At 64.4% G+C, this 108,538-nt stretch carries 124 protein-coding genes and 1 tRNA gene (2 of these 125 only partly in view); 40 read left to right on the forward strand and 85 right to left on the reverse strand.

The window, feature by feature from the left end:
- The 3 genes from ABIG06_RS34730 to ABIG06_RS34740 all read left to right on the forward strand — a co-directional run.
- Positions 1-916 carry the 3' portion of an MFS transporter gene (locus ABIG06_RS34730; RefSeq protein WP_124157762.1) on the forward strand. 368 nt of this gene lie to the left of the window's left edge, so only the last 916 of its 1,284 coding nucleotides appear in the window; its start codon lies beyond the left edge, outside the window; the stop codon is at positions 914-916.
- 26 nt (positions 917-942) lie between these two features.
- Positions 943-2,193: an arsenic transporter gene (locus ABIG06_RS34735; RefSeq protein WP_424578545.1), complete on the forward strand. Its 1,251-nt coding sequence runs from the start codon at positions 943-945 to the stop codon at positions 2,191-2,193.
- 121 nt (positions 2,194-2,314) lie between these two features.
- A complete protein-coding gene (locus ABIG06_RS34740; RefSeq protein WP_370140248.1) occupies positions 2,315-2,551 on the forward strand; it encodes a hypothetical protein in 237 nt (78 codons plus the stop codon).
- 46 nt (positions 2,552-2,597) lie between these two features.
- Here the strand turns inward: ABIG06_RS34740 and ABIG06_RS34745 are convergent, their stop codons facing one another.
- Positions 2,598-3,962: an MFS transporter gene (locus ABIG06_RS34745; RefSeq protein ID WP_124157759.1), complete on the reverse strand. Its 1,365-nt coding sequence runs from the start codon at positions 3,960-3,962 to the stop codon at positions 2,598-2,600.
- 27 nt (positions 3,963-3,989) lie between these two features.
- Positions 3,990-4,757: a GntR family transcriptional regulator gene (locus tag ABIG06_RS34750; RefSeq protein WP_370140249.1), complete on the reverse strand. Its 768-nt coding sequence runs from the start codon at positions 4,755-4,757 to the stop codon at positions 3,990-3,992.
- A gap of 177 nt (positions 4,758-4,934) precedes the next feature.
- On the opposite strand from ABIG06_RS34750, the gene ABIG06_RS34755 reads away from it, so the two are divergent.
- The 3 genes from ABIG06_RS34755 to ABIG06_RS34765 are packed head-to-tail and all read left to right on the forward strand — an operon-like array spanning position 4,935 to position 7,972.
- Positions 4,935-6,134: a mandelate racemase/muconate lactonizing enzyme family protein gene (locus ABIG06_RS34755; RefSeq protein ID WP_199751256.1), complete on the forward strand. Its 1,200-nt coding sequence runs from the start codon at positions 4,935-4,937 to the stop codon at positions 6,132-6,134.
- 12 nt (positions 6,135-6,146) lie between these two features.
- Complete coding sequence (locus tag ABIG06_RS34760; RefSeq protein ID WP_370140250.1) at positions 6,147-6,914, forward strand: SDR family oxidoreductase; 768 nt, start codon at positions 6,147-6,149, stop codon at positions 6,912-6,914.
- Between the two features lie 26 nt (positions 6,915-6,940).
- Positions 6,941-7,972, forward strand: a complete 1,032-nt coding sequence (locus ABIG06_RS34765; protein WP_370140251.1) for an L-idonate 5-dehydrogenase — start codon at positions 6,941-6,943, stop codon at positions 7,970-7,972.
- Between the two features lie 2 nt (positions 7,973-7,974).
- Here ABIG06_RS34765 and ABIG06_RS34770 read toward each other — a convergent pair whose 3' ends face one another.
- Entirely contained in the window at positions 7,975-8,841 is an 867-nt protein-coding gene (locus tag ABIG06_RS34770; protein ID WP_370140252.1) for a DUF3280 domain-containing protein, read from the reverse strand.
- 192 nt (positions 8,842-9,033) lie between these two features.
- On the opposite strand from ABIG06_RS34770, the gene ABIG06_RS34775 reads away from it, so the two are divergent.
- Together ABIG06_RS34775 and ABIG06_RS34780 are read left to right on the forward strand one after the other, a co-directional pair.
- Positions 9,034-10,416 carry a sensor histidine kinase gene (locus tag ABIG06_RS34775; protein WP_370140253.1) on the forward strand — a complete coding sequence of 461 codons (1,383 nt, stop codon included), beginning with the start codon at positions 9,034-9,036 and terminating at the stop codon, positions 10,414-10,416.
- A complete protein-coding gene (locus ABIG06_RS34780; protein WP_124157752.1) occupies positions 10,413-11,060 on the forward strand; it encodes a response regulator in 648 nt (215 codons plus the stop codon). Before ABIG06_RS34775 ends, ABIG06_RS34780 begins: the two co-directional genes overlap by 4 nt.
- 12 nt (positions 11,061-11,072) lie before the next feature.
- Here the strand turns inward: ABIG06_RS34780 and ABIG06_RS34785 are convergent, their stop codons facing one another.
- Positions 11,073-12,035, reverse strand: a complete 963-nt coding sequence (locus ABIG06_RS34785; RefSeq protein WP_370140255.1) for an MBL fold metallo-hydrolase — start codon at positions 12,033-12,035, stop codon at positions 11,073-11,075.
- Positions 12,036-12,071: 36 nt separating this feature from the next.
- Positions 12,072-13,055 carry a VOC family protein gene (locus ABIG06_RS34790; RefSeq protein ID WP_370140256.1) on the reverse strand — a complete coding sequence of 328 codons (984 nt, stop codon included), beginning with the start codon at positions 13,053-13,055 and terminating at the stop codon, positions 12,072-12,074.
- A 147-nt stretch (positions 13,056-13,202) separates the two neighbouring features.
- Here ABIG06_RS34790 and ABIG06_RS34795 point away from each other — a divergent pair, with 147 nt between their 5' ends.
- Genes ABIG06_RS34795 through ABIG06_RS34815 form a run of 5 tightly spaced genes read left to right on the forward strand, consistent with a single transcriptional unit; the run spans position 13,203 to position 17,817 of the window.
- On the forward strand, positions 13,203-13,994 hold the full coding sequence (locus ABIG06_RS34795; RefSeq protein ID WP_370140257.1) for a DNA-binding transcriptional regulator: 792 nt from the start codon (positions 13,203-13,205) through the stop codon (positions 13,992-13,994).
- Positions 13,994-14,134 carry a hypothetical protein gene (locus tag ABIG06_RS34800; RefSeq protein ID WP_158626699.1) on the forward strand — a complete coding sequence of 47 codons (141 nt, stop codon included), beginning with the start codon at positions 13,994-13,996 and terminating at the stop codon, positions 14,132-14,134. Before ABIG06_RS34795 ends, ABIG06_RS34800 begins: the two co-directional genes overlap by 1 nt.
- Before the next feature lie 47 nt (positions 14,135-14,181).
- Complete coding sequence (locus ABIG06_RS34805; protein ID WP_370140258.1) at positions 14,182-15,690, forward strand: bifunctional 3-(3-hydroxy-phenyl)propionate/3-hydroxycinnamic acid hydroxylase; 1,509 nt, start codon at positions 14,182-14,184, stop codon at positions 15,688-15,690.
- Positions 15,691-15,711: 21 nt separating this feature from the next.
- Positions 15,712-16,563 (forward strand): fumarylacetoacetate hydrolase family protein, encoded by an 852-nt coding sequence (locus ABIG06_RS34810; protein ID WP_124157748.1) that lies wholly within the window; start codon positions 15,712-15,714, stop codon positions 16,561-16,563.
- Between the two features lie 42 nt (positions 16,564-16,605).
- Entirely contained in the window at positions 16,606-17,817 is a 1,212-nt protein-coding gene (locus tag ABIG06_RS34815) for an ABC transporter substrate-binding protein (protein WP_370140259.1), read from the forward strand.
- Between the two features lie 3 nt (positions 17,818-17,820).
- Here the strand turns inward: ABIG06_RS34815 and ABIG06_RS34820 are convergent, their stop codons facing one another.
- Complete coding sequence (locus tag ABIG06_RS34820; protein WP_124157746.1) at positions 17,821-18,663, reverse strand: hypothetical protein; 843 nt, start codon at positions 18,661-18,663, stop codon at positions 17,821-17,823.
- 211 nt (positions 18,664-18,874) lie between these two features.
- On the opposite strand from ABIG06_RS34820, the gene ABIG06_RS34825 reads away from it, so the two are divergent.
- Genes ABIG06_RS34825 through ABIG06_RS34840 form a run of 4 tightly spaced genes read left to right on the forward strand, consistent with a single transcriptional unit; the run spans position 18,875 to position 23,246 of the window.
- Positions 18,875-19,762, forward strand: coding sequence for an IclR family transcriptional regulator (locus ABIG06_RS34825; RefSeq protein ID WP_370140260.1), 888 nt, complete (start codon positions 18,875-18,877; stop codon positions 19,760-19,762).
- A 1-nt stretch (position 19,763) separates the two neighbouring features.
- A complete protein-coding gene (locus ABIG06_RS34830) occupies positions 19,764-20,960 on the forward strand; it encodes a CaiB/BaiF CoA transferase family protein (protein ID WP_370140261.1) in 1,197 nt (398 codons plus the stop codon).
- Between the two features lie 57 nt (positions 20,961-21,017).
- Entirely contained in the window at positions 21,018-22,004 is a 987-nt protein-coding gene (locus ABIG06_RS34835) for a Bug family tripartite tricarboxylate transporter substrate binding protein (RefSeq protein ID WP_370140262.1), read from the forward strand.
- An 18-nt stretch (positions 22,005-22,022) separates the two neighbouring features.
- Complete coding sequence (locus ABIG06_RS34840) at positions 22,023-23,246, forward strand: ABC transporter substrate-binding protein (protein WP_370140263.1); 1,224 nt, start codon at positions 22,023-22,025, stop codon at positions 23,244-23,246.
- Between the two features lie 45 nt (positions 23,247-23,291).
- Here ABIG06_RS34840 and ABIG06_RS34845 read toward each other — a convergent pair whose 3' ends face one another.
- Both ABIG06_RS34845 and ABIG06_RS34850 read right to left on the reverse strand, forming a co-directional pair.
- Positions 23,292-23,558: a hypothetical protein gene (locus ABIG06_RS34845; RefSeq protein WP_370140264.1), complete on the reverse strand. Its 267-nt coding sequence runs from the start codon at positions 23,556-23,558 to the stop codon at positions 23,292-23,294.
- Between the two features lie 121 nt (positions 23,559-23,679).
- Positions 23,680-24,177 (reverse strand): ferritin-like domain-containing protein, encoded by a 498-nt coding sequence (locus tag ABIG06_RS34850; protein WP_370140265.1) that lies wholly within the window; start codon positions 24,175-24,177, stop codon positions 23,680-23,682.
- Positions 24,178-24,469: 292 nt separating this feature from the next.
- On the opposite strand from ABIG06_RS34850, the gene ABIG06_RS34855 reads away from it, so the two are divergent.
- On the forward strand, positions 24,470-24,805 hold the full coding sequence (locus ABIG06_RS34855; RefSeq protein WP_148090211.1) for a hypothetical protein: 336 nt from the start codon (positions 24,470-24,472) through the stop codon (positions 24,803-24,805).
- A gap of 202 nt (positions 24,806-25,007) precedes the next feature.
- Here the strand turns inward: ABIG06_RS34855 and ABIG06_RS34860 are convergent, their stop codons facing one another.
- The 3 genes from ABIG06_RS34860 to ABIG06_RS34870 all read right to left on the reverse strand — a co-directional run bounded on the left by ABIG06_RS34860 (position 25,008) and on the right by ABIG06_RS34870 (position 26,676).
- Positions 25,008-25,499: an SRPBCC family protein gene (locus tag ABIG06_RS34860; protein ID WP_370140266.1), complete on the reverse strand. Its 492-nt coding sequence runs from the start codon at positions 25,497-25,499 to the stop codon at positions 25,008-25,010.
- Positions 25,499-25,888: an ArsR/SmtB family transcription factor gene (locus ABIG06_RS34865; protein ID WP_370140267.1), complete on the reverse strand. Its 390-nt coding sequence runs from the start codon at positions 25,886-25,888 to the stop codon at positions 25,499-25,501. Before ABIG06_RS34865 ends, ABIG06_RS34860 begins: the two co-directional genes overlap by 1 nt.
- Before the next feature lie 83 nt (positions 25,889-25,971).
- Complete coding sequence (locus tag ABIG06_RS34870; RefSeq protein WP_124157737.1) at positions 25,972-26,676, reverse strand: SDR family oxidoreductase; 705 nt, start codon at positions 26,674-26,676, stop codon at positions 25,972-25,974.
- Between the two features lie 115 nt (positions 26,677-26,791).
- Here ABIG06_RS34870 and ABIG06_RS34875 point away from each other — a divergent pair, with 115 nt between their 5' ends.
- Positions 26,792-27,634: a GNAT family N-acetyltransferase gene (locus ABIG06_RS34875; RefSeq protein WP_370140268.1), complete on the forward strand. Its 843-nt coding sequence runs from the start codon at positions 26,792-26,794 to the stop codon at positions 27,632-27,634.
- Position 27,635: 1 nt separating this feature from the next.
- On the opposite strand, the gene ABIG06_RS34880 is transcribed toward ABIG06_RS34875, so the two are convergent.
- Positions 27,636-28,085 (reverse strand): hypothetical protein, encoded by a 450-nt coding sequence (locus tag ABIG06_RS34880; RefSeq protein WP_424578546.1) that lies wholly within the window; start codon positions 28,083-28,085, stop codon positions 27,636-27,638.
- A 288-nt stretch (positions 28,086-28,373) separates the two neighbouring features.
- Here ABIG06_RS34880 and ABIG06_RS34885 point away from each other — a divergent pair, with 288 nt between their 5' ends.
- Both ABIG06_RS34885 and ABIG06_RS34890 read left to right on the forward strand, forming a co-directional pair.
- A complete protein-coding gene (locus ABIG06_RS34885; protein WP_370140269.1) occupies positions 28,374-28,652 on the forward strand; it encodes a hypothetical protein in 279 nt (92 codons plus the stop codon).
- A gap of 1,062 nt (positions 28,653-29,714) precedes the next feature.
- Positions 29,715-31,568 (forward strand): alkaline phosphatase family protein, encoded by a 1,854-nt coding sequence (locus ABIG06_RS34890; RefSeq protein WP_370140270.1) that lies wholly within the window; start codon positions 29,715-29,717, stop codon positions 31,566-31,568.
- Positions 31,569-31,623: 55 nt separating this feature from the next.
- On the opposite strand, the gene ABIG06_RS34895 is transcribed toward ABIG06_RS34890, so the two are convergent.
- Positions 31,624-32,208 carry a hypothetical protein gene (locus ABIG06_RS34895; protein ID WP_370140271.1) on the reverse strand — a complete coding sequence of 195 codons (585 nt, stop codon included), beginning with the start codon at positions 32,206-32,208 and terminating at the stop codon, positions 31,624-31,626.
- 393 nt (positions 32,209-32,601) lie between these two features.
- On the opposite strand from ABIG06_RS34895, the gene ABIG06_RS34900 reads away from it, so the two are divergent.
- Positions 32,602-33,261, forward strand: coding sequence for a peroxiredoxin (locus tag ABIG06_RS34900; protein ID WP_370140272.1), 660 nt, complete (start codon positions 32,602-32,604; stop codon positions 33,259-33,261).
- A 115-nt stretch (positions 33,262-33,376) separates the two neighbouring features.
- Here the strand turns inward: ABIG06_RS34900 and ABIG06_RS34905 are convergent, their stop codons facing one another.
- Positions 33,377-35,101, reverse strand: coding sequence for a methyl-accepting chemotaxis protein (locus ABIG06_RS34905; RefSeq protein WP_370140273.1), 1,725 nt, complete (start codon positions 35,099-35,101; stop codon positions 33,377-33,379).
- Between the two features lie 170 nt (positions 35,102-35,271).
- On the opposite strand from ABIG06_RS34905, the gene ABIG06_RS34910 reads away from it, so the two are divergent.
- Positions 35,272-36,663, forward strand: a complete 1,392-nt coding sequence (locus tag ABIG06_RS34910; RefSeq protein WP_370140980.1) for a cryptochrome/photolyase family protein — start codon at positions 35,272-35,274, stop codon at positions 36,661-36,663.
- Positions 36,664-36,729: 66 nt separating this feature from the next.
- Positions 36,730-37,005, forward strand: coding sequence for a histone (locus ABIG06_RS34915; protein ID WP_370140274.1), 276 nt, complete (start codon positions 36,730-36,732; stop codon positions 37,003-37,005).
- A 309-nt stretch (positions 37,006-37,314) separates the two neighbouring features.
- Here ABIG06_RS34915 and ABIG06_RS34920 read toward each other — a convergent pair whose 3' ends face one another.
- Together ABIG06_RS34920 and ABIG06_RS34925 are read right to left on the reverse strand one after the other, a co-directional pair.
- Positions 37,315-38,187, reverse strand: a complete 873-nt coding sequence (locus ABIG06_RS34920) for a DMT family transporter (protein WP_370140275.1) — start codon at positions 38,185-38,187, stop codon at positions 37,315-37,317.
- 98 nt (positions 38,188-38,285) lie between these two features.
- Positions 38,286-38,732, reverse strand: coding sequence for a hypothetical protein (locus ABIG06_RS34925; RefSeq protein ID WP_124157727.1), 447 nt, complete (start codon positions 38,730-38,732; stop codon positions 38,286-38,288).
- Positions 38,733-39,030: 298 nt separating this feature from the next.
- On the opposite strand from ABIG06_RS34925, the gene ABIG06_RS34930 reads away from it, so the two are divergent.
- On the forward strand, positions 39,031-39,294 hold the full coding sequence (locus ABIG06_RS34930; protein ID WP_124157726.1) for a hypothetical protein: 264 nt from the start codon (positions 39,031-39,033) through the stop codon (positions 39,292-39,294).
- A 24-nt stretch (positions 39,295-39,318) separates the two neighbouring features.
- Here ABIG06_RS34930 and ABIG06_RS34935 read toward each other — a convergent pair whose 3' ends face one another.
- Both ABIG06_RS34935 and ABIG06_RS34940 read right to left on the reverse strand, forming a co-directional pair.
- Entirely contained in the window at positions 39,319-39,780 is a 462-nt protein-coding gene (locus tag ABIG06_RS34935) for a host attachment protein (protein WP_124157725.1), read from the reverse strand.
- Positions 39,781-39,819: 39 nt separating this feature from the next.
- On the reverse strand, positions 39,820-40,230 hold the full coding sequence (locus tag ABIG06_RS34940; RefSeq protein WP_370140276.1) for a DUF3775 domain-containing protein: 411 nt from the start codon (positions 40,228-40,230) through the stop codon (positions 39,820-39,822).
- 253 nt (positions 40,231-40,483) lie between these two features.
- Here ABIG06_RS34940 and ABIG06_RS34945 point away from each other — a divergent pair, with 253 nt between their 5' ends.
- The gene (locus ABIG06_RS34945; RefSeq protein ID WP_124157723.1) at positions 40,484-40,762 is read left to right on the forward strand and encodes a hypothetical protein; all 279 of its coding nucleotides are present in this window, start codon (positions 40,484-40,486) and stop codon (positions 40,760-40,762) included.
- Positions 40,763-41,116: 354 nt separating this feature from the next.
- Positions 41,117-42,082 carry an AraC family transcriptional regulator gene (locus ABIG06_RS34950; RefSeq protein WP_370140277.1) on the forward strand — a complete coding sequence of 322 codons (966 nt, stop codon included), beginning with the start codon at positions 41,117-41,119 and terminating at the stop codon, positions 42,080-42,082.
- A 69-nt stretch (positions 42,083-42,151) separates the two neighbouring features.
- On the opposite strand, the gene ABIG06_RS34955 is transcribed toward ABIG06_RS34950, so the two are convergent.
- The 3 genes from ABIG06_RS34955 to ABIG06_RS34965 form a co-directional block, all read right to left on the reverse strand.
- A tRNA-Arg gene (locus ABIG06_RS34955) sits at positions 42,152-42,228 on the reverse strand.
- A gap of 150 nt (positions 42,229-42,378) precedes the next feature.
- Positions 42,379-42,903: a hypothetical protein gene (locus ABIG06_RS34960; RefSeq protein WP_124157722.1), complete on the reverse strand. Its 525-nt coding sequence runs from the start codon at positions 42,901-42,903 to the stop codon at positions 42,379-42,381.
- A gap of 159 nt (positions 42,904-43,062) precedes the next feature.
- A complete protein-coding gene (locus ABIG06_RS34965) occupies positions 43,063-43,635 on the reverse strand; it encodes a hypothetical protein (RefSeq protein WP_370140278.1) in 573 nt (190 codons plus the stop codon).
- 181 nt (positions 43,636-43,816) lie between these two features.
- Here ABIG06_RS34965 and ABIG06_RS34970 point away from each other — a divergent pair, with 181 nt between their 5' ends.
- Positions 43,817-44,203 carry a VOC family protein gene (locus ABIG06_RS34970; RefSeq protein ID WP_370140279.1) on the forward strand — a complete coding sequence of 129 codons (387 nt, stop codon included), beginning with the start codon at positions 43,817-43,819 and terminating at the stop codon, positions 44,201-44,203.
- A 57-nt stretch (positions 44,204-44,260) separates the two neighbouring features.
- Here ABIG06_RS34970 and ABIG06_RS34975 read toward each other — a convergent pair whose 3' ends face one another.
- Positions 44,261-44,758 carry a hypothetical protein gene (locus ABIG06_RS34975; RefSeq protein WP_124157719.1) on the reverse strand — a complete coding sequence of 166 codons (498 nt, stop codon included), beginning with the start codon at positions 44,756-44,758 and terminating at the stop codon, positions 44,261-44,263.
- Between the two features lie 261 nt (positions 44,759-45,019).
- Here ABIG06_RS34975 and ABIG06_RS34980 point away from each other — a divergent pair, with 261 nt between their 5' ends.
- Positions 45,020-45,373: a GrlR family regulatory protein gene (locus ABIG06_RS34980; protein WP_349629048.1), complete on the forward strand. Its 354-nt coding sequence runs from the start codon at positions 45,020-45,022 to the stop codon at positions 45,371-45,373.
- On the opposite strand, the gene ABIG06_RS34985 is transcribed toward ABIG06_RS34980, so the two are convergent.
- The 6 genes from ABIG06_RS34985 to ABIG06_RS35010 all read right to left on the reverse strand — a co-directional run bounded on the left by ABIG06_RS34985 (position 45,374) and on the right by ABIG06_RS35010 (position 52,939).
- Positions 45,374-48,061 (reverse strand): PAS domain S-box protein, encoded by a 2,688-nt coding sequence (locus tag ABIG06_RS34985; RefSeq protein ID WP_370140280.1) that lies wholly within the window; start codon positions 48,059-48,061, stop codon positions 45,374-45,376. It abuts the gene before it with no gap.
- A gap of 122 nt (positions 48,062-48,183) precedes the next feature.
- Positions 48,184-49,098 (reverse strand): DMT family transporter, encoded by a 915-nt coding sequence (locus ABIG06_RS34990; RefSeq protein WP_370140281.1) that lies wholly within the window; start codon positions 49,096-49,098, stop codon positions 48,184-48,186.
- A gap of 78 nt (positions 49,099-49,176) precedes the next feature.
- Positions 49,177-49,974 (reverse strand): NUDIX hydrolase, encoded by a 798-nt coding sequence (locus ABIG06_RS34995; RefSeq protein ID WP_370140282.1) that lies wholly within the window; start codon positions 49,972-49,974, stop codon positions 49,177-49,179.
- Between the two features lie 4 nt (positions 49,975-49,978).
- Positions 49,979-50,932, reverse strand: a complete 954-nt coding sequence (locus ABIG06_RS35000; protein ID WP_370140283.1) for a dihydrodipicolinate synthase family protein — start codon at positions 50,930-50,932, stop codon at positions 49,979-49,981.
- 109 nt (positions 50,933-51,041) lie between these two features.
- Complete coding sequence (locus ABIG06_RS35005; RefSeq protein WP_370140284.1) at positions 51,042-51,920, reverse strand: SDR family oxidoreductase; 879 nt, start codon at positions 51,918-51,920, stop codon at positions 51,042-51,044.
- A gap of 158 nt (positions 51,921-52,078) precedes the next feature.
- Positions 52,079-52,939, reverse strand: coding sequence for a MaoC family dehydratase (locus ABIG06_RS35010; RefSeq protein ID WP_370140285.1), 861 nt, complete (start codon positions 52,937-52,939; stop codon positions 52,079-52,081).
- A 162-nt stretch (positions 52,940-53,101) separates the two neighbouring features.
- On the opposite strand from ABIG06_RS35010, the gene ABIG06_RS35015 reads away from it, so the two are divergent.
- Positions 53,102-54,280: an IS481 family transposase gene (locus ABIG06_RS35015; RefSeq protein ID WP_424578306.1), complete on the forward strand. Its 1,179-nt coding sequence runs from the start codon at positions 53,102-53,104 to the stop codon at positions 54,278-54,280.
- Between the two features lie 192 nt (positions 54,281-54,472).
- Here the strand turns inward: ABIG06_RS35015 and ABIG06_RS35020 are convergent, their stop codons facing one another.
- From ABIG06_RS35020 to ABIG06_RS35030, 3 genes are all read right to left on the reverse strand, one after another.
- Positions 54,473-54,862 (reverse strand): Zn-ribbon domain-containing OB-fold protein, encoded by a 390-nt coding sequence (locus ABIG06_RS35020; RefSeq protein ID WP_291624369.1) that lies wholly within the window; start codon positions 54,860-54,862, stop codon positions 54,473-54,475.
- Positions 54,862-56,019 carry a thiolase domain-containing protein gene (locus ABIG06_RS35025; RefSeq protein ID WP_370140286.1) on the reverse strand — a complete coding sequence of 386 codons (1,158 nt, stop codon included), beginning with the start codon at positions 56,017-56,019 and terminating at the stop codon, positions 54,862-54,864. Before ABIG06_RS35025 ends, ABIG06_RS35020 begins: the two co-directional genes overlap by 1 nt.
- A gap of 958 nt (positions 56,020-56,977) precedes the next feature.
- Entirely contained in the window at positions 56,978-60,469 is a 3,492-nt protein-coding gene (locus ABIG06_RS35030) for an indolepyruvate ferredoxin oxidoreductase family protein (RefSeq protein ID WP_370140287.1), read from the reverse strand.
- 292 nt (positions 60,470-60,761) lie between these two features.
- Between ABIG06_RS35030 and ABIG06_RS35035 the strand changes: the two genes are divergently transcribed.
- Positions 60,762-61,970 (forward strand): c-type cytochrome, encoded by a 1,209-nt coding sequence (locus ABIG06_RS35035; protein ID WP_370140288.1) that lies wholly within the window; start codon positions 60,762-60,764, stop codon positions 61,968-61,970.
- A 41-nt stretch (positions 61,971-62,011) separates the two neighbouring features.
- Here ABIG06_RS35035 and ABIG06_RS35040 read toward each other — a convergent pair whose 3' ends face one another.
- Positions 62,012-62,656 (reverse strand): trimeric intracellular cation channel family protein, encoded by a 645-nt coding sequence (locus ABIG06_RS35040; RefSeq protein WP_370140289.1) that lies wholly within the window; start codon positions 62,654-62,656, stop codon positions 62,012-62,014.
- A 167-nt stretch (positions 62,657-62,823) separates the two neighbouring features.
- On the opposite strand from ABIG06_RS35040, the gene ABIG06_RS35045 reads away from it, so the two are divergent.
- Positions 62,824-63,249 (forward strand): hypothetical protein, encoded by a 426-nt coding sequence (locus ABIG06_RS35045; RefSeq protein WP_124157705.1) that lies wholly within the window; start codon positions 62,824-62,826, stop codon positions 63,247-63,249.
- 58 nt (positions 63,250-63,307) lie between these two features.
- On the opposite strand, the gene ABIG06_RS35050 is transcribed toward ABIG06_RS35045, so the two are convergent.
- The 3 genes from ABIG06_RS35050 to ABIG06_RS35060 are packed head-to-tail and all read right to left on the reverse strand — an operon-like array spanning position 63,308 to position 64,852.
- Positions 63,308-64,117, reverse strand: coding sequence for an isocitrate lyase/PEP mutase family protein (locus ABIG06_RS35050; protein WP_370140290.1), 810 nt, complete (start codon positions 64,115-64,117; stop codon positions 63,308-63,310).
- Between the two features lie 52 nt (positions 64,118-64,169).
- Positions 64,170-64,520 (reverse strand): antibiotic biosynthesis monooxygenase family protein, encoded by a 351-nt coding sequence (locus ABIG06_RS35055; RefSeq protein WP_124157703.1) that lies wholly within the window; start codon positions 64,518-64,520, stop codon positions 64,170-64,172.
- Positions 64,521-64,543: 23 nt separating this feature from the next.
- The gene (locus ABIG06_RS35060; RefSeq protein WP_060736353.1) at positions 64,544-64,852 is read right to left on the reverse strand and encodes an NIPSNAP family protein; all 309 of its coding nucleotides are present in this window, start codon (positions 64,850-64,852) and stop codon (positions 64,544-64,546) included.
- A 71-nt stretch (positions 64,853-64,923) separates the two neighbouring features.
- Here ABIG06_RS35060 and ABIG06_RS35065 point away from each other — a divergent pair, with 71 nt between their 5' ends.
- The 3 genes from ABIG06_RS35065 (at position 64,924) to ABIG06_RS35075 (ending at position 67,266) form a co-directional block, all read left to right on the forward strand.
- On the forward strand, positions 64,924-65,622 hold the full coding sequence (locus ABIG06_RS35065; RefSeq protein ID WP_370140291.1) for an ArsR/SmtB family transcription factor: 699 nt from the start codon (positions 64,924-64,926) through the stop codon (positions 65,620-65,622).
- 195 nt (positions 65,623-65,817) lie between these two features.
- Entirely contained in the window at positions 65,818-66,828 is a 1,011-nt protein-coding gene (locus ABIG06_RS35070) for an alpha/beta fold hydrolase (RefSeq protein WP_370140292.1), read from the forward strand.
- 186 nt (positions 66,829-67,014) lie between these two features.
- Positions 67,015-67,266 (forward strand): GCG_CRPN prefix-to-repeats domain-containing protein, encoded by a 252-nt coding sequence (locus ABIG06_RS35075; protein ID WP_028182358.1) that lies wholly within the window; start codon positions 67,015-67,017, stop codon positions 67,264-67,266.
- A 162-nt stretch (positions 67,267-67,428) separates the two neighbouring features.
- Here ABIG06_RS35075 and ABIG06_RS35080 read toward each other — a convergent pair whose 3' ends face one another.
- The gene (locus tag ABIG06_RS35080) at positions 67,429-67,713 is read right to left on the reverse strand and encodes a twin-arginine translocation signal domain-containing protein (RefSeq protein ID WP_370140293.1); all 285 of its coding nucleotides are present in this window, start codon (positions 67,711-67,713) and stop codon (positions 67,429-67,431) included.
- A 112-nt stretch (positions 67,714-67,825) separates the two neighbouring features.
- Entirely contained in the window at positions 67,826-68,140 is a 315-nt protein-coding gene (locus ABIG06_RS35085; protein WP_124157699.1) for a hypothetical protein, read from the reverse strand.
- 130 nt (positions 68,141-68,270) lie between these two features.
- Between ABIG06_RS35085 and ABIG06_RS35090 the strand changes: the two genes are divergently transcribed.
- Both ABIG06_RS35090 and ABIG06_RS35095 read left to right on the forward strand, forming a co-directional pair.
- A complete protein-coding gene (locus ABIG06_RS35090) occupies positions 68,271-68,924 on the forward strand; it encodes a glutathione S-transferase family protein (RefSeq protein WP_370140294.1) in 654 nt (217 codons plus the stop codon).
- A 93-nt stretch (positions 68,925-69,017) separates the two neighbouring features.
- Positions 69,018-69,170, forward strand: a complete 153-nt coding sequence (locus ABIG06_RS35095) for a hypothetical protein (protein ID WP_370140295.1) — start codon at positions 69,018-69,020, stop codon at positions 69,168-69,170.
- 21 nt (positions 69,171-69,191) lie between these two features.
- On the opposite strand, the gene ABIG06_RS35100 is transcribed toward ABIG06_RS35095, so the two are convergent.
- Genes ABIG06_RS35100 through ABIG06_RS35115 form a run of 4 tightly spaced genes read right to left on the reverse strand, consistent with a single transcriptional unit; the run spans position 69,192 to position 72,037 of the window.
- Positions 69,192-69,539 (reverse strand): hypothetical protein, encoded by a 348-nt coding sequence (locus tag ABIG06_RS35100; protein ID WP_370140296.1) that lies wholly within the window; start codon positions 69,537-69,539, stop codon positions 69,192-69,194.
- 55 nt (positions 69,540-69,594) lie between these two features.
- Positions 69,595-70,266, reverse strand: coding sequence for a Fic family protein (locus tag ABIG06_RS35105; RefSeq protein WP_370140297.1), 672 nt, complete (start codon positions 70,264-70,266; stop codon positions 69,595-69,597).
- A complete protein-coding gene (locus ABIG06_RS35110; RefSeq protein WP_370140298.1) occupies positions 70,263-70,496 on the reverse strand; it encodes a hypothetical protein in 234 nt (77 codons plus the stop codon). Before ABIG06_RS35110 ends, ABIG06_RS35105 begins: the two co-directional genes overlap by 4 nt.
- Before the next feature lie 8 nt (positions 70,497-70,504).
- Positions 70,505-72,037 (reverse strand): acyl-CoA carboxylase subunit beta, encoded by a 1,533-nt coding sequence (locus ABIG06_RS35115; RefSeq protein ID WP_124157696.1) that lies wholly within the window; start codon positions 72,035-72,037, stop codon positions 70,505-70,507.
- Between the two features lie 139 nt (positions 72,038-72,176).
- On the opposite strand from ABIG06_RS35115, the gene ABIG06_RS35120 reads away from it, so the two are divergent.
- Positions 72,177-72,572 (forward strand): DUF4260 domain-containing protein, encoded by a 396-nt coding sequence (locus ABIG06_RS35120; RefSeq protein ID WP_370140299.1) that lies wholly within the window; start codon positions 72,177-72,179, stop codon positions 72,570-72,572.
- Positions 72,573-72,670: 98 nt separating this feature from the next.
- Here ABIG06_RS35120 and blaOXA read toward each other — a convergent pair whose 3' ends face one another.
- From blaOXA to ABIG06_RS35160, 8 genes are all read right to left on the reverse strand, one after another.
- Entirely contained in the window at positions 72,671-73,489 is an 819-nt protein-coding gene (gene blaOXA / locus ABIG06_RS35125; RefSeq protein WP_370140300.1) for a class D beta-lactamase, read from the reverse strand.
- A 73-nt stretch (positions 73,490-73,562) separates the two neighbouring features.
- A complete protein-coding gene (locus ABIG06_RS35130) occupies positions 73,563-73,826 on the reverse strand; it encodes an EscU/YscU/HrcU family type III secretion system export apparatus switch protein (protein ID WP_124157693.1) in 264 nt (87 codons plus the stop codon).
- Positions 73,823-75,379 (reverse strand): flagellar hook-length control protein FliK, encoded by a 1,557-nt coding sequence (locus tag ABIG06_RS35135; RefSeq protein WP_370140301.1) that lies wholly within the window; start codon positions 75,377-75,379, stop codon positions 73,823-73,825. The genes ABIG06_RS35130 and ABIG06_RS35135 overlap by 4 nt, the downstream gene beginning before the upstream one ends.
- A 51-nt stretch (positions 75,380-75,430) precedes the next feature.
- On the reverse strand, positions 75,431-76,225 hold the full coding sequence (locus ABIG06_RS35140; protein WP_370140302.1) for an ATP12 family chaperone protein: 795 nt from the start codon (positions 76,223-76,225) through the stop codon (positions 75,431-75,433).
- Between the two features lie 134 nt (positions 76,226-76,359).
- On the reverse strand, positions 76,360-76,656 hold the full coding sequence (locus ABIG06_RS35145; RefSeq protein ID WP_124157691.1) for a hypothetical protein: 297 nt from the start codon (positions 76,654-76,656) through the stop codon (positions 76,360-76,362).
- Positions 76,657-76,700: 44 nt separating this feature from the next.
- Positions 76,701-77,915: an RluA family pseudouridine synthase gene (locus ABIG06_RS35150; RefSeq protein WP_370140303.1), complete on the reverse strand. Its 1,215-nt coding sequence runs from the start codon at positions 77,913-77,915 to the stop codon at positions 76,701-76,703.
- 52 nt (positions 77,916-77,967) lie between these two features.
- Positions 77,968-79,305, reverse strand: a complete 1,338-nt coding sequence (locus ABIG06_RS35155) for a replication-associated recombination protein A (protein ID WP_124157689.1) — start codon at positions 79,303-79,305, stop codon at positions 77,968-77,970.
- Positions 79,302-80,708 (reverse strand): DegQ family serine endoprotease, encoded by a 1,407-nt coding sequence (locus ABIG06_RS35160; protein WP_199751248.1) that lies wholly within the window; start codon positions 80,706-80,708, stop codon positions 79,302-79,304. Before ABIG06_RS35160 ends, ABIG06_RS35155 begins: the two co-directional genes overlap by 4 nt.
- 310 nt (positions 80,709-81,018) lie before the next feature.
- On the opposite strand from ABIG06_RS35160, the gene ABIG06_RS35165 reads away from it, so the two are divergent.
- Positions 81,019-82,632, forward strand: a complete 1,614-nt coding sequence (locus tag ABIG06_RS35165; RefSeq protein ID WP_370140304.1) for an OprO/OprP family phosphate-selective porin — start codon at positions 81,019-81,021, stop codon at positions 82,630-82,632.
- Positions 82,633-82,673: 41 nt separating this feature from the next.
- On the opposite strand, the gene ABIG06_RS35170 is transcribed toward ABIG06_RS35165, so the two are convergent.
- The gene (locus ABIG06_RS35170) at positions 82,674-83,051 is read right to left on the reverse strand and encodes a winged helix-turn-helix transcriptional regulator (protein ID WP_124157687.1); all 378 of its coding nucleotides are present in this window, start codon (positions 83,049-83,051) and stop codon (positions 82,674-82,676) included.
- Positions 83,052-83,172: 121 nt separating this feature from the next.
- Between ABIG06_RS35170 and ABIG06_RS35175 the strand changes: the two genes are divergently transcribed.
- Complete coding sequence (locus tag ABIG06_RS35175) at positions 83,173-84,186, forward strand: zinc-binding alcohol dehydrogenase family protein (protein WP_370140305.1); 1,014 nt, start codon at positions 83,173-83,175, stop codon at positions 84,184-84,186.
- Between the two features lie 56 nt (positions 84,187-84,242).
- On the opposite strand, the gene ABIG06_RS35180 is transcribed toward ABIG06_RS35175, so the two are convergent.
- The 35 genes from ABIG06_RS35180 to ABIG06_RS35350 all read right to left on the reverse strand — a co-directional run.
- Complete coding sequence (locus ABIG06_RS35180; RefSeq protein WP_424578547.1) at positions 84,243-85,556, reverse strand: chloride channel protein; 1,314 nt, start codon at positions 85,554-85,556, stop codon at positions 84,243-84,245.
- A gap of 56 nt (positions 85,557-85,612) precedes the next feature.
- The gene (locus tag ABIG06_RS35185; RefSeq protein WP_370140307.1) at positions 85,613-85,909 is read right to left on the reverse strand and encodes a DUF1330 domain-containing protein; all 297 of its coding nucleotides are present in this window, start codon (positions 85,907-85,909) and stop codon (positions 85,613-85,615) included.
- Positions 85,910-85,919: 10 nt separating this feature from the next.
- Entirely contained in the window at positions 85,920-86,708 is a 789-nt protein-coding gene (locus ABIG06_RS35190; protein WP_370140308.1) for an SDR family NAD(P)-dependent oxidoreductase, read from the reverse strand.
- A 169-nt stretch (positions 86,709-86,877) separates the two neighbouring features.
- Positions 86,878-87,294, reverse strand: coding sequence for a 50S ribosomal protein L17 (gene rplQ, locus ABIG06_RS35195; protein ID WP_035680050.1), 417 nt, complete (start codon positions 87,292-87,294; stop codon positions 86,878-86,880).
- 144 nt (positions 87,295-87,438) lie between these two features.
- Positions 87,439-88,470 (reverse strand): DNA-directed RNA polymerase subunit alpha, encoded by a 1,032-nt coding sequence (locus tag ABIG06_RS35200; RefSeq protein ID WP_124157683.1) that lies wholly within the window; start codon positions 88,468-88,470, stop codon positions 87,439-87,441.
- Between the two features lie 112 nt (positions 88,471-88,582).
- Entirely contained in the window at positions 88,583-88,972 is a 390-nt protein-coding gene (rpsK, locus tag ABIG06_RS35205; RefSeq protein WP_007603045.1) for a 30S ribosomal protein S11, read from the reverse strand.
- Between the two features lie 123 nt (positions 88,973-89,095).
- Entirely contained in the window at positions 89,096-89,464 is a 369-nt protein-coding gene (gene rpsM, locus ABIG06_RS35210; RefSeq protein WP_035709590.1) for a 30S ribosomal protein S13, read from the reverse strand.
- A gap of 185 nt (positions 89,465-89,649) precedes the next feature.
- Complete coding sequence (locus ABIG06_RS35215) at positions 89,650-90,516, reverse strand: adenylate kinase (protein ID WP_370140309.1); 867 nt, start codon at positions 90,514-90,516, stop codon at positions 89,650-89,652.
- Positions 90,517-90,792: 276 nt separating this feature from the next.
- The gene (secY, locus tag ABIG06_RS35220; RefSeq protein ID WP_027574066.1) at positions 90,793-92,124 is read right to left on the reverse strand and encodes a preprotein translocase subunit SecY; all 1,332 of its coding nucleotides are present in this window, start codon (positions 92,122-92,124) and stop codon (positions 90,793-90,795) included.
- A 148-nt stretch (positions 92,125-92,272) separates the two neighbouring features.
- On the reverse strand, positions 92,273-92,758 hold the full coding sequence (gene rplO, locus ABIG06_RS35225) for a 50S ribosomal protein L15 (protein ID WP_028177974.1): 486 nt from the start codon (positions 92,756-92,758) through the stop codon (positions 92,273-92,275).
- A gap of 75 nt (positions 92,759-92,833) precedes the next feature.
- Positions 92,834-93,028, reverse strand: a complete 195-nt coding sequence (gene rpmD / locus ABIG06_RS35230; RefSeq protein WP_011088137.1) for a 50S ribosomal protein L30 — start codon at positions 93,026-93,028, stop codon at positions 92,834-92,836.
- A 22-nt stretch (positions 93,029-93,050) separates the two neighbouring features.
- Entirely contained in the window at positions 93,051-93,647 is a 597-nt protein-coding gene (gene rpsE, locus ABIG06_RS35235; RefSeq protein ID WP_014494507.1) for a 30S ribosomal protein S5, read from the reverse strand.
- Between the two features lie 47 nt (positions 93,648-93,694).
- Entirely contained in the window at positions 93,695-94,057 is a 363-nt protein-coding gene (gene rplR / locus ABIG06_RS35240; RefSeq protein WP_024342458.1) for a 50S ribosomal protein L18, read from the reverse strand.
- A gap of 11 nt (positions 94,058-94,068) precedes the next feature.
- Positions 94,069-94,602 carry a 50S ribosomal protein L6 gene (gene rplF, locus ABIG06_RS35245; RefSeq protein ID WP_124157681.1) on the reverse strand — a complete coding sequence of 178 codons (534 nt, stop codon included), beginning with the start codon at positions 94,600-94,602 and terminating at the stop codon, positions 94,069-94,071.
- Between the two features lie 16 nt (positions 94,603-94,618).
- Positions 94,619-95,017: a 30S ribosomal protein S8 gene (gene rpsH, locus ABIG06_RS35250; protein ID WP_027554158.1), complete on the reverse strand. Its 399-nt coding sequence runs from the start codon at positions 95,015-95,017 to the stop codon at positions 94,619-94,621.
- 14 nt (positions 95,018-95,031) lie between these two features.
- Positions 95,032-95,337: a 30S ribosomal protein S14 gene (rpsN, locus tag ABIG06_RS35255; RefSeq protein WP_024342455.1), complete on the reverse strand. Its 306-nt coding sequence runs from the start codon at positions 95,335-95,337 to the stop codon at positions 95,032-95,034.
- A 46-nt stretch (positions 95,338-95,383) separates the two neighbouring features.
- Positions 95,384-95,941, reverse strand: a complete 558-nt coding sequence (rplE, locus tag ABIG06_RS35260; protein WP_018647250.1) for a 50S ribosomal protein L5 — start codon at positions 95,939-95,941, stop codon at positions 95,384-95,386.
- Complete coding sequence (gene rplX, locus ABIG06_RS35265) at positions 95,934-96,248, reverse strand: 50S ribosomal protein L24 (protein ID WP_028177970.1); 315 nt, start codon at positions 96,246-96,248, stop codon at positions 95,934-95,936. The genes rplE and rplX overlap by 8 nt, the downstream gene beginning before the upstream one ends.
- Positions 96,248-96,616 carry a 50S ribosomal protein L14 gene (gene rplN, locus ABIG06_RS35270; RefSeq protein ID WP_007603030.1) on the reverse strand — a complete coding sequence of 123 codons (369 nt, stop codon included), beginning with the start codon at positions 96,614-96,616 and terminating at the stop codon, positions 96,248-96,250. The genes rplX and rplN overlap by 1 nt, the downstream gene beginning before the upstream one ends.
- Before the next feature lie 84 nt (positions 96,617-96,700).
- Entirely contained in the window at positions 96,701-96,949 is a 249-nt protein-coding gene (rpsQ, locus tag ABIG06_RS35275; RefSeq protein WP_024342452.1) for a 30S ribosomal protein S17, read from the reverse strand.
- Between the two features lie 13 nt (positions 96,950-96,962).
- Entirely contained in the window at positions 96,963-97,169 is a 207-nt protein-coding gene (gene rpmC / locus ABIG06_RS35280; protein WP_011088144.1) for a 50S ribosomal protein L29, read from the reverse strand.
- A 5-nt stretch (positions 97,170-97,174) separates the two neighbouring features.
- Complete coding sequence (gene rplP, locus ABIG06_RS35285) at positions 97,175-97,588, reverse strand: 50S ribosomal protein L16 (protein WP_008136349.1); 414 nt, start codon at positions 97,586-97,588, stop codon at positions 97,175-97,177.
- Between the two features lie 30 nt (positions 97,589-97,618).
- Positions 97,619-98,344 carry a 30S ribosomal protein S3 gene (rpsC, locus tag ABIG06_RS35290; RefSeq protein WP_014494500.1) on the reverse strand — a complete coding sequence of 242 codons (726 nt, stop codon included), beginning with the start codon at positions 98,342-98,344 and terminating at the stop codon, positions 97,619-97,621.
- A 17-nt stretch (positions 98,345-98,361) separates the two neighbouring features.
- On the reverse strand, positions 98,362-98,748 hold the full coding sequence (rplV, locus tag ABIG06_RS35295) for a 50S ribosomal protein L22 (protein ID WP_008549264.1): 387 nt from the start codon (positions 98,746-98,748) through the stop codon (positions 98,362-98,364).
- Positions 98,749-98,758: 10 nt separating this feature from the next.
- The gene (rpsS, locus tag ABIG06_RS35300) at positions 98,759-99,037 is read right to left on the reverse strand and encodes a 30S ribosomal protein S19 (RefSeq protein WP_008136357.1); all 279 of its coding nucleotides are present in this window, start codon (positions 99,035-99,037) and stop codon (positions 98,759-98,761) included.
- Between the two features lie 12 nt (positions 99,038-99,049).
- Positions 99,050-99,883: a 50S ribosomal protein L2 gene (rplB, locus tag ABIG06_RS35305; protein WP_092294147.1), complete on the reverse strand. Its 834-nt coding sequence runs from the start codon at positions 99,881-99,883 to the stop codon at positions 99,050-99,052.
- Positions 99,884-99,895: 12 nt separating this feature from the next.
- Complete coding sequence (locus ABIG06_RS35310; protein ID WP_124157680.1) at positions 99,896-100,198, reverse strand: 50S ribosomal protein L23; 303 nt, start codon at positions 100,196-100,198, stop codon at positions 99,896-99,898.
- Positions 100,195-100,815, reverse strand: a complete 621-nt coding sequence (rplD, locus tag ABIG06_RS35315) for a 50S ribosomal protein L4 (RefSeq protein ID WP_018647243.1) — start codon at positions 100,813-100,815, stop codon at positions 100,195-100,197. The genes ABIG06_RS35310 and rplD overlap by 4 nt, the downstream gene beginning before the upstream one ends.
- A 1-nt stretch (position 100,816) precedes the next feature.
- Entirely contained in the window at positions 100,817-101,530 is a 714-nt protein-coding gene (rplC, locus tag ABIG06_RS35320; protein ID WP_024342448.1) for a 50S ribosomal protein L3, read from the reverse strand.
- 52 nt (positions 101,531-101,582) lie between these two features.
- The gene (rpsJ, locus tag ABIG06_RS35325; protein ID WP_002712302.1) at positions 101,583-101,891 is read right to left on the reverse strand and encodes a 30S ribosomal protein S10; all 309 of its coding nucleotides are present in this window, start codon (positions 101,889-101,891) and stop codon (positions 101,583-101,585) included.
- Positions 101,892-101,971: 80 nt separating this feature from the next.
- Positions 101,972-103,162: an elongation factor Tu gene (tuf, locus tag ABIG06_RS35330; protein WP_028177965.1), complete on the reverse strand. Its 1,191-nt coding sequence runs from the start codon at positions 103,160-103,162 to the stop codon at positions 101,972-101,974.
- 40 nt (positions 103,163-103,202) lie between these two features.
- Positions 103,203-105,275 carry an elongation factor G gene (gene fusA, locus ABIG06_RS35335; RefSeq protein ID WP_028177964.1) on the reverse strand — a complete coding sequence of 691 codons (2,073 nt, stop codon included), beginning with the start codon at positions 105,273-105,275 and terminating at the stop codon, positions 103,203-103,205.
- A gap of 33 nt (positions 105,276-105,308) precedes the next feature.
- Entirely contained in the window at positions 105,309-105,779 is a 471-nt protein-coding gene (rpsG, locus tag ABIG06_RS35340; RefSeq protein ID WP_018647239.1) for a 30S ribosomal protein S7, read from the reverse strand.
- A gap of 15 nt (positions 105,780-105,794) precedes the next feature.
- Positions 105,795-106,166, reverse strand: a complete 372-nt coding sequence (gene rpsL / locus ABIG06_RS35345) for a 30S ribosomal protein S12 (RefSeq protein WP_007603006.1) — start codon at positions 106,164-106,166, stop codon at positions 105,795-105,797.
- An 852-nt stretch (positions 106,167-107,018) separates the two neighbouring features.
- Positions 107,019-108,538, reverse strand: the 3' portion of a protein-coding gene (locus tag ABIG06_RS35350) for an ABC transporter ATP-binding protein (protein ID WP_124157678.1). The gene runs 481 nt beyond the window's last position; 1,520 of the gene's 2,001 nt are visible here — the last part of the coding sequence; its start codon lies beyond the right edge, outside the window; its stop codon occupies positions 107,019-107,021.

Below are 108,538 nucleotides of genomic sequence, written 5' to 3' on the forward strand. Positions count from 1 at the left end.
CGCTGTCTCGCTTGGCATCTTCGGGCATGCCGCATTTACCCGGCGCATCGGCCGCAACGAGACTTTCAACCACGCCGGCAACGCCGTCGCGGCGGGCATCGCCGGCCTCTCCGCCTATTGGTTCGGACCGACCGTCGTGTTCTACCTTCTCGGCGCCATGGCGATCGCGAGCCTCGTCAGCATCCTGGCAATCCCCGAACGGGCCATCGACCACGATCTCGCGCGCGGACTGCACCACTCTCGTATCAATGGCGGACCCGAACAACCTTCGGGACTTGGCGTGCTCCTGAGCTGCCGTCCTCTGCTCATATTCGCTGTCTGCGTCGTTCTGTTTCATCTCTCCAACGCGGCGATGCTGCCGCTGGTCGGACAGAAGCTCGCGCTCCAGGACAAGAACATCGGCACCAGTCTGATGTCGGCATGCATCGTTGCGGCGCAAGTGGTGATGGTTCCGTTCGCGGCGCTGGTCGGCGCGCGGGCCGACCGCTGGGGACACAAGCGGTTCTTCCTCGCCGCATTGTTGATCCTGCCGATCCGCGGTGCGCTCTATACACTCTCCGACAATCCGTTCTGGCTGGTCGCCGTACAGCTGCTGGATGGCGTCGGCGCCGGCATTTTCGGGGCAATCTTCCCCGTCATCGTCGCCGACCTGATGCGCAACACCGGCCGCTTCAACGTCGCACAGGGCGCCGTCATCACGGCCCAGAGCATTGGTGCGGCGCTGTCGACGACACTGGCGGGCCTGGTCGTGGTCGGCGCCGGTTACAGCGCAGCATTCATCACGCTCGGCGCCGTGGCGGCGATCGGTGCGGTGATCTGCCTCCTCGCCTTGCCCGAAACGCGGCAAGGCGACGATGGCGATCCGCGCCCGCGGGGGAAGACAGCGGCGCCCGCATCGGCTATCGCTGCCGAATGACTCCATTCCCATTCGAGAACTGAACCGTGCCGTCTGACGCCATCTGGACCTGGAGCATCATCGTCGTCGCGACCGCAGGCGTCATCGTCCGGCCCTTTCGCCTGCCCGAGGCGCTCTGGGCCGTGATCGGCGCCGGCGCGCTGCTGCTGTTTGGTTTGCTGCCGTGGCCGGATGCGTTGACCGGTATCGAGAAGGGCGTCGACGTCTATCTCTTCCTGATCGGCATGATGCTGATCGCAGAGCTGGCGCGGCTCGAAGGCCTATTCGATTATCTCGCCGCGGTTGCGGTGGAGTATGCACGCGGCTCACCGCAGCGGCTGTTCCTGCTGATCTACCTCGTCGGCACACTCGTCACCGTGCTGCTCTCCAACGATGCCACCGCGATCGTGCTGACCCCGGCCGTCTATGCCGCAACGCGCGCGGCCGGCGCAAAGCCGCTGCCCTATCTGTTCGTCTGCGCCTTCATTGCCAATGCCGCAAGCTTCGTGCTGCCGATCTCCAATCCGGCCAATCTCGTCGTGTTCGGCGCGCGCATGCCGCACCTCACCGAATGGCTGCGCCTGTTCGCCCTGCCCTCGGCGGCCTCGATCCTGCTCACTTACGTGGTCCTGCGCCTCAGCCAGCACCGCGCGCTCAAGGAGGAGACGATCGCCCGCAGCGTGCCGCACCCGAAGCTTGGACGCGGCGGCAAGCTCACGGCAATAGGCATCGTCGCGATCGGCATCGTGCTGGTGACCGCGTCAGCGCTGGACAGGCAACTGGGCCTGCCGACCTTCATCTGCGGCGTCGCGACGGCAGCGATCGTGCTGCTGATCAACCGGCAATCGCCTTTGCCCGTGCTGCACGGCGTCTCCTGGAGCGTGCTGCCGCTGGTCGGCGGGCTCTTTGTGATGGTGGAAGCGCTGGTGAAGACCGGCGTGATCGCGCAGTTGAGCGCGCTGCTGCACCAAGCGGTCGCGCAATCGGTGCCCCAGGCAGCCTGGAGCGTCGGCATCGCCACAGCGATCGCCGACAACATCGCCAACAACCTTCCGGTCGGCCTCGTCGCCGGCTCGGTCGCCGCAAGCGATCATCTGCCCGCGCCGGTCGTCAGCGCCATCCTGATCGGCGTCGATCTCGGGCCTAATCTGTCGGTGACGGGATCGCTCGCTACCATCCTCTGGCTGGTCGCGCTCCGGCGGGAGAAGATCGAGGTCGGCGCCTGGCCGTTCCTCAAGCTCGGTCTGCTGGTGACGCCGCCTGCCTTGATCGGTGCACTGGCAGCTGCCATCAGGTAGCGGCAAGGCGCGCCGGCCAAATAAGTTCAGCCGTTTGCGGTGCATCAAGGCCGGCATTGCGGCGACGGCTAGAGTTCACTTGTCGCGAGCTTCAGACAGGTCGCGGCAAGGAAGGTTGATCATGCAGATTCGATCAAAGTCGCTGCCACAGAGGTTCTCACTGCGTCGCGGCATTCAAGGCTTCGTCGCGCCCGGCCAAGGCCGCACGGAGACGTCCCATCCCCTGCTCGTCTTCTCCGTCGTGGTGCTGCTGGCCTTGTTCGCCATCCTGGAGATGGACGTGCACACGGCCCAGCTTCAGGCCATCGGCCAGCTCGGCCATGGCACCGGGATCGATCCCGTCTTCCTGAGCCCGTAGCGGACGGAGCCCGATAGCGGCCACAAGGCCGCGACCGGGTCACACATCAGTCGTTCTCGTAGCCGTAGACTTCCGGCAGGATGAAGATCGCGGCGAGCAATCCGATCAGCGGAAAGATCGCGACGAACAGCGTGGCGTTGGCCTGCCCGATCGCCGCGAACAGCGACGGGAACAGGAAGATCGCCAGAAACGACGGCAGCTTCACGAACATGTAAGCGAAGCCGCTGGCGGTGCCGCGATATTTCGGCTTGGCGACCATGGTCGGAATCGTCATGCAGTTCGACGCGTCCCAATAATGGCCCCACAGCATGGCGGCGGCCGCGAACGGCAGCAGTATCTTGTTGTCGGTGTAAAGCGCGAAGGCCGCGACCAGAAGTGAAGCCAGCACGATGCCGAAACCGGCGATGGCGATACCGCGATGGCCGATCTTCGGCGTCAGCAGCGGACCCACCCAGCCGGACAACGCGGCAAAGCAGAACAGTCCCATCGTCACCAGGTTGTTGCCGAGCACGCTCGACACGCCGACCATCACGAACAGCACCGGCAGGTAGAACGCGAAGGTCGAGAATTCGCTGCCTTGCGCGAAGCAGGCGATCCAGCCGTAGATGGTGGCGCGCCAGCGGATCGGGTCCTTCTTCAGGTCGGCGAGAAACGCACGCGTCGAGACCTTCGGCACCTGGACGTCCCGGTCCGGCAGCATGTCGAGATTGTCGTTGAACATCTCGCGCGCGACCTGCTTGGCCTCGCGGTAACGCCCCTTCTGCACCAGCCACACCGCCGTCTCCGGCACGTCGTGCCGCATGATGAGGATGATCAGCGCCGGTACCGCGCCGAGACCGAGCGTCACGCGCCACAGCATCTCGTGGTTCATGTCGATCAGGAGGAAGATCACGATGACGCCGATGGTGAGCACTTCACCGACGGCGAACATGAACTGCCAGCGGTTGCCCATGACCTCGCGCTCGCCCTTGGCCATAGATTCCATGATGTAGGTGTAGCCGGTCGAGATGTCGGAGCCGAGCGGGATGCCGAGCAGGAAGCGGATCACGACGAGCCAGGCGACATCAGGCACGAAGGCCTGCGCCAGCGCCAGCACGATGAACATCACCATCGTCACCAGAAACATGACGCGGCGGCCGATCTTGTCGGACAGCCAGCCGCCGAGCAGCGCACCGATCAGGGCGCCGCCTTGCGTGCCGGCCGCCGCAAGGCCCAGCATCAGCGGATCGGGATTGTACTGCTCCTTGATGAAGATCAGCACGAAGGCGATCGAATAGAGATCCCAGGCCTCGACCAGGATCGAGGCCATCATCAGCCAACCGACCTTGTTGCCCTTGGGGCTGTAGTTCGTGATGAGGTAGCGGACCGCGGCCTCGCTCGCGGTCGGTTGTGGCAGAGCCATCGTTGACATTCTTCTTGGTCCTCTCTTCGAAACTCTCTACGTGTCGAGCAGCGGCTCGATGCTGCAATCGAGCAGCCGCGGATCGATCCCCGCTTCCATGCCGGTGAACATCGAGTCCATGTAGTCGATCAGGGCATCGCTCGCCTTCACGGCATCCTCGACATGGCGGCCAGCAACGGCACTGAGAATGGCGAGGTGATGATCGATTGTGCCCGACAGATCCGCCTGCCCCGGCATGAAGCGGTGGTGGATGTAACCGATGCGCCGATACAGCGTGTGCAGTGGCCGCATCGTATGCACGAGGAACGGCTCGCCGGCCGCCTCCAGCACCAACGCGTCGATGCGACGGTCGAGGCTGTTGAATTCGTCGAGCGTCAGGCTGGCGCTGCGCTCGCGCAGCAGACGCTCGATGTGCAGCGCCTGATTGCGATGCGAGAGGCTGGCGCGATCGGCCGCGAGGCGGATCACGAAGCGCTCCATGTCGCGGCGCAAGGCCAGCAGCATGCGTTCGCGCGCAAGATCGATCGGCGCGATGTGCAGGCCGTGACGGGGCCGGATGATGATGAGGGTGTCGGCTGACAGACGATTGACGGCGTGATGCACCGGTGTGCGCCCGAAACCGGTGATGTGCTGCAATTCCAGCATCGTCATGAATTGTCCGGGCTTGAGCTCGCAGTGAACCAGGAGCTCTTCGATCTTCTGGTAGGCCAGCTCAAAGAAATTGAGCCGGTTGCGCCGCGAGGGCTTGCCCTCGCCGTCGTCGTCGTTTCTCACCACCTCGAGCGCGCGCTTGCGCTTTGCCATGTCGTTCTCTCCCGTCGGCCGCGCTCTCGTCGATGGATGGCGCCGTGTTTGTCCGAGCCTTAAAACATGTTGTGATATATTACAAGCCAGCGTAAGACTCCCGCACGGCCTGCAATATGTTGCAGCGCAAAATGAGACGACAGGCGCGGGACGTCTGTTGATGGGAGGATTGTTGCCGTGAAGATCACATCGATCGAGACGCTGCGCACCGAGGAATTTTCCAACGTCATCTGGGTGCGCGTTCACACCGACACGGGTGTGATCGGGCTCGGCGAGACATTCTACGGCGCGGGCGCGGTCGAGGCGCAGATCCACGACACCTTTGCCGGCCGCCTGCTCGGCCGCAATCCCCTGCACATCGAAGCCATCCATCGCGACATGCTGAACCTGCCGATGGCGCAGTCCTCGACCGGTGTCGAATATCGTGCAGCCTCCGCGATCGACATCGCGCTGTGGGATTTGTTCGGGAAGGTCTGCGGCCAGCCGGTGCACCAGATGCTCGGCGGCCTCTGCCGCGACAAGCAGCGCATCTACAACACCTGCGCCGGCACGCAATATGTCCGCTCGACCAATATCAGCCCGGTCGCGAACTGGAATCTCGGCGCCTCCAAGGGGCCTTACGAGGATCTCGACGGTTTCATGCATCGCGCCGACGCGCTCGCCGAGAGCCTTTTGGAGAGCGGCATCTCCGCCATGAAGATCTGGCCGTTCGATCCGGCGGCGCAGGTGAACAAAGGCCTCTACATCACCGCCGCGCAGATGAAGCAGGCGATCGAGCCGTTCGAGAAGATCCGCAAGGCGGTCGGCGACAAGATGGAGATCATGGTCGAGCTCCACTCGCTATGGAATCTGCCGACGGCAAAGCAGATCGCACGCGCGCTCGAGCCCTACAAGCCGACCTGGTACGAAGACCCGATCCGCATGAACTCGCCGCAGGCGCTGGCCGAATATGCGCGCTCGACCGACGTCTGGGTCTGCGCCAGCGAGACGCTGGGCTCGCGCTTTCCCTACAAGGACATGCTCGACCGCGACGCCATGCATGTGGTGATGGCGGATTTGTGCTGGACCGGCGGCCTCACCGAGGGCCGCAAGATCGCGGCGATGGCCGAGACCTATCACCGGCCCTTTGCTCCGCACGATTGTATCGGCCCGATCGGCTTCATCGCCGCCATCCACATGTCGTTCAGCCAGCCCAACACGCTGATCCAGGAATCGGTGCGCGCCTTCTACAAGGGCTGGTACAATGAGCTCGTCACCACGATGCCTGTGATCAAGGACGGTTACGTCTATCCGATGGAAGGACCCGGCCTCGGCGTCGATCTCCTTCCCGCCGTATTCGACCGCTCCGATCTCACCGTGCGCCGTTCCAACGTCTGAGGACTTCTCGAGATGAGCACTTCCCTCTTCGATCTTTCCGGCCGCACCGCGCTCGTGACCGGCTCCTCCCGCGGCCTCGGCCGCGCCATCGCCGAGGGCATGGCCAGGGCCGGCGCCAGGATCATCATCAATGGCGTCGATCCCAAGCGCGTCGAGCAGGCCGTCGCCGAGTTTCGCGCCGCCGGCTATCAGGCTGAAGGAGCCGCCTTCAACGTGACCGACGAAGCCGCGATCGTCGCCGCGTTCGATGACTTCGACAAAAAGGGCATTGCGGTTGACATCGTCGTCAACAATGCCGGCATCCAGCACCGCAAGCCGCTGGTGGAGTTTACCACCGACGAATGGCGCAAGGTGATCGAGACGAACCTCACCAGCGCCTTCGTGATCGGACGCGAGGCGGCCAAGCGCATGATCCCGCGCAAGCACGGCAAGATCATCAATATCGGCTCGCTCGGCAGCGAGCTCGCGCGTCCCACCATCGCGCCCTACACCGCGGCCAAGGGCGGTATCAAGAACCTGACCCGCTCGATGGCGGTGGAATGGGCGCAGCACGGCATCCAGGCCAATGCGATCGGCCCCGGCTACATGCTGACCGACATGAACGAGGCGTTGGTCAACAACGCCGACTTCAACAACTGGCTGATGGGCCGCATCCCCTCGAAACGCTGGGGCAAGCCGGAGGAGCTGGTCGGCGCTGCGATCTTCCTCGCCTCGGACGCCTCGACTTATGTCAACGGCCAGATCATCTATGTCGACGGCGGCATGATCGCCGCCATGTGATCCGCCACACGCTGAGGAACAAGAGCATGCGCGCCGTCGTCATTCACGCCCCGAAGGACCTGCGGATCGAGAGCTATCCCGATCCGGCCCCAGGCCCGGGTGAGGTCCGCGTCAAGATCGCCAATGGCGGCATCTGCGGCTCGGACCTGCATTATTACCATCACGGCGGCTTCGGCGTCGTCCGCATCCAGCAGCCGATGGCCCTGGGCCATGAGATCGCCGGCGTCGTCGCTTCCGTCGGTGACGGCGTCACCAGCGTGAAGCCCGGCTCACGCGTCGCGGTCAACCCGAGCAAGCCGTGCGGCCAATGCCTGCATTGCCAGGAGGGCATGCGCAACCAGTGCCTGGACATGCGCTTTCTCGGCAGCGCGATGCGCTTTCCCCATGTGCAGGGCGGCTTTCGCGAATTCATCACCGTCGATGCGACGCAGGCCGTGCCGATCGCGGAGAAGCTCTCGCTCGCCGAAGCCGCGGTCGCCGAGCCGCTGGCGGTCTGCCTGCATGCCGGCAAGCAAGCCGGCCCTCTGCTCGGCAAACGCGTGCTGATCACCGGCTGCGGTCCGATCGGCGCGCTGATGATCCTCGTCGCACGTTTCGGCGGTGCCGCCGAGATCGTCGTCACCGATGTCGCGGACGCACCGCTCACGGTCGCGAAAAAGCTCGGCGCCACGCACGCCATCAACGTCGCGAGCAATGCTAGCGCGTTCGACCCCTGGCGCTCCGGCAAGGGCGTGTTCGACACGCTGTTCGAAGCCTCGGGCAATCAGGCTGCGCTGTGCGCCGCGCTCGACGTGCTCAGGCCGGGCGCGACGCTGGTGCAGCTTGGTCTCGGCGGCGAGATGACGCTGCCGATCAACTCCATCGTCGCCAAGGAATTGCAGCTCCGCGGCACCTTCCGCTTCGATCCCGAGTTCGAGCTCGCGGTGCGGTTGATGGGCGAAGGCCTGATCGACGTCAGGCCGCTGATCACGGCGACCATGCCGTTCGAGAACGCCGTCACCGCCTTCGAGCTCGCCAGCGACCGCTCGCAGTCGATGAAGGTGCAGCTGACGTTCTAGCGCTATCGGCTCTCGATCAGCTGGTCGCTGACCAGCCGCACGGCACCGCGCTTCCACGAATAGTCCGCGCCCATGCGCAGGCCGCTGTCGCCGAGCGCCAGCACGGTGCCGGTCCTGGCATCGCGCAGCTGGAAGCCGAGCGTGTATTCGGTGCGGCTCACCCGCCGCACCACGCCGATCAACGACTGATCCGCGCCGAGCTCCTTCGCGATCGCCGCCTCGCAACCGCCGCAATCGCGCAAGGCACGCCTGTTCGCCGCCTCGCCGCGCGCACCGCCGACATCGACGATGCGGTAGCGGCCGGATTGGCCGAGCACCTCGCGCACACCACCGGTGACCTCGGCGAGATACGAGGCGTCCGAAGCGGACGACGCGCCGGCCGGGGCGGCGGTCGTATCCTCGAGCTCGAAGTCGAACACGGCCAGCGCAACCGGCGCGGGCGTTGCCAGCGCAGCCATGACCTCGCGGGACACGAAGATCTCGGCCCGCTCCCAGGATTCATCATTGTCGCCGCGGAAGCTGTAGAGCTTGTCCATCACGAGCTTTTTGGAGCCGATTTCGATCACGGCGACCTTGGCCCATTGCACCAGCGTGCTGGTCTTCTGGATGCCGCCGATGACCTTGAACGCCGCACCGTCCTGGGCGGACGGAACCAGGCGGTAGCGCGGGTCCGCGCCGATATCCCTTCGAAGCGCGGCCATGAACGCCGCCAGCCGTCGCTCGTGGGCGGCGGTCTGGTTGATCGGCTCGGCCGAGGTATCGGTGTAGCTGAAATCGTCGATGGCAACGCCAATCGTCCCCTCGGCAACGGCCCGCGAACAAGAGAGGACGAAGAGGAGACAGACGACAATCAGCCCGGAACGGTGCATGAAACGGCCTCATGGGACGGAACGGCCACGCAAATCTGGACGGGTTGCCTGACACCATGCAGCCGCGGCCGTCCCGACGAATGCCGGGAAAATTTCACGACGTTGCACTGCGGCAAAGCGGGAACGCTTCCCGCCGCTTGCGTTCTGCCTTCTAATGAGGGCGCGACAAACCCGTTCGCGTCAGGTGCCCCCATGTGGAATCGCCCGAGGTTCGATCTCAAGGTCCGTCTGACGCTGCGCGTGGCCGCCATATCGGCCGTCTGCTTCGCCGCGATCTCCGCCTATTTCCTCGTTACGGCCAACAGCGCAGCGCTTGCGCGCATCGACAGTATCGCCGCCATCGTGGCGAAGACGCTGGAGCTGCAACAGGGCAAGGTCCAGTGGGTGGCCAGCCCGCGCTCGGACTTTCCGAACCTTGACCCGGTTTCGGCCCATGTGATGACGCCCGGCCTCTGCCTTGGATTCCGGAGCGTGAGCGGTGAGATGCTCCAGCGTTTCTGTAGTGGCGCGCCTGCCCCGGCGAGCCCGCCGCCGCAGGCCTTCGCCGCCTTCTATCGCAGCCTGTTCGACCCCGGCCGCGAGGCGGCACGGCCTGTGATCGTCCGCGGAACGAAGCTCGGCGAGACCGTGGTCTCGGTCGATGCGGCCGTGCAGACGGCCGAGGCCTGGCACGAGGCCGGCCGTCTGATGATCGCGCTTGCAATCGCGCTCCCGCTGCTCTGCGCGCTGGTCTATGCCGCGCTGGCGCGCGCCCTGCGCCCCACCCGCATGATCGGCGACGGCCTCGAGCGGATCGCCGCCGGCGACCTCACCGCGCGGCTGCCGCCGTTCGACCTCGCCGAGCTCTCCGCCATCCGCGATGTCTTCAACCATCTCGCCGAAAGTCTCGACACTGCGCTTGCTGAACGCAACGAGCTGACGCGGAAGCTGATCGCGCTCCAGGACGAGGAGCGCCGCCATCTCGCGCGCGAGCTGCATGACGAGTTCGGCCAGTCACTCGCCGCGATCCGCGCGCTTGCCGCGTCCGCCCGCCAGACTGCGGCGCAGGACTGTCCCGGCTTGTTGGGAGAGTGCGACAGCATTGCCCGGACCGCGACCGGCATGATGGAGACGCTGCGCGGCGCGCTGTTCCGGTTGCGGCCGCCCGATGTCGAAGAACTCGGCCTCGTCGCGAGCCTCGAAGGACTGGTGTCGGGGTGGAACGGCCGCAGCCGCGGCCAGCCCCGCTTCGACATCCGGTTCGACGGTGCCTTCGAGAGCGTGCCTGCCTCGGTCAGCGCCAATCTCTACCGCATCGTGCAGGAGGCGCTCACCAACGCGGCCAAGCACGCCGGCGCAACCAAGGTCAGCCTGCATCTGACGATGGCCGACGATGACATCGCGCTCGCGATCGAAGACGACGGCCGGCCGAACGAGGCTTCCGTCAAATCCGGCATGGGCCTGCTCGGCATGCGCGAGCGCGTCGCCGCGCTGCGCGGCCGGCTGAGCTTTGAGACCGGCCCTAACGGCTCGGCACTGCGCGTGTTCATTCCGCTCGCGGCCGCCGATCGGCATGCGCTGGAGCATGCGGCATGAGCGCGGCCGACGCCACCATCCTGCTGGTCGACGACCATTCCGTCGTCCGCGAGGGCTACCGCTCCGTGCTCCAGAAGCAGCCGGGCCTGCGCGTCGTTGCCGAGGCGGCCGATGGTGCGGAGGCCTACCGTCTGTACAAATCCGAAGCGCCCGACCTCGTCATCATGGATCTCAGCATGCCTGGCATCGGCGGCATCGAGGCGGTCAGGCGGATCAGACAGTGGGACAAGACGGCACGAATCCTCGTCTTCACCATGCACGAAAATGCCGGCTTTGCGGTGCAGGCGATCCGCGCCGGTGCAAGGGGGTACGTCACCAAGACCAGCCCGCCCGAGACACTGGTGCGCGCGGTCAAGGACGTGCTCGCCGGCAGGATCGCCATCAGCCCCGACATCGACCACGAGCTTGCGCTCAGCCGCATCAGCGGCGAGAGCTCGGCCGCCGACGTGCTGACGCCGCGCGAATTCGAGGTGCTGCGGCTGCTGCTCGCCGAGAACACGACGGAGGAGATTGCCGAGACGCTGCATGTCAGTCCAAAGACGGTGGCGAACCTGCATTCCCTGATCAAGGACAAGCTCGGCGTCGGCTCCGACATCGAGCTGGTCCGCCTGGCGCTGCGCCAGGGATTGTTGACGGAAGTCTGATTGCCGCTGCCTTTACGGCTCCAGCCTCGCGCCGTCAGGCGAGAACGCCTCCACCGTGTCATCGATCCTGAACGACATCATGTCACGGCCGACGAGCAACGGCCCCTTGTAAGCGGTGCGCGTGCGCAGAATCAGCGGCTCCTCGGGAATGTCAGGCGCGGGCTTGACCGTGCCGAACACGATATGGGAATAGACCGCGAGTTTTGGCGTGGCGGCCGCAAAGATCTGGCCGGCCTCCTCGGGCGAGGTATGGTGCGCCTGAATGTCCTTGTAGACGGGATTTTTGACCAGCAGCTCCGGCTCGATGACCGCGACCTCGTGGATCAGCAGGTCGGCGCCCTCGGCCGCCTTCGCGACGCGCTCATCATACCTGGTGTCGCCCGACAGCACGACCTTGTGGCCGGCATATTCGACGATGTAGCCGAACGAAGGCTTGATCTTCTCACCGTGGTTCACCTCGATCGCGCTGACTTTCACGCCGTTGTTCTCATAGACCCGCCCGGCTTCGATATCCTTTGCCGCGAACGTGACCGCTACTGGATCGAGGTGCTCGTCATCGATGCGGATGCGGACGTCGTCGGCGAAAGCTTTGGTGAGGTTGTCCGTCATGGCGACGGTCCCCTTCGGGCCAAAGAGCTTCATCGGCCCCTTACGCGAAGCCCAGGGCGTGGCGAGCCAGCCGGTCAGCCACATGTCGGGAACGCCGACGACATGGTCGGAATGCAGATGCGTGAGGAAGTTCGCGGTGATCGCGCCGAGCGGAATCTTCAGCTTGTAGAGCTGGATGGTCGCGCCGCGGCCGAGATCGAACAGCAGTTTTTCGCTCCCTGCTTCCACCAGCGTCGACGCGCTGAAGCTGGTCGGTCGCGGCGTCGGCACGCCGGTGCCGAGCAGCGTGACCTTCATCGGTTCGGCGGAGGCGACCGTGGTGAACGCGAGCAGCACGAGGCCCGCCCGCAAAAGGGTTTTGCGCATGTTTCTTTTCCTGAGTGTCAGATTGTTGGCCGCGTCTCACTCGCGCGCGATCACCTGGTCCAGCCACGCGCAGTTGAGCGGCGGCACGCGCGGGTCGGCGACGCGCACCCCACGCGCGGCCGCATCGAGTCGCATGTCGCGCAGGCGCTTGCGTTGCTCTTCCGGCATATGCAGCCGCTCGTGCCCCCATAGCGAGGGCCCGTCAAAGGTCTCGTGCGGCTGCCAGGTCTCAGGATCGATGACGCGTCCGCCCCAGCCGTATTCGATGAAGAAGCCGGACGGCGTATTCACGTAGAACGAGGTCATGTGGTCGTTGGTGTGCCGGCCCAGCGTGTAGGCGATGCGCCCCTCGTCCATCTGCGCAAGGTCGTAGCCCTGACCGACATCATCGAGACTGCCGAGCTCGACCATGAAGTGGTGCATCGCCTTCCGCCCCGAGCCGACCATCGCAAAGGAGTGGTGGCGGCCATTGACGTGGAAGAAATAAAGCCCATAGGGCTTCAGCCCGAAATCGGAGACGTGAAAGCCGAGCACGTCACGATAGAACGGCAAGAGCGGCTCGACATCCTCCACATTGAGCACGACGTGCCCCATGCCGAGCGCGCCGGTGCGGAAGCCCGAGATCGGGCGGCCGGGGCTGAACGGCTCGCTCGCAAGCTCCGGCTTGCAAAAAGCTTCCAGCCGGTTGCCGGCGGGATCGGCAAACGCGATCAGCTCGGCGACGTGCCGCTCGTCAGCGAGCGCGCGCGAGCCTCGGGCCACCTTGATGCCATGGCTTTCCAGCCGTCCTGCCAACTGGTCCAGTTCGGCGGTCGAAGCAACTTCCCAGCCCATCACCGCGAGGCCGGCGTCGCTGCCGCCGTCGACGATCAGCCGCTGCTTGCGATCGTCCATGCGGAAGGCGCGCATCTTGCCGCCGCGATCGACCTGCTGCATGCCGAGCAGCCCGGTCGCCATCCGGCTCCACTGGTCGAGCTGGGATGAGTTGATTCCGATATAGCCGAGCGCGGTGATTTCCATCGACGTCCTCCCGAAGGCATCGCGATCACCGCACTGCGGCGAGCTTGATACCGGCCGCGCGCGATCCTACGGTGGCGTTCCGCAATCGCTTCGCGTTCGCAACGACGATAGCCGCGCCGCGATGTGCCACAAGGGAGGAAATACGAAGTGTCCAAGGAGCGGACGCCGAACGGCCAGCCTCGGCAGTCTGAGGGCGTCCGCGCCTTCAAGCGCGGGCTCGACGTGCTGCACGAGGTCAACCGCTCCGGCGGCATCCGTGCCGGCGACATCGCCCGCGCGCTCGACCTGCCTCGACCCACCGTCTATCGCCTCCTCGAAACTCTGGAGGAACTCGGCTATATCGCCCGCAGCGCCAGCGACGACCGATTTCGAGTCACCCGGCGCGCATTGAGCCTCGGCGACGGCTACGATCCTGGCGTGGTGATCTGCCAGGCCGCGGCGCCTTTTCTTGCCGAGCTCAGCAAGAAACTGGTTTGGCCGGTCGATCTGTCCACCTATGAGAACGCGGCGATGGTGGTGCAGGAGACCACGCATTCGCGCAGCCCGCTTTCGATCGATCGCGGCATGATCGGCAAGCGCCTGCCGATGCTGCGAACGTCTGCGGGCCGCGCCTATCTCGCCGCCTGCCCCGCGCGCGAACGCGATCTGATCGTCAATCATCTCCGCCGCATCGATGAGATCGACGACCGCCCCTTCCTCGACCAGGGCCGGCTCGACCGAATGATCGCCGAGACCGCCGCGCGAGGTTATGCAATCCGCAGCGAGGGCGAATACAATCCGAAGACGGCTTCGATTGCCGTTCCGATCGTGCGCGATGGTGTGGTGTTCGGCTGCATCTCCATCATCTGGATCAGGACGGCGCTCGGGATCGAGGAAGCGGTGACGCAGTTTGCGGCGCGACTTCAGAAGACGGCATCCGCCATTCCGGTCGAGGTGTAGTGCGCTCACGTGTCCAGGCCGTCATGCGCGGGCTTGACCCGGGCATCCACGTCTTCCATGCCGGGCCGCACGGCATGGACGGCCGGGACAAGCCCGGCCATGACGAGCGGCGGGAGGCCGTCCGCTGGGCGGACACTTGACGCGGCGGCGTTGATGCTGCGGCGCAGCTTGGGGAAGAGATAGCCCCATGCAAGATAAATCCGCTCCTGAAGAGTTTGACGTCGTGATCGTCGGCCGCGGCCCCGTGGGCGCCACGCTCGCCAACCTGCTCGGCCTGTGCGGTGTGCGGACGCTGGTGCTGGAGCGCGAGGCGCGGACCTATCATTTGCCGCGGGCAGTGCATTTCGACGACGAATGCATGCGCGTGTTCCAGACGATCGGACTTGCCGAGACGATCCTGCCGCATGTCATCCTCAGTCCCGGCATGCTCTTTCTCGATGCCGCCGGTCGCATGCTGCTGGACTGGTCCCGTCCACGGACGCTGACGCCGATGGGCTGGCATCTCAGCTACCGCTTCCACCAGCCGGATCTGGAGGACGCGTTGATCGGCGGACTCGCCCGCTGGCCACACGTCACCCTGCGCAACCGCTGCGATGTGTTCGCGCTCGATCAGGACGAGGATGGCGTGCGCGTGCGCTACGAAGACCTCTCCAGCGGGAAGCTCATGGAAGTTCGCGGCGGCTATGTGATCGGCTGCGACGGCGCCCGCTCGCTGGTGCGCCGCTTCATCGGCTCGGGGATGGACGACCTCGGCTTCCACGAGCGCTGGCTGGTGATCGACGTCCTGCTCAAGCGCGAGCGCAACGACCTAGGCGACTACAGCCTTCAGCATTGCGATCCGCAACGGCCCGCGACCTATGTGCGCGGCACCGGCGCGCGGCGGCGCTGGGAGATCACGGTCCTCCCCGACGAGGATTCCCAGGAGGTCGCGCAGCCCGCGAAGGTCTGGGAGCTGTTGTCGCGCTGGATCACGCCCGACGATGCCGAAATCGAACGCGCGGCGGTCTACACGTTTCATTCCGTCATCGCGCAGCAATGGCGGAACGATCGACTGCTGCTCGCGGGCGACTCTGCGCACCAGACCCCGCCCTTCCTCGGCCAGGGCATGTGCGCCGGCATCCGCGATGCCGCGAACCTGGCCTGGAAGCTCGCCGCGGTCATTCGCGACGGCGCCCCGCCCCACCTGCTCGACACCTATCAGAGCGAGCGCCAGCCGCATGTGCGCGAATTCATCGAGCTCGCCATTCGCCTCGGCGGCATCATCAACACCAAAGCGATCGAGGCCGGCCTTGCCGCCGGCGAGGTGCGCGAAAATGCGCCGGTCAAGCTGGAGGTGAAAAAGCCCCTGCTCGGCCCCGGGCTCGCGCTCGCCGATCTGCCCCTCGCCGGACATCTCGCGCCGCAGTTCGCGCTGCAAGACGGCAGCCGCAGCGACGACCGGATCGGCTACGGCCATGTCCTGCTCGTCGATAGCTCGGCCACGCCCCCTTCGCATTCCGCTCATTCACTGCCAGGGATCGATATCCTGACCAGCAATGATGCCGAGGCCGTCGGCCCTTGGCTGCGCGAGCACCGCATCATCGCCGCACTCGTTCGCCCCGACCGCTACATCCGCGGCACCGCCCGTAACGAGACCGATCTCGACCGGCTCATGGCCGCCATCACACCTCCAACCCACATGCCGTCCGCGGCCTGAGCGAACATCCAAGGACACCCCATGAAGCTGCTCTCTTTCATCGCCAACGGCCGCACCTCGTTCGGAGCCTTCAAGGACAATGGCGTCGTCGATCTGGGCTCGCGCATGACGGGCTGCACAACGCTACGACAGTTGCTTGAAGCTGGCCGCGTCGCCGAAGCGGCCAAGCTTGCAGCCTCCACTGCCCCCGATCATCCGCTCGACAGCATCACCTTCGCACCCGTGATCCCCGATCCCGGCAAGATCATCTGCGTCGGCCTCAACTATCGCGACCACGTGGCCGAGACCGGCCGCACCGTCACGGAGAAACCGGCTCTGTTCGTTCGCTTCCCATGCAGCCAGGTCGGCCATCTCCAGCCCATCGTGAAACCGAAGGTCAGCGACGACTTCGACTATGAAGGCGAGCTCGCGCTCGTCATCGGCAAGGCGGGCCGTCACATTCCCGCCGACCGCGCGCTCGACCACGTCGCCGGCTATTCCTGCTACAACGAAGGCAGCATCCGCGACTGGCAGCGCCACACCAGTCAGTTCCTCGCCGGCAAGACCTTTGCCGAAAGCGGCAGTTTCGGTCCGTGGCTGGTGACGACGGACGAGATTCCCGATCCGTCAAAGCTCACTTTGCAGACCCGGCTGAACAGCAACGTCGTGCAGGACACCACGACGGATCTCCTGATCACCGCCATTCCCGCGTTGATCGCCTACATCTCCACCATCTGCCCGCTCGCGCCCGGCGACGTCATTGTCACGGGCACGCCGGGCGGTGTCGGCGCCAAGCGCACGCCGCCGCTGTGGATGCGCCCCGGCGACACCGTCGAAGTCGAGATTTCCGGTATCGGCATCTTGCGCAACAAGGTGATCGCCGAACCGGCGTGACCGTCAGCACCGATCGATCAACGATAAACTTGAGGAAACGCCATGGGCACGACCCGAACCACCTCCGCCGCCCTCCTGCTGATGACACTCGCGCTCGCGGGCTCCGCTGCGCGGGCCGAGATCAAGGGCGACGCCATCCGCATCGGCGTCCTCACCGACATGAACGGCGTGTTCGCGACCGCCATGGGTCCGGGCTCGGTCGAAGCGGCGCGGATGGCAGCCGAGGAGTTCGGCGGCAAGATCAACGGCAAACCGATCGAGATCCTGCAGGCCGATCACCAGAACAAGCCGGATCTCGCCGCATCCCTGGCGCGGAAATGGTTCAGCGACGGCGTCCAGGCAATCGCCGACGGCGGCAACTCCGGCGCGGCGCTGGCGGTGCAGGAGCTGGTGCGCGGCAATGGCAAGATCTTCCTCGTCTCCGGCGCCGGCGCCAACCAGCTGACCGACGAGGCCTGCGCGCCCACCAGCGTACAATGGACCCAGGATGCCTACTCCACGGCGACCGCCGTGGTCTCCGGCATCATGCAGACCAGCAAGGAGCCGTGGTTCTTCATCACCGGCGATTACGCCTTCGGCCATTCGATCGAGGCGACCGCGCGCGAGCGCATCGCCGCGCTCGGCGGCAAGGTCGCCGGCGGCGTCAAGGCGCAGCTCGGCACGCCCGATTACAGCTCATTCCTGCTCCAGGCGCAGTCGTCGGGCGCCAGGATCCTGGCAATCAACGTCGCCGGCGACAACGCCACCGCGATCAAGCAGGCCGAGGAATTCGGGCTCGCCGACCAGGGCATGAAGATCGTACCGATGTCGTTCCAGAACGTTGACATCGAGGCCGTGGGCTTGAAGGCCACGCGCGGTGATCTCATCGTCACCTCGTTCTTCGAAGATGTCTCGCCGGCAGCCCGGAAATTCTCCGATGCGTTCTATGCTCGCCGCAAGGCGATGCCGTCGCAGATCCAGGCCGGCGTCTATTCCGCCGTGCGCCACTATCTGCAAGCCGTGAAGGACACCGATTCCGACGACAGCGCGACCGTGATGGCGAAGATGAAGGCAACCCCGGTGTCGGATGCCTACACGCCCAACGGCCGCATTCGCGAGGACCAGCGCATGGTGCACGATCTCTATCTGGTGCAGGTCAAGACTCCGGAGGAATCCAGGGGCCCGTGGGACTTCGTCAAGCTGGTCGCGACGATCCCGCCCGACCAGGCCTTTCGTCCGCTCGACCGCAGCAAGTGCCGCCTGGTCGGCAAATAATCGCTAGGCCAGATAGCGCGTCAGATAGCCTTCCATCGCATAGAGCGCGCAGAGCGCGAGGCTCGACCACACCGCGGCGCTGAAATACAGGAACATCCAGGTCAGCTCGCCCTTCCAATGCGCGATGTCGTGGGTCACGACCCAGCGCGTCGAGACGTCGTGCAGGCCTTCGAGAAAGCCGAGGAACCTGTTGCCCTCGGCGTGCCCTGCCCGCCAGCGGCTGAGATACATCGGCACGTCGACGGTGATGAGGAAGGCGAGGAAGCAGGCGATGCCGACGACGCCTGACATCAGCGCCCAGCGCACCACGCCCTGGAATTCCGGCATCAGACGGCACAGCGCAATTCCGGCCAGGAAGAAGGTCACCGCCCAGAGCGAATTCTCGATCGCGTTGTAGAGGTAATTGGTGGTCACCACCGCGTACCAGGAGAAACACTCCGCAATGATGATCACAGGGACGATCGCCCACGCGATGTTCACCGCCGTCTCGGCGCCGGTCATGGTCCCGAGCTGATGCAGGATGATCGCCCATTGCGCGGCGAAGCAGACCTCGGCGACGGTCGCGACCGAGCGGCCGACGAAAACGCTCGATAGCCAGGTGTCGAACAGGCAGATGCGCTGCACGTCGGCGCGCGGCAGCACCGAGCGGAAGGCACAGCCGAACACATAGCCGGCGCACAGCAGGAACATCAGCCCGATATCCGAGCCGCCGCTGATGCTGCCCGCCACCGTCGGATAGAACTCGCGATAGAGCATGAACCAGACGAGAATATTGGCGCTGCTCACAAGCGTAAGGGATCCCCACCACCACGCGAGGGGATTTGACCGCGCCTGCCACTGCAACATGAGCCGCTCCGCAAAATTATCGATCTGACATGCCGTCGTAATAATCCTGTCACAGGACGGCATGCAACCGCGACAAAAATCTGTCTGCTCGGTCATTTGAGAGCTGCCTCTCACGGAAGCGTCCAGCATGGTAGCGTCCACATATCGGACAATATCTACGCAAGTGGCGAATCTATTGGACATAAGAGTTCTGCCTGTCTGATAATTAGGAATGGCCCCGACGAGCTCATCCAAGCCACGACATCCGCCCTCGTCCGCCGCAGCGGTGCTGGCGGACAGCGTCGACGACGCCGCTTTCGCCACGACGCTGGCAAAAGGGCTCGTCGTGCTCGAAGCGTGCAAGGCGGGGAGCACGCTGCTCGGCAATATGGAGCTGTCGACTCTGACGGGCATCCCGCGGCCGACGGTGGCGAGGCTGACCCATACGCTGGCCGAGCTCGGCTATCTCCGTTACGACGCCGAGCGGGCGAAGTACCGCGTCGGTGCGCGGGCGCTGCGTATGGCGCATCCTCTGCTTGCCGGAATGCAATTCCGCCAAGTGGCGCGGCCCATGATGCAGGAGCTGGCGCACAGCGTCCGCGGCACGGTCTCGATCGGCCTGCTCGATGCCACCTCGATGATCTATGTCGAGACTGCGCGCTCCGGCGATGTCGGCCCGCACGTGCCTGACATCGGCATGCCCATTCCCGTGGTGTTGACCGCCATGGGCCGCGCCGCGGCCTCGACCTTGCCGCCGGCCGATGCAGACCGGCTGGAACGGAATATCGCCGCCGAAGATGCCGAGCTGTGGTCGAGGGTCCGGGACAAATACCGCGCCGGAATCGCGCAATGCAAGAACCGCGGCTTCTGCACCTGCTGGGGCGAGTACATGGCCTCGATCCATGCCGTCGCCGCGCCGCTGTTTCATGCGAGCGAATCGAAGCAGTCGTTCTCGATCAATTGCGGCATCCCCGCCTTCCGGCTCCAGCCAGGTCAGCTCGAGAGCGAGATCGGTCCGCGCATCGCGGCGCTCGCCGACAGCATCCGCGCCATCGTCGGGCAGGCCGAGCTTACGACGCCGCCGCGCAAAACCAAGAAGATCACAAGCGGCGGGACATGACATGGTTGGGCCGCTCGAAGGATTGAAGGTTCTCGACATCGCGACGATCATCGCCGCGCCGTTCGCCGCCACGCTGCTCGCCGACTACGGCGCGGACGTGCTCAAGATCGAGATGCCCAGGAACGGCGACGGGGTGCGGTCGTTTCCGCCGTTCAAGGACGGCAAGCCGCTGTGGTGGAAGGCCGCCAACCGCAACAAGAAGTTCGCGACGCTCGACCTGCGCACTCCGGAAGGGCTTGCGCTGTTCAAGCAGCTGCTTCCGCGCTTCGACGTGCTGATCGAGAATTTTCGTCCGGGAACGCTGGATCGCTGGGGCCTTCCCAAGGAGGTCCTGTGGTCGATCCAGCCGCGCCTCGTGATTCTGCGCGCCACCGCTTTCGGGCAGGACGGCCCCTATCGCGAGCGCCCCGGCTTCGCCCGCATCTTCGAGGCCATGGGCGGACTGACCTACATCACCGGCGAGCGCGAGGGCGAGCCGACCCATCCGGGATACCCGATCGGGGATTCGATCGGAGGCCTGTTCGGCGCCGTCGGCGTGCTCGCGGCGCTCTGGAAGCGGGCACGCGACCCCGACGCTCCCGGCGAGGAGATCGATCTCGCGCTGACCGAAGCCGTGTTCCGCCTGCTCGACGTCCTCGCCATCGAGCACGACCAGCTCGGCGCTGTCCGCAGCCGCATCGGCAACGCCAACGGCTATTCGGCGCCGGCCGCCGTGTTTCGCACCAGCGACGATCACTGGGTGACGCTCGCAGGTTCGACCAACGCCCTCTTTGCCGCGAACTGCCGGGCGATCGGCCGGCCCGACCTTGTCGATGATCCGCGCTTCGCCAACAACGGCCAGCGCGTCAAGCACGCCGCCGAGCTCAACGACATCTTCGCGACTTGGTGTGCTGCGCATCCGCTCGACGAGGTCCTCGCGAAATTCAACGCCGCGCAGGGAACGCTCGCCCCGATTTATTCGATCGATCAGATCGCCGACGATCCGCAAGTGAAGGCGCGCGAGGTGATCACCCGCGTTGCCGACCGGGATTTCGGCACGGTTGCCATGACCAATGCCGTTCCTCGCTTCACCGTCGACCCCGTGCGATTGCGTCACGCTGCGGGCGATGTCGGCCAGGACAATGACGAGGTGTTCCGGAACTGGCTCGGCCTTTCGGATCAGGAGATCGAACAGCTCACCCAACGAAAGGTGATCTGACGTCGCAAGAAGACCAACAACACAAGAAGACCAACAACAAGAGGGAGGACGAAAACGGTGGCATCATTCAAGGTCACACGCCGAACCCTGCTGGGCACAATCGCAGGCGGCCTTGCAGCGGGATCGGGCTTGGCAGCGCATGCCGAGGACGCCTGGCCGTCGCGCATGGTGCGGCTGATCTCGCCTTACGGGCCCGGCGGCTCCAACGACATCTCGCTGCGCCTGCTGGCCGAGGAGTTCGGCCGCAGCCTGCGTCAGCAGTTCATCGTCGAGAACAAGCCGGGTGCCGGCACCCGCATCGCCAACGATATGGTCGCCCACGCGCCTGGCGACGGCTATACGATCCTGTACGTCGCGGCGCCCTACGCGACCGCCGAGGCGCTGTTCGGCAAGCTGACCTATGACCGCAAGGATCTGCAGCCGGTCGCGATGGCGGTGATCGCGCCGTTGTTCCTCATCATCAGTGCCGACGCGCCGTTCAAGACGCTGCCCGAGTTGATCGCCTACGGCAAATCGAAGCCGGACGGGCTGACCTTCGCCTCTCCCGGCGCGGGCTCGCAGCCGCACCTTGCCGGAGAGCTTCTGTTCCGCGATGCCGGCGTCAAGGGGCTGAACATCCCGTTCCGCGGCGATGCGGCCTCCTACACCGAGCTGCTCGCCGGACGCGTCGACGCGACGCTGACGGCGCTGCCGACCGCCCTGCCCTACATCCAGAGCGGCAAGTTCATCGTGCTCGGTGTTGCCTCGGCCGAGCGCAGCGGGCTCTACCCGCAGGCGCCGACGCTGCGCGAGCAGGGCTTTCCCAACGTGGCCGCCGCCGGCTGGTACGGCTTCATGGCGCCGTCCACGACGCCGCGCGCGATCGTCGACAAGCTCCAGGCCGAGGTCCTGCGCGCGCTCGCCGAACCCGCGATCAAGGACAAGCTGACCGCGCAGGGCCTCGAAATACGCGCCGGCACTGGCGCCGAGTTCGGCCGGTTCATCGACAGCGAGACGCAGAAGTGGACCAAGCTGATCCGCGACGCCGGCCTCAAGGGCGAATAACGGAAAGGGGGAAATCATATGAAAAACGTTCTCGTCAGCCGCATCGCGGCCTCCACGCTCCTGCTCACGTTTTCGATCACGGCAGCGCAGGCGCAGAAGAAATACGACCCCGGCGCGTCCGACACCGCGATCAAGGTCGGTCAGACCGTTCCGCTCAGCGGCCCGGCCTCGGCCTACGCCGTGATCGGCAAGACTCAGGCCGCCTATATGAGGATGATCAACGACCAGGGCGGCGTGAACGGCCGCAAGATCGAGCTGATCCAGTACGACGATGCCTATTCGCCGCCGAAAACGGTGGAGCAGACCCGCCGGCTGGTCGAAAGCGACGAAGTCCTGCTGACGTTCCAGATCATCGGCACGGCGCCGAACGTCGCCGTCCAGAAATATCTCAACGCCAAGAAGATCCCGCAGCTCTTCGCCGCGACCGGCGCGGCGCGCTTCACCGACCCCAAGAACTTCCCCTGGACCATGGGCTTCAACCCGTCCTATCTCGTCGAGGGCCGCATCTATGCGCAGTACCTGCTGAAGAACCACCCGAACGCGAAGATCGGCGTGCTCTACCAGAACGACGACCTCGGCAAGGACTATCTCGCCGGCCTCAAGGCCGGCCTCGGCGACAAGGCCGCGAAGATGGTCGTGGCCGAGACCTCCTACGAGATCACCGAGCCGACGATCGACTCGCAGATCCTGCGGCTGAGGGACGCGGGCGCCGACGTGCTGTTCAGCGCGACGACCCCGAAGCAGGCGGCCCAGGCGATCAAGAAGGTTGCCGAGATCGGCTGGAAGGCGCTGCACATCATCGACATCAACGCCTCCTCGGTCAGCGCCGTGCTGAAACCAGCGGGGCTCGACAATTCCAAAGGCGTCATCAGCGTCGGCTACGTCAAGGATGCTGCCGACCCCGAATGGAAAGACGATCCCGGCATGAAGCGCTATTTCGCCTTCATGGCCAAGTACTATCCCGACGGCGACAAGGATTCGAACCTGAACGTCTACGGCTACATCACCGCGCAGTTGCTGGTGCAGGTGCTGAAGCAGTGCGGCGACGATCTCACCCGCGAGAACGTGATGCGGCAGGCGGCCAACCTCAAGAACGTCGAGCTCGACCTGACGCTCCCGGGGATCTCGGTCACGACCTCACCGACCGACTATCGGGTCAACAAACAGTTCCAGATGGTGCAGTTTGACGGCCTGCGCTGGCAGAAGCTCGGCGACATCGTGACGGACGAAGCCAGGGAGTGAGGCGGCGAGAGCATGATCCCGCTTCAGAGCCCGTTTGGCCGGCGCTCAATGCCCTTCGGCACGCCGGCCGCCGTCGCGGATGAGGTCGTCGCTTTCATCGGCATGGCGCTGATATTCGGAGATCGCGCGGTTGGCCATCCGGATCCGGTTGGTCTGCCCCTCCTCGACCATCATGGTGAGACGCTGTGCGAGGAACACGCAGGCCTCGAACTCGTCGCGGATGGCGCCCGTACGGGCGAGAAAGTCCCAGGCGATCTGGTAGGCCTGCTCCGCGGCGGGATTGCGGTAGTCGCTGAAGATAATGTGCGTCATGACAGGCAAAGCCGGACGGTCACGATCGTTCCTGCCCGTCGACACTCCCTGGGCTGGCGGCGCGAAAAAACCACCGGCCGCCCTGGCGCGCCGGTGGTCGATATCGGCAAGGATCGCGGAGCTACGCGGCCTGGCGCTGATGCGTCAGGTACTCCATCGTCACCTTCTCGACATTGGAGTCGATCCAAGCAGCCATGCGTTGCTCCTCCTTCAACGACATCTCGAGCGGTGCCTTGGCCTCCGGCACGCCGGCGGCGCCGCAGAGCGCCAGGAGCGACTTGTAGGCGGCGATCTCGAAATTCTCGAACGCATTGTTCGCGAAGGTGTTCTTGAGAATCTCGTCGCCGGCAGCCGAATGCGCCATGGCCATCATGTTGGCCATCACCGACTGCGCCGTGTCCTTCAGAGTGGACGTGCTCTCACCGTAGGCTTCCAGACATTTTTCCAGCCGGCTCAGTTGCTCATTGGTCTCCTGAAGATGAGCGGTGACCTTCGCCTTGACCTCGGGATATTCGTCCAGCCGCTCTGACTGGCGCTCCATCAACTCTCGCGCCTGCACTTCCATCGCATGCGCATTGCGTAGTCCCACCACGAACGTATCACGGGCTGCATTAGCCATTTTCCTGTCCTCCGTTTGACTGGCTTCGTTCGCGCAAACCGGGAAGCACGGGCGATTGTTCCTGGGAGGACCGGGCTGATTGCCGCAGGACGCCTGACTATCTCAACGAGTGTTCCAGCCGAAGGACCCGGCGCTAACCTGCGATAGCTAAACGCCAAGCAGGGAGATGGTGCCGCCTCGCACGCGATGCTCTCGCTGAACCGTTCGCCGAGTTCGCCGTGCCTCTCCATCAGCGTAGGAACGCTTGGCGTCAAGCGTGATTGATCCGTCGCAAACCTCAAGGAGAAACAACATGCGTAAGACAATTCTGACGGTCTTCACAGCCGCGATACTTGCCGCTGCTTCGGTCGGCGGAGCGTTCGCGCAAGGCGCGGGCGGCGGCGCTGGCGGAGGTGCCGGCGGCGGAGCCGGTGGCGGCGCGGGTGCAGGTGCAGGTGCCGGTGGTGCGGGCGGCGCAGGTGCCGGAGCCGGCGGAGGCTCGGGTGATGGAGGCGGCGCGGGCGCGGGAAGCGCCGGAGGCGGCGGCGGCATCACCCATGTGGAGCGCGGCGGACAGGGCGCTTCCAGCCCTCCGGGCATGCGCAACGAGACGACTCCGCCGTCGAGCGGCAACGTCCCTCGGCGCTAGCCGGACCATCGATCAGGCCGCTTCGAACGTTGATCGCGACCGATTGACGCGCGTGAGAGCGGCTCCGGCGAATCCTCTCCGCCGGGGCCGCACCTCTTTCAAGCTGCTGAAGGCAAGCTGCTGAAGGATGGACTTTAGAATGCGTTCGTGGGCGATCCGTCGTTCCGGACGTTGCGAAGCATCGATCCCCAGTCAGTTTGTCTCAGCCTTTCAGCCCCGCGACATACGCCGCCAGCTTGTCCATCGTCTGATAGCCGTATTCGACGGCGCCGAAGCCGATCATGCCATCGCGCTGCTCGGTGCTCGAGGCCAACTGGCGCAACATCAGCACGGTCTTGCCGTTGCTCTGCTCCGCGAATGTAACGGTGAAGCGGAACATGCCGGGATCGTCGTCCTGGTCGAGGCCGTGATCCATCTCCATCAGAGTCGGCCGCTCGATGCGGCGGAAGCGCATCCGGTTCGGATAGAGGGTGCCGTCGGGACCGATCATGTTGAAGCGCCAGACGCCGCCGACGCGCACGTCGATCTCGAAGGTCTCGACCTTGAAACCCTTTGGGCCGAACCATTGCGGCAGATGTTTAGGGTCAGACCACGCCTCGAACACCAGATCGCGCGGCGCGTCGATCACGCGCGACATCACAATCTCGCGGTCGAGCGACCATTGCGACAGAACGGGATTGGCAGAATTGGTCATCACTCGGAACCTTTCCGTTTGGTTGTTCGGGACGGCCGCTTGGCGCCCGCCCTCTCCTTCTCTTTCTTGAGCTTCATCACGTAAGCCTCGAAGCGGTCGAGTCGCGCCTCCCAGACGGCACGCAGCTGCTGGAACCAATCTTCCGCACCGACAAGCGCATCCGGGCTGAGACGGCAGGTGCGCACGCGGCCGGATTTCTCCGACAGAACGAGCCCGCTCGCCTCCAGCGCGTAGACGTGCTTCATGAAGCTCGGCAGCGCCATGTCGAAGGGATCGGCAAGCTCGCCGACCGACGCCTCGCCGGCACATAGTCGCATCACGACCGCCCGCCGCGTGGGGTCGGCAAGCGCCGCGAAGATCTGGTCGAGACGGGACGATTGGTTAGCCATGAAGCTAACTATAGCGCCGCTGCCATGCGCCGTCAATGATTGTTAGCTCATGAGCTAAGTAATTTCGAGGTGCAGGCGCCGCCTCAGACCGAGCGTGTCAGTCCTCCGTCGACACGGATGTTCTGGCCGGTGATGTAGGCTGCGCCGTCGGAGGCCAGGAACGAAATCGTCGCGGCGATCTCCTCGACCTTGCCGTAGCGCTTCATCGGCACGCTGTCGCGTCGCGCGTCCTGCTGCGGCAGGCTGTCGATCCAGCCCGGCAGGACGTTGTTCATGCGAATGTTGTCGGCGGCGTAAGTGTCGGTGAAGATCTTGGTGAAGGCGGCAAGGCCGGCGCGGAACACCGCCGAGGTCGGGAACATCGCGCTCGGCTCGAATGCCCAGGCCGTCGAGATGTTGATGATGGCGCCACCCTTTTGCGCCTGCATCAGCGGCGTCACCAACCGCGTCGGACGGATCACGTTCAGGAGATACGTGTCGAGGCCGGTGTGCCACTGCTCGTCGGTGATCTCGATGATGGGCGCCCGCGGCCCGTGCCCGGCGCTGTTGACGAGCACATCGATCCGTCCCCATTTCGCCATCGCACCGTCGACGAGGCGCTTCAGGTCGTCGTTCGACTTGTTCGAGCCGGTGACGCCGCAGCCGCCGAGCTCGGCAGCCAGCGCCTCGCCCTTGCCGGAGGACGACAGGATCGCGACGCGAAACCCGTCCGCTGCCAGCCGCCGCGCAGCTCCCGCCCCCATGCCGCTGCCGCCGGCGGTAACGAGCGCAACCTTTTCTGCTGCCATGACCGATCATCCCTGTGTTGAGGCGAGCCGCCGGCTCGGCCTATCATGGGGGTCTTCTACAGCCAGACCTCGCCGCAGGTCCATGGACGAAGGCAGCCATCATGAGCGACTCGAGATGAGTGATCTGCAGATCCGCAATCTGCGCCCCGACGAAATCGCCCTCGCCGTCGACTGGGCCGCGGCCGAGGGATGGAATCCCGGCCTCGCCGATGCCGCCTGCTTCGCCGTCCCCGATGCGCAAGGCTTCTTCGTCGGCGAGATCGACGGCGAGCCGGTCGCGACCGTCTCCTGCGTCAATTACGGCGACCGCTTCGCCTTCCTCGGCTTTTACATCGTGCGCGAGCGCTTTCGCGGCGCGGGCCATGGCCTGCGCATCTGGAACGCAGCCATCGCGCATGCGGGCCCGCGCGTGATCGGGCTCGACGGCGTCGTGGCGCAGCAGGACAATTACAAGAGGTCCGGCTTCCAGCTCGCTTACGCCAATATCCGCTATGGCGGCGTCGTGGCCGCGCCGCCGAGGCCACCTGCCGAGGTCGTCGCGCTCGACAAGGTCCCATTTGCAATTGTCGAAGCCGACGACGCCACCGTGTTCCCTGCCGCGCGCAGCGGCTTCCTGCGCGCCTGGATCAACACATCAGGCCATATCGGCCATGCGCTGCTGCGTGACGGCAGGCTCGCCGCATGGGGCGTGATCCGTCCGTGCCGGACGGGCTACAAGATCGGCCCGCTCGTCGCCGACGATCGCGCGGCGGCGGAAACCGTCATGCAGGCTTTGCTGGTAAGCACGCGCGGCGGCGACATTTTCCTCGACGTTCCCGCCGTCAACCGCGAAGCGATCGCGCTCGCGGAGTCGCTCGGCCTGATGCCGGTTTTCGAGACGGCGCGGATGTACACCGGGCCGATCCCGCCGCTGCGCATCGACCGCGTCTTCGGCGTAACCAGCTTCGAGCTGGGTTAGCTCAGTAGCAGCGCATGATGTTGACGGTGTGCTCGCTGCCGCCGCGGCCGGGCACCGTCACCTGCTCCGTCGGGCAACTCGGCACATAGGGCCGGTTGGACGGCACGACGTTCGGCGGATAGCGATGCGTCCAGTCCCAGGGAACATCATAGGTGTAGGTGTAACGCACGTCGCTGGAGAGCGGCTGGCCGGCATCGACGAAGGGCTGGCTGGTGCCGGCGCCGTCGTAGAAGAATCCGCCGCCGCCCGGCCAATACACCCACGGAGCGCTGCGGCGGTGGAACCGGGCGCCCGGCGCGATCGGCGCACGCGTTCCAGCCGATGGCGCAGCGGCGGCCGCGACGCCAGGCGCTGCGGCCACAGCAGGTCCGGCCGAGCCGTCACTTGCAGTCAGGAGCAGCGCGGCTGCGCTGAGTGAGGCGAGCAACGCCCCATGTGATCTGGCAATCATGATACGCACCACACACTCGTTTGGCTTCGCGATAGCGGCTCCCCGCGAGAGGCTAGGCCGGGCTGTTGCCCACCCGCAAACGTATATTTAATTGTTGGTTAAGGCGCGGGATTAGCAGGGAACCGGGTGCGGCAGAACGCCCGGAATTCCCGTCGCATGCCAGCCATTTCGTTCCGCGGCGCGCCCCTCATAACCAGTTGATAGGTGTTGACCACTCACCGGCCCATACGTCCGGAACGCTCCCGCATTGCAACCGTTGGCTCCCGACAGAAGCAAGGAGCATCTCCAATGCAGAACAAGGCAAAACTCCTCTGCCTGATCACGGCATCACTGGTCGCGGGCACTGCCGCCGCTTCGGCGCAGGGCTACGACTGGAACGGACCGTCCGTGGGCTGGGACCGCACGGCGCCCGCCTACGAACCGGTTCAGCCGCGCGCATACTATCCGGATCCCGGACCGTATGGCGCACTCAACGGCACCAACCATCCAACCCCGAGTTCGACGCAGGGTGATGTCGGCCCTGGCGGCAACAACAACGGCACGCTGACCGGCCGATATCGCTGGTAAGGCTGCTTGACGCGAGGCCCACCGTCCACAATGGACGGTGGGCCTTCGCGCGTCAGCGACCCTGCTGCTTGCGCAGCCGACCGCACTGGGGTCAGTCTCCGGGCGCAATCCCTTGCGTTGCCCGACAGGCGAAACACCCAAGCCATCAGTCAAGACGCCTCGCCGAAATATTCCGCTTTACCGAAATTCGGAAACGGCGTATGTATCGCCGCAACCCGGCCCAAGGAAGAGGGGCGTATCGCGATCGTCACGAACGCGGGCCGGGCGGCGGTGGACGCAGGTGACATCGGCGCGAATGGCTTCGCAGGGCGGGCGACCGTGAGCGGAGGCGTCGCGCACACGACCGGTGTGATCGGCGTACGGCAAAATCGTGTCATCCTGGCGCCCGGGGTCTGTGCGCCAAGTCTTGCGGTGATGTGTGCTGCCCGACCGGGCAGGCGCATCAGTCATCCGCAAGGCGACGGGGGCAATAGTGCATCGCTCCCCGGAGAGAGCACGACATAAGCCGTAAAACCACTGCGCAGGGAAGGCCGGGATGTCTCCGGTTGCCCTGCTGTGCATCGAAGCGCACGCAGTTTGCGTCCGGCATGGCGGTCCACGGGAGCCAACCGACTCCCGGTCTTCCCTGCGCCCTTTTCATGAGGGTGAGACACCAAGCAAAGCTCGGGCGAGATGAGCCGCGAGAGCGTGAAGGTGTGTCTTCGGACGATATGCGGATCGGAAGAGCGATGCACGCCGCCTCACATTCCGTCATTGCGGGCGCAGCGAAGCAATCCAGAGTCTTTCCGCGGCAGGATTCTGGACTGCCTCGCGGAGCCTGTCATCGGGCCGCGCTTCGCGCGGACCCGTTGGCTCGCAATGACGCTGTCGATGCAGTTGCGCGCGGACACTCCAACTCTCGTGCCCCGGCTCTGCAGCGCGACGCGGTCGCTGCAGAGCCGGGGCCATCCCGGCCCTTGCAGCAGCAACGGTCCTTGTAACAAGACTGTCATCCAGCGAAACTAAACGAAGCTCTGGAGGCCGCGTTCGCGGCCACGCCGGCTCACCGCAGGGAGAGAATTGATGCGCCGTTCACTGGTGTTGCTGTCCGCCGGACTGACTGTGCTGTCCACCGGATTGGCGTCTGCCCAGAACAGCACGCCCCGCAACCTGATCCTGTTCATTCCCGACGGTCTGCGTGCGCTGAAGGTCACACCGGAAACCGCGCCGGCGATGGCTGAAGTCCGCGACAAGGGCGTCAACTTCAAGAACCCGCATTCGCTCTTCCCCACCTTCACGATGGCCAACGGCTCGGCGATGTCGACCGGCCATTATCTCGGCGACACCGGCGTGTTCTCCAACACGATCTGGACCAACTACACTTCCGCACCTGCGGGTGACACCGTCGTCCCCTTCATCGAGAACGACGCCGTGCTCGGCGACATCGACGAGCATTTTAGGGGCGACTACCTCAACGAAGAGACCATCCTGAAGATGGCTCGCGACAAGGGGCTGAGCACCGCGGCGATCGGCAAGGTGGGCCCGACCTACCAGTTCGACCACACCGACAAGCCTGAAAAGCCCGGCCAGCATTCGATCGTGTTCGACGATTCCACCGGCGGCAAGAACGGTGTCGCATTGTCCGACGAGGTGAAGGAGGCCTTGACCAAGGCCGGCCTGCCCCTCGCCACGCCGGCGCGCGGCGACAACTCCAAGGCGGGCGATGCCAGAACGCCGGGCACCACGGTCGCCAACGTCGCGCAGCAGGCCTATTTCGCCGACGTCGCCACCAAGGTGGTGTTGCCGATGTTCCAGGCGCGCAACAAGCCCTTCGTGCTCGTGTTCTGGTCGCGCGATCCTGACGGCAGCCAGCACAATACCGGCGACAGCCTCAACCAGATCATACCCGGAATCAACGGGCCGACCTCGATGGCCGGCATCAAGAACGCCGACGCCAACCTCGCCCAGCTCCGCAAGGCGCTCGACGAGCTCGGGCTCACGGCCTCGACCAACATCATCGTCTCCGCAGATCACGGCTTCTCGACGATCTCCAAGGAGAGCAAGTCCAGCCCCTCGGCCAAGGTCGGCTATGACGACACGCCGAAGGATTTCCTGCCGATGGGATTCCTGGCGCTCGACCTTGCCAAGGCACTCGACCTGCCGCTGTTCGACCCCAACGACAAGAACGCGAAGGTCGAAGGCAACAAGCATCCCAGGGCGGGCAACGGGGTGCTCGGCAAGGATCCGGAGAAGCCCGATCTCGTCGTCGCCACCAATGGCGGCTCCGACCTGATCTATCTGCCGAACCAGGACAAGAAGCTGGCGGCGAAGACCATCAAGGCGCTGCTCGAACAGGATTACGTCTCCGGCCTGTTCGTCGAGGATTCGCTCGGCCGCTTTGCCGGGACGCTGCCGCTGTCGAGCATCAACCTGCGCGGCAAGGCTGCGACGCCGAGGCCATCCATCGTCGTCAACTTCCGCTCCTATGCCAGCGATTGCGGCGAGGCGCCGACCAACTGCTCGGTCCAGGTCGCCGACACCGTGCTGCGCCAGGGACAGGGCATGCATGGCAGCTTCAGCCGCGGCGACACCATGAACTTCATGGCCGCGATCGGGCCGGACTTCAAAGCCGGCTATGTCGACGAACTGCCCGTCAGCAATGCCGACGTCGGCATGACCGCTGCCCAGCTCATGGGCCTGCGCGCTTCGCAGAAAGGCGACCTGGTCGGCCGCGTGATGTCGGAGGCCATGCCGAACGGCACCGTGCCCAAGGCCTATGTCGGCACGCTGAAGTCCAAGCCCGCCGAGGGCGGTCTGATGACCGTGCTGAACTTCCAGCGCGTCGGCAGCCAGCGCTATTTCGACGCCGCCGGTTTTCCGGGCCGCACGCTGGGGCTCGAGCCTGACACCGGCAAACAAAAAACGGCGGGGAAATGACCCCGCCGTCCTCTCGCGTCCTCGAGTGACGCACAAATCTTAGATGTCCAGTTTCTTACATCCCGATGTCGAACACGTTCGGCAATTGGCCCGCCAGAGGCAGCGCAGTCGCGCCGACGAAGGTCGCTACCATTGCCATCAGGCGACGGTTATTCTGGCGCTTGCCGCGCATCTGGCCGGCGATCCACTCCAGCATCTCGCTGTTGACCTTGGAGGCATAGGACGGCGCCCAGCTCTCGATCTCGGTGTCGGCTGACAGCGCCACGCTCCGCGGCGGCACCTTCAGGCCCGAGGCGCTCGCCGCGTAATGGGCAACCGCCTTGGCGAGCAGGTCGTCGAATCGGCCGCCGTCGGCGCGCTCGGTCGCGGCCTCGTTGATCTCGAACAGGCGTTCGGCTTCAGCGCGGCTGACCGGCTGGTCGTTGACGGCGATCGCGGTCAGGATGCGCAGGCACCAGGCGGTGTCATCGGCATCGAGCGAGCGGGAGAAGTGGACGCGGCCCCTGGTGGTCGGGCCCTCGCCCGTGATTACGCCGTCCCGCACGATGGAGAGTGCATGGGCCGCGGTATCGCGGCAGGACGGTTCGAGGGACGGCGACTCGACGGACTTCTCAGCTGATTTGGGCGCAGCGGCAGACATAGTTCACTTCCAGACTTCTTCTGATCGGCCAGCATTTTCATGCCGGCGTAAAGGGGTGGTTAACGATTCGATACGGGGATCGCGACTTTTCGAGATGGTTGCCAATTGGTCGCTGTCAGGACCATTTTGGTTCCGGTACGCGCCGGGCGAGCGTGATGGAAGTCATAAAAGGCATTATCGGGGCGAGCGAGACCGTGTGACCCCGGATGGGGATGTTTCGCCGCAGGTGCCGCTGTAACAATAAGTTGCTAGGAAATCGGCCCTTCAAGCAAGGAATTCACATTTTACTTGAGCCGGTTCAGTTGGCGTTCACTTGGCCTTGTAAGGGCCCTATACTGAGGGTGACGGCCAGAGACGAATCTTCCAGTAAATTCAATGCGATGAGGTAAAATCATGACACTTCCGATCGGCGCTACCGCACCGGACTTCGAAGCCGAGACCACCGAAGGGAAGATCAAGTTTCACGACTGGATCGGCAACAGCTGGGCGCTCTTGTTTTCGCACCCCAAGGACTTCACGCCGGTGTGCACCACCGAGCTTGGCGCGCTCGCCAGGCTGAAGCCGGAATTCGACAAGCGCGGCGTCAAGCTGATGGGACTCTCGGTCGATCCCGTCGACAACCATGCCAAATGGTCGGAAGACATCAAGGAGACCCAGGGCGCCGCGCCGAACTACCCGATGATCGGCGACACCGATTACAACGTCTCGAAGCTCTACGGCATGCTGCCGGCCGCGATCTCAGGCGATCCCCTCAAGCGTACCGCCGCCGACAACCAGACTGTCCGCAATGTCTTCATCATCGGCCCGGATAAGAAAATCAAGCTGGTGCTGGTCTATCCGATGACCACCGGGCGGAACTTCCAGGAGATCCTGCGCGTCATCGACTCCCTGCAGCTGACCGCCAAGCATCGCGTCGCGACGCCGGCCGACTGGTCGCAGGGCGACGACGTCATCATCGCGGGCTCCGTGTCCAACGACGAGGCCAAGACGATCTACCCGCAGGGCTGGAAGGAGCCGAAGCCCTATATCCGCATCGTGCCGCAGCCGAAATAACCAACTGTCATCCCAGGATGGTCCGAAGGACCAGACCCGGGATCTCGAGATTCTCTGGTGCGCAATTGCGCACCAGAGTTCGGTCCTACGGACCGCCCCGGAATGACTGTAGCGATTACGCCGTCCGCACGCGGTCGAGGAAACCGTCGACCTCTGCCTTCAGATGCAGGCTCTCGCCGGACAGCGCCTGGGCCGAGGCAAACATCCGGCTCGAGGTCTCGCCCGTCTCGCTGGCACCCTTGGCGGCGTGCCGGACGTTGACGGCGACCTCGGTCGTGCCTGAGACCGCCGCGCGAACGCTCGCCACGATGTTGTGGGTTGCGCTTTTCTGCTGCTCGACCGCAGCCGAGATCGAGCCGGCAATGCCGCTGATGCGCTCGATGGTCTCGCTGATCGCCTTGATGGCAGCGACCGATTCCTCGGTCGCAAGCTGCATGCTCTCGATCTGGTTCGATATCTCGTCGGTCGCTTTCGCGGTCTGGCCGGCGAGCGTCTTCACCTCCTGAGCCACCACCGCAAAGCCGCGGCCGGCATCGCCGGCGCGAGCGGCCTCGATGGTGGCGTTCAGCGCCAGCAAGTTGGTCTGCTCGGCGATCGAGGTGATCAGTTTGACGACGTCGCCGATGCGCGTGCCGGCTTCGGAGAGCTGCGCAATGCGCTGGTCGGTCGCCTCTGCCTGCCGCACCGCGTCGGCGGAAATCTGGTTCGATTCCTGCACCCGGCGGGTGATCTCGGAGATGGATTGAGACAGCTCCTCGGAAGCCGACGCCGCCGAACGCACATGCTCGGAGGCGGTTTCGGATGCTCCGGCCGATTGCGCCGACAGATCGGCCGTGGTGCGCGCGGCATCGGTGAGTTGTCGCGCAGCGCGCTCGAACTCGCCGGACGATGCGAGCACCTTGTCGAGAATGCCGCCGACGCTGCCGCGGAACTCCTCGACGAAGCTGCGCAGTTCGGCCTTGCGCTGCTCGGCTGCGGCAGCGGTTGCCGCCGCCTGCTCGCTGCGCAGGCGCGCCCGCTCCTGCGAATTGCTCTTGAACACCGCAACCGTGCGGGCGATCTCGCCGATCTCATCGGCACGGTCCTCGCATTCGATCGCGACGTCGCTCTGGCCCTCGGCAAGCGCGGTGAGCGAGCGCGTGACCGAGGTGAGCGGCCGGGTGATCCGGCGGACGACCAGCAGGGTCAGAGCCAGCACCAGAAGCGCGGCAAGCCCGGCGGCCGCCGCCATGCTCTCGAGGGCCTGGGCCAGCATGTTCTCGTCCTGGATCATCGGGATGCCGACATAGAGAATGCCGGCGACCTTGCCGGTCGAGTCCAAGATGGGGAAATAGGCGGTCATGAACGTCTTGCCGAACAGCGTGGCCGGCCCCTTATAGGCTTCGCCACGGCGCAGCGCGGCCTGCCCCGGATGATCGGCGGCAAGCTGGGTGCCGACGGCGCGGTCGCCGTTTTCCTTCTTCACATTGGTGGAGCGGCGGACGAACTGCCCGTTCGCCGCGTCGAACACGAACAGGGTCGCATTGCCGCCGACATAGGACACCGCGCGATCGACGATGGCGTGGTCCTTGAAGTCGGGCATCTTGGGGATCTCCGCGCGCACGACCGCGCCGTCCTGGACCGTGATCTTGGCCTCGGGAACGGTCTCTGCGAACGCCAGCGCCAGCGTGCGCAGGCTGACGTCGATGTCGCGGAGCGCGCGATCATTGAAGGCGGAGGTCAGCGACCAATAGCCGGCGCCGACCACGAGCCCCGTATTCATGGCGATCAGCAGCACTGCGCACAGGACAGCCTTGGTGCCCAGCTTGAACTGCGGCAGGAACTTCGAAGCTTTGAACATGGTTGGAATGGCCCCAGTAATTCCTGCATATTCGTGCAATAGGCTTACGGCGGCATTAACGACCATGATACCGCTGCAGGCGGCACGCCTTTCCAAATTGTAAATGAGGATCCCCCCTGACCGCGCCAAACGTGCCGCCCGTCATTGTCTGGTTTCGCGACGATCTCCGCCTGTCCGACCACCCCGCCCTGCACGCCGCCGCGAAGACCGGAGCGCCGGTGGTCTGCCTCTATGTGCTCGATGAGACAACCGGGCGGGCACTGGGTGGCGCGGCGCGCTGGTGGCTGGCGCAGTCGCTGCGGGCGCTCGGGGCCGAGATCGCCGAGCGCGGCGGATCGCTGGTCCTGCGCAGGGGACCGGCCGCCAGGGTCATCCCCGAATTGGTGCGCGAGAGCGGCGCCCGCGCCGTCTACTGGAACGGGATCGCCCAGGCGCCGCATCAGTCGGTTGAGCGAGCGCTCGAAGCGGCGTTGGCAACGCTCGGAGCAGACTCGCAAAATTGTCCCGGCGATTTGCTCGTCCCACCCTCGGCGATCCGCAGCAAGGACGGCCGGGGTCTGCGCGTGTTCACACCATTCTGGCGGCGCGTGCTGTCGCTCGGCGATCCGCCAAAGCCGCTGCCCGCACCGAAGGCGCTGCGCCCTGCACCAAGGATCGCCGGCGATCATCTGGAGAGTTGGGGACTGGAGCCGAGCAAGCCTGATTGGGCCGAAGGCCTGCGCGAAACATGGACCCCGGGCGAATCCTCTGCACGAGAGCGCTTGCGCGACTTCCTCAAGCACACCGCACGCGGCTATGTCGGCGACCGCGACCGCCCGGACCGGGACGGCACCTCACGGCTATCGCCGCACTTGAGGTTCGGCGAGCTCAGCCCGCGCCAGGTCTGGCACGCCGCGCGGTTCGCCGCGGCCGAAGATCCGGCGCTCGGGCCGGGCATCGAGAAATTTCTGAGTGAGCTCGGCTGGCGCGAATTCTGCCGCCACCTCCTCCACGACCATCCCGACCTCGCCACCGAAAACCTGCAGACGAGCTTCGATGGCTTCCCGTGGATGCGCGATGACAAGGCGCTCGCTGCCTGGCAGCGCGGGCGCACCGGCTACCCGATCGTCGATGCCGGTCTGCGCGAGCTCTGGCACACCGGGGTGATGCACAACCGGGTACGGATGGTTGTCGCCTCCTTCCTGGTCAAGCACCTGCTGATCGACTGGCGCGAGGGGGAAGCCTGGTTCTGGGATACGCTGGTCGATGCGGACCCCGGCAGCAATCCCGCCAATTGGCAGTGGGTCGCCGGCTGCGGTGCAGATGCTGCGCCCTATTTCCGCGTGTTCAACCCGGTGCTCCAGGGCGACAAGTTCGATCCGGATGGCGCCTACGTTCGACGCTGGGTGCCGGAACTGAAGAACCTGCCGGCCAAGCTGATCCACCAGCCCTGGCAGGCAACGCCGATCGAGCTTGCGAGCGCGGGCGTCACGCTCGGCAAGACCTATCCGCAGCCGATCGTCGATCATGCCAGGGGGCGCGAGCGTGCGCTCGCCGCCTACGCAAAGATCCGCAGAGGTTGAGCGATGCTTTGACACAATTTCGAAACCCGCTATCGTCATCACTCCTGTCAAACCGCGGGGGACGATATGGACGACGAAAAGCCGATCACCGAACAGGCGATGGACACGATCACCAGCGCCGTCGACGCGACCAAAGACGCGGCGGTCAATGCCGTCAAGCAAGTCAGGAAAGCCGCCAAGAAGGTCGCGAAGAAAGTAGGCCCGAAGAAGACGTCCAAGAAGAAGGCCAAGAAGGCGAAGACATCCTCGAAGAAAGCGGCCAAGAAGACCGCGAAGAAGGCCAGCAAGAAATCTGCGAAAAAAGCCGCCAAGAAGAAGAAGGCCAAGAAGGCGAAGCGCTGATCGCAACGTTCAGAGCAGGTCTCCAGGTGCGGATGTGCCCGGAGACCTGCCCTGCGATATCCTACCCTTGCCGCTTGGCCGCGCAGCGGCCCGGGTGGTGCTTGCCGTCGGAATCGCGGAACTCACTGCGATGGCCGCGCCGGCCCTCGGCGTTGAATCGGCGCCGCTTTCCCGGTGCGCCGAACCGCTTGATCAGCCGTCTTCCGATGCGCCAGCTCACCCACATGACCGGGAAGCTGAAAATGCATCCCGCCTACCACGAACGTGCCCCGCACGGCAGGGATGTATTCCAGCGCCCGTTCCGTCCGCCTAGAAGCGCCGGTTGACGACGAAGACGGCCGCCGCGCACATCGCCATGCCGGCAATCGCCAGCGCATCGAGTCTTTCGCCGAACAGCAGATAGGCCATTAGCGCGGTGACGGCGGGCACCAGGTAGAACAGGCTCGCGACCGAGGTTGCTGCAGCATGGCGTATCAGCCAGTACAACAGCCCGATCGAACCGATCGAGAGCGCCACAGCGAGCCAAGCGAGCGCGAGCACGAACTCCTGCGTCCAGTGCACCACACGGTCTTCGAACAGGAATGCCCCGATCGCGAAGAAAATGGTGACGGCAACGTATTGCACGAGATTTCCGGTTCGCCAGTCGATGTGGTTGCAGTAGCGGCGCTGATAGAGCGTACCGAGCGTGATGCTGATCAGCGAGACCACCGAGGCAAGCCAGCCCAGCCCGGCTTCGCCGGTCATGGGGCGGTTGTGCAGGATCAGCACGACGCCGCCCAGGCCGAGGACGAGGCCGGCCCATTGCACCGGCGTCACCTTCTCGCCGAGCCAACGGTTGGCGATGGTCGAGGTCAGGATCGGCTGCAGGCCCGGAATCAGAGCGGACAGGCCGGCCGGAATCGAATGCGCGATCGCGATCGCGGTGCCGCCGAGATAGAAGCCGTGGACGAGGATGCCGGCGACCGCGCTGTGCGCAATGCCAATCCGGTCGGGCCATTTCGGCCGCGCGATCCCGGCGATTATTGCCATCAGGCCGACCACGATCGCCATGCGGATGGCGAGATAGGTCAAGGGATCGGCATTGTTGACGACGTATTTGGTGCCGATGAATCCGGTGCTCCAGAGCAGGACGAACAGGATCGGCGCAGCGCGGGGGGCCAGGTTTTCTTGATTATGGTTCATTGCCGCCCTCATTGCCTCAGTGGAAGGCCATGCGGCAATGCGAATTTCATCCGGACGATGCTGCGCTGCGGCGGATGACAGCGGCCTGGCTCAGCTGATCACCATTCTTCCGGACAGGGATCGATGATCTTCCAGAGCTCGACGCCGTTCTTGATCTTCTTCATGTCGGTGGTGAGCCCACCGTTGCGACGAATCCAGTCCTTCACCTTGTCGGGATAATAGGACATGAGATCGGAAGTGCCTTCGGCGCTGGTGACCTTGATGCCGAAGGTGAACGCCTTGTCGTAGTAGGCCTGGTGGAAGCCGAGGCTCGCGCGCGGCGTCACGCAGATCTTGTTCATCGGCACGATGCCGAGCACCAGCGTGCAGGCCGAATTGCAGATGCCGTCGATGATGACGCGCTCGCCTTTCTCGCGCACGCGCTTGTATTTGGCCTTGTACTCCTCGACATAGCCGCCATGGTCGCGGGTGATGTGCAGTTCGGCCCGCGCCGGCATAGCGGCGGCGAAGGAGAGCAACAGCAGGCTCAGAAGCGTGATGCGCATGGCGAGGTAACGGCGATGGCCTTCAATGAACCGGCCTCGAAGGACCCGCAAAATGATCCCTGGGGCCGGCGACAGGATTCTTACCAGAATGCTCTTTGGTCATACTTGTGTGGGGAATTCGTTAAGCATCCCGAAAAGGCCAAAAATGGGCAGCTTTCGACCGCATGTCCGGCAATTCTGTCACACCCGACCGGCAATCTGCGGGACTGGCCATGATTTCGAGCCTCCGCAGCAATGCCTGACCGCTCGAAATTGCTATAAATAGCTGATCTATTCGAGCGGGTTCTGGAGAATCGAGATGAGCAAATTGACGCTTGTAGCCGCGGTTGCGGCCCTGACGGCTGCAATTCTGGCCCCCGGCCTTGCGGAGGCGCGCGGACATCACCGGCACCACCGCTTCCATGCCAACGCGCTGCCCTACCCGATCAGCTACCTGCACAATTACGGACCCGGCATCACCCCCGGCACCTTCGCCTATTATGACGGTCCATCGACCAACGCCTGCTATCGCAGCGCGGCCGCTTATATCGGCCAGGACGGCCGGCGGCACCCCTGCTACTGAGGCGCCGCGCCCTCTGCGGGTGTCCTATTTCGCGGCATCCGACAGCAGCAATTGCTTCTCGATCTCGTAGACCGGCAGCTTGACGAGATCCTTGCTGACCTCCCCCTGAAGCGCCTTGCGCACGACGTCAGAATAATCGGCCCGGATCATTCCCAGCGCGCGCGGTGAGGCCACCATGGTCAGGGCCTTGGTCTCGCCGGAGCTGACGGCGGCATCGAGCCGGCCGGCAAGTCCCCGCAAGAAGGCGCGCTCGGTCTCATCGTGCCAATCGGTCTGCTCGACCGAGCTGCGCGCCCCGCCGGCCGCCGGGTGCAATCGGCCCGGCGCATCGCTGCCTTGCGCGGTGGTCGAGGGGTTGGGCTGCTCATGCACTTCTCTGGTGTGGAGATTCGGAAACTTGTCGTCGCCGAGGTTCTCCAGAATCAGCGCCTTGCGCCCGTCACACACGACCAGCCAGTCACCCTTGTCCATTCTCATCTTGTTCATCACAACTTCTCCTTGACACATGCAGATGCCGCTTCGGCATCAGAGCTGCTCTTCGAATTCCTCGAAGGACTCGCCGAATTGCGCCATCGCTTCTTCCAGATAATCGGCGAGCATGGGCGTGCCGATCAGGTAGGAGGCCGTGCGCTGGTTGTGCGCCTGTGCGGCCTGAGCGCGCAGTTCGCGCCAATCGGAGAGATCGCCGTCGCCGCGGCCGAGCCATGTCAGCGCCACGAGATCAATCTGCTCGTCGACATTGAGATCGCGGATGAAGCCCGCAAGCTCCGCACGATCGGTGGTTTCGCCGCGGCCGCCGCGGCCGTAGCTCATATCGTCGTCCCCGGATTCCAGGATGACACCGCTTCCGGCCGCTTCGCTGTCGGACCGGCGCGACTTCGAGATGACGAAGAAGACCTTCTCCGGCGAGATCGATAGATTTGGAATGACTCGCATCCGCTCACCTTGTCCGGCAGCAGGCACCGCGCCGCTGCCATATTGGTGAGACTAAAGCCAAGGCAGACTTGCGAATTGCGCAGGATCAAGGTCTAGGGCACGGCATTGCTCTACGGCCAAGCCAGTTGGCGCGCTGGGATCGAGCCGGGCCAGATCGCTGAAGGTTTGTTCATCAGTATTACATTTCGGTTCCGCCACAATTTGATCAGAACAACTTCGATATCCTTGCATCGCGTAAGCGGAGGAAGACATCATGAATCTCAAGACTGGCCTCGTCGCCGCGTCCCTGTTCGGCGCCCTCGCGGCATCGTCGGCGGCATCCGCCATGCCCATCGCGCCCGCGCCTGCGACACCGCGGGTCTCCGGCGTCGAGCAGGTCCGCATGGTCTGCAACGCCTGGGGGCAGTGCTGGTGGCGCCCGAACTACTACGGGTACTACGGACCGCGGCCGTATTACGGCCCACGGTACTATGGGCCGCCGCGCTATTACGGTCCGCGCTATTATGGTTACCACGGCTACCGCCGCTGGTGACGTTTGAAGGGGCCCTTAGGGCCCCTTCGCTTTTGCAACGTCATCTTGCGCGGCCGAACCCGACCCGGATCTGATCTAGATCAAAGTTGAAATTAGCCGATACCGTCATTCTACATGCTGATGAAGCGACGAAGTTTCGTCCTTCGCATGTCAGCTTGCATGCAGCGTTTCATTCACCTCGCTTCCGGCGAATCGATGAACCGAGAACGTGCGGTGACTTCAATCCGGCGGATCGCATGACATGATGCCCGCAATACTACGGTCCGGAATCCGGTTTACTGAAACGCGATGTTTCGCCATTGATGGTGCATCGACGTTCATTTGATTGTCTTATTTCAGCAGCCGACCAGAACCATGTTGTTCGACGAACTCACGCCATCCTCCGCACTTCAACTGATCGGCTTTTCCGACGTCGATGCGTTTCGGCCGATCGAGACGATGGAGGATGCGAGAAGCATTCCGCTCGACATCCCGAACTTCGCGGCGGCCCGCGCCGTCGTCTCCCTGCCGGCGTGCCGCATCATCATGATGAAATCGTTCGCGCGGATCCTCGATACCGCCTATCGCATGCCGGGCGGGATGGTGATCCTGTCCATGACCGACGACCTTCAGGTCAACTTCAATGGAATGGATCTCGACGCCCGCTTCTTCGTTGCACTCCGCGGCAGCGATGAGTCCCATTTCGTCGAGCCGCGGACCAATCATTATGCCATGATCATCTTCTCCCCCGCGCTGAGAGACCGGGGCTGGTTCGACCAGATCGACGATTTACGGGTCCATGTCGCGAACCGGGCCGCCCTGCTGCACACGCGACAACTCCTGCTCGATATCCTGCGCACCGCGTCAATGCAGCCGAGCCTGTTCGAAACCACCGAGGTTGCGGCCCATCTCCAGGAAGGCCTGCTGCTCGCGCTCGACGATCTGTTCCGGATCGATTCGATCCCAGATCGGAGCACCTCGGTCCAGGGCGAGCGAGCGATCAAGCTCGTGCAGCGCATCGACGATTACGTCGCGGCCTATCCCACGACCCCGATCTATACAGCCGATCTCGCCCGGGAGTTTGACGTGTCGATCCGGACGCTCGGCGGCGCCGTCGGCAAGGTGCGCGGCATGAGCCTGCACCAGTACATTCGCCTGAAAAGGCTGTGGGCGACCCGCGTCCGCCTGCTCAAGGGCGGCGGCGTCACCGTTGCCACCTGCGCACGCGCCCACGGCTTCCACCATCTCGGTGAATTTGCCGCAGCCTACCGCGCGATTTTCCGCGAGGCTCCCTCCGACACGCTGGCACGCGGCCGGCGAAGCGGTGTCCCGGCAGGCTGATCGATCCCGCAGGCACCCGACCGTGATCGGCGCTAGCGCCGTTTCGGAACATATCTAGAACATTAAAAGTGGCGCGCTCGGAAGGATTCGAACCTCCGACCCTCGGAATCGAAATCCGATGCTCTATCCAGCTGAGCTACGAGCGCCCTGGCCCGGGCACCGGGCCACCGATATTCGCCAGACCGCGCCGGTGACAAGCCAGCACACCGGACGGCGTTCGGATTGGTTCGAATTAGCAGAAAGCCCGGCCAATAAAAAGCCCTTCCCGCCTCGATCGAGGCGGGTCGAAGGCGCTGTCACCAGGTCGTGTTGAACAGACCGAAATGCGGCTGCTGAGCGACCTGCATCATCGGCCGGCCGGGCTGCGGCGCCGGATGCGTCCTGACGATCTTGCGCTTGGGTTGAGGAGCCGGCGCAGGAGAAGCTTGAGCCTGAGCAATCTGAGATTGAGTGGCCTCTGCCTTCTTGGCCGCGACGGTATTGGCCTTCGGCTCCGGCGTGAACTGGGCGAAGGTCTCGCGCACCCGCGTCTTGGCTGACATCTCGGCCAAAGCTGGCGATAGGCCCTCCGGCTGCACCGGCGGCTGGGGAGCCGCAACAGCGGCAGTCGTCACCGCGGGTGCGGCAATTGTCGGCTGGCTGGTGTCGAGCACGACACGCTCGGGCAGGTGCCGATCAGACCGGATTCGGATCAGAGGCTGATCGTTGCCCGCGGTCACGACGGCTTGTGCCACGGGAGCCGCCGGGAAAACGAAATCCGCCGCGAACAGCAGTGCCAGCAAGGCTCCACCGACAAAAATGAAATACCTAAAGATGGGCATTGGCCGCGCTCCGCCCCTCGCATTCCCGCGTAGGCTCTCCGCCTCAACAGGCGATCTCTCAATTGGTTCCTGGCCCAGCCGTTCGGTTCAAATGGCGATGCATGGTTTTTTCGCCAAGTCCGCGGAGAGTAACTTTTCCGCTACCTGAACGTGCCGCCTTCAGGCGCGGCGCGCTGCGACCAGCGAGCATTTCGCCTGATCGGCATTCACGTTAACGAAGCCGACGGGAATACGCGCAAAGGTCTTGCGACTCTTCATGCTGACCGCATCCGCCAGCACGCGGCTACGGTCGGTAAGATGAGTGCCATCGCGCCGCGTAAAGGCGCAGACGATCTCGACATCCTTTACGGCATAGTCGTTGTCGTTTCGCAGTGTGAACGTCACCAGAGCTTTGGAGCCAAGGCCGCCGCGGCGCCAGGTCTGCGATGAAATTCTGAGACGGCTGAGTTCCGCCGAAACCGGTGCCGGAAATTCGGACGCCGACGATACCACCGCAGACGCACCGCCCGAAGGACCCGGCTCAACCGCCGCCAGGTCCGGCCTCACCGGTTCGGCACTATTGCCTCTGGAAAGGGGCAGCAGCATCCAAATGCCGCAGCCGACGATGATTGCGGCCAGCAGCCACAGAAGGCTGCGGCCAAACGAGACGCTCGCGATCGTTACGGCCCGGGCCAATCGTTCGCCGCTCCCGGCGAAGCGCCCCAATCCGATCCGGTCGAGCCTGGCACCCATGGTTCCATCACCAATCGCGTCCGGGCACCATCAACGATGGGACTCGGCCACTGCTTACCTTAAGCCGGGCGACGAACTAAGGTTCCCGCACTTGATGCGAGTCGGCGAGCGGTAGCGACCACCGGCCGAGGCGGCTAACATGCGCCGGCAACATCGAAAGACCCCGTTGGGAGAATATGAAATGCCGATCGCCGTCACTTGGGATCACGTCCATCTCCGCAGTCCCGACCCAGAGGCCACGGCGGCCTGGCTGCGCGACATCCTTGGTGGCGAGATCGTGCGCGCCCCCGGACGGATCGAGGTGAACCTGGGCGGAGCCAGGATCTTCATCGCACCACTCGAAGGCGACAGCGCCGTCAACCCGCCGCCCCCGCATCCGCATCAGGGTCTCGACCATTTTGGCCTGACGGTGAAGGACCTCGACGCCGTCGCCGCCGAGATCAGGGCCAAGGGCGTCACCTTCACGCGCGAGCCGACGACCATCCGGCCCGGCGTGCGCATCTGCTTCATCCGCGGCCCCGAAGGCATCTCCATCGAGCTGCTCGAGCGCGACAAAAAGTATACCTGACGTGACGCGGCGCGGGCCGTCTCAGGCCTCCACCGGGGGACGTGACACCCCGTGGGGCTAAGTCATGCTACCGGGCATAAAGCAGCGGATAGTGACGCCCATGTAGCCGTAGATCGGCCAGACCATGGTGCGTCCCACCCGGTTCGGCTCCGAAATCACGGCCTCCTCGGGGACGTCGACCCAGACGAGTTCCTGCTGCTGGCCGTCGAGCGCGTACCCGTAGCGCGGGACGCGGACGCGATAGTGCCCGTCCTTGCTATCCCAGTCGGAATCCGAGAGCGCCGAACCATCAGCATCGGAGCAGCAAGGCCCCTTGCCGCTCCGCAGACTGTCGAACCAGGCCTTCAATTCGGGATTGGTGTTGGCGAACTGCCCACGGTCGCGCGCGTGCCCGAAGGGGGCCGCGAGCGCAATCAAGGCCAAGGCGCACGCCAGCCTTGTCAGGTTGCGCCGGCGTATCGCACTGCCAATCCGCCGTTGCTCGCTTTTATAATTCGCGGGACGCGCACGGTACAGACGCGGCTCATCGCCGCCGGAATCGATCCAGCTGGTCACGTTCGTCTTGCTCCAGCACCCCGCGGCCAGTGCAACAATGATTATGCATTTCGCGGGCCAACTCTAATTCATAACGGCGGGCCCGCTTCACCATCAGAGCGTCATGACAGCGTCCCGCGCAAGTCGGGACAACTACGGCTCGCCGCTGCAGGCCTCCCGCGACCTGCCGCCAAACTGCCGCGTTGCGCGAGGGGATCGGCTTTGGCATAAAAGCCGGACCGGTGACGCCATTGGGCGATGGCGGCCGGCCTGCGGGACGTTATGAAGAACGGCCTCTATTCAATTCACGTGACCCTGCTCGATGGTCGAGTCGGCAAGGGCAGCGGCGTGATTCTTTTCCGCGACGGCAAGATTCTTGGCGGCGATGCCTACCTCTATTACACCGGCAGCTACACGGTGAAGAACAACAACACCTTCAAAGGCGAAGTGCTGGTGCAACGGCACACTTCGCCTCGGGGCGACGACAATCCGCTGTTCGGCGGCCCTGCCCCGGTCGGCATCGGCGTCAGCGGTACCTACACGGACACGCGCGCGGAGATGACGGGCACGGCGCTGGTCGGCAAGGCCAGCCTGATTTTCGGCGCCACCCTGCACAAGCTCGTAGACGTCGATTAGCTATTCCGCAGCCTGCTCGAGCGGCGCCACGCGCGGCAGGATGATCTGGATACGCGTGCCGCCGCCAGGTTCGGAATCGAGATCGAGCCGTCCGCCGAGCCGGTTCGTAACGATGCTGTAGACGATGTGCAGCCCAAGGCCGGTGCCGCCCTGGTCGCGCCGTGTCGTGAAGAACGGATCGAAGGCACGGCGGCGGACGTCGAGCGACATGCCGCAGCCATTGTCGGAGAAGATGATCTCGACATTGTCCTTGCCGGATTCGCGCACCTGGATCTCGATGGTCCCAGGCCGGCCGTCCGGGAAGGCATGCGCCACCGAATTGAGGAAGAGGTTGGTCAGCACCTGGCCGTACGGGCCGGGATAGCTGTTCATGGTGAGGTCCGGCTGGCACTCGACGTTGAGCGTCAGGTTGTGCTTGCGCAGGCCCGGCCGCAGGCTCATCACCACCTGCTCGGTGAGATCGCCGAGATCGAAAGTACGCTGGTCCGAATAGTTGCGGTCGGCGGCGACCTGCTTGAACGACTGAATCAGCTCGGCGGCACGGTTGAGATTGGAGACGAGCTGCGAGGACGCATCACGGCTGGTGTTGAGGAAGTCATTGAGCGTGGAGCGGCGCAGCTCGCCGCGCTCGACTTCGGCCGTGAACATCGCGGTCTTGCGCTCCAGCGCGGAGGCGACCGTGAGGCTGATGCCGACGGGATTGTTGACCTCGTGGGCGACGCCGGCGACCAGGCGTCCGAGCGCGGCGAGCTTCTCCGCCTCGATCAACGAGGCCTGGGTCTCGCGCAGATTGCGCAGCGCGGTTTCGGCGGCTTCCTTGGCCTTGCGCATCTCCTGCTCGCCGCGCTTACGCTCGCCGATGTCGAGCGCAACGGTCACGATCCGCTCGATCTCGCCCTCGGCATCGAGCAGCGGCAGCTTGTTGACCAGCCATTGCCGCATATTGCCGGTCACGTCCTTGTACTCCTCCTCGTAGAAGCCGAGTCCTTTGCGGAGCTTGAGCACCCTCTTGTCGCTCTCGTCGGACTTGGCCGCGCCATAGCGCGACATCAGATCGGCCGTGGTGCGGCCGAGCGCATCGCCGGGCTCGATGCCGAATATGCCCGCCATGTAGCGGTTCATCAGCACGTAGCGCAGATCGCGGTCCTTGACGTTGATCACCGCTGGCACGGTGTCGATGACCTGCTGGAGCAGGCGCCGGCCCTCGGCGATGGCGTCTTCCGCGCGCTTCTGATCGGTGATGTCGCGCAGGGTACCCTCGTAGCGGACGATGTTGCCCTGCTCATCCCGCACACCCGTGGCGCTGTCGGAGAGCCAGAGGATGTTGCCGTTGCGCTGGCGCACCTGGTACTCGAATTCGCGCACCATGCCGTCCCGCGCCATCAACCGCTGGTATTCGACACGCGCCTCTGGATGGACGTAGATCGTGTGGGCGATGTCGTTGATGCTGTCGATCAGCTGCTGCGGACTGTCATAGCTCATCATCCGCGCCAGCGCCGGATTGGCGTTGAGGAGGTCACCGGCCGGCGTCGTCACATAGATGCCGTCGACCGAACCCTCGAACAGCTTGCGGTAGCTCTCTTCGGCGAGACGCTGCTCGGTGAGCGCGCGCACCGCCGCCTCGCGCGCCCTGTCGGCCTCCTCCAGCGCGCGGCGGAACACTTCGGCCGCCCGCGCGATGTCGCCGATCTCGTTGTCGAGGTCGGCGGACGGAATCGACGTGTCTTTCCGGCCGGCCGCAAGCGCGCGAATGGATCGCGCGATCTGGGCGAGCGGACGCACCGTCCGGCGCACGACGAACAACGCAGCGCCGATGCCGATCAGCACGCCGATCGTACCGAGCACGATGCTCTGCCACCGCGCTTCGGTCAGCGTACGGGCAAAGTCGCGTGACAGCACATGGCCGCGCCTTGCGCTGACCTCGCGCAGCAATTCGGTGACGCGGCCGATCAATCGGCCCTCGGTGCCCAGCACCTCGCGGTCGATGTCGGCGATCTGCCGTTCGCGGACGGCGACGGCCATAATGGCCTCGGCATAATCGTTCACCGCCGACTTCAGCCTGGCATCGCCAATGTCAAGCGCCCGCATCCCCTGCGCAGCCTGCTCGGCGGCGGACGGGTTGCGCGCGAGCAGCCCGACCGAGATCCGGCTCTGCGCCTCGGACAGATGGGATGCCAGCTCGCGGTCCGCGGTGCCTGCGACGGCAGCATCGAACCGCTCGCGCAGCGGCGGCAGGCCGGCAAGCAGTTGGGCGCGGCGGTCGATCAGGGTCGAGATCCGCTCCAGACCGTTGCGATAGGTCGCAAGCCGCTCGGTGACCCCGTCGATCATGTCCTGCTGCTCGGGCGCGAGCTCGATGCGGGTCTTCTTCAGGATGTCGCTCAGGGTCGAGGCCGCCTCGCCCACCTGCTGGAACTGGATGCCCGCGCCGGGGTCGGTGACGAAATCGCGCGCGGCGAGGCGCAACTCGTTCATGCGGCGATCGATATCCTCAGCGAGATCTCCGACGCTCTGGAGCCGCTGCAGCTCGGCGAACGTCGTATCGATGTGCCTGATCGCGATCACGCTCGCGGTCGAGGTGACGATGATCACCGCCAGCATCAACAGAAAGCTGCCGAAGGTGAGCTGGCCGATGGAGAGCGAAAATGTTCGCCTTTTCTCAGGGGACGGCGTCAATTCGGCGGACATTGGTGGTTGAGGACCGGGGCTGCTGAAACCCCAATATACGACGTATTGCCACCCGGGGGGAACATGCATCGGGGCACGGAATATCCTTAATATCGGGCCTGCCGCCCTCTCCAGCCTCAGCCCTACGACAGTTTGACGCTGGCTGACCTGCGGGCCGGGATGGTCATGGCGGCGACGCCGAGGACGACGCAGGCAAGGCCGATCCAGGCGGTTCGGCTCAGGGTCTCGCCGAGGAAGGCAACGCTGATGGCGACCCCGATCGGCACTCGCAGATAGGCCTGCGCGGTGGTGCCGACCGAGCCGAGGGTCTGGATCAGGCGGAAATAGATCGCGAACGCTGCCGCGGTCGAGAACGTCGCGAGCGCCGACAGCGCGAGCACGGAGCTCGGCGAAGGCGACAGCGTCCAGGGCTGCTCGAGCACCAGCGAAGCCGGAATCAGGGCCGCGGCGCCCGCCAGCAGCGAGCCGGCCGCCGGCGCCATGGGATCGAGGTCCTTGAAGCTGCGGCCGAAAATTGCGGCACAGGCGTAGCAGATGGTGGCGGCAACGATGGCGGCCTCGGCGAGGAGGCCGCTGCCGATGCCATGAAAGGAATCGGCGCCGACGATCAGCAGGATGCCGGCCATCCCCGCCAGGACCCCGAACAGCTTCCGCGGCGTCGTCGCCTCGTGGCGGGTGACGACCGCCGTGAGCAGGAAGGTGAAGATCGGTCCGGCCGAGTTGAGGATGGTCGCGAGCGCGGCATCGACGTGACGCTCGCCCCAGGCGATCAGCGTCCAGGGGATGACGCTGTTGAGCACGGCCTGGAACGCGAAGCGCTGCCAGCTCGCCCCATCCCTCGGCATCTTGATCCCACGTGTCCACATGACCGCCAGCAACAGCAGCCCGGCGATCGCGGTGCGCGCCGCGATCAGCGTGATCGGCGGGATGGTGGCGACGCCGAGCTTGATGAAGGTGTAGGAGCCGCCCCAGAGCGTTGCGAGCAAGACCAGCAGTGTCAGCTCGACGGCGATGTTGGTGTTCTGACGGTTGTCCATGGCGCGCATTCCGTCCTTCTCGGTGGACGGAACCTAACCCGTTCGGGCTCGCCATACTTCGTTGCGTATCGAAGTGTACTAGCCGACCGCTCCGACCTCGAACACCTCGCCGTCATAGCCGGCTTCGCGGGGGATGCGGAGCTGGCGGCCGGTTTCGGTCTTGGTCATGACCGGCATCACCGTGACGATGGACAGGCCGCGGGCGTGCTCGAGCGCCGCGCTCACGTTGGGCTGCTTCGCAAGCCGGATCAGATTGCGCGTGGTCGGAAACGGCAACTTGAAGCGGCCGCTCTCACCGCCCTCCACCGCTTCGCGCGGCGAGACCCAGATCGAATCCGTGGACTCGCGGCCGTCATGGGCGCCGAGTTGATCGGGCGGAGCTGCAGCGAGGAAGAACCAAGTGTCGAAGCGCTTCGGCATGCCTTCCGGCGTGATCCAGTGCGCGTAAGGCACGAGCGTGTCCAGCGCGAGTTGGAGACCGTTGTCGGCCAGAATCTCGAGGAAGCTGATCTTGTGCTCGTTGAGCGCAACGCGGTGCCTATCTGCGATCTCGCCGGCACGTCTGGCATCGACCGGCGTCCCTGTTGCCTTCGACCGCGCCAGCAGGATGCCGCTCTCCTCGAAGGTCTCGCGGATCGCGGCGATACGAAATCCGCGGTCCGCTTCGCTGAGGCCCTCGCCGCCCGAATACAGGTGCGAGCGCGCGACGATCTCCTTGTCGCCGGCATCGACGCTGCCGCCGGGAAACACCAGCGCGCCCGAGTTGAACTCGATCTGATGATGGCGAACCATCATGAAGACCTCGACTTCCTGCGCGGCACCGTCGCGGAGCAGGAGGATCGTCGACGCCGGGCGTGATGCTGATACCTCGGCCATTCAACTAACCCGCGGCACTGGATTGCGGGCCGAGATTGGCGCGCTTGTCGAAACGGGCAACGCGCGACAGGAGGTAATCCACCTCGGCCTTCGCCGTCGCCGTCATGGTCGCGCCGGGCTTGCGCTGGGCACTGGAGGCGATGACGCCGCGCTTCTGCAGCACGTATTTGCGCACAGTCAGGCCGACGCCGGGCTGCTGCTCGTAGCGGATCAGCGGCAGATGCGCGTCGAACAGGTCATGGGCGGCATCGCGCTTGCCGGCCCTGGAGAGGTTCACGACGTCGATCAGAAGCTCGGGGAAGGCGTAACCGGTCATGGCACCGTCTGCGCCGCGCTCCATCTCGAAGTCCAGGAAGGTGCCGCCATTGCCGCAGAGGATCGAGAGCGGACGCAGCGAGCCGTCCTTCTGGAAGCCGCGCAGCGTCGTGATCTTCTCCAGGCCCGGCCAGTCCTCGTGCTTGAGCATCACGCAGTTCGGATTGTCCATGACGATCTTGCGGATCACAGCGGGGGTGAACACCACCTGCAAGGTGAGCGGATAGTCCTGGAGCACCCAGGGCACATCCGGGCCGATCGCCTCGGCGGCCTGCTTGAAATAGCCGATGATCTGGTCGTCGGTGCGCAGGCTCGGCGGCGGTGCGATCATCACGCCGGCCGCACCCGCATCCATCGAGGCCCTCGCCAGCGAGCGCATGGTGGCAAAGCCGGGCGCGGAGACGCCGACGATCACCTGCATCTTCTTGGCGCGCTTGACGTAGCGCACCGCCACCTGTTCGGCTTCAGTGGCATCGAGCTTCGGGGCCTCACCGAGGATTCCCAGCACCGTGACGCCGTCGCAGCCGACCTCCTCGTAGAAATCAGTCAGTCGGTCGATCGAGCGCTCGTCGATCCGGCCGTCGTCGTGGAACGGCGTCGGCGCGATTGCGAAGGTGCCCTTGGCGTCGGCGGTGAATTTCATCAGTCCTTGTATCCTCTTGTTCGTCATTTCAGGGCGATGCGTCAGCATCGAACCCGGAATCTCGAGGTCCCGGGTTCACGCTTCGCGTGCCCCGGGACGACAACAAAAGCTAGAACCGCCGCGCCCCCATCTTGATCTGTTCCTCGGAGAAGAAGATCTCCTTGGCGTGATCGACGATATCCTGGGCCTTCCAGCCCGTGTGCGGCGGCTTCCAGCCTTCCATTTCCATCATCCGCATTTCGCGCACGCCGCGGGGCCCGGACACGCCCAGCACCTTGCCGGTCTGGTCGCCCGACAAGTCGCTGACCATGTATAGCACGGCCGGCGCGATGCCGTCCGGGCCCAGCGCCGCGCCGGGGTTCTCCTTATAGCGGGGCAGGTCTGCGGTCATGCGGGTCAGGGCGCCCGGAGCCAGCGTCCAGATCCGGATATTGTATTTGCGGCCCTCGATCGCCAGCACGTTGGACAGGCCCCAGATGCCGCCCTTGGCCGCGCCGTAATTGGTCTGGCCGAAATTGCCGATCAGCCCTGACGTCGAGGAGGTGTTAACGATGACGCCGCCGCCATTTTCCCGCATCCAGCGAAACACCGGCAGGGTGCAACAAAAGGTGCCCTTCAAATGGACCTTGATGACCTTGTCCCAGTCGGCTTCCGAGGCCTTGGCGAAGGTCTGGTCACGCAAAATGCCGGCGTTGTTGACGAGGATGTCGGCGCGGCCAAAGTGCTTGATTGCATCGTCGAACACCGACTGGCCGCCTCCCATGGTGGAGATGTCGGCTCCGTTGGCGACCGCCTTGCCGCCTTCGGCCTTGATCGCGTCCACGACCTGCTGCGCCATGGACTTGTCGGCGCCGGAGCCGTCGCGGGGACCGCCGAGATCGTTGACGACGACCGAGGCCCCTTCCCGCGCGAACAGCCTTGCGTAGGCCTCACCGAGCCCCCCGCCCGCGCCGGTGATCAGCGCAACCTTGCCGTCGAGTAGTCCCATGGTGGCTTCTCCCTGTTCTTGTTTTCTTGCGTCCCGGACGCGATGCAGCGTGAAAAGCTGCTTCGCAGAGCCGGGACCCAGTTCTTGGTTACGGCCTCTGGGCCCCGGCTCTGCGGCGCATCACTGCGTGCTGCGCCGCGTCCGGGGCACGAGACCAACTAACCCAGCACCGTCTTGCCGTTCTTGATCACGGTGACGCCGCGCGACTTCACCTTGGCTTCGAACGAGACCACGTTGCCGTCCTTCCAGAGGTCCATGGTCACGGTCTCGCCGGGATAGACCGGCGAGGAGAATCGCGCGACGTGCTGGCGGAAGGCGCTTGCGTCGTAGTCGGCATAGGTCTGGAGCACGCCGCGGCAGGTGATGCCATAGGTGCACATGCCGTGCAGGATCGGGCGCGGGAAGCCGGCCTTCTTGGCGAACTCCGGATCGGAGTGCAGCGGATTGCGGTCGCCGCAGAGACGATAGACCAGCGCCTGGTCCGGACGCGTCGTGATGTCGATGGTCTTGTCGGGCGCGCGCGAGGGGATCTTGTGCGGATCGGGTTGGGTCAGGCTCGGACCGCCGAACCCGCCGTCGCCGCGGGCAAAGCGCGAGGCGACCAGCGTCGCCAGCTTCTCGCCCTTCTCGTTCTTCAGCACGGTCTGGTGAACGATCACGACGCCCTTGTCCTTGCCCTTGTCGTAGACTTCGAGCACGGAGGAGTCGGCGGTGATGTTGGCGGCGACCGGCAGCGGCTGGTGGAAGGTGATGTCGCGTTCGCCATCCACCACCATCACGCGGTTGAGATTCATTTCGCCCGGGCCCGAGCCCCAGGCCGCGACAGAGGCGAAGGTCGGCACCACCTTCAGCGGCCGCGGCGTGAACGTGCCCTCATTGACGAAGGCGAGCTCGTTTTCGTCCATGGGATCGGCGCCGAGGCCGATGCCGTAGGCATAGAGCATGACTTCGCGATCCGTGTAGGCGTATTTCTGGCCGAGATTTTTCAGGCCTTTGAGCTCTTCGTATCTGGCGGACATGTCGTCTGTCTTCCTCCCGGTCTCTCCGCGAGCAGCGGCGCCCGTTGATGTGCCCTCTCCCCTTGCGGGAGAGGGCAGCACCGTGTCCAGACCGGATAGATTGGTAACACAGTAGACCGGATGGATGGGTGACAGTTCTCTGTCGGCTGGGAGGATCAGCCGATGCCTTGGCGAGAGAGCTGTGCAGTGGACCAACGGGTGAACTTCATATCGGATCAGCGAACCGGCATGTGGACGATGACCGAGCTTTGCGAGCGCTACGAGATCAGTCGCAAGACCGGTTACAAGTGGCTGGAGCGCTACCGGCTGGAGGGGCCTAGCGGGCTTGAGGATCGTTCCCACGCCGCGCGGGTGCATGGGCGGGCGACGCCTCAGCACATCGTGGATGCGATCGTTGGGCTGCGGCTCGAGCGGCCGAGCTGGGGACCGCGCAAGATCGTCAGCAAGCTCGAGGCTCGCCAAGGGGATGTCGACTGGCCGTCGGCCTCGACAGCCGGAGCGATTCTCAAACGAGCGGGACTCGTCGGCGACCGCAAGGTCCGTCGACGTGCGCCGCCGCGGATGGGGCAACTGACGGTGCCTCAGCATGCCAACCATGTATGGGCCCTAGATCACAAGGGCTGGATCCGATTGGGCGACGGTTCTCGCGTTGAACCATTCACTGTGACCGATGGCTTCAGCCGCTATTTGATCAGCCTGACGGCGACGGGCAGCACGCAATATGCCGAGTGCCAACCGCTACTGGAACGGGCGTTTCGCGAGCACGGCTTGCCGCAGATCATCCGCTCCGACAACGGCTCGCCGTTCGCCTCGACCGGGACGACCGGTCTGACCGCGCTGTCGGTATGGTGGATCAAGCTTGGCATCCGCCATGAACGGATTGATCCTGGCCATCCGCAGCAGAACGGCTGGCACGAACGCTTCCACCTTACGCTTCTGGAAGCCATGCGGCCACCGCCGCCGACCAGGACCGCGCAAGCCCGACGGTTCGCAGCATTCGCGCGCGACTATAACGAAGAACGGCCCCACGAGGCGCTTGGCCAACGCCCACCTGCCAGCGCCTACCACTCTTCCCCTCGTGCGATGCCAAGGCGGCCTCCGGAGCCGGACTATCCCGTCGAAGCGGCGGTGCGCCAGGTTCGCTCCAACGGCGAGATCAAATGGCGTGGCGATCTCATCCACCTTTGCAGCGCTCTCGCTGGTGAAACAGTTGCCGTGGAGGAAACCGCCGACGGGCAATGGCAGGTGCGCTTCTTCAACGTGCCGATCGGCATCATCGACCAGAAAACATCGACGCTGCGGCGCTGCGCTAGCGCAGCGCCGCAGCAGACCGAACCATGAACGACTGTTACCTTTCCATCCGGTCTGTTTTGTTACCCATCCATCCGCTGGACAACCGCCCTTGCAACAAACTCACTCGGGTGAGGGGTTGGCTCCGCAGTTACACTTCTCGTGTGGAGAGAGACCCCTCACCCGGCAGCCTTCGGCTGCCACCCTCTCCCACAAGGGGAGAGGGTTACATCGTGCTTCGCGTCAAGCCACCGTGAAGAACGGCAGCGGCGCGCCGTCGGTCGGCTTGAACACCACCTTCACCTTCTGGCCGATCTTCAGCTTCTCGAGATCGCAGTCGACGAAATTGGTCTGCACCGACGGTCCCTCCTTCAGCGTGACGTAGCCGATCGCGTAAGGGCCGGTCGGCGATTTCCGCATCAAGCTCCAGGTGTAGATCGTGCCCTCGCCCGACGCCTCCTCCCACACCGTCTTGTCCGAATAGCAGAACGGACAGATCGAGCGCGGGAAGTAATGCGCTTCGCCGCAGGCGGTGCAGCGCTTGATCATGAACTTGCCCTCTTTCGCCGCATCCCAGAATGCGGCGGTCTCGGGGTTCGTCACGGGGGCCGGATATTTCTTCGTCTCGCTCATCACACGCGCTCCAGAATGGCCGTCGAAGCGGCATGGCGAACGCCCAGGAGGCCGCCGGTGCCGTGGGCGATGGCGAGATCGCAATTCGGAACCTGCACCTTCGGATGCGCCTCGCCGCGCAGCTGCCTGACGGCCTCGAGGATCTTGGTCATGCCGCCGCGGTTGACGGGATGGTTGCTGCAGAGGCCGCCGCCGTCGGTGTTGAACGGCAGCTTGCCGACGCCCGAAATGAGATTGCCGTCGGCGACGAACTTGCCGCCCTCGCCCTTCTTGCAGAAGCCGAGGTCTTCCAGCTGCATCAAGACCGTGATGGTGAAGCTGTCGTAGATCGAGGCGTATTTGATGTCCTTCGGCGTGATGCCGGCTTCCTCGAACGCACGCGGACCGGACCAGACGCCGGCGGAGTAGGTAAGATCGAGATCCTTGCCGCCGCGCGGGCCCTTCATGGCTTCGCCATGGCCGATCAGGCGCACCAGCGGCTTCTTCAGGCTCTTGGCGATCTCGGGTGTCGTCACGATCATCGCGCCGCCGCCGTCGGAAACGACGCAGCAATCCATGCGATGCAGGGGATCGGAGATCATCGGTGAGTTCAGGACGTCCTCGACGGTGACGACGTCCTTGAGCATCGCATGCGGGTTGTATTGCGCGTGATGGGAGGCCGCGACCTTGATCCAGGCGAGCTGCTCGCTGGTGGTGCCATAGTCGTGCATATGGCGCATGGCACACATGCCATAGGCATTGTGCGTGGTCGCCCCGTAAGCGGACTCGAAATCGACCTCGGCACCGGCGGCGCGCGGCGGCATCGCACCGGTGCGCGGCTTGCCGGCGAGCGTCACGAGCGCGATCGAGCACTTGCCCGCGGCGATCGCCTCGGCGGCATGGCCGAGATGGATGATGTAGGAACAGCCGCCGGTCTCAGTGGAATCGACGTGACGGAGCTTCTTCGTGTTCAGGCCGAGATAATCGACCATCGGCCAGGCACCGCCGGGGGCATCGCCCGCGCAGAAATAGCCGTCAATATCGTCCTTGCTGATCCCGGCATCCTCGATCGCGCCCTTGGCGACCTCGGCGTGGAGCTGGGCGGTGGATTTGTCCGGCGCATGCCGGGTCGGGTGTTCGTAGATCCCGGCAATGTAGGCCTTGCCCTTGATGGTCAAAACAGAGGTCTCCGCTCGCGTTTCTTCTTGCTCCGTTTTTCTGAACCGCGAGGGCCTGATTGGCAAGCGCGGAAATATTCCGTCGCGCGAGAGGGTGGTGGGTGGCGCAAAAGGGTGCGCCGATATCGGGCCGAGATAGGCGGCCACCCGTCCCGCCGCGTCGTCATTGCGAGGAGCCCTTGCGACGAAGCAATCCAGAGTCCCTCCTCAGATGGATTCTGAATTGCTTCGCTGCGCTCGCAATGACGGAGTTCGCGGAAATCGAGGTTGCTCTTCCACTCCCAGCTGAATCGCAGTCGCAATTCCGCATCCTCGCGGCGTGTTTTCGCCCGAGCTTTGCTTCCGCCTGGCTCCCTCACAAAATAGAGGGCGCAGGGAAGACCGGGTGCCGGCTGGGCACCCACGGTCCGCTGTGCGCGAATTGCGCGAAGAACAATTGCACAGCGGCATACAGGTGCGGCCAAACATCCGGCCTTCCCTGCGCAGTGGTTTTACGGCTTATGTCGCGCTCTCCCCGGGGAGCGATGCACTATTGCCCCCGTCGCCTTGCGAGCGACCCGCAAGACTTGACGCACAGACCCCGGGCGTCAGGACCACACGATTTTGCCGTACGCGAGCCGCGCCCGTCGTGCGCGCGAGACGATTGCTCGTGCGACGCAGCCCGCGTCCACCGCCGCTCACCCCGCGTTTCGTGACGATCGCGATACGCCCCTCTGACTGGGATGAGGTGGCGAACGAATACGACGATTCCGAATTCGGTAAAGCGGAATGTTTTTGGGAATGCGGGTTGACCATAGCGTGGGTGTTTTGCCCGGCGGGCGGCACTAGGCGTGGTGTGCAGGGTGGGTTAGCCGAAGGCGTAACCCACCACTTGCTCTCAGCGGAGGCCGAAGCGGTGGGTTACGCCTCGCGAACGCGCTTTGCGCATTCGCAAGGCTAACCCACCCTACAAAACCGGCTACTCCGCGGCGATCTGCCTCGGCGCAGGGGGCGGATTGGCCAAGTCCGCGGCGAGCTGGGCGTAGCGGGCCTTGGCGTCTGCGACCGCCTTCTCCTTCACCGGGCCGTAGCCGCGGATGCGATCGGGCAGCGACAGCAATTCCACGGCGGTGTCGATCGTGACCGGCGACAACAGGCCGAGCACGGTGGCGACGTCCTTCTCATAGCCGGCGATCAGGTCGCGTTCGAGCTTGCGGTCGGCGCTGCGGCCAAAAATGTCGAACGGCGTGCCGCGCAGGAACTTGAACTTTGCCAGCACGCGGAAGACGTTCAGCATCCACGGGCCGAACGCGCGCTTCTTCGGGCGTCCGAGCACATCGACGCCGCTCGCCAAAATCGGCGGCGCCAGGTTGAAGCTGAACTTGAAGTCGCCCTCGAACTGGTCGCGGAGCTGCTGCTCGAACGCGCCGTTGGTGTAGAGGCGCGCGACTTCGTATTCGTCCTTGTAGGCAAGGAGCTTGGCGTAGTTCACCGCGACCGCCCGCGGCAGGGCATCGCCATAGCCGCCCTGCTTGGCGGCATCGCGAACCTGGTCAACCAGCTTGCGATAGCGTCTAGCCAGGCGACCATTCTGATAGGCGGTCAGATGCTTGGCGCGATGCTCGATCACCTCGTCGAGCGTCATTGCCTCCAGGGCTTTGGGCGCGATGACCTCGTCTGCCCCCTTCAGCATGTCGGCGAGGCGCTTGGGGTCCGCGACCGCGAGGCGGCCGAGGCGGAAGGCTTCCTTGTTCATCTTGATCGAGACACCGTTGACCTCGATCGCCTGCTCGATCGAGTCCGCCGACAGCGGGAACAGGCCCTTCTGATAGGCATAGCCCATCATCATCATGTTGGTGGCAATGGCATCGCCGAGCAGCTGCTCGGCCGGCCTGGTGAAGTCGAAGAACACCGAGTCCTTGTGTAGTGCCGTCTCCAGCAATCCGTTCAGCTTGCGGGTCTGGAAGTTGAAATCGCGGTTGAGGACGAAGTCGGCAGTGGGGATGACGTGGCTGTTGATGATGCCGCGGGTGCGGCCGGAATCACAGAGCGAGATCGTGTCCTTGGCGACCGCGACCACCTCGTCGGCGGCCAGCACGAGATCGGCCGTGCCGGTGACGATGCGCGAGCAGGTCACCTCGGCCGGATGGTCGGACAGGCGGACGTGGCTGAGCACCGCTCCGCCCTTCTGCGCGAGGCCCGACATGTCGAGGATCATCGAGGCCTTGCCCTCGATATGGGCGGCCATGCCGAGCAGCGCCCCGATGGTGAGCACGCCGGTGCCGCCGACGCCACCGACGGCGATGTTGTAGGGCTTGTCGAGTGTCGGGCGCGAGGCCGGCTCGGGCAGCGCACCGATCTCTTCAAGTTCGGCCGGCGCACGGTGACGCGGCTTGCCGCCATCGACGGTGACGAAGGACGGGCAGAAACCCTTCAGGCAGGAATAGTCCTTGTTGCACGAGGACTGGTTGATGGCGCGCTTGCGGCCGAACTCGGTCTCCAGCGGTTCCACCGAGATGCAGTTGGACTGCACCGAGCAGTCGCCGCAGCCTTCGCAGACCGCAGGATTGATCATGACGCGGCGCGCCGGATCCTCCATCAGGCCGCGCTTGCGGCGGCGGCGCTTTTCGGCGGCGCAGGTCTGCACGAAGACGATCGCCGAGGTGCCCTTGTATTCGCGGCACATCTTCATGACGCTGTCGAGCTCGTCGCGGTGATACTTCTTCACGCCGGGCGCGATGGTGTCGGCCGGATAGGTGTCGGGCGCCTCCGAGACCAGGTAGATCTCGCGGATTCCCTCGGCGTGGAGCTGGAAGGTGATCTGCTGCGGCGAGAGATCGCCGTCATGGCGCTGGCCGCCGGTCATGGCGACGGCGTCGTTGTAGAGGATCTTGTAGGTGATGTTGGTCTTGGAGGCGACCGCCTGGCGAATCGCCAGAAGCCCGGAGTGGAAGTAAGTGCCGTCGCCGAGGTTCGCGAAGATGTGGTTCTCGTTGGTGAAGGGCGCGATGCCGACCCACGGCACGCCCTCGCCGCCCATATGCGTGAACGTCTCGGTCGAGCGGTCCATCCACAGCGCCATGAAGTGACAGCCGATGCCGGCGAGCGCGCGGCTGCCTTCGGGGATTTTTGTCGAAGTGTTGTGGGGACAGCCGGAGCAGAAATAGGGAGTGCGGGAGACAGGAGCGACCGCCTGCATCTGGGTCGCCTGGCGGCCGTTGAACCAGTCGGCCTTAGCGCGGAGCATCTCCGCGATCTCGGGGTTGAGATTAAGTCGAAGCAGGCGTTCCGTGAGCGAGGTCGCAAGCGAGGCGACGCTGAGCTCGGCGGCGAAGGTCAGGAAGCGCTTGTCGTGCTCGTCCATCTTGCCGACGATGCGCGGGCGAACGTCGTCGCGCCAGTTGAACAGCTCCTGCTTGACCTGGTTCTCGACGATCTCGCGGCGCTCCTCGACGATGAAGATCTCTTCGAGCCCGACCGCAAACTGCCGCACGCCTTCCGGCTCCAGCGGCCAGGGCATGCCAATCTTGTAGAGGCGAAGGCCGATCTTGGCGGCGACCTCCTCGGTGATCCCCAGTTCGCGCAACGCCTGGCGCACGTCCTCATAGCTCTTGCCCGACGCCATGATGCCGAAGCGGGCGTTCGGCGAATCCATGGTGATGCGGTTGACCTTGTTGGCGCGCGCAAAGGCGATGGCGGCAAAGCCCTTGTAGTCCTGCAGGCGCCGGTCCTGCTCGAAGCGGTCGTCAGGCCAGCGCAAGTTAAGGCCGCCGGGCGGCAGCTCGAAATCGGTGGGGATGATGAAAGGCTTCATCTCGTCGGTGAGGTCGATCTCGGCCGTGGTCTCCACCGTCTCGGTGATCACCTTCATGCCGACCCAGCAGCCGGAATAACGCGACATCGCGATGCCGAGCAGGCCCATCTCGATCATCTCGTGGATGCTGGAAGGATAGAGATAGGGCATCAGCGCCGAGATGAAGGCGTGGTCGGACTGATGCGGAACGGTCGAGGATTTCGCGCCGTGGTCATCGCCGGCAAGGCACAGCACGCCGCCGTTCTTGGCCGAGCCGGCGGCATTGCCGTGGCGGAACACGTCGCCGCAGCGGTCAACGCCCGGGCCCTTGCCGTACCAGATTCCGACAACGCCATCATATTTGGCACCGGGCGAGAGGTTGAGCTGCTGCGAGCCCCAGACGGCAGTGGCCGCCAGATCCTCGTTCACGCCGGGCTGGAACTTGATGTTGTATTGTTCGAGATGCTTGCGGGCGGCGAAAAGTTGCTGGTCGTAGCCGCCGAGCGGCGAGCCGCGATAGCCGGAGATGAAGCCCGCGGTATTGAGGCCGTTGGCGCGGTCGCGCCGGATCTGGGCCATCGGCAGGCGGACCAGGGCCTGGATGCCAGTGGTGAAGACGTGTCCGGTTTCCTGGGTGTATTTTTGATCGAGACTGATCGGACCCTGGTTGATGCCCATGCTGTCCTCGTTTGGCCCTGCTCAGGCCTTGGTTACTTAAGGTCGCTTAAGCCGTTGCCTTCCCGTCGTTTTTAGTTAGGGCGCGCCGACCGTCACCGCCACTCTATGTCGGATATTTCATGATCCGCACCACAAATCTGGATAAAAGGGCGCGCCGGGCAAAAATCGCAATTTCGTGGCCTCAAACACGCCGGGCATTTTCAATTTGTGTCACCATACCCCCGCCGTGGCGAAATGAATGGCCGCCCTCATGGCGCCGATGACGGCGATTGGTCGCAGGAGAGGCCCAAGCATGCGCACGATTCTGGCTTTGATTGCGTTGTGCAGTGCAGTTGCTGGCGCGGCGCTTGCCGCCGAGCCATCGCCGGAGCTGATTGCCTATGGCAAGGCGCTGGTCGAGGCCGGCGACTGCGCGGGCTGCCACACTGCCGATCCGGCCAAGCCGTTCGCAGGCGGCAAGCGCATCGACACGCCTTTCGGCGCGATCTTTGCGCCGAACCTGACGCCGGACCGCGACACCGGCATCGGCGCCTGGACGGACGCCGATTTCGTGCGCGCGGTGCGCACCGGCATCGCGCCCGACGGCTCGAACTATTATCCGGCCTTTCCCTATCCCTACTTCACCAAAATGACGAAGAACGACGTGCTGGCGATCCGCGCCTATCTCGGAACGCTGGCGCCCGTGGCGAGCCGCAACAAGCCGCCGGAGCTGCGCTGGCCGTTCGGCTATCGCGGCCTGATGCGGCTCTGGAACGCGATGTATTTCAAGCCCGGCCTGTTTGAGCCGGACCAGAGCAGGAGCGCGGCCTGGAACAGAGGCGGCTATCTCGTCACGGGGCTCGGTCATTGCGGCGCCTGCCACACGCCGAAGAACTATTTCGGCGCCGACAGGAATGGGCAGGCGCTATCCGGCAATGAGGTCGGCGGCTGGTTTGCCCCCCGCCTCGATGGCGCCGCCCGCACCGGGCTGAAATCGTGGAGCGAGGAGGACATCACGGAGTATCTGCAAAGCGGGCGCAACGCCAAAAGCCATGCCGGCGGGCCGATGGCGGAGGTCGTCGTCAACTCGACCGCGAAAATGAGCGATGCCGACGTGCGTGCGATCGCGCACTATCTGAAGAGCCTGCCGCCGGCGCGGCGCGAGACGATCGTGACGCCGCCGGATGATGCCGAGATGAAAGCCGGCCAGGCGGTCTACGCAAGACTCTGCATCGCCTGCCATGAGGCCGACGGCTCCGGCGCCCCGCGCATCTACCCGCCGTTGCCCGGCAATGCGCTGCTGCAATCCAACAACCCGTCCTCCACGTTGCGCATCATCCTCGACGGCGCCCACACCGTGACCACGCCGCGCGCGCCCAACACCGGCGAGATGCCGGGATATGCCAAGCAACTGTCCGACGACGAGATCGCGGCGGTGACGAATTACATCCGCAATTCCTGGGGCAATGCGGGCCCGCTGGTGACACCGGCCCAAGTGGCGAAGGCGAGGAAGGAGCCGTAGCCAACTCCCTCTCCCCGTCATCAGAGTGAGGCGACGTGACTCTACCTCTCCTCATCCCCGGTGAACACGAATTTCGGCATCTCCCATCTGTAGTGCACCGCGAGCAGGCGGAAGCTGAGGCCGAGCACGAAGGTCAAGATCGTCCAGAGTTCGGCATGGAGATTGAAGCCGAACGCGGTGGCGTAGAACAAACCCGTCACGACCGAGACGCTGGCATAGAGCTCGGATCGGAACAGCAGCGGCACGTCGTTGCAGAGCACATCACGCAACACGCCGCCGGCGCAGCCCGTCACCATGCCCGAGACGATCACGATCGGCAGCGAGGCATCCATCTGCCAGCCGACGTTGCAGCCGATCATGGTGAAGACGACGAGGCCGATCGCATCGAGCACGATGAAGGCGAGGTGCAGCCGATGCACGAGGCGCGCGATCAGGATCGTCAGCAGCGCCGCCTCGCCCGGCAGTGCAAGGTAGATCGGGTGGGCCACCCACACCAGCGGATAGTGACCGAGAAACAGATCGCGCAGCGTGCCACCGCCAAGCGCGGTGATGCAGGCGAGAAGACAAACGCCGACATAGTCCATGCTGCGCCGCCCCGCGGCCAGTGCCGCCGTCATGCCCTCCGCCGTCAAGGCGACGAGAGCCAGAAAGTGAAGCACGCTATCGGTCGGCGGCAGACTCCACATCGGCTTCGTTCCCTCGTCGCGGCCATGGAACTCGCCTCCAGTTCCCGAGTGAACAGGTTCCCGATTCCCGGCGTGAGGGCAACATGCGACGAAAGCATTACGTGGCGCGGAACGGAATCTCGCACCTGAGGGTTGTCCCGACGTCATAACCCGAGGAGACCCAATCGATGGCTGACGACCGTTTTCCCAACGATCCGTACCGCCCGAACCTCGCCGACGATGAATATTCTCGCGCGGCACGCCGGGATGCCGACCTTCAGGCCGATCCCGAGCTCGGGGAAGGCCCTGCCTCCAGCGGCAAGATCGCGCTGTTCGCGGTAGCGGTCGCCCTGGTGCTGGGCGCGGTGTTCTACGGCTTGAACAACACCACCACGACCAACCAGGCCAGCAACACGCCAGCCTCGCAGACCGCGCAGACGCAGCCGACCAATCCGGCGGCGCCTCCTGGCGTGCGCGACGTGACGCCCCGCAACAACGCCGAGCCGGGCGTGACCACCGGTGCGGCGCCGAGCAGGCCGGCTGCCCCGGCTCCCGATACGCCTGCTGCAAAGCCGGCGCCGGATTCGCAGACGCCGTCTAATGGCGCGAAGTAACGGTTCGCAATGAGACGTGAGAGCGGCGGGATGCACCATCCCGCCGCATTTCGTTTGCCTAGCTGAACATCTTGTTGAGCTCGCCGCCGGGATAGCCGCCACCGAGCTCTGTGAACGTTCCCTTCTCCGCCATCTCCTTTGCAGCGCGCATGAAGCCGCCCCAGGCGGCGCGGGCGAGCGAGCCGCCCACACTGATCCGGCGCACACCGAGATCTCTGGCCTCCTGCAGCGACAGGCCGGACGCGCCGATCAGGAGATTGAACGGTTTGGGATGCACCGACTTCACCACCGCGGCGATGTCCTCGCGGCTCTTCAGGCCCGGCGCGTAGAGACAGTCGGCGCCGGCATCGGCATAAGCGGTCAGCCGATCGATCACGAGCTTGAGGTCGGTGACGCCCCACAAATAAGCTTCGCAGCGGCCGACCAGCAGCGTGCCGCTGTCGCCGATCGCCTTGCGGGAGGCCTTGATGCGCTCGACCGCCAGCGCGCGGTCATAGAGCGGCTTGTCCTTGTCGCCGGTGGAATCCTCGATCGAGAGGCCCGCCACGCCGGTACGCACGCCGCGCTCGACATTGTCCGCGACCCTGTCCGGCTCGACCGCAAAACCGCCCTCGAAATCGGCGTTCACGGGAATGTCGACGGCCGAGCTCAATGCTGCCAGATGCTGACAGACGTCCTCGACGCTGACGTGGTTGTCGGCCTTGCCGATGGTCCAGGCAAGTCCCGCGCTCGACGACGCGATCGCCTTGAAGCCGAGATGCTGCAAGGCTTTCGCGCCACCGACATCGACCGGATTGGGCAGGATGAAGCAGCCGCTCTCGTGCATCTTCCTGAACGTCGCGCGCTTGTCCGCAGTCGTCACGTGCATAGTTTCTCTCCCTTGTTGGCCGCGCAGAGATAGGCGCGCCTTTTCAAGTGCGCTAGTGCCCGTCGTGCACCGCGCGACTGTCCTTCGGAGCCTGCTCGCGGTCGGTCATGCTGTAATCCCGGATCACGCTGGCGATGCGCAGATGATAGTCCGCGAAGATCTCTGCGCGGCCTTTCGCCTGCGTGCGGCGATGCTCCATCGTGTTGCGCCAGGCCGCGACGGCTGCCTCATCCCGCCAGAACGACACGGACAGAATCTTGCCCTTCTCGGTCAGGCTCTCGAAGCGCTCGACCGAGATGAAGCCGTCGATGGTCTGCAGCAGCGGCTTCAGATCGGCCGCGAGATCGAAATAGTCCTGGCGGTGTTCCGGCTTGGGCCAGACCTCGAAGATCACGGCGATCATGGGCATCTCCTGCTGTTGGTAGGCTACAATACCACCTTGCGCAGGAAGGTGCGCTCTTCCGCAAGGATGAATTTTTCCGCCTCCGCGAAGTTGAAGTTTGCCGTGCCGTCGAGATCGGCGCGCAGCCGCTTGCGGTAGGACTCGTACGCCGCCAGGCTCTCGAACGAAATCAGGCCGAAGGCGATGTTGTTGGTGCCCTCATGTGGCATGAAGTAGCCGATCAACTCGCCGCCGCATCTCGGGATGATGGTGAGCCAGCGCTTCGAATATTCCTCGAACTGCGCCCGCTTGAACGGATCGAGCTGGTAGCGGATGAAGACGGTGACGGACATGACGGGCTCCTGTGCTTGAAGCAACACGCTACGCGCTTGCCCAACTACGATGCTTCGGCTATCATCGAAGCATGAAATCAGGTCCCGACATTGCCATGGTCGCCTCCCTCGTCGGCGACCCCGCCCGCGCCAACATGCTGACCGCGCTGATGAACGGCCGTGCGCTCACCGCGAGCGAGCTGGCGCAGGAGGCCGGCATCACGCCGCAGACCGCGAGCTCGCATCTGTCGAAGCTCGAGGCCGGCGGCCTGATCGAGCCGGAGAAGCAGGGCCGGCACCGCTACTACCGACTCACCGATGACGACGTCGCCGGAGTGCTCGAGGGCCTCGCCGGCCTTGCCGCGCGGACCGGCCACATGCGCGTGCGCACCGGACCGAAGGATCCGGCGCTGCGGCGGGCGCGGATCTGTTACGACCATCTCGCCGGCGATCTCGGCGTGCAGATACTCGATACCATGCGCGAGCGAAACCTGGTCAGGCAGAAGAAGCAGGACATCGAGCTGACGGCCGAGGGCGAGCGCTTCCTCGCCAAACATTTGCAGATCTCGCCCGAGATGCTGGCGCATCCGCGTCGCCCGGTGTGCAAGGCCTGCCTCGACTGGAGCGAGAGGCGCCACCATCTCGCCGGCACGCTGGGCGCCGCCATGATGCAGCGCTTCGCCGAGCTGAAATGGGCTTCGCGCGATGCCACGCCCGGCAGCCGCGTGGTGAATTTCACCCGCACCGGCGAGAAACATTTCGCCGTGCTGTTCGGCAGCGGGCAGGACTGATCACGCAACGCGCGTGGGTTCGCACGTTTGCGTGTGAATGCGCGCTCTGGTCATGGCCGGGCTTGACCCGGCCGTCGACGTCTTTATGCGCATTGTCATTCCGGGATGGTCCCGAAGGACCAAACCCGGAATCTCGAGATTCCGGGTTCGTGCTGCGCGCGCCCCGGAATGACTGCTCCAATTACGAGACCCTCCATGAACCGCCCTCTCCCGGCCGCACTCGCCGCCGTCCTTCTCGTCTCTCCGTTCACATCCGCCATCGCCGCCGACACCGCGCCGCGCGAGCCCTATGGCATCGCGCTCGAAGGCTTTTACTATCCCTACCCCGTGCACCTCATGCCTGTTGTCAACGACGGCGAGCAGCTCAGCATGGCCTATATGGATGTTGCCGCTGCGCAGCCGAACGGCCGCACCGTGGTGCTGCTGCACGGGCGCAATTTCCCGTCGAGCTATTGGGCACCCGTGATCAAGATGCTCGGCGAGGCCGGCTTCCGCGTCGTGGTGCCGGACCAGATCGGCTTCGGCAAATCCTCCAAGCCGCAGGGCGAATTGCATTTCGACAATCTGGCGCGCAACACAATCGCGCTGCTCGACCATCTCAAGATCGACAAGGCCGAGATCGTCGCGCATTCGCTTGGCGGCATGCTGGGCGTGCGCATCGCCCGCGCCTATCCGGACCGTGTCGCCCATCTGGTGCTGACCGCGCCGATCGGGCTCGAGGATTACCGCCTTTACGTGCCGCCGACACCGACGGAAAAGATGATCGAGACCGAGGACAAGCTCACGGCCGAGGGCTATCGCAAGCAGCTCCAGACCAATTATGCGATCAAGCTGCCGGCGGAGGCGATCACGCCGTTCATCGATGCCCGCTTCAACATCAAGGGCAGCCCCGATTATCCGCGCTGGCTGCGCGCCTTCGTCAGCTCCGGCCAGATGATCTACCGAGAGCCGGTGGCGCACGAGATTCCGCTGATCGCGGTACCCACCCTGTTCGTGATGGGCGCCGACGACCACAACGCGCCGGGCCGGCCGCTCGCGCCAGAGGCGGTGCGGGCCAAGATGGGGCAGAACGCCGAACTGGCGAAGGCGCTTGCCGCCAAGATGCCGAATGCGCGGGCCGAAGTGATCCCGAACACCGGGCATCTCGTCTTCCTCGAGGCGCCCGAGAAGTACAAGGAGTTCGTGCTTGGATTTCTCGGCCGCTAGCGATACTAGCGTGTCGTCTGAGGCCGGTTGCGCGGAACGTTCATGCCGCATTCAGGTCATGATTGGCAGGTTTGGATCACCGTGTCGGCACGCTCCAGATTTAACGTGTCGAATCGTGTCTCTTGATTCATTCTGCGCCGCAAGCGCTGTTCCCCTAGCCTGCCTAAGGACGAGAAGGAAAGCCCAATGAAATACCTGTTTGCCGCCGTCATGCTCGCCAGCGCGGTCGTCGGTTTCAGCGAGGCGGCCAGCGCCGCCGGCGGTTGCGGCCCGGGTTGGTATCGCGGCCCCTATGGTGGCTGCCGTCCGATGCGCGGCCCGGTCGTCGTTCGCCCCGCTCCGGTGGTGGTCGCCCCGGCGCCGGTCGTCGTTGTGCCTCGCGCACGTGTGTGCCCCTACGGCTTCCGCTGGTACGCCGGCCGCTGCCGCCCGTTCTGACCTCGTCCATTTGCGTTCAAAGTGGCCGCGCGGCGGAAGCCAGCGCGGCCATTTTTTTGGAGTTGCTGCCAACGCTTCGTCCGCCGTGGAACTGAAGCGCCTCCAGAATCGAAACGGGGACCGCCGGCGGCGATCCCCATCCCATCCACAAATTTCGCGAGCTTACCAGTGATGGCGGCGGTGCCAGCGTCGGCGATGCCGGCGCCAATGACGGCGGTGCCAACCCCAGTGGCGGTGATGGCCGTAGTGAACCTGCTCTGGCGCCAGCTTCCCGGCTTCCTCGCTGGTGGTGACCGCGGGATGAGCGTCGGAATTGCCCTGCGGCATACGGGCGGGATCACCGACCGGCTGCGGTGACAGCGGCGCGGCCTGCGCGGCCGTCGCAGCGAAGGCGGCGGCGCCCGCCGTCACTCCCAATGCAAGTTTCAAAAAGTTCCGGCGCTCCATCATTTCTTCCTTTGGTCATCGTGACTGTGATGCAGAGGAAGTGTCGCGTTCACGACATGAACCGGAGCTGAATCGCGCGTCCCGATTTATCGAGCTGCGGAATGTCTTCCGCTTATTTCGCAAACTCCTGCGCCAGCACCAGCGTTTCGCGCGTGCGCTTCACGTCGGGCCAGTCGCGATTGAAATCGGCGACGAGCTTCTGGAGTGCGTCACCTTTCAGCATCGCATTCAGCTTGGCCTCGTCATCGAACTGATACATCGCCTGGTGCAGCGAGGGATCGTCGAGGCTCCAGAACCGCCAGGCCTTGGCCACGCCGAACGTCTTCACCGCGTCGGGCAGGTGTTCCGTCTCATACCATCTGTCGAAAGCAGCGCGCTTATTGGGATCGGTGACGATGGCGCGGACGATGAAGAATGCTGATGGCATCGGATTTCCTCCTGTTGTTTGAACCGAGACTAGCCGGTTAAGCCGCCGGCGACAAAAAGAGTTGGTGCCGGTGTCGGAATGGACGCCCTTCGTTCGTCCTTTGCCTCGAACCAGGACACGGAGACAGCAAATGGCCGACCTCACCCTGACCACCTTCGATTGGGTTCCAGCAGCGCCGCGAGGCTTCGTGCGCGACTTCCGCGTGCGCTGGGCGCTGGAAGAAGCCGGCTTGCCCTATCGCGTCGCCAGCGTGCCGTTCGACGATCGGGGGCCTGCGCATCTCGCGCACCAGCCCTTTGGCCAGGTGCCGTGGCTGACCGACGGCGACCTCTCGATCTTCGAGAGCGGCGCGATCCTGCTGCACCTCGGCGGGCTCAGCGAGAGGCTGATACCATCCGATCCGCGCGGTCGCGCCGAGGCGACGAAATGGGTGTTCGCGGCGCTCAATTCAGTGGAGATGGCCAGCCTGCCCTGGGGCATGTCGAAGTTCATGGGCCATCCGACCGACACGGCGGCGTGGACATTCGTGGACGACTTCCTCAAGCTTCGGCTCAAGCATCTCGAGCCGGTGCTGGGCAGCCGCGAATGGCTGGCCGGCTCCTTCTCCGTCGCCGACATCCTGATGGCGGACGTGCTGCGCGTCGTCGATGGTTTCGACGGGCTGACGGACCATCCGGCCTGCCGTGCCTACCTCGCACGCGCCACCGCCCGCCCGGCCTTCGCCAAGGCTCACGCCGATCAGATGGCGCATTTCGCCGCGGCGGATGCGACGCGCGAGACGTGATGTGGCTCACACATTCAATCCGGCTCTTGGACTAAAGTCCCCGCCGCCGGAATGAAGCAATTCGCCTGCGATGATTTCCACGAGAGGGTGAACATGGCCCGCATCGAATATCTCAAGCAACAGATCGCCCGCGCCGAGCAGTTGGCAAAAGCCATCCTCGACCAGCAGACTGCCGAGCGGCTTCAAGCCTTCGCCGCAGAATGCCACACGGAATCGTCGGTGCTGACGCTCAAGACGGCCGCGTGAGGCACGCTGGCGCTGGTTGCGTCACACCAGCTTCAAAGGAGCATCGGCGACCAGGCGAAGGTCGATGCGTCCGATCAACGCCGCACGCCGCGCCTCCGCGGCAGTAATGGCGTCATCCGTCTGCCGCAACGTAGAGACATTCGAGCCGAGCGAGACGATCCCGCCCAGCACGAGGGCGATTGATCCGAGCGCGGCGGTCTGACCGAAGCCGAACACACCGAGGATCGTCACCAGCAGCAGCGCCGCCCCGCCAGCAATGGCGATCTTCGACGCCAGGATATACTTCCTGCAGCGCTCTGCGATCTCGGCCAGCGCCTCGATCCGATCTTCGATATCGGAGATTTCGTCGGTCGGATCGTCTTCGGTCATAGGGCTTCGGATCTGGGAGCTTGCTTACGAATAAGGCCAGCGCAAAGGGTTGTTCTTAGCTGGGTAGTTTCCCGCCAACCGATCTATAGAATTCCGCGAGTTGGTTCGCCAACAATGAGGCTAGCAAATCTTCCATTTTCGAGACATCGATCCGGCCACCATCGCGAAAAGCCAAATCGGCCGCATCCAACGCATCAAAATAGGGCCGCCGGTTGTCGACTATTTGATCTGGAATCGTCGGGGTGCCCGGCAAAAGAGTGCCAGCCCGAATTGAAAGCACAACGTACGAGACAATTCGGGAAGTGCGCCCATTCCCATCCGCGAACGGATGAATCCAATTTAGCCGCCACATGACATAAGCAGCTAGATGAATCGGCGTGCTGAGTTCCCAGTGATCATTGACGTAGTCGCACATATCCTCAATGAGTTCTGGGACCAGATGTGCGCCGACAGGCTCATGCTTGCTTCCCTCGATGGCGACGCCACCAGGGCGATAGTTGCCGGCGTAAGAGCTGATGCCCGCCAAGGCTTCCCGTTGCAGACCGAGGATGAGCGAGGGACGGAGTTTGAATGAGCCCCGTTCAAGGGCAGTCTGGATCACGCCAATAGCCGCGTCGTACTGACGGAACCCATTCCGGGCTTCCGCAGCAGCCTTCGCTTGCGGATCTGTAATCAACTCAGGTTCGAGCGCCCGGCTATCACGCCGTTCGGGCTCGTCGCTTGTCACTTCTTTTCCTTGGCCAATTTCTCGGCCTCACGATCCACCATCTCTCGCGTTATGAGCGCATTTTCGAAATGGGTATTGCCATATACGAAGCTGCGCCGCTGCTCCTCCCGGTGTTCCGGGGATGGATTCGCGGTTTTTGCAGCCTCGATGAGTTTCTTGAGAGCGTCGGTCATACCGTCAATATAGTCGAATCGGCTCGACCGCACCACGCCATTTTTCCAGCGGGCCAAGTCCCCCCTCACAACGGCAAATTGTCGTGCTTCTTCGCCGGCATTTCCGTCTTCTTGTCCTTCAGCATCGCCAGCGCCCGGGCGATCCGCTTCCGCGTCGAGTGCGGCATGATGACGTCGTCGATATAGCCGCGCTCGGCGGCGATGAACGGCGACAGGAAGCGGTCTTCGTATTCCTTGGTGCGCGCCGCGATCTTGTCGGGGTCGCCGATGTCGCTGCGGAAGATGATCTCGACCGCGCCCTTGGCGCCCATCACCGCGATCTGGGCGGTCGGCCAGGCATAGTTCATGTCGGCGCCGATCTCCTTGGAGGCCATGACGTCGAAGGCGCCGCCATAGGCCTTGCGGGTGATGATGGTGACGAGCGGCACAGTGCACTGCGAATAGGCGAACAGCAGCTTGGCGCCATGCTTGATCAGGCCGCCATATTCTTGGCTCGTGCCCGGCAGGAAGCCCGGCACGTCGACGAAGGTGACGATCGGGATGTTGAAGGCGTCGCAGAAGCGGACGAAGCGCGCGGCTTTCCGCGAGGCGTCGCTGTCGAGCACGCCGGCCAGCACCATCGGCTGGTTGGCGACGAAGCCGACGGTGCGGCCGGCGATGCGGCCGAAGCCGGTGACGATGTTCTTGGCGAAGGCTTCCGCGATCTCGAAGAAGTCGCCCTCGTCCACGACCTTCAGGATCAGCTCCTTCATGTCGTAGGGCTTGTTCGGATTGTCCGGAATCAGCGTGTCCAGCGACATGTCCACCCGGCCGATGTCGTCGAAGCTCGGCCATTCCGGCACGCCGTCGGTGTTGTTGGACGGCAGGAAGTCGATCAGGCGCCGCATCTGCAGCAGCGTCTCGACGTCGTTCTCGAAGGCGCCGTCCGCGATCGAGGAGCGCGTGGCGTGCACCGAGGCGCCGCCGAGCTCTTCGGCGGTCACGACCTCGTTGGTCACGGTCTTCACGACGTCGGGGCCGGTGACGAACATGTAGCTGGTGTTCTTCACCATGAAGATGAAGTCGGTCATCGCAGGCGAATAGACGTCGCCGCCGGCGCAGGGGCCCATGATGACGGAGATCTGCGGGATCACGCCCGAGGCCAGCACGTTGCGGCGGAACACGTAGGAATAGCCGGCGAGCGCGGCGACGCCTTCCTGGATGCGGGCGCCGCCGGCATCATAGAGGCCGATGATGGGCGCCCTCGCCTTCATCGCCATGTCCTGGAGTTTTGTGATTTTCAGCGCGTGCGTTTCCGAGAGAGAACCGCCGAATACAGTGAAATCCTTGGCGAAGACGAAGGTCTTGCGGCCGTTGACGGTGCCCCAGCCGGTGACGACGCCGTCGCCCGGCACCTTGGTCTTCTCCATCCCGAACTCGGTCGAGCGGTGCTCGACGAACATGTCGAACTCCTCGAACGACCCCTTGTCGAGCAGCAGTTCGATGCGCTCGCGCGCCGTCAGCTTGCCGCGGGCGTGCTGCGCCTCGATGCGCTTCTCCCCGCCGCCGAGTTTTGCGGCGGCGCGACGGTCTTCAAGGGCGTCCAGGATGTGTTTCATTTGCTCCCGCCAGTTCTTAAGTGATGCGGGGTTCTAACACGGCATTTTGCGGGCCGGGAAGCAGCTTTCGGCGGCGCAGGGCTGCCCTGCCGCAGCGTGAAAGCGCAAGGAATTACAGAGCTTTGCCTGGGAGACGAACATGACCGAAGGAACGGGCGCGGCGACAGGCGGCGTCAACATCCTGCTGCGGCTGGAGGGCCTGACCCTGTTCGCAGGGATGGTGATGCTGTACTGGGCCTGGGACGGGTCCTGGCTGGTGTTTGCCCTGCTCTTCTTCGTGCCCGATCTGAGCTTCCTGGCATACCTGTCCGACGCCAGGTTCGGCGCGATGGTCTACAACGCCGCCCACAGCTACATGGCGCCGGTGGCGCTGCTGACGCTGGGCTTCGGCCTCGCCTCGCCCCTCACTTTGTCCATTGCCTTGATCTGGCTCGCCCATATCGGCATCGACCGGGCGCTGGGCTACGGCCTGAAATATTCCGCCGGATTCGGCTTCACGCATCTGGGCATGATCGGCCGGCAGAAGGATGCCTGAAGGGGGGCGCCCACTCGCAATGGCGTTGCTGAGAGAGCTGCGGTCGCTGTGACGAGAACTTCTTTGCGGTCCGTAATAAGGCGCGATCACTGCATCCGTCAGACCGCACCGATCTCGGCAAGACAGGCTTGCGTCAGCGGCATGCGCTCGCCGACCAGACGCGACTCCTTGCAATCCATGTTGAGCGCGAACACGGTGTGCGCCTCACCCTTCTCGGCCCAGCCGACCATCCAGCCGAGCGACGGCTCGCCGCGCTCGGCCCCGAGCAGGCCGGACTTGGCGCGGATGATGCTGTCGCCCACTTTGCTCACCGGCAGGATGTCGGCGACGAGGTCCTGGCTGCGCTTTGAGATCGGCAGCACGCGGCGGCGCAGCCGGTCGACGAAATCGACCTGCTCGACCGGATCGATGCGCAGGGCGCCGGTGAGCCAGAACTGGTCGATGCCGCCGCCGATGTCGCGATTGCCGTAGTCGAACTCGTCGACATATTTTTGCATGCGCTCCTGGCCAATGCGCCGTGCAATCTCCTGAAAGACCGGCACCGCGCTGACCGCGATGGCGCTGCGCAGCGTGTGATCCTTATTCCAGGCCTCGATCGGACGCTTGACGCCATCCCAGGGAAACACGTCCTTGTCGGGGTCAGCGACCACGCCGGTCTCCAGCGCGATCAGCGCGTTCGGAATCTTGAAGGTCGAGGCCGGCAGCTTGCCCTCACCCGAGCGCTCCTTGTCACTGGCGACGATCAGATAGTCCTCGACCTTGTAGCCGACGAAAGTGCCTGACGTGCCGAGATCGGTGAAGCGCTTTGCAAGACTCTCACGGATTTCATTGCGCGGCGGCGCGACGTGGGCGCGCGCGCGGGATGGCAGGACCGCGGCTGCGGCGAGAAGACCGAGGGTGGAACGACGGGTCAGCAAGAGCGATATCCGTGACTGTGAGAAGCCGCGCGACCATGCAGCCGCTACGTGGTGAAACGATGACAGGTTATTCTTACCGCCCCCGGCCCGACAGCCGCAGAACGAACACCAGCACCTCGGCGACGGCCTTGTAGAGATCGGGCGGGATCTCCTCGCCAAGCTCGACCTTGGACAGCGCGCCGGCCAGGACCTCGTTCTCCTCGATCGGGATGTCGTGGGCCTTGGCGATCTCGACGATCTTATCGCCGATCGTGCCCCTGCCCTTGGCGACGACGACAGGCGCGTTGGTGCCCTTCTCGTAATGCAGCGCGATCGCGAGCTTGGATGGATCGCTCATGTCGCACGATCCAGGAAGTGCCCGGCGCGAACAGGCGCCGGTTGCGGCGGCGTGCCGTCGCGGACCACGATGTCGCCGGGCTTGAGCTCGGCCCTCGTCAATGCCTGGCTGAGCTCACCGACGCCGGTACGAAGCTGCTGCGCCGTCGCCGGCCGCTCCGCCCACATCCGCACGAAGGTCGTGTCGCCGTTCAGCGTGATCAGCGCATGCACGGGTCCGGCCGGCTCCACATCAAGAGAGAAGCGCGCGCGCCAGGCGCGCTGGGCGGGATCGACGGACTCGTTGCCGCCATCGCGCGATATCTCAAACTGCGCCATCGCAGTGCCCTGCGGGGTCGCGAACGGAATCTCGAAACTCCACTGCGGCACGGCCGGATCGATGCGGTGCCCGCTGGCATCGGCGCGATCGGGCAGCGACGCAATTTGCAGCAGCGTCTGCCGCGCGAGCGCCGCGTCGGTATCGTCGAGCAGGCGATGCACGGTGGCTGCGAGCGGCGTGTCCGGCGCGAGCGATGGCGCGGCGATGGACTGCGGCGCCGGCAGCGCACCGCGGAATGGCGGGGGCGTCGCGTGTGCAGCGGCTTCGAAGCCATGGCCATCCGGCACGGCCTTGTTGGACCCTGGCACGTTGCCGGTCAGGCGCGGCAGGTCTTGCGTGACCTCTTGCAGCAGGCTCGCGGCAAGGCCAGCGGACATGATCCGCGACGTCGCCGCGCCGCCGGCGAGATCGGCTGGCACGGCACCCGCGGGATTGACGCTGCGCGGCGTTTGCGGCTGTTGCGCGGTTGATGGCGATCCCGCCTGCGCCGCCCCACCTGCTGCCGGAGCCGGCGAGGCGCCTTGCGTCGGTGGCACGTCCCTCTCAATCGTAGCCAGTGCCTGGCGCAGCACCAGCAGCGCCGCCTTCAAATCGGGCATTGCGCGGGACGACGGCGGCGCGCCTGCCGCAAGCGAAGCCTCGAGGAACAGCCCTGATTTCTGGAAGGCGGATTCAATATCGCCGCCGGCAAGCCCGGTACTGAGCGGGGTCTGCTGCGCCAGCACGTCCAGCACCGCCTGCTTCAAGCCGGCGGGCAGATTGCTGCCGGTGACGACGGCGGCCAGATTGGCAAACAGCGGCGCCTGGCTGCCCTGCCTGGTGACGGCCTCGGCCGAAGCCACCGTGACGGCGACTTGCTCTGGAGGTGTCAGCGTGCTGCGCGCGGCGCCCGCCGACGGCGCAAGCGGCGGGCTCTCCACCAGCGAGGCCGCACGCGGCGTCAGCGTGACCACGTCGGCGGCCGCCTCGCCTGCCCCGCCCACGACGGCAAGGCGGATGGCGCCGTCGTTCTGAGACACCGCCAGCTGGAGATTTTGTCCGGGCGACAGCGCGACTTCCGACATCACGTCGAGCGATAGATTTGCGATCGCGATCCGCACCAGATTGTCCGCGAGGACGCTGACGACCCTGGCATCGACGACACTGCCGGCTTGAAGCACAAGATCGGGTGTCGCCGCATCAGCCAAGGGGCCGGCGGCGCTACCGGGAGCAATGGAAGTGACCGGCGTCGGCATCTCAGCGGCCTCAGGGAGCGGCTACCGTAACGCTGTGCCGTAAACCTCTCGTTAAGAACCTGTGGTTGCGGCAGGCTTTGCGGCCGCCAGCACAGCGACGGCGGCCTCGAAATCCCTGAGGCGGATGGCCCGGCGGCTGGCTGCCTCCTCGTCCACGCCCCATTGCTCGGCGTTCCAGTCTTCATCGACATGGGCGGCGGCCCAGACCTGGCCGGCGTCCCGCGCGCCATGGGCGAGTGCCAGCGCCAGCAGCGCCGAGCCGGTCAGGGTCGTCACCACGTGGAGGGCGGCGACCGACCAGGCATCCTGCGGCAGCGCCTCGCGCGCCGCCCGAAGCGCTTCGTCCGGCTGCTTCACATGCATGATGCCCTCGGACAGGATGAAATGCGCTCCCAGCGTCTCCGCCGCCCAGAACAGCACGGGATCCCAATGCGCGGCCTCGCGGGCGACCAGTCCCTCAGGATGGCCGGCACGATAGAACAGCAGGTCGGACTCGAAATATTTGGCGAGGTCGTCGCTGACGAGCTCGACGCGATCGACGACACCTTCCACCACGCTGTTGGCGATCCGCGTCAGCGGCATGCTCATGGGGTCGATCGTCTCGCCCTGGGCCGCCCATTCCGCGGCCACCGCATCGGCGAGTTCGCGCGAAGGGATCACCACCTGGCGGCCGGACGGCGTGCGGATCGGCTTCCCGTCAAGCGCAATGGCATACCCGCCCTCGGCCTCGCTCACGCCCGCCTCCTTGTAGAAGCGCTTACGCTGGGGCGGGCGCGCCGACTGGCGTGCCGCCGCGCGCGGATCGGGCGGGCTTTGCCCCGCAGCTTCATCGAACAATTCGCGCATGTCGTTTTTCGGTCCCTACCGCTGAATGCCAAGCTTTTACGATATGACCGGCGGCCGATAAAGCGAGCGGCGGGCATGAGGGAACTTGGCGGGCGTTGCGGCCCTGTTCGCCGGGTCTGGCCGCTAGATCGACCCTAGTTCGCGCATCTGAGCGCATAGGTGCCGCGGTGAGCGGGGCTCAGCCCCGCGCCAGCGGCATCCTCGAGGCACTTCGAAAAGCGATCGCCGAACGAATTACGCGGAAGCGGCCGGTAATTGTAGCTCGGCGGCGCATCGATCCGCGGCATCTTCGGCACGTCGAGCTTCGGCGGCGGTGGCGGCGAAGGCGGCGGAACGACCTGCGAGGGGCCCGGCAGCACAATTTGTGCCAGTGCCCCCTGCCCCATGAGCAACGCGGTCAAAACCATCAGACAGATCGAGAGCCGTTTCATGGGCGATATGTTGTGCTCCGATCGCCCCGTTCAACCTGACTTAACTATTCTTCAGGCGCGTTCTCGATCGGATCAAACCTGGTTGCATCTAGCCCGAGCAAGTTCCACGACTGCTGCATATGTGGCGGCAGCGGCGCGGTGGCGTCGATCACGCCGCCGCGCGGATGCGGGATGACGATGCGGCGTGCCAAGAGATGCAGCCGGTTTTGCAAGCCGCCCGGCAGCTGCCAGTTCTCGATGTTGAAATATTTGGGATCGCCGACGATCGGATGGCCGATATGAGCCATGTGGGCGCGCAGCTGGTGGGTGCGGCCCGTCACCGGCTTCAGCGACACCCAGGTCAGCTTGTTGCCCGCGGTCTCGACCACCGCATAATAGGTCACGGCGTGGCTCGCGCCCTCATCGCCATGCTGGGCGATGCGCATGATGGTGTCGTCCTCACCCTCCTCTTTCGCCAGAAAGGTCGAGATGCGGCCCTGCTTGGGCTTCGGCAGGCCCGGTACCAGAGCCCAATACACCTTTCGCGCGGACCGCGAGCGGAATGCGCCGGTCAGGTGCGAGGCGGCGAAGCGCGTCTTGGCGATCAGGAGACAGCCCGACGTCTCCCTGTCGATGCGGTGCACGAGGCGCGGCTTCTGGCCCTTCGCGTCGCGCATCACCTCCAGCATCTGGTCGACGTGCCGCGTCATGCCCGACCCGCCCTGCACGGCAAGGCCGGCCGGCTTGTTCAGGACGAGAACATCGTCGTCCTCGTAGATCGTCATCTCCTGCAGCGCCTTGAGCGTTTTTTGCGCAGCGTCCGAGAGCTCCCCGACGACCTTCGGTGCGTCGAGCTTCAGCGGAGGAATGCGGACGCTCTGACCCTCCTCCAGGCGGTCCTTGCTGTCGACGCGCTTGCCGTCGACGCGCAGCTCGCCTTTGCGGACGACGCGCTGGATATGGGAGAACGACAGGCCGGGAAAGCGCGCCTCGAGGAATCGGTCGACGCGCATGTTGTTCTCGTCGGCCGTCACGGTGACGGTCTGCACCTTGGTCGGCAGAAATGCCTCGACCGGCTTTGCAGGTGCGGCCCTATCCGGCTCAGCCTTGGGCGCGCGCCGCTCGGCGCGCTCGCCCGCAAAGCGCGGTGGCTTGCCGCCCGGCTTGCCTCCTGGGCGCGGTCCTGATTTCTTGGCGCCACGTGCCTTGAACGGGTGCGCCTCCTTGCGCTCGTCACGCGAACGGGGCTTCGGATCGGTTCTTTTGATGCGGCGGCTCATGGCTGCCTGCGTACCCTAAAAGCCGGCTGTCGTCACGGCGAAATGGCCGCATCTAGCCCGTCCCACCCCGCTCCTTGCGCAGCTTGGCCCAGTAATCCAGCCGCTTCCGGATCTCCCGCTCGAAGCCGCGTTCGGGCGGGTCGTAGAAGGTCTGGCGGCCCAGGGCTTCCGGGAAGTAGTCCTGGCCCGAGAAGGCGTCGGGAGCGTCGTGATCGTATTCGTAAGCTGCGCCGTAGCCTTCCGACTTCATCAGCTTGGTCGGGGAATTGAGGATGTGTTTCGGCGGCAGCAGCGAGCCGGCCTGCTTGGCGACCTGCATCGCCGTGCCGAAGGCGGTGTAGACCGCGTTCGATTTCGGCGCGGTGGCGAGATAGACGACGGCCTGCGCGATGGCGAGTTCGCCTTCGGGGTGGCCGAGGAAGTCGAAAGCATCCTTGGCGGCATTGGCGATGACGAGCGCCTGCGGATCCGCAAGCCCGATGTCCTCAACCGCCATGCGCACGACGCGGCGGGCCAGGAACAGCGGGTCCTCGCCGGCATCGAGCATGCGGGCGAGGTAATACAGCGCCGCATCGGGATCGGAGCCGCGCACCGACTTATGCAGCGCGGAGATCAGGTTGTAATGGCCATCGGCCGACTTGTCGTAGATCGGCGCGCGGCGCTGCAGGATGTCCTGCAACTGCGCGGCATTGAAAATCTCGTCCGCCCGCGCCGAACGCCAGACCTCTTCGGCAAGCGTCAGCGACGCACGGCCGTCGCCGTCGGCCATGCGCACCAGCACCGCGCGCGCCTCCGCATCAAGCGGCAGCTTGCGGCCCTCGACTGCCTCGGCATGCGCGAACAGCTTTTCGATCGCGGCGGCATCGAGCGAACGAAACACCAGCACGCGGGCGCGGGACAGGAGCGCCGCGTTGAGCTCGAAGGACGGGTTCTCGGTGGTGGCGCCGACCATCACCACGGTGCCGTCCTCCATGACGGGCAGAAAGGAATCCTGCTGGGCGCGGTTGAAACGATGCACCTCGTCGACGAACAGCAGCGTGCCCTTGCCCATCTCGCGGCGGGCGCGCGCGGCATCGAAAGCCTTCTTCAAATCGGCGACGCCGGAGAACACGGCCGAAATCTGCTCGAAATGCAGATCCGTCGCGTCCGCCAGCAGCCGTGCCACCGTGGTCTTGCCGGTGCCCGGCGGGCCCCAGAACACCAGCGAGCCTAGCGTGCGCGTCTCCAGCATGCGCGTCAGCGCACCGTCGGGGCCGAGGATATGGTCCTGGCCGACGACCTCCGAGAGCGCGCGCGGACGCAGCCGGTCCGGCAGCGGATGCGGCGCCTCGTGGTCGAGCCCCGCCGCGGCAAAGAGAGTCGGCGTCTGCTGTGGTCGCTTCGGACTCATCCGCCCAACGTGACGTTGATCTGCTGGCCGCCGCGCACCAACGTGATGCGCCAAATCCGCGGCCGCTCGCTTGCGGCCTTCTCGAGGTCGCCGGTCTTGCTGATCTTCTGGTTGTTGACGGCCAGGATGATGTCGCCTTTCTGGAAGCCGACGCTCGCGGCTGCGGTATCGCCGCCGACATTGGTGATGACGACGCCTTCGGCGTCGGCGTCCAGATGCAGCTCGTCAGCGACGGCCGGCGTGATGGTCGAGACCTTCGCGCCCTGGAACGGCGAGCGCGCGGTGACGACGAGCTCGTTGCGGCCGATGTCGGGCGCGGTCTCCAGCGCCACGGTCAGCTTGAGCGGCCTTGTGCCGCGCTGCACGTCGATCTGCGCGGTGCCGCCGAGCGGACGGGTCGCAAAACGGTAGTCGAAGGCGTTGGGATCGTCCACGGTCTGGCCGTCGATCCCGGTGATGAGGTCGGAGGATTTCAGTCCGGCCTTCGCTGCGGGGCCATTGGGCACCACGCTTGCGACCAACGCACCGGTCGGCGAGCGCAGGCCGAGGCTCTCCGCGATGTCGGGCGTCACCGCCTGCAACTTTGCTCCCAGCCACGGCCGCTTCACCGCCTTGCCACCGCTCTTGGCGGAGGCGACCACGACGCGCACCATGTTGGCGGGAATCGCAAAGCCGATGCCTTGCGAGCCGCCGGAGCGCGAATAGATCGCGGTGTTGATGCCGGCGAGCTTGCCGCTCATGTCGACCAGCGCGCCGCCGGAATTGCCGGGATTGATCGGCGCATCGGTCTGGATGAAGAACTGGTAGTCGGTGATGCCGACTTGCGTGCGCGCCAGCGCCGAGATGATGCCGTGCGTCACGGTCTGGCCGACACCGAAGGGATTGCCGATCGCCAGCACGACGTCGCCGACCAATAGCTCATCGGAATTCGTGAAATCGAGCGTCGGAAATTTTTCCTTGGCGTCTTTCAGGCGCAGCACGGCGAGATCGGTACGCGAATCCTTCAGTAGGATCTCGGCCTCGAACTCGCGCTTGTCCGACAGCGATACTTTCACTTGGTCCGCGCCCTCGATGACGTGGACGTTGGTGACGACGAGACCGGAGGCATCGACGATGACCCCGGAGCCGAGCGAACGCTGCATCTGCTCGGGCTGCTGACCCGGCACGCCGAAGAAGCGGCGGAAGATCGGGTCGTCCAGCAGCGGATTGCGATTCTGCACCACCTTGGCGGCATAGACGTTGACGACCGCGGGCTGCACCCGTTGCACGATCGGCGCATAGGACAGCCGCAGTTCGGCCGGCGACGACGGGACGCGGCGGTCCTGCGCTGAGGCCGGATTGAAATGGGCCGAAAAGGCTATGCACAAAGCCGTGACGACGGCGGTCCAGGTCGATCGAAACATTCCTACCTCTTGGAAAAGACGCCGGAATATAGGCGCGTTCGCCCCTCAATAGAAGGGCGCGGGGCGGCAATATTCGGTCTCCTTCCGGTGTCTCCCGAATGCATGCCCGGCGTGCGATTCGGCAATCTGCCGGAGCGATGGATTGGCATGATGCGCGTCATCCAGCATTGTGGAGTGACGCGGATTCGGTTGCGGCGAATTTGCACCAGTGGGAACCGCGCAACCGGACGCAGCGTCGCGGGGCAGTCATCGATCACACCTAGGCTCCGCAAACAAGTTGGGGAAGTTCGTCAAACGATGGAGTCGTGACGTGAGCAGGACAAGACTTGCAGCAACAGCGATTGGTCTCGCCGGTGCGCTGGCGGCCTCGCAGGCCCAGGCACAATCGGCAAGCAGCAGCGAGCAGGAGATCGCACTGCTGAAGCAGCAGTTGAAGATGCTGGAGCAGAAGCTCGACAAGCTCCAGAGTCAGACCGCGGCGAACACTGCGGCCACAGCGAAAGCCCGGGCCGAGGCGAAGGCGGAGGCCAAGGCCGAGGCGCGTTCGGAGGCAAAGGCCGTCGTTGCCAACGCCAATGCGGCGATCCCCGTCAAGGGACCGGCCCCGGCATCCGGCGTCGTCGTGACGATGCCGAACAATCGCCCGACGATCTGCACCGCCGACCAGGCCAACTGCGTTGCCATCACCAGCCGCCTGCATTGGGATGTCGGCGGCTATGACTATCGTCCCAATACCGCGGCCACTGTGCCGCAGAAGCTCGACAGCGGCCAGAACGTCCGTCGCGCGCGCATCGGCGTCGCCGGCAAGTTCTTCAACGACTGGAACTTCGCGCTCGTCTACGATTTCGGCGGCTCGTCCGACGGATTTGGCGGCGCCGCGCCAGGATCGCTGCCGGGCGGCGGCGTCTCCGGCGTCGAGAACGCGTATATCAGCTACACCGGCTTGAAGCCGTTCGGCGGCAAGATGGCGATCGAGGCCGGCATCATGGATCTGCCATACACGCTCGACGAAGCGACGAGCTCAAACGACATCATGTTCATGGAGCGCGCCTCGCCCGGTGTAATCGCGACCAACATCGGCGCCGGCGATTTCCGCTCTGCAGCCGGTGCGCGCTGGTTCAACGACCAGCTCTGGATCGGCGGCTATGTCACGGGGCCCTCGACCGGCGCGATCCATTCCGCCTCGAGCGCTTCGCCGCCGGGTACGAGCGAGCAATATGGCGCCGTGGCCCGCGTGGCCGGCAATCCCATCAGCGGCAAGGACTACTCGGTACATATCGGCGCGGACGCGCAATGGCTGATCCAGCCGCCGCGCAATCTGATCGCCAATACGCAGACGCTCGCGCTCAGCGATCGACCGGAATTGCGTCTCGATCCGACCACCCTGATCTCGACCGGCGCCATCGCCAATGTCTCGGGGGCGCAGGTCTACAGCGTCGAAGCGGCGGCGACCTACGGGCCGTTCATCGTCCAGGGCGAGTACTTCTGGTACAACGTCGATCGCACCGCCAACACCGGCGTGCCGCTGGTCGGTGCACCGAGCCTGAAATTCCAGGGCGGCTATGCGCAGGCCGGCTACGTGCTGACGGGCGAAGGCCGGACCTACAATCCCGCGGCAGCGGCCTATCAAGGCGTCAAGCCGGCGCATCCGTTCTCGCTCGACGGCGGCGGCTGGGGTGCGTGGGAAATCGCGGGGCGCTTCTCGACGATTGACCTCAACGATCAGCTCGCGACCGCGACCGGTGTCGCCGGTGGCCGGCAGACGGTCTACACCCTCGCGCTCAACTGGTACGTCAACGGCAATGTCCGCTTCATGCTGGACTATCTGCACGGCACGGTGTCGCGACAGGCCTCGCCGATCTCGACCGCCGACGTCGGCTCGAAGTTCGATGCAGTCGCGATGCGCACACAGTTCGCGTTCTGACGCTCACCTTTCCGGGAGCGGTACGATCCGCTCCCGGAAACTCACGCCGCGCGCTTCGGCTTGCTCTCTACCACCGGCGGAGGCGCGCAGGACAGCCGCTCCTGATGGCTCTCGCCCCAGGCTTTCAGGATATCGATGACCGGCTTGAGGCTCTCGCCAAGCTCGGACAGGCAATACTCCACGCGCGGCGGCACCTCGGCATAGACCTTGCGGATGACCAGCTTGTCCTCCTCCAGCGCGCGTAGCTGTTTCGTGAGCATGCGCTGGGTGATGCCGGGCATCCGGCGGCGCAGTTCGCCGAAACGCTGGGTGCCGCTCTGGAGGTGGTAAAGGATCACGCCCTTCCATTTGCCGTCGATCAGGTCCAGCGTCGCCTCGACCGAGCAGCCGGGACGACGGGCAAAATTGCGCCGCTTCATGCGTGTTTTCCCAATAGTATCCAAACAGGGACTATATCCCCGAATTTACAGTACTTGCCAATTTGAAGCCAGGGCGACAGTTAGAGCGGCAGGCGAACAGCCCATCTGATGGAGACAAGCCATGAAGGCCGTCGGCTACAAAAAATCGCTTCCGATCGAGGATGCGGATTCACTGATCGATTTCGAGACCGCCAAACCCGAGCCCAAGGGGCGCGACATCCGCGTCGCCGTGAAGGCGATCTCGGCCAATCCGGTCGATTACAAGGTGCGCAAGCGCGCAGCTCCGCCCGAGGGCGAGACGAAGATCCTCGGCTATGACGCGGCCGGCGTGGTCGATGCCGTCGGCCCCGACGTGACGCTCTTCAAACCGGGCGACCAAGTGTTCTACGCCGGCTCGATCCTGCGCCAGGGCACCAACGCCGAGTTCCACCTGGTCGACGAGCGCATCGTCGGCAACAAGCCGAAGAGCCTGTCGTTCGCGCAAGGAGCCGCCCTTCCCCTCACTTCCATCACCGCCTGGGAATTGCTGTTCGACCGGCTCGGCGCGGTCCCCGGCAAGAGCGTCGATCCACGCACGCTCTTGATCACGGGCGGCGCCGGCGGCGTCGGCTCGATCCTGATCCAACTTGCCCGCCGGCTCACCGGGCTGACGGTACTTGCCACCGCGACGCGGCCGGAGTCGCAGAAATGGTGCCTCGATCTCGGCGCCCATGCGGTGATCGACCACGGCAAGCCGATGAAGGAGCAGATCGAGAAGCTGAAGCTGCCCCCAGTCGCACTGGTGGCGAGCCTGACCTTCACCGAGCAGCACTACAAGGCGATTGCGGAGTTCATGGCCCCGCAGGGAAGATTCGGCCTGATCGACGATCCCCCGGAATTTGCCATGAGCACGTTCAAGGGCAAGGCCATCTCGGTGCACTGGGAATCGATGTTCACGCGCTCCTCGTTCCAGACGCCAGACATGATCGCGCAGCATCATCTGCTCAATGATGTCGCCGACCTCATCGACAAGGGCGTGCTGCGCACCACGCTCGACCAGACCTTCGGCACGATCAACGCAGCCAACCTCAAGCGCGCCCATGCGCTGCTCGAGAGCGGCAAGTCGCGCGGCAAGATCGTGCTGGAGGGGTGGTAGACCAACTTCGTAGAGCAAACGGGTCAGTGGTGGGCAAGCTTCGCTTTTGCCCACTACTACTGCATCTTTTCCTGCGGACGCGTCGCCCGCTCGATGAATCCCTTGGCGAGCGCGTGATAGATGCCCTCCTCGCAGACCATCCGCGAGGTCGCGTGCGCGATCAGCGCCGCCGTCATCAACGGCACGACCATGCCGTGATTGTCGGTCATCTCCGTCACGATCACGAAAGCGGTAATCGGTGCCTGCACCACCCCCGCGAAATACGCGACCATGCCGAGCAGCATGATCGCGCCGAGTGGCGCATCATGGAAGAACGAGGCGATGTTGCTGCCGATGCCGGCACCGACGGCGAGCGACGGTGAGAAAATGCCGCCGGGTATGCCGCTGATCGCAGCAAAGGTGGTGGCAAGAAACTTGAGGGCGCCGAAATCGTGCGGCAGCGGCGAGCTGTGTTCCAGCGCCCCCTTCACCTGCACGTATCCGGTGCCATAGATCGTATCGCCGGATACCAGGCCGCAGATCGCGACGGCGAGACCGCAGGCGAATGCAAACCACAGCGGATGGCCCTTGATCGCGCGTCCGAGGGGATTATTGAAACCGCGCGCCATCGCGATGACGATGCGACTGAACAGGCCGCCCGCGAGGCCGCCGGCCGCCCCGCAAAGTGGAACGGCGAGCCAGTCCGCTCCACGCGCCAGCGACGTCGCGCTGCTGCCAAAATAGGCGTAATTGCCGGCGAGCGCGAGCGAGGTCAGACCGGCGGCGATGACGGCCGCAATGATGAGGCTGGACGTGCGGGTTTCAAAAGCACGGCTCATCTCCTCGATGCCGAAGACGATTCCGGCCAGCGGCGTGTTGAATGCCGCGGCTACGCCAGCGGCGGCACCGGCCAGAATCAATCCGGGCTGGCGGCGCGGCGAGACGCGGCCGAGCGCGAACATGATGGAAGCACCGACCTGCACCGTTGGTCCCTCGCGCCCAACCGAGGCGCCACACAACAAACCGAATAGAGTGAGGATCACCTTTCCGACCGCAATCCTGATCGAGACCAGGCTCTCTCGCGCGCCCTGATCGGTCAGGTGCCGCGCCGCAATTGCCTGCGGGATACCGCTGCCCTGTGCGTTCGGGAATAGACGGATGGTCAGATAGGCCGACAGCATGAAGCCGAGCGGCGTCACCGCAAGCACGGCATAGCGCGACTTTGCGAGCAGTAGCGCAAAGGCGTGCTGGGCGAGGTCCGCAACTTGCGCCAGCGCCACCGCAGTGGCGCCGACTCCGATCCCACCGAGCAGAAAGATCGCCCGTCGCCGCCACCGCGCGGATGTCAGCCTGAACAGACGTCTATGGCGGGTCGACAGGGGCCAGAGCATAGAGTTTCATTTTAGCCTGCCGGGCGCCAAATTGAAGCGCCAAGTAGGCGGATCAGCTAAGCTGGCACTACACCTTCCACGAATAGCAGCCGCCGCTCGAGCGCCGTCTCCCGAAGCTTAAGTGCATCGGCATATTCCGCCGATGCGTACCATTCGCGCGCCCGGACCATCGAGGGAAACTCGACGATGATGATGGCCTTGGCCGGCGGGCCCCCCTCCACCACTTCGGCAGCGCCGCCGCGCGAGAGATAGCGACCGCCATATTGGGCAATCGTGTGCGCCGCGAGCGTGCGGTAGGCCTCCATCGCGGCTCTGTCGCGCACCTCGACCTCTGAGATCACATAGGCCGCCATGCCCATCGTCTCAGGCGATCGTGTTGACGATGCCGCCCTCGACGCGCAGCGCTGCACCGTTGGTCGCAGACGCTTCCTTGGATGCGGCAAAGACCACCATGTTGGCGATCTCGTCGACGCTGGCGAAGCGCTGCAGCAGCGAGCTCGGGCGATGTTGCCTGACGAAATTGGCGGCGGCTGCATCGACCGATTGGCCGTTCTGCCGGGCAAGATCCTTGACGAACGTCTCGACGCCCTCCGACATGGTCGGGCCCGGCAGCACGGAGTTGACGGTCACACCGGTACCGCGGGTGAGCTGCGCCAGACCGCGCGCGACGGAAAGTTGGGCCGTCTTGGTCATGCCGTAATGGATCATCTCGACGGGAATGTTGAGCCCGGACTCCGATGAGATGAAGACGATGCGACCCCAGTTGCGCTCGAGCATGCCCTTCATGTACGCGCGCGACAGCCGCACGCCGCTCATCACGTTGACCTCGAAGAAGCGGGTCCAGTCCTCGTCCGGGATATCGAAGAAATCCTTGGGCTCGAAGATGCCGGCATTGTTGATGAGAATGTCGACCTCAGGCAGCGCAGAGACGAGCGCCTTGCAGCCCGAAGCGGTCGAGACGTCGGCGGCGATGCCGCGCGCCTTGGCCCCCGTCCCTTCCAGCTTGCGCACGGCGGCCTCGACCTTGTCCTGGCCGCGGCCGTTGATCACGACGCTCGCGCCCGAGCCGGCGAGGCCCTTGGCGATGGCGTAGCCGATGCCGGCGGTCGAGCCGGTCACGAGGGCGGTCTTTCCGGAAAGGTCGATGTTCATGCGATGTCTCCATGGATGCAAGTGGAGATATCGGGAGCGGCCTGTGACGCCGCAATCGGTCTCACTGAGCCGTGAGGAAGCGCATCTACAGGGCGAAGCCACCCCTGCGCATCCAAACAAAAACGGCGCCCGCAAAGGCGCCGTCTTCAATTCATATCCGCTGACTGGCTTACGCCGCCTCGGCTTCCTTTTCCTGCACCGGGCCCGAATCCTGGCCCTTGGCATCGACGTCGCGATCGACGAACTCGATCACGGCCATCGCGGCGTTGTCGCCGTAGCGGAAGCCGGCCTTGATGATGCGGGTGTAGCCGCCCTGACGGTCCTTGTAGCGGGGCGCGAGCACGTCGAACAGCTTCTTGACCTGGTCCTTGTCGCGCATCTCGGAGATCGCCTGGCGGCGCATCGAGAGGCCGCCCTTCTTGCCGAGGGTGACCAGCTTCTCCACGATCGGGCGCAATTCCTTCGCCTTCGGCAGCGTGGTGACGATCTGCTCGTGCTTGATCAGCGCGGCCGCCATGTTTGCGAACATCGCGCGGCGATGCTCGGCCGTGCGGTTGAGCTTGCGATGAACCTTGCCGTGACGCATGTGTGTAGTCCTTCTTCGATTGTGTCGCGGTGGTTCAGCGACTGGTTTTCAGGTGGGCTTCCTGCGTTCGCCCTGGGTCGCGAGTGGCGAATGGTGAGTAGCGAATAGTTCTTCCCTATTCGCTACTCCCTACTCGCCATTCGCTCAGTAATGATCCTCGAAGCGCTTGGCGAGCTCGTCGATGTTCTCCGGCGGCCAGCCCGGCACTTCCATGCCGAGGTGCAGACCCATCTGAGCCAGCACTTCCTTGATCTCGTTCAGCGACTTGCGGCCGAAATTCGGGGTGCGGAGCATTTCCGCTTCGCTCTTCTGCACGAGGTCGCCGATGTAGACGATGTTGTCGTTCTTCAGGCAGTTGGCCGAACGCACCGACAGCTCGAGCTCGTCCACCTTCTTGAGGAAGGCCGGGTTGAAGGCGAGGTCCGGAATGATCTCCTGGGCGACTTCCTTGCGCGGCTCTTCGAAGTTGACGAACACGTTGAGCTGATCCTGCAGGATGCGCGCAGCGTAGGCCACCGAATCGTCCGGCGTGAGCGCGCCGTTGGTCTCGATCGTCATGGTCAGCTTGTCGTAGTCGAGGATCTGGCCCTCGCGGGTGTTCTCGACCTTGTAGGAGACCTTGCGGACCGGCGAGTACAGGCTGTCGACCGGGATCAGACCGATCGGAGCATCTTCGGGACGGTTGCGCTCGGCAGGCACGTAGCCCTTGCCGGTCGATACCGTGAACTCCATGCGGATCTCGGCGCCCTCGTCGAGGGTGCAGATCTGCAGGTCGGGGTTGAGCACGACCACATCGCCGACAGTCTGGATGTCGCCGGCGGTGACGACGCCCGGACCCTGCTTCTTCACGACCATGCGCTTGGGGCCTTCGCCCTGCATCTTGATCGAGATGTCCTTGATGTTGAGCACGATGTCGGTGACGTCCTCACGAACGCCCGCGATCGAGGAGAACTCGTGCAGCACGCCGTCGATGTGCACCGACTGCACCGCCGCGCCCTGGAGCGAGGAGAGCAGGATGCGGCGCAGCGCGTTGCCGAGGGTCTGGCCGAAGCCACGTTCGAGCGGCTCGGCGACGATGGTCGCGAAACGCGAGGGATCGCTGCCGGGCGTGACCTGGAGCTTGTTCGGCCGAATCAGTTCTTGCCAATTTTTCTGGATCGTCACTGTTTCACCCATACAGGCCAGTCAATTTGACAGTTCAAATACTGGCGTTGGAGAAAGGCCGCAGATCATTCCCGCGGCTTCTTAGTAAAGTCGTCGCGGGCGCCGATGCGCCCGCAACTTGGTATCAAACGCGCCGACGCTTACGGGGACGGCAACCGTTGTGCGGAATCGTGGTCACGTCACGGATCGAAGTGACGGTGAAGCCCGCGGCCTGGAGCGCACGGAGCGCCGACTCGCGTCCCGAACCGGGGCCGGCGACTTCGACCTCCAGCGTGCGCATGCCGTGCTCCTGCGCCTTCTTGGAGACGTCTTCGGCGGCGACCTGCGCGGCGTAAGGGGTCGATTTGCGCGAGCCCTTGAAGCCCATCGTGCCGGCCGAGGACCAAGCAATCGTGTTGCCCTGCGCGTCGGTGATGGTGATGGTCGTGTTGTTGAACGACGAATTCACATGCGCAACGCCGGAGGCGATGTTCTTGCGCTCACGACGACGAACGCGGGTGGCTTCCTTGCCCATTGGGTCCCTTTCCTGAAGATCTCAAACGCCGCCGTAGTGCCAGCGGCTACACCTGTGGAACGAAAAGCGCGTGGCGAACGGGTCATCCCCTCTTCGCCACACGCCGCGACTGGATTCGAAAACTTACTTCTTCTTGCCGGCGATGGCCTTGGCCGGACCCTTGCGTGTGCGCGCATTGGTGTGGGTGCGCTGACCGCGCACCGGCAGACCGCGACGATGACGCAGACCGCGATAGCAGCCGAGGTCCATCAGACGCTTGATGTTGATACCGACCTCGCGACGCAGATCGCCCTCGACGAGGTAGTCGCGGTCGATGACTTCGCGGATCTGGAGCACTTCGGCGTCGCTGAGCTGATTGACGCGACGGTCCTCGGGGATCTTCACCTTCTCCATGATCTCGCCGGCGATCTTCGCGCCGATGCCATGGATGTACTGGAGCGCGATCAGCACGCGCTTGTTGGTGGGAATGTTCACGCCGGCAATACGGGCCACGGCCTTCTCTCCTGTCGCCGATCCTCGTCAGGATCGGGCTTTAAGTGCTTGTGTTCTCGGGCAGGTGTTCACAAACGCGAACACGACGCCCACCCCCGGTCTTCCTGGGGCCCGGCATCGTCTGAAACTATCCGACTTGGATGCGGAGCTTATTAGGGGATTCCAGGGGCTTTCGTCAACCGCTGCTAGCGCTTGGCTCGCTTTTTCGTGACCTTTTTTGCCGACTTTTTGGCACCCTTTTTGACGGCCTTCTTGGCGGTCGTTTTGGCTGCCTTTTTGGCCGTTTTCTTGGCCGCCTTCTTCGGGCCTTTCACGGCTTTCTTGACCGTCTTTTTGGCGGCTTTGGCCGATTTGGTCGCCTTTTTGGCTGCCTTCGCCGGTTTTTTGGCAGATTTCTTCGCCGCCTTGGCCTTTTTGGCCGGCGCCGTCTTGGCCGCGCTTCTGGAGTGGGTCTTGGGCTCGACCGCGCCGAGCGCCAGAAGCTGGCGGTGGATGGCGCGGGTGACCTCGTCGATGGCCATCATGCCGTCGATGGTCGAGAGCTTCCGACGCTCGGAATAATAGTGAATCAGCGGTTCCGTCTGGCTGCGGTAGCTGGCAAGCCGCTTGGTCAGGACCTCCGGGGTGTCGTCCACCCGAACCTCCTCGCCACGCTCGCGCATCTGGGCGACGCGGGTCTCGACCCTGTTCAGCAACGCGCTCTCGTTGACGCGGAGTTCGATCACGGCGTCGAGCTTGAGATGCTTCTGCTTGAGCAGCTCATCCAGCGCCTCGGCCTGCGGCACGGTACGCGGGAAACCATCGAGGATGAAACCGTTCCTGGCGTCCGGCTGGTCGATCCGGTCGGAGATGATTCCGACCACGACCTCATCCGGCACGAGGCCGCCGCTGGCCATGATCTCCTTGGCCTTCAGCCCGACCGGCGTGCCGGCCGCAACCGCTGCACGCAGCATCTCGCCGGTCGAGAGCTGGACGATGCCATAGCGCTGCACCAAGAGCTGCGCCTGGGTCCCCTTGCCCGACCCCGGCGGTCCCAGAAGTATAATTCTCATCGGCGTACGCCCCCCGGATTGGTGAGCGATACGTCGCGCACCTGCGTTTGAAGATCAAGAACAGTGCAAACCATAATCGGCGCCGCACCGCTACCCATATCATAGGGGAGCGAATGCCCGGACGCCAAGAAGGCCTTTGAAATCAGTGATTGCATCGACGTGGGAGCGTCTCTGCCCATGCGACCGAGCCGCTGACTGATCGGCTCTGCGGCGCCGCACGTTGCTCGTGCGGCGAATCGGCGGCACGTTCGCGCCGCCTCTCGAGCGACTCCGTACTTAGCGGCGGCGGCCCCGGAGCTTGGACTTCCGGATCAGGCCTTCGTACTGGTGCGCCAGCAGATAGCCCTGGACCTGCGCCACCGTGTCCATGGTGACGCTGACGACAATCAGCAGCGAGGTGCCGCCGAAATAGAACGGCACCGACGCGTAGGAGATCAGGATCTCGGGAATCAGACAGACGATCGCCAGATAAATCGCGCCGAGCACCGTAATGCGGGACAGCACGTAGTCGATATATTCCGCCGTGCGCTCGCCCGGACGGATGCCCGGAATGAAGCCGCCGTGCTTCTTCAGATTGTCCGCGGTCTCGGTCGGGTTGAACACGATCGCGGTGTAGAAGAAGGCGAAGAACACGATCAGCGCGAGATACATGATCAGGAACAGCGGACGGCCGTGGCCGAGCTGGGTTGTGATCCACTGAAACCACTCCGGCCCACTGCCCGCGTTGAAGTTCGCAACCGTGGTCGGCAGCAAGAGCAGCGACGACGCGAAGATCGGCGGAATTACGCCCGAGGTGTTGAGCTTGAGCGGCAGATGCGAGGACTGGCCCTCGAACATCTTGTTGCCGACCTGGCGCTTTGGATACTGGATCAAGAGGCGGCGCTGCGCGCGCTCCATGAACACGATGAAGGCGATCACGGCAACGGCCATGATGATGACGACCAGGATCAGGCCGGTCGACATCGCGCCCTGACGGCCGAGCTCGAGCATGTTGGCGAGCGCCGCGGGCAGCTCGGCGACGATGCCGGCGAGAATGATCAGCGAAATGCCGTTGCCGATGCCGCGCGAGGTGATCTGCTCGCCGAGCCACATCAGGAACATGGTGCCCCCGGTCAGCGTGATTGCCGTGGACAGGCGGAAGAACATGCCGGGCTCGCTGACGACGTTGCCGGCGCCTTCGAGGCCTACTGCGATTCCGTAGGACTGGAATGCGGCCAGGATGACCGTCAGATAGCGGGTGTACTGATTCAGCGTCTTGCGGCCGGCCTCGCCTTCCTTCTTCAGCGCTTCCAGCTGTGGCGAGACGGTGGTGAGCAGCTGGATGATGATCGAGGCCGAGATGTACGGCATGATGTTCAACGCGAAGATCGCCATGCGGTGGATACCTCCGCCGGCGAACATGTTGAACATGCCGAGGATGCCCCCCGCCTGGGACCGGAACACCTGCTCCCAGATGTTCGGATCGATACCGGGCAGCGGGATGTAGGTCCCGAGCCGATAAACGAGCAGCGCACCCAGAGTGAACCAGATGCGCTTCTTCAGTTCGTCGGCCTTGGCAAACGCGCCGAAATTGAGGTTGGCTGCCAGTTGTTCCGCTGCTGAGACCATCTTGGACTTTCTCCCGCCGCCTGTTGCGCCGTCATGCCCGCGGCCGGGCTAGTTTAGCGGACGCCGGACATTATCTGGGGCTCGGCTTCGATAAGTCCACGTCCCGCATGCGTAAAGGCCCGCGAGCCGCGGGCCAATGACGCAGTTGTTACGCCGCCTCGCCTTCTTCCTTGGCAGGGGCGAGGATCTTCACCGAGCCGCCGGCCTTCTCCACCGCCGCAATTGCGGTCTTGGTGGCGCCATGCACTTCGATGTTGAGCTTGGACTTGAGCTCGCCGCGGCCGAGCAGCCGCAGGCCGCCCTTGGCGCGGCGCAGCACGCCGCCCTTCACCAGGGCCTCGACGTTCACGACGCTGCCGGCGTCGATCTTCTTGGCATCGACCGCTTCCTGGAGCCGGTCGAGATTGATCTCGGCGAACTCGATGCGGAAGATGTTGTTGAAACCACGCTTGGGCAGACGGCGATGCATCGGCATCTGGCCGCCTTCGAAACCCTTGATGCGCACGCCCGAACGCGCGGTCTGGCCCTTGCCGCCGCGGCCGGACTGCTTGCCCTTGCCGGAACCGATGCCGCGGCCGACGCGCATACGCTTTTTGCGCGAGCCGGCGTTGTCGGCGATATCGCTGAGCTTCATCGCCCTTCTCCTTGTGTCTTGCGCACGATCTTCACCGAAAACCGCTTCCCGCTCTTCGGGATCGTGCGCCTTTGCTTACTTCTCGTCGACGATGCGGACGAGATGGTGAACCTTCTCGATCATGCCGCGCACCGCCGGGGTATCAGGCAGTTCGCTGGTGCGGCCGATCTTGTTGAGCTTGAGCCCGATCAGCGTCGAACGCTGCGAGTGATGGCGGCGGATCGCGCTGCCGGTCTGCTCGAGCTTGATCGTCTTTGCGGCCTTGGCCATGGGAGTCTACTCCGAGCTTCCGTTAGTCGGCAGCCGCCTCGGCATCGCCACCGATGCGGCGCGACTGCAGAGTGGACACCTTGATGTTGCGGCGGGCTGCGACCGAACGCGGCGAATCCTGATGCTTCAGCGCGTCGAAAGTTGCGCGAACCATGTTGTACGGGTTCGACGAGCCGATCGACTTCGCCACCACGTCCTGGACGCCCAGCGTCTCGAACACGGCGCGCATCGGGCCGCCGGCGATGATGCCGGTACCGGCGGGAGCTGCACGCAGGTAGACACGGCCCGCGCCATGACGGCCGGCGATATCGTGATGGAGCGTGCGGCCCTCGCGCAGCGACACGCGCGTCAGGTTGCGCTTGGCGGACTCGGTCGCCTTGCGGATCGCCTCGGGGACTTCGCGCGCCTTGCCGTGACCGAAGCCGGCACGACCCTTCTGGTCGCCGATCACGACGAGCGCTGCGAAACCGAAGCGCTTGCCGCCCTTGACGACCTTGGCCACGCGGTTGATGTGGACGAGCTTGTCGACGAACTCGCTGTCGCGCTCCTCGCGCTCCCTGCGTTCACGTCCGCCGCCGCGTTGATCGCGTCCACCACGTTGTTCGCGTTCAGCTGCCATGGTTTTTCCAATCCTTCAGAGGCTTACGCCCCAATCCTCAAATTCTGTTAGAAGCTCAGCCCACTCTCACGCGCCGCGTCGGCCAGAGCCTTGACACGCCCGTGATAGAGATAGCTGCCGCGATCAAACACGACTTCCTTGACGCCCTTCTCGGCGGCGCGCTCGGCCAGCAACTTGCCAACCGCCTTCGCCGCATCGATGTCGGCACCGGTCTTGCCGCCGTCGCGCATCGACTTCTCGAGCGACGAGGCGGAGGCCAGCGTCTCGCCTTTCAGGTCGTCGATGACCTGGGCGTAGATGTGCTTCGACGAACGGAACACTGACAGGCGCGGACGGCCGCCGGCGGAACGGCGCAGCTTCAGCCGCACGCTCCGCTTGCGCCGGGCATTCGTAACCTTGGCTTTCGACATGACCGGCTCCGTTACTTCTTCTTGCCTTCCTTGCGGAAGATGAATTCGCCCACATACTTCACACCCTTGCCCTTGTAGGGCTCCGGCGGACGGTAGGAGCGGATCTCGGCGGCGACCTGGCCGACGCGCTGGACGTCGCTGCCCGCCACCGTGATCTCGGTCGGCTTCGGCACCGTGATCGTGATCCCCTCGGGGATCGGATAGATCACGTCGTGGCTGTAGCCGAGCGCGAGCTGCAGGTTCTTGCCCTGCATCGCGGCGCGATAGCCGACGCCGGTGATCTCGAGCTTCTTCTCGAAGCCCTTGGTGACACCCTCGACCAGATTCGCGACCTGGGCGCGAGCGGTACCGTACAGCGCCCGCGCGCGGTTGGTCTCGGCCCGCGGCTTGACCTTCACCTGGCCGTTCTCGAGCTTCACCTCGACGTCGTCATGAACGATGAACTGAAGCTGGCCCTTCGGCCCCTTCATCTTGACGGTCTGCCCATCGACGGTCGCGGTAACGCCCGACGGCACCGGGACAGGCTTTTTGCCAACACGTGACATGGATCGAAAATCCTTCTCAGAACACCGTGAAGAGGACTTCACCGCCCACATTCGCGTCGCGCGCGCTGTGGTCGGCCATGATCCCCTTCGGCGTCGACAACACCGAAATGCCGAGTCCGTTGTTCACCCGCGGCAGGTTCTTCACCGAGGCGTAGACGCGACGCCCGGGTTTGGAAACGCGCTCAATCTCGCGGATGACGGGCTCGCCGTCGAAATACTTCAGCTCGATCTCGATCTCGCTGCGCCCCGAGGAATGCTCGAGCGTGGCGTAACCGCGGATGTAGCCTTCGGTCTTCAGAACCTCGAGCACGTTCTCACGCATCTTCGAGCCAGGCGTGGAGACCTTGGTCTTCGAACGCATCTGCGCGTTGCGGATACGGGTGATCAGATCGCTGATTGGATCGTGCGTTGACATCTAAACGACCCTCCTTACCAGCTGGACTTCACGAGGCCCGGGACCATGCCCTTGGAGCCAAGGTCGCGCAGCGCGATACGGGACAGCTTGTTCTTGCGGTAGTTCGAGCGCGGGCGGCCCGACAGCTCGCAGCGCAGGCGGATGCGGGTCGCCGACGAATTGCGCGGCATCTCCGCCAGCTTCAGGGTCGCGGCGAACCGCTCCTCCATCGGCAGCGTCTTGTCGGCGATGATCGCCTTCAACCGCTCGCGCTTGGCGGCGGCGTTCTTCACCATCCGCTTGCGCCTGTTGTTCTTCTCGACTGAACTCTTCTTTGCCATGCTTGGCTCCTGGGTATCCGCGTTTGAGAGGCTTTAGGTCAGCGTCTCACTGCCGGAACGGGAAATTGAAAGCGGTCAACAAGGCCCTCGCCTCTTCGTCGGTCTTGGCCGTGGTGCAGACGGTGATGTCCATACCGCGGGCTTCCGTGACCTTGTCGAAGTCGATCTCGGGGAAAATGATGTGCTCCTTGATGCCGAGCGAGTAGTTGCCGCGGCCGTCGAAGCTCTTCGGATTCAGGCCGCGGAAGTCGCGGACGCGCGGCAGCGCGACCGTCACCAGGCGATCGATGAACTCGTACATGCGGGCCTTGCGCAGCGTGACCTTGCAGCCGATCGGCTGGTTCTCACGCAGCTTGAACGTCGCGATAGCGATACGCGAATAGGTCACGATCGCCTTCTGGCCGGCGATCTGGGTCAGCTCGGCAGCAGCGGTCTCGGCCTTCTTGCGGTCGTTGACGGAATCGCCGACGCCCATGTTCAGCACGACCTTGTCCAGGCGCGGAACCTGCATGACGTTCTCGTAACCGAACTTCTCGGTCAGAGCCGTGCGGATCTTCGCATCATATTCCGCGCGCAGGCGCGGCGTGTAAGCGGCCTCAGCCATCGATCTCAGCTCCCGAGCTCTTGGCGATGCGGACCTTCTTGCCGTCCGCCAGAATCTTGAATCCGATGCGGGTCGGCTTTCCGTCCTTGCCGACATACGCGATATTGGACAGTTGGATCGGCGCCTCTTTCGAGATGATGCCGCCCTCCTGGGCCTGCGTCTGCTTCTGGTGACGCTTGACCACATTGATGCCGCGCACGAGCGCGGTGCCGGCGTCGGGACGCACCTCGAACACTTCGCCGGTACGGCCTTTGTCGCGGCCCGTCAGCACGACGACCTTGTCGCCCTTGCGGATCTTCGCAGCCATCACAGCACCTCCGGCGCGAGCGAGATGATCTTCATGTGGTTCTTGGCGCGCAGCTCGCGCGGCACGGGCCCGAAGATACGGGTGCCGACCGGCTCGGACTGGTTGTTGATCAGCACGGCAGCGTTGCGGTCGAAGCGGATGACCGAACCGTCGGCGCGGCGGATGTCCTTGCGGACGCGCACCACGACGGCCTTCATCACGTCGCCCTTCTTCACCTTGCCACGCGGAATGGCTTCCTTGATCGACACGACGATGATGTCGCCGATCGTGGCGTAGCGGCGCTTGGAGCCTCCGAGCACCTTGATACACATGACACGGCGTGCGCCAGAATTGTCGGCCACGTCGAGGTTGGTCTGCATCTGAATCATTGATGCACCTCGTCCTCTTTCTCTTTGCGCCAGCCCAGCCGGCGCTCAACATTTACCTGAAATCGGTCGGCTAGAGCCAACAGATCAGGCGCTTTTCTTGTGTTCGCCCCGGATCACGACCCAGCGCTTCAACTTCGAAATCGGCTTGGTTTCCTCGATCCACACCATGTCGCCCGGCTTGAACTGGTTGCTCTCGTCGTGCGCGTGGTAATTCTTGGAACGGCGGATGGTCTTCTTGTAGATCGGGTGCGTGAAGCGGCGATCAACACGCACCACGATGGTCTTGGCTTGCTTGTCGCTGACGACCACGCCCTGCAAAGTACGTTTCGGCATCTTCGTAAGCCTCTTACTTCTTCTTGGCGCGCGTCTGCGCGGCGACGGTCTTGATCCGGGCGATGTCACGGCGAGCCTCGCGCAGGCGCGAGGTGTTCTCGAGCTGCCCGGTGGCGCGCTGGAAGCGCAGGTTGAAGCGCTCCTTCTTCAGGTTCAGGATGGCGTCATCCTGCTGGTCGGGGCTCATCGCGCGGATGTCTTCGATCTTCATCTGGGCCATGGCCATTACTCCGCAATGCGCTCGACGAAGCGCGTCTTGATCGGCAGCTTGGCTGCCGCCAGGGTCAACGCCTCACGCGCGGTCTGGGTGTTGACGCCGTCAATCTCGAACAGCACCCGGCCCGGCTTGACGCGCGCGACCCACAATTCCGGCGAACCCTTGCCGGAACCCATGCGGACTTCGGCCGGCTTCTTGGACACAGGAACGTCGGGGAACACGCGGATCCAGACGCGGCCGGCGCGCTTCATGTGACGGGTCAGCGCGCGACGGGCGGCTTCGATCTGGCGCGCGGTGACGCGCTCAGGCTCGGTCGCCTTCAGGCCGAACTGGCCGAACGCCAACGTCGCGCCCGAAGACGCAACGCCGTGGATGCGGCCCTTATGCGCCTTCCGGAACTTCGTTTTCTTAGGTTGCATCATGGCTTTAAGCCCTCAAATTCCTGGTGCAGATCAGGCTGCAGCCGTATCGCGGCGCTGACGGCCACCACGATCGCCACTACCACCGGTCTCGCCTTCGGCCATTCTCTTGTCCTGGGCCATCGGATCGTGCTCGAGGATCTCGCCCTTGAAGATCCAGACCTTGACGCCGCAGGTGCCGAAGGTCGTGAACGCAGTCGCAACGCCGTAGTCGATGTCGGCGCGCAGCGTGTGCAGCGGCACGCGGCCTTCACGGTACCACTCCATGCGCGCGATTTCCGCGCCGCCGAGACGTCCCGAGCAGTTGATGCGGATGCCTTCCGCGCCGAGACGCATCGCCGACTGCACGGCGCGCTTCATGGCACGGCGGAACGCCACGCGGCGCTCGAGCTGCTGCGCGATCGACTCGGCCACCAGCGTCGCGTCGAGTTCCGGCTTGCGGATTTCCACGATGTTGATGACGACGTCGGACGAGGTGATGTCCGCGACCTTCTTGCGCAGCTTGTCGATGTCCGCGCCCTTCTTGCCGATCACCACGCCCGGGCGGGCCGAGTGGATGGTGACGCGGCACTTCTTGTGCGGACGCTCGATCACGATGCGGGCAACGGCCGCCTGCTTGAGCTCCTTGTGCAGGATCTCACGGATCTTGACGTCCTCATGCAGCAGCTTGCCGTACTCCTGCTTACCGGCGAACCAGCGGGAATCCCAGGTCCGGTTGATGCCGAGACGCAGACCGATCGGATTGATCTTTTGACCCATCGTGTTCTCCTGCGCCCTTAAGCGGCTGCTTCGGCTTCGACCTGACGAACGATGATCGTCAGCTGCGAAAATGGTTTGTAGACACGGCCCGAGCGGCCGCGGCCGCGGGCGGCAAAGCGCTTCATCACGAGGCCGTTGCCGACGAAAGCCTGCGCCACGACGAGATCGTCGACGTCGAGGTCATGGTTGTTCTCGGCGTTCGCGATAGCCGATTCCAGGCACTTCTTCACGTCGACCGCGATCCGCTTGCGCGAAAACTGCAGATCGGCGAGCGCGGCAGACGCCTTCCGGCCGCGAATGAGCTGGGCGACCAGGTTGAGCTTCTGCGGGCTCACCCGCAGCATCCGGGCGACCGCCTTGGCCTCGTTGTCGGCGAGGCTCCGTTCGCGCTTAGGTTTGCTCATCGTTTAATCCTCAAGCCTTCTTGGCTTTCTTGTCGCCGGAGTGGCCATGGAAGGTCCGGGTCGGCGAGAACTCGCCGAACTTGTGACCGACCATTTCCTCGTTGACGGCCACCGGCACGTGCTTCTGACCGTTGTAGACGCCGAAGGTCAGGCCGACGAATTGCGGCAGGATCGTCGAGCGACGGCTCCAGATCTTGATGACGTCATGACGGCCGGACGCGCGCGCGGCATCTGCCTTCTTGAGCAGAGAACCCTCGACGAACGGGCCTTTCCAGACTGAACGAACCATGTCCGGCGTTCCTTACTTCTTCCGCTTGTGGCGGCTTAGGAGAATGAATTTGTTGGTCGATTTGTTGGTGCGGGTCTTCTTGCCCTTGGTCGGCTTGCCCCACGGAGTGACCGGGTGGCGACCGCCCGAGGTACGACCTTCACCACCGCCGTGCGGATGGTCGATCGGGTTCATCGCGACACCGCGGTTGTGCGGGCGACGGCCCATCCAACGCTTGCGACCGGCCTTGCCGATCGAGGTGTTCATGTGATCCGGGTTCGACACCGCGCCGATCGTGCCGCGGCAACGGCCATGAACCAGGCGCTGCTCGCCCGAGTTCAGGCGGATGATGACGTAGTCCTGGTCGCGGCCAACGAGCTGGGCATAGGTGCCCGCGGAACGCGCGAGCTGACCGCCCTTCCCGATCTTGACCTCGATGTTGTGGATGATCGTGCCGACCGGCATGTTGCCGAGCGGCATGACGTTGCCGGGCTTCACGTCGACGTAGTTGCCGGCGACGATCGTGTCACCCACGGCCAGGCGCTGCGGCGCCAGGATGTAGGCCTGCTCGCCGTCCTGATACTTGATCAGGGCGATGAAGCCGGTGCGGTTCGGATCATACTCCAGCCGCTCGACGGTCGCGGGGACGTCGATCTTCTCACGCTTGAAGTCGACCGTGCGCAGCGTCTGCTTGTGACCGCCACCGCGAAAGCGCACGGTGATGCGGCCGGTGTTGTTGCGGCCGCCCGAGGACTTCTTGCCCTCGGTGAGCGCCTTGACCGGCTTGCCCTTGTAGAGGGCCGAACGATCGACCATGACCAGCTGGCGCTGGCCTGGCGTCGTGGGATTGAATGTCTTCAGTGCCATCGTCGTACGACCTTACAGACCGGTGGTGACGTCGATCCGGTGACCCTCTTCGAGGGTCACGATCGCGCGCTTGCTGTTCGACTGAGAACCGAGATTACCGCGGAAGACCTTGACCTTGCCCTTGCGGACCAGCGTGTTGACGCTCTTGACCTTGACGTCGAACAGCTTCTCGATCGCTTCCTTGATCTGCGGCTTGGTCGCCTTCGCGGCCACCTTGAACAGCACCTTGTTGTGCTCCGAGGCGATCGTCGCCTTTTCGGTCACGACCGGCGACAGGATCACGTCGTAGTGGCGAGGCTCGATGTTCTTCGTCATTTGAAGCGCGCCTCCAGCGCATCGATGGCGGCCTTGGTCAGAACCAGCTTCTGACGGCGCAGGATGTCATAGACGTTGATGCCCTGGATCGGCAGCACGTCCATGTTCGGGATGTTGCGGGCCGCAGCGGCAAAACCGTTGTTGAGCTCGGCGCCGTCGATGATCAGCGCGTTGGTGAGCCCGAGGCCCGAGAAGTGACCGAGCAGCGCCTTGGTCTTGGCGGCCTCGAGCGCGGCCTTCTCGATCACGACGAGATCGCCATCCTTGGCCTTGGCCGAGAGCGCATGCTTCAGAGCGAGCGCGCGGACCTTCTTCGGCAGGTCGGTGGCGTGCGAACGCACCACCGGACCGAAGGCACGGCCGCCGCCGCGGAACTGCGGCACGCGGGCCGAACCGTGACGAGCACCGCCGGTGCCCTTCTGCTTGTACATCTTCTTGCCGGTGCGCCAGATCTCGGCGCGGCCTTTGGCCTTGTGCGTGCCGGCCTGGCGCTTGTTGAGCTGCCACTGCACGCAGCGCGCGATGATGTCTTCGCGCGGCTCGAGGCCGAAAATGGCGTCGGAGAGCTGGACCGAGCCGGCTTCCTTACCTTCGAGGGTGGTGACCTTCAATTCCATCTCACGCCTCCTGCGCAGCCGGAGCGGCTTCCGCGTCGCCAGCAACCTTGAACTTGCCGGGCTTCGGAGCTTCCTTCGGCAGCGGCTTCTTGACGGCGTCGCGCACGCGGATCCAGCCGCCCTTGGAGCCGGGAACGGCACCTTCGACGAGAATCAGGCCGCGCTCGACATCGGTCTGAACGACGCGAAGGTTGAGCGTGGTGATGCGGTCGACACCCATGTGGCCCGGCATCTTCTTGTTCTTCCAGGTCTTGCCGGGGTCCTGACGGCCACCGGTCGAACCGATCGAGCGGTGCGAGATCGACACACCGTGCGTGGCGCGCAGACCGCCGAAGTTCCAGCGCTTCATGCCGCCGGCGAAGCCCTTACCGACCGAGGTGCCGGTGACGTCGACGAACTGACCGACGACGAAGTGATCCGCCTGGATTTCGGCGCCGACCGGGATCATCGCATCCGCGCTGACCCGGAACTCCTCGACCCGCCGCTTCGGCTCGACCTTGGCGACCGCGAACTGGCCGCGCTCGGCCTTCGGCATATAAACGGTCTTGCGGCTGCCAGAACCGAGCTGGAGCGCGACGTAACCGTTCTTCTCTTCGGTACGGTGGCCTACGACCTGGCAATTGCCGAGCTTCAGCACGGTCACGGGGATATGTTCGCCGGCCTCCGTGAAGACCCGCGTCATCCCGACCTTTTGTGCGATCACTCCGGAGCGCATCGGCTTGCTTCCTGTTCTTTCTGTCCGCTTTGAGCGAACGGGATCCAAAATCTTAGAGCTTGATCTCGACGTCGACACCGGCGGCCAGGTCGAGCTTCATCAAAGCATCGACGGTCTGCGGGGTCGGATCGACGATGTCGAGCAGGCGCTTGTGTGTGCGCATCTCGAACTGTTCGCGGCTCTTCTTGTCGACGTGGGGCGAACGGTTGACGGTGAACTTCTCGATGCGGGTGGGCAGCGGAATGGGTCCGCGGACCTGCGCGCCGGTGCGCTTCGCCGTGTTCACGATCTCACGGGTCGACGTATCGAGGATACGATGGTCGAACGCCTTGAGACGGATACGAATGTTTTGGCCGTTCATTGCCGTGTCTCTCTTCAGTGGGTGGCGAATAGCGAATAGCGAATGTCACCATTCGCTACTCGCCGTCCCTTTTCTCGTAATTACTCGATGATCGAGGCGACGACGCCGGCGCCGACGGTGCGGCCGCCCTCGCGGATCGCGAAGCGGAGCTTCTCTTCCATCGCGATCGGCACGATCAGGTGCACTTCCATCGCGATGTTGTCGCCCGGCATCACCATCTCGGTGCCTTCCGGCAGGTGCACGACACCGGTCACGTCGGTGGTGCGGAAGTAGAACTGCGGACGGTAGTTGGTGAAGAACGGGGTGTGGCGACCACCCTCTTCCTTGGTGAGGATGTAGGCCTCAGCCTTGAACTTGGTGTGCGGCTTGACCGAACCCGGCTTGGCCAGAACCTGGCCGCGCTCGACGTCCTCGCGCTTGGTGCCGCGGAGCAGCGCGCCGATGTTGTCGCCGGCCTGACCCTGATCGAGCAGCTTGCGGAACATTTCGACGCCGGTGACGGTGGTCTTCTGGGTGGCGCGGAGACCGACGATCTCGATTTCCTCGCCGACCTTGACGACGCCGCGCTCGACACGGCCGGTCACCACGGTGCCGCGGCCCGAGATCGAGAACACGTCTTCAACCGGCATCAGGAACGGCTGGTCGATCGGACGCTCCGGCTGCGGGATGTACTCGTCGACGTTGCGCATCAGCTCGAGGATGGCGTCGTGGCCGAGCTTCTTGTCGGAATCTTCGAGAGCGGCGAGCGCCGAACCCTTGATGATCGGGATCTTGTCGCCGGGGAATTCGTACTTCGAGAGCAGCTCGCGGACTTCGAGCTCGACGAGCTCGAGCAGCTCCGGATCGTCGACCATGTCGCACTTGTTGAGGAACACGACCAGCGCGGGCACGCCGACCTGGCGGGCGAGCAGGATGTGCTCGCGGGTCTGCGGCATCGGGCCGTCAGCGGCCGACACGACCAGGATCGCACCGTCCATCTGGGCGGCGCCGGTGATCATGTTCTTCACGTAGTCGGCGTGGCCGGGGCAGTCGACGTGGGCGTAGTGGCGGTTCTGCGTCTCGTACTCGACGTGCGCGGTCGAGATGGTGATGCCGCGGGCCTTCTCTTCAGGCGCCTTGTCGATCTGGTCGTACGCGGTGAACGTCGCACCGCCGGTCTCGGCGAGGATCTTGGTGATCGCCGCGGTCAGCGACGTCTTGCCATGGTCGACGTGACCGATGGTGCCGATGTTGCAGTGCGGCTTGTTACGTTCAAACTTTGCTTTGGCCATTTGACTCTCCGTTCAATCGTCAGCTTGAGACCGACGACAATCAGGCAAACTTCTTCTGGACTTCTGCCGACACGTTGGCCGGCGCTTCTGCGTAGTGGTCGAACTGCATGGTGAAGGTCGCGCGACCCTGGCTCATCGAGCGCAGATTGTTCACGTAACCGAACATGTTCATGAGCGGCACCATCGCGTTGATGACGTTGGCGTTGCCGCGCATGTCCTGACCCTGGATCTGACCGCGCCGGGAATTCAGATCGCCGATGACCGAGCCGGTGTAGTCCTCGGGGGTCACCACTTCGACCTTCATGATCGGCTCGAGCAGGACGGACTTGCCCATCTGCAGCGCTTCGCGGAAGCAGGCGCGCGAGGCGATTTCGAAGGCGAGCGCCGACGAGTCGACGTCGTGATACTTGCCGTCCACGAGCGTCACCTTGACGTCGACCACGGGGAAGCCCGCAACCACGCCGGACGACAGCACGCTCTCCAGACCCTTCTCGACGCCGGGGATGTACTCCTTCGGCACCGCGCCGCCCACGATCTTCGATTCGAACTCGTAGCCCTTGCCGGGCTCGTTCGGCTCGACGATGAACGACACGGCCGCGAACTGGCCGGTACCGCCGGTCTGCTTCTTGTGGGTGTAGCTGTGCTCCACCCGCTTTGTGACGCGCTCACGGAACGCCACCTGCGGCGCGCCGATGTTGGCGTCGACCTTGTAGGTGCGCTTGAGGATGTCGACCTTGATGTCGAGATGGAGTTCGCCCATGCCCTTGAGGATGGTCTGGCCGGACTCGTGGTCGGTCGACACGCGGAAGGACGGATCCTCCGCAGCGAGCTTGGCCAGCGCCACGCCCAGCTTCTCCTGGTCGGCCTTGGACTTCGGCTCGATCGCGATCTCGATGACCGGCTCGGGGAATTCCATCTTCTCCAGGATCACCTGCTTGTCGGGATCGCACAGCGTGTCGCCGGTGCGCGCTTCCTTCAGGCCGGCCAGCGCGACGATGTCGCCGGCATAGGCTTCCTTGATGTCCTCGCGGTTGTTCGCATGCATCAGGAGCATGCGCCCGATCCGCTCCTTCTTCTCGCGGGTCGAGTTCACGACGCCGGTGCCGCTCTGCAGAATGCCGGAGTAGATGCGGCAGAAGGTGATGGTGCCGACGAACGGGTCGTCCATGATCTTGAACGCGAGCAGCGCCAGGGGCTCCTTGTCGTCCGCCTTGCGCACGACTTCGTTGCCCTTGTCGTCGGTGCCCTTGATCGCGGGCACGTCGAGCGGCGACGGCAGATAATCGACGACGGCGTCGAGCAACGGCTGCACGCCCTTGTTCTTGAAGGCCGAGCCGCACAGCACGGGATAGAACGCGCCGGTCAGCACCGCCTTGCGGATCAGCCTTTTCAGCGTCGCCTCGTCCGGCTCCTTGCCGTCGAGATAGGCGGCCATGGCATCGTCATCGAGCTCGACGGCCGCTTCCACCATCTTCTCGCGGTATTCCTTGGCCTGGTCGACGAGGTCTTCCGGAATGTCGACATAGTCGAACTTGGCGCCGAGCGACTCATCGTTCCAGACCACGCCCTTCATCTTCACGAGGTCAACGAGCCCCTTGAAGTTGTTCTCGGCACCGATCGGAAGCTGGATCGCGACGGGCTTGGCGCCCAGGCGGTCGACGATATCGGACAGACACTTGAAGAAGTCCGCACCGATCTTGTCCATCTTGTTGGCGAAGACGATGCGCGGAACCTTGTACTTGTCGCCCTGGCGCCAGACAGTCTCGGTCTGGGGCTCGACGCCCTGGTTCGAGTCGAGCACACAAACGGCGCCGTCGAGCACACGCAAGCTGCGCTCGACCTCGATGGTGAAGTCGACGTGGCCAGGCGTGTCGATGATGTTCAGGCGCTTGCCGTTCCAGAACGCGGTGGTGGCAGCCGAAGTGATCGTGATGCCACGCTCCTGCTCCTGCTCCATCCAGTCCATCGTCGCGGCACCTTCGTGCACTTCGCCGATCTTGTGGCTCTTGCCGGTGTAATAGAGGATGCGCTCGGTCGTCGTGGTCTTGCCGGCGTCGATATGCGCCATGATACCGAAGTTACGGTAGTCCTCGATGGCATGTTGGCGGGGCATGGGTCGTTCCTTGCGAGTCCGAGTGTGGCGCCGTTACCAGCGGTAGTGCGAGAAGGCGCGGTTGGCTTCCGCCATGCGGTGCACGTCTTCGCGCTTCTTGACGGCGTTCCCCCGGTTATTCGACGCATCCAAGAGCTCCGCCGAGAGCCGCTCGGTCATCGTCTTCTCGTTGCGCTCGCGCGCAGCGGCGATCAGCCAGCGGATGCCTAGGGCCTGACGGCGGGTCGAGCGAACTTCGACCGGAACCTGGTAGGTCGCGCCGCCGACGCGGCGGGAGCGCACCTCGATGGTGGGCATCACGTTCTCAAGCGCCTGCTCGAACACGCCGAGCGGGTTCTGCTTGGTCTTGCTTTCGATGATGCCGAACGCGCCGTAGACGATACCTTCGGCGACCGACTTCTTGCCGGCGTACATCACCGAGTTCATGAACTTCGTGACGATGATATTCCCGAACTTCGGATCGGGAAGGACTTCACGCTTTTCAGCAGAATGGCGACGAGACATAGACCTGGTTCCCGCTTACTTCGGACGCTTGGCGCCGTACTTCGAACGACGCTGCTTACGGTTCTTGACGCCCTGGGTATCCAGAACGCCGCGGAGGATGTGGTAGCGCACGCCCGGCAAATCCTTGACACGGCCGCCGCGGATCATGACCACCGAGTGCTCCTGGAGGTTATGGCCCTCGCCGGGGATGTAGCCGATCACCTCGAAGCCGTTGGTCAGGCGCACCTTGGCGACCTTACGAAGCGCCGAGTTCGGCTTCTTCGGGGTCGTGGTGTAGACGCGGGTGCAAACACCACGCTTCTGCGGCGACTGCTGCAGCGCCGGCACCTTCTTGCGCGACTTCTGCACTTCACGCGGTTGAGCGATCAGCTGGTTGATCGTCGGCATCCTGGCCTTACCCTTTGTTCTGCCGCGGCCCCTTCCGGGTCCGCTGTCTTGCCGCGGCCCGTTGCCGGAACCGCAAATTCTTTCGAGCCACCCGCCCGACGAGGCCACTTCATGCGGAACAATCCACACAAAGCGAAATTGCGCCAACCGCTCCATTACCGAGCGGAAAGCGCTTCGACGCCACAGAGGACCGCAGTAATGAGGCCATTCGGCGTAAAGCCGCGGCCCGCGCACTGAGGTCATGCATCCGAATTCGATCTCAAGAGAACTTGCTCAAGAGAACTAAAGTCGCACTGGCATTGCCTAGCTATGATCGACAGCGTTTGAGCGGCATTCGTCGAGGTTGGTGCCCGTCTTGCACGATCCCTCGTGGACTTGGTCCTTTGGGATCAACGGGTGGCCCGTTCCGACGCTGGCGATGCTCACCGCCTGTCGTTAAGTGAGGCGCTTTCTATAGGCGAGAATCGGTCCAGTCAAGGCGAAACGACAGTCAGAAAGCGCTTCATGCGCCTGCAGAAACAAGCCTCTTCGGCGCCTTCACCGCGCCAGCCCGATCGGGGAACAAAGGGCCTGCCCGTCAGCTCCGGCGACATTATACCCGGATTAAATATACTTTTATTGCCAGAATGAAGCTCTTTTCCCAGCTTATGAACGAATCCGCCTTCTGCGCGGGGATCCAGCGCAATCGACTGTCGTGACGCCAGGTTCGCCAGCGATCTCCGGGCGGCGCGGATCGATCGGCAGAAGTCGATGCCGCCGACCTGAGGAAGCCAAAAAATCAGCGGCTCCTCTCCAGCCGAACGATTCTCATCCGGGAATCACTGAGCCGGAGCTGCAATGCACGGCCCCGGGTCACTCCTCGTCCTCTTCGTCATCGAGATCGTCTTCATCGCCTCTGTCGTCGTCGTGAGCCGACGCGCCATGCGGCTGATGGATCTGGTCGTTCCACAGCTTGCGATAGGTGCCGTTCTTGGCGAGCAATGCGGCGTGGGAGCCGCGCTCGATCGCCCTGCCCCCTGAAATCACGATGATCTCGTCCATCTCGACCACCGAGGTCAGACGGTGAGTCGACCAGATCATGGTGCGGCCCTTGGCGATCTTGAGCAGCGTGCGGTTGATCGCGGCCTCCGTGGTCTGGTCGAGCGCCGATGTGGCCTCGTCCAGCAGCAGCACGGACGGGTTACGGATGATTGCGCGCGCGATCGCGATGCGCTGGCGCTGGCCGCCTGACAGCGTGTCTCCACGCTCGCCGACCGGCGTGTCGTATCGCTGCGGCAGGCTCATGATGTAGCGGTGGATCTCGGCCTTCTTGGCCGCCTCCTCCACTTCCTCGTCGGTCGCCCCCTCCTTGCCCAGCCGGATGTTCTCGCGGATCGACATGTTGAACAGCATGTTCTCCTGGAACACCACGGCCATGCTCCGGCGCAGCGAATCCAGCGTCACCTTGCGGACGTCGACGCCATCGATGGTGACGCGGCCTTCGTCGGGCACGTAGAGCCGCAGGATCAGGTTGAGCAGCGTGCTCTTGCCGGAGCCGCTCGGTCCGACGATCGCGATGCGCTTGCCCGCATTGAGCTTGAGACTGAGATTGTCCAGCACCGGGGTCTGACTGCCCTCGTACTGAAAGGTGACGTGATCGAACGTAATGTCGTGGGTGATGCGCGGCAGATCGGGCGCGCCGGGTCGATCGGCGCTCCGCGTCGGCTCGTCGAGCAGTTCCTGGATGTGGCGGATCGCGGCGGCCGAAGAGATCGACACCGGGATGAAATGCATCACATGAGCGATGTTGTAGGAAACCTCCCAGAACGCGCTCTCGAAGGTGACGAAGGTGCCGATGGTAATCTGGCCCTTGGTCGCGAGATACGCGCCGATCGCGAGCACCACGAGGTGCAGGAGGAGCACCGAGATGGTGACCGTCCGCTCCACCATGGTCGAGAGGAACGCGGCCGAGGCGATCTTGTTGCGGGTCTCATCGTTGCGCAAGGTGAAGAAGCCGAACATCTTGCGTTGCAGGCTGAACGCCTTGATCACAGCCTGGGCGGCCACGTTCTCCTGCACCATGCCGAGCAGCGCACTCTCGTTGAGCTTCTGCTCGTAATTGGCCTGCACCGCCTTGGGCGTCAGGATCCGCGGGCCGATCAACGTGATCGGGAACACCAGCAACGCGACCACCGCAAGCTGCCAGTTCAAGAACAACATCAGGATAATGCCTGCGACCAGTTCCAGAAATGGCAGCGCAGCGCTGTTTGCAAAGGTCTTGACCGAGCCTTCGAAAGCCGAGAGGTCGACGGAGAAGCGCGACAGGATCTCGCCGCGCTTGGTGCGCCCGAAATAGGCTGCCGGCAGGTCCTGGACGTGCTCGAACAGGCGCC

Source organism: Bradyrhizobium sp. USDA 326 (assembly GCF_049739485.1).
GTDB lineage: Bacteria > Pseudomonadota > Alphaproteobacteria > Rhizobiales > Xanthobacteraceae > Bradyrhizobium.

Excerpts from the sequence above, each read along its gene's own strand:
- ABIG06_RS34740 (WP_370140248.1), top strand. The coding sequence starts at position 2,315 with ATGCAGATTCGATCAAAGTCGCTGCCACAGAGGTTCTCACTGCGTCGC.
- ABIG06_RS34745 (WP_124157759.1), bottom strand. The coding sequence starts at position 3,962 with ATGTCAACGATGGCTCTGCCACAACCGACCGCGAGCGAGGCCGCGGTC.
- ABIG06_RS34750 (WP_370140249.1), bottom strand. The coding sequence starts at position 4,757 with ATGGCAAAGCGCAAGCGCGCGCTCGAGGTGGTGAGAAACGACGACGAC.
- ABIG06_RS34760 (WP_370140250.1), top strand. The coding sequence starts at position 6,147 with ATGAGCACTTCCCTCTTCGATCTTTCCGGCCGCACCGCGCTCGTGACC.
- ABIG06_RS34765 (WP_370140251.1), top strand. The coding sequence starts at position 6,941 with ATGCGCGCCGTCGTCATTCACGCCCCGAAGGACCTGCGGATCGAGAGC.
- ABIG06_RS34770 (WP_370140252.1), bottom strand. The coding sequence starts at position 8,841 with ATGCACCGTTCCGGGCTGATTGTCGTCTGTCTCCTCTTCGTCCTCTCT.
- ABIG06_RS34775 (WP_370140253.1), top strand. The coding sequence starts at position 9,034 with ATGTGGAATCGCCCGAGGTTCGATCTCAAGGTCCGTCTGACGCTGCGC.
- ABIG06_RS34780 (WP_124157752.1), top strand. The coding sequence starts at position 10,413 with ATGAGCGCGGCCGACGCCACCATCCTGCTGGTCGACGACCATTCCGTC.
- ABIG06_RS34785 (WP_370140255.1), bottom strand. The coding sequence starts at position 12,035 with ATGCGCAAAACCCTTTTGCGGGCGGGCCTCGTGCTGCTCGCGTTCACC.
- ABIG06_RS34790 (WP_370140256.1), bottom strand. The coding sequence starts at position 13,055 with ATGGAAATCACCGCGCTCGGCTATATCGGAATCAACTCATCCCAGCTC.
- ABIG06_RS34805 (WP_370140258.1), top strand. The coding sequence starts at position 14,182 with ATGCAAGATAAATCCGCTCCTGAAGAGTTTGACGTCGTGATCGTCGGC.
- ABIG06_RS34810 (WP_124157748.1), top strand. The coding sequence starts at position 15,712 with ATGAAGCTGCTCTCTTTCATCGCCAACGGCCGCACCTCGTTCGGAGCC.
- ABIG06_RS34815 (WP_370140259.1), top strand. The coding sequence starts at position 16,606 with ATGGGCACGACCCGAACCACCTCCGCCGCCCTCCTGCTGATGACACTC.
- ABIG06_RS34820 (WP_124157746.1), bottom strand. The coding sequence starts at position 18,663 with ATGTTGCAGTGGCAGGCGCGGTCAAATCCCCTCGCGTGGTGGTGGGGA.
- ABIG06_RS34825 (WP_370140260.1), top strand. The coding sequence starts at position 18,875 with ATGGCCCCGACGAGCTCATCCAAGCCACGACATCCGCCCTCGTCCGCC.
- ABIG06_RS34830 (WP_370140261.1), top strand. The coding sequence starts at position 19,764 with ATGGTTGGGCCGCTCGAAGGATTGAAGGTTCTCGACATCGCGACGATC.
- ABIG06_RS34840 (WP_370140263.1), top strand. The coding sequence starts at position 22,023 with ATGAAAAACGTTCTCGTCAGCCGCATCGCGGCCTCCACGCTCCTGCTC.
- ABIG06_RS34845 (WP_370140264.1), bottom strand. The coding sequence starts at position 23,558 with ATGACGCACATTATCTTCAGCGACTACCGCAATCCCGCCGCGGAGCAG.
- ABIG06_RS34850 (WP_370140265.1), bottom strand. The coding sequence starts at position 24,177 with ATGGCTAATGCAGCCCGTGATACGTTCGTGGTGGGACTACGCAATGCG.
- ABIG06_RS34855 (WP_148090211.1), top strand. The coding sequence starts at position 24,470 with ATGCGTAAGACAATTCTGACGGTCTTCACAGCCGCGATACTTGCCGCT.
- ABIG06_RS34860 (WP_370140266.1), bottom strand. The coding sequence starts at position 25,499 with ATGACCAATTCTGCCAATCCCGTTCTGTCGCAATGGTCGCTCGACCGC.
- ABIG06_RS34865 (WP_370140267.1), bottom strand. The coding sequence starts at position 25,888 with ATGGCTAACCAATCGTCCCGTCTCGACCAGATCTTCGCGGCGCTTGCC.
- ABIG06_RS34870 (WP_124157737.1), bottom strand. The coding sequence starts at position 26,676 with ATGGCAGCAGAAAAGGTTGCGCTCGTTACCGCCGGCGGCAGCGGCATG.
- ABIG06_RS34875 (WP_370140268.1), top strand. The coding sequence starts at position 26,792 with ATGAGTGATCTGCAGATCCGCAATCTGCGCCCCGACGAAATCGCCCTC.
- ABIG06_RS34880 (WP_424578546.1), bottom strand. The coding sequence starts at position 28,085 with ATGATTGCCAGATCACATGGGGCGTTGCTCGCCTCACTCAGCGCAGCC.
- ABIG06_RS34885 (WP_370140269.1), top strand. The coding sequence starts at position 28,374 with ATGCAGAACAAGGCAAAACTCCTCTGCCTGATCACGGCATCACTGGTC.
- ABIG06_RS34890 (WP_370140270.1), top strand. The coding sequence starts at position 29,715 with ATGCGCCGTTCACTGGTGTTGCTGTCCGCCGGACTGACTGTGCTGTCC.
- ABIG06_RS34895 (WP_370140271.1), bottom strand. The coding sequence starts at position 32,208 with ATGTCTGCCGCTGCGCCCAAATCAGCTGAGAAGTCCGTCGAGTCGCCG.
- ABIG06_RS34900 (WP_370140272.1), top strand. The coding sequence starts at position 32,602 with ATGACACTTCCGATCGGCGCTACCGCACCGGACTTCGAAGCCGAGACC.
- ABIG06_RS34905 (WP_370140273.1), bottom strand. The coding sequence starts at position 35,101 with ATGTTCAAAGCTTCGAAGTTCCTGCCGCAGTTCAAGCTGGGCACCAAG.
- ABIG06_RS34915 (WP_370140274.1), top strand. The coding sequence starts at position 36,730 with ATGGACGACGAAAAGCCGATCACCGAACAGGCGATGGACACGATCACC.
- ABIG06_RS34920 (WP_370140275.1), bottom strand. The coding sequence starts at position 38,187 with ATGAACCATAATCAAGAAAACCTGGCCCCCCGCGCTGCGCCGATCCTG.
- ABIG06_RS34925 (WP_124157727.1), bottom strand. The coding sequence starts at position 38,732 with ATGCGCATCACGCTTCTGAGCCTGCTGTTGCTCTCCTTCGCCGCCGCT.
- ABIG06_RS34930 (WP_124157726.1), top strand. The coding sequence starts at position 39,031 with ATGAGCAAATTGACGCTTGTAGCCGCGGTTGCGGCCCTGACGGCTGCA.
- ABIG06_RS34935 (WP_124157725.1), bottom strand. The coding sequence starts at position 39,780 with ATGAACAAGATGAGAATGGACAAGGGTGACTGGCTGGTCGTGTGTGAC.
- ABIG06_RS34940 (WP_370140276.1), bottom strand. The coding sequence starts at position 40,230 with ATGCGAGTCATTCCAAATCTATCGATCTCGCCGGAGAAGGTCTTCTTC.
- ABIG06_RS34945 (WP_124157723.1), top strand. The coding sequence starts at position 40,484 with ATGAATCTCAAGACTGGCCTCGTCGCCGCGTCCCTGTTCGGCGCCCTC.
- ABIG06_RS34950 (WP_370140277.1), top strand. The coding sequence starts at position 41,117 with ATGTTGTTCGACGAACTCACGCCATCCTCCGCACTTCAACTGATCGGC.
- ABIG06_RS34960 (WP_124157722.1), bottom strand. The coding sequence starts at position 42,903 with ATGCCCATCTTTAGGTATTTCATTTTTGTCGGTGGAGCCTTGCTGGCA.
- ABIG06_RS34965 (WP_370140278.1), bottom strand. The coding sequence starts at position 43,635 with ATGGGTGCCAGGCTCGACCGGATCGGATTGGGGCGCTTCGCCGGGAGC.
- ABIG06_RS34970 (WP_370140279.1), top strand. The coding sequence starts at position 43,817 with ATGCCGATCGCCGTCACTTGGGATCACGTCCATCTCCGCAGTCCCGAC.
- ABIG06_RS34980 (WP_349629048.1), top strand. The coding sequence starts at position 45,020 with ATGAAGAACGGCCTCTATTCAATTCACGTGACCCTGCTCGATGGTCGA.
- ABIG06_RS34985 (WP_370140280.1), bottom strand. The coding sequence starts at position 48,061 with ATGTCCGCCGAATTGACGCCGTCCCCTGAGAAAAGGCGAACATTTTCG.
- ABIG06_RS34990 (WP_370140281.1), bottom strand. The coding sequence starts at position 49,098 with ATGGACAACCGTCAGAACACCAACATCGCCGTCGAGCTGACACTGCTG.
- ABIG06_RS34995 (WP_370140282.1), bottom strand. The coding sequence starts at position 49,974 with ATGGCCGAGGTATCAGCATCACGCCCGGCGTCGACGATCCTCCTGCTC.
- ABIG06_RS35000 (WP_370140283.1), bottom strand. The coding sequence starts at position 50,932 with ATGAAATTCACCGCCGACGCCAAGGGCACCTTCGCAATCGCGCCGACG.
- ABIG06_RS35005 (WP_370140284.1), bottom strand. The coding sequence starts at position 51,920 with ATGGGACTACTCGACGGCAAGGTTGCGCTGATCACCGGCGCGGGCGGG.
- ABIG06_RS35010 (WP_370140285.1), bottom strand. The coding sequence starts at position 52,939 with ATGTCCGCCAGATACGAAGAGCTCAAAGGCCTGAAAAATCTCGGCCAG.
- ABIG06_RS35015 (WP_424578306.1), top strand. The coding sequence starts at position 53,102 with ATGCCTTGGCGAGAGAGCTGTGCAGTGGACCAACGGGTGAACTTCATA.
- ABIG06_RS35020 (WP_291624369.1), bottom strand. The coding sequence starts at position 54,862 with ATGAGCGAGACGAAGAAATATCCGGCCCCCGTGACGAACCCCGAGACC.
- ABIG06_RS35030 (WP_370140287.1), bottom strand. The coding sequence starts at position 60,469 with ATGGGCATCAACCAGGGTCCGATCAGTCTCGATCAAAAATACACCCAG.
- ABIG06_RS35035 (WP_370140288.1), top strand. The coding sequence starts at position 60,762 with ATGCGCACGATTCTGGCTTTGATTGCGTTGTGCAGTGCAGTTGCTGGC.
- ABIG06_RS35040 (WP_370140289.1), bottom strand. The coding sequence starts at position 62,656 with ATGTGGAGTCTGCCGCCGACCGATAGCGTGCTTCACTTTCTGGCTCTC.
- ABIG06_RS35045 (WP_124157705.1), top strand. The coding sequence starts at position 62,824 with ATGGCTGACGACCGTTTTCCCAACGATCCGTACCGCCCGAACCTCGCC.
- ABIG06_RS35050 (WP_370140290.1), bottom strand. The coding sequence starts at position 64,117 with ATGCACGTGACGACTGCGGACAAGCGCGCGACGTTCAGGAAGATGCAC.
- ABIG06_RS35055 (WP_124157703.1), bottom strand. The coding sequence starts at position 64,520 with ATGATCGCCGTGATCTTCGAGGTCTGGCCCAAGCCGGAACACCGCCAG.
- ABIG06_RS35060 (WP_060736353.1), bottom strand. The coding sequence starts at position 64,852 with ATGTCCGTCACCGTCTTCATCCGCTACCAGCTCGATCCGTTCAAGCGG.
- ABIG06_RS35065 (WP_370140291.1), top strand. The coding sequence starts at position 64,924 with ATGAAATCAGGTCCCGACATTGCCATGGTCGCCTCCCTCGTCGGCGAC.
- ABIG06_RS35070 (WP_370140292.1), top strand. The coding sequence starts at position 65,818 with ATGAACCGCCCTCTCCCGGCCGCACTCGCCGCCGTCCTTCTCGTCTCT.
- ABIG06_RS35075 (WP_028182358.1), top strand. The coding sequence starts at position 67,015 with ATGAAATACCTGTTTGCCGCCGTCATGCTCGCCAGCGCGGTCGTCGGT.
- ABIG06_RS35080 (WP_370140293.1), bottom strand. The coding sequence starts at position 67,713 with ATGGAGCGCCGGAACTTTTTGAAACTTGCATTGGGAGTGACGGCGGGC.
- ABIG06_RS35085 (WP_124157699.1), bottom strand. The coding sequence starts at position 68,140 with ATGCCATCAGCATTCTTCATCGTCCGCGCCATCGTCACCGATCCCAAT.
- ABIG06_RS35090 (WP_370140294.1), top strand. The coding sequence starts at position 68,271 with ATGGCCGACCTCACCCTGACCACCTTCGATTGGGTTCCAGCAGCGCCG.
- ABIG06_RS35095 (WP_370140295.1), top strand. The coding sequence starts at position 69,018 with ATGGCCCGCATCGAATATCTCAAGCAACAGATCGCCCGCGCCGAGCAG.
- ABIG06_RS35100 (WP_370140296.1), bottom strand. The coding sequence starts at position 69,539 with ATGACCGAAGACGATCCGACCGACGAAATCTCCGATATCGAAGATCGG.
- ABIG06_RS35115 (WP_124157696.1), bottom strand. The coding sequence starts at position 72,037 with ATGAAACACATCCTGGACGCCCTTGAAGACCGTCGCGCCGCCGCAAAA.
- ABIG06_RS35120 (WP_370140299.1), top strand. The coding sequence starts at position 72,177 with ATGACCGAAGGAACGGGCGCGGCGACAGGCGGCGTCAACATCCTGCTG.
- ABIG06_RS35130 (WP_124157693.1), bottom strand. The coding sequence starts at position 73,826 with ATGAGCGATCCATCCAAGCTCGCGATCGCGCTGCATTACGAGAAGGGC.
- ABIG06_RS35135 (WP_370140301.1), bottom strand. The coding sequence starts at position 75,379 with ATGCCGACGCCGGTCACTTCCATTGCTCCCGGTAGCGCCGCCGGCCCC.
- ABIG06_RS35140 (WP_370140302.1), bottom strand. The coding sequence starts at position 76,225 with ATGCGCGAATTGTTCGATGAAGCTGCGGGGCAAAGCCCGCCCGATCCG.
- ABIG06_RS35145 (WP_124157691.1), bottom strand. The coding sequence starts at position 76,656 with ATGAAACGGCTCTCGATCTGTCTGATGGTTTTGACCGCGTTGCTCATG.
- ABIG06_RS35150 (WP_370140303.1), bottom strand. The coding sequence starts at position 77,915 with ATGAGCCGCCGCATCAAAAGAACCGATCCGAAGCCCCGTTCGCGTGAC.
- ABIG06_RS35155 (WP_124157689.1), bottom strand. The coding sequence starts at position 79,305 with ATGAGTCCGAAGCGACCACAGCAGACGCCGACTCTCTTTGCCGCGGCG.
- ABIG06_RS35160 (WP_199751248.1), bottom strand. The coding sequence starts at position 80,708 with ATGTTTCGATCGACCTGGACCGCCGTCGTCACGGCTTTGTGCATAGCC.
- ABIG06_RS35170 (WP_124157687.1), bottom strand. The coding sequence starts at position 83,051 with ATGAAGCGGCGCAATTTTGCCCGTCGTCCCGGCTGCTCGGTCGAGGCG.
- ABIG06_RS35175 (WP_370140305.1), top strand. The coding sequence starts at position 83,173 with ATGAAGGCCGTCGGCTACAAAAAATCGCTTCCGATCGAGGATGCGGAT.
- ABIG06_RS35180 (WP_424578547.1), bottom strand. The coding sequence starts at position 85,556 with ATGCTCTGGCCCCTGTCGACCCGCCATAGACGTCTGTTCAGGCTGACA.
- ABIG06_RS35185 (WP_370140307.1), bottom strand. The coding sequence starts at position 85,909 with ATGGCGGCCTATGTGATCTCAGAGGTCGAGGTGCGCGACAGAGCCGCG.
- ABIG06_RS35190 (WP_370140308.1), bottom strand. The coding sequence starts at position 86,708 with ATGAACATCGACCTTTCCGGAAAGACCGCCCTCGTGACCGGCTCGACC.
- rplQ (WP_035680050.1), bottom strand. The coding sequence starts at position 87,294 with ATGCGTCACGGCAAGGTTCATCGCAAGCTCAACCGCACGGCCGAGCAT.
- ABIG06_RS35200 (WP_124157683.1), bottom strand. The coding sequence starts at position 88,470 with ATGGGTGAAACAGTGACGATCCAGAAAAATTGGCAAGAACTGATTCGG.
- rpsK (WP_007603045.1), bottom strand. The coding sequence starts at position 88,972 with ATGGGCAAGGAAGCCACCCGCGTTCGTCGTCGTGAGCGCAAGAACATC.
- ABIG06_RS35215 (WP_370140309.1), bottom strand. The coding sequence starts at position 90,516 with ATGAGAATTATACTTCTGGGACCGCCGGGGTCGGGCAAGGGGACCCAG.
- secY (WP_027574066.1), bottom strand. The coding sequence starts at position 92,124 with ATGGTCTCAGCAGCGGAACAACTGGCAGCCAACCTCAATTTCGGCGCG.
- rplO (WP_028177974.1), bottom strand. The coding sequence starts at position 92,758 with ATGAAGCTCAGCGATATCGCCGACAACGCCGGCTCGCGCAAAAAGCGT.
- rpmD (WP_011088137.1), bottom strand. The coding sequence starts at position 93,028 with ATGGCCAAGGCCGCAAAGACGATCAAGCTCGAGCAGACCGGCAGCGCG.
- rpsE (WP_014494507.1), bottom strand. The coding sequence starts at position 93,647 with ATGGCAGCTGAACGCGAACAACGTGGTGGACGCGATCAACGCGGCGGC.
- rplR (WP_024342458.1), bottom strand. The coding sequence starts at position 94,057 with ATGTCGAAAGCCAAGGTTACGAATGCCCGGCGCAAGCGGAGCGTGCGG.
- rplF (WP_124157681.1), bottom strand. The coding sequence starts at position 94,602 with ATGTCACGTGTTGGCAAAAAGCCTGTCCCGGTGCCGTCGGGCGTTACC.
- rpsH (WP_027554158.1), bottom strand. The coding sequence starts at position 95,017 with ATGTCAACGCACGATCCAATCAGCGATCTGATCACCCGTATCCGCAAC.
- rpsN (WP_024342455.1), bottom strand. The coding sequence starts at position 95,337 with ATGGCAAAGAAGAGTTCAGTCGAGAAGAACAACAGGCGCAAGCGGATG.
- rplE (WP_018647250.1), bottom strand. The coding sequence starts at position 95,941 with ATGGCTGAGGCCGCTTACACGCCGCGCCTGCGCGCGGAATATGATGCG.
- rplX (WP_028177970.1), bottom strand. The coding sequence starts at position 96,248 with ATGGCTGCGAAGATCCGCAAGGGCGACAAGGTCGTCGTGCTGACGGGC.
- rplN (WP_007603030.1), bottom strand. The coding sequence starts at position 96,616 with ATGATTCAGATGCAGACCAACCTCGACGTGGCCGACAATTCTGGCGCA.
- rpsQ (WP_024342452.1), bottom strand. The coding sequence starts at position 96,949 with ATGCCGAAACGTACTTTGCAGGGCGTGGTCGTCAGCGACAAGCAAGCC.
- rpmC (WP_011088144.1), bottom strand. The coding sequence starts at position 97,169 with ATGGCCCAGATGAAGATCGAAGACATCCGCGCGATGAGCCCCGACCAG.
- rplP (WP_008136349.1), bottom strand. The coding sequence starts at position 97,588 with ATGATGCAACCTAAGAAAACGAAGTTCCGGAAGGCGCATAAGGGCCGC.
- rpsC (WP_014494500.1), bottom strand. The coding sequence starts at position 98,344 with ATGGGTCAAAAGATCAATCCGATCGGTCTGCGTCTCGGCATCAACCGG.
- rplV (WP_008549264.1), bottom strand. The coding sequence starts at position 98,748 with ATGAGCAAACCTAAGCGCGAACGGAGCCTCGCCGACAACGAGGCCAAG.
- rpsS (WP_008136357.1), bottom strand. The coding sequence starts at position 99,037 with ATGGTTCGTTCAGTCTGGAAAGGCCCGTTCGTCGAGGGTTCTCTGCTC.
- rplB (WP_092294147.1), bottom strand. The coding sequence starts at position 99,883 with ATGGCACTGAAGACATTCAATCCCACGACGCCAGGCCAGCGCCAGCTG.
- ABIG06_RS35310 (WP_124157680.1), bottom strand. The coding sequence starts at position 100,198 with ATGACGAAGAACATCGAGCCTCGCCACTACGACGTGATCCTGTCGCCG.
- rplD (WP_018647243.1), bottom strand. The coding sequence starts at position 100,815 with ATGGAATTGAAGGTCACCACCCTCGAAGGTAAGGAAGCCGGCTCGGTC.
- rplC (WP_024342448.1), bottom strand. The coding sequence starts at position 101,530 with ATGCGCTCCGGAGTGATCGCACAAAAGGTCGGGATGACGCGGGTCTTC.
- rpsJ (WP_002712302.1), bottom strand. The coding sequence starts at position 101,891 with ATGAACGGCCAAAACATTCGTATCCGTCTCAAGGCGTTCGACCATCGT.
- tuf (WP_028177965.1), bottom strand. The coding sequence starts at position 103,162 with ATGGCCAAAGCAAAGTTTGAACGTAACAAGCCGCACTGCAACATCGGC.
- fusA (WP_028177964.1), bottom strand. The coding sequence starts at position 105,275 with ATGCCCCGCCAACATGCCATCGAGGACTACCGTAACTTCGGTATCATG.
- rpsG (WP_018647239.1), bottom strand. The coding sequence starts at position 105,779 with ATGTCTCGTCGCCATTCTGCTGAAAAGCGTGAAGTCCTTCCCGATCCG.
- rpsL (WP_007603006.1), bottom strand. The coding sequence starts at position 106,166 with ATGCCGACGATCAACCAGCTGATCGCTCAACCGCGTGAAGTGCAGAAG.